Below are 115,343 nucleotides of genomic sequence, written 5' to 3'. Positions count from 1 at the left end.
CTGAATATTTTACAATACACATTACACCCCAAGAAAACAGTTCTTATGTGAGTGTTGAAACTAACATTGATATGAACTCAACTCAGGTTAATATTTTTGCTGAACTGGTAACATTATTGCAGCCTAACAGCTGCGACCTTATTGGCTTTAATAGTAATATTGCCGATAAGCCCTTTTTAAATTACTTGTGTTTAAGCCATTGCGCGATGACAATTAAACAAGGCTACAACATACATTTCAGCCATTATCAGCAAGATAGCTTAGAAGTACTAATACCCACATTATTGTAATTATCGGCATTTACCATGTTTGGGATAGTCTATGACGACCTGCGCAGAAAAAGCTGATTATTCGCTTTATTCAAACGCATTTGGCTGTTTACGCCAATAATTTATTTTTAAACCATAGAATCTGACGCAGATGTTGTGGTCGTTGTTTTACCTTTTGACATGGCAACATCAGGTTGTTCTGGTGGTCGAATGATGGTTCAACCAGTGATAAAGCGATGAAAAATCATTCGTGGATGACCTGGGTTGAATATTGTGGGTATGAATGTGGTTGAAGTTGCCCCAGCTTATAACTCAGCTAATATTACTGCATTCGCAGAGGCCACTCTGGGACTTGAAATGCTGCACGTTTGGGTAGAAGGTAAAGGCTTAATTAAAAAGTGATTTAAACTTTGCCAATAAGTTAATAAGCCAAGCTGTAGACGTTGGCTTTTTTGTGTATCCTCAGCGTAGAATAGGTCATACAAGGTTTAATAAGGAACCAAGATGAGTGATTTAAGTGATATTCGCCGTGAATATAGCCAAGGTGGATTGAGGCGTAGTGATTTACCCGTCAATCCAATGGATTTATTTGAAAAGTGGATGCTACAAGCCAAAGACGCTGAATTAACTGACCCAACTGCAATGTGTGTGGCGACGGTTGATGAATATGGTCAGCCATTTCAGCGTATTGTGTTACTCAAAAAATTTGATGATAACGGTTTTGTGTTTTTTACTAATTTAGAAAGTCGCAAAGCAAAACAGATAGCTATTAACAGCAAAATTAGTTTATTGTTTCCTTGGCATCCACTTGAGCGCCAAGTGGCTGTACTTGGCCAGGCTGAGCCATTGTCTATGTTAGATGTAGCAAAATATTTTATGTCCAGACCCAAAGACAGTCAAATTGCGGCATGGGTATCTAAACAATCCAGTAAAATTTCAGCCAGACAAGCCCTAGAAGGGAAGTTTGCCGAAATGAAAGCCAAGTTCGCCCAAGGTGATGTGCCATTACCGAAATTTTGGGGGGATATTTGGTGCGTCCAACCAGTATTGAGTTTTGGCAAGGCGGTGAACATCGGTTACATGACCGATTTATTTACACTAAAAATGATGCTGATTGGAATATAGATCGGTTGGCACCTTAATGAGTGTTAATGAAGTGGAGCAATTAGCTGTGATAACCAATAAAATCTGGGTTGATGCTGATGCTTGTCCCAATCCAGTTAAAGAAATGCTATTTAGGGCATCTGAGCGTAAGTCGGTACGATTAGTGTTAGTAGCTAATCAAATGATTAAAGTTCCTATATCACCATTAGTTAGTATGATACGAGTGAGTTCGGGTTTTGATGAAGCTGATAACTACATTGTGGAACAAGTAGTGAAAGGGGATTTAGTTATTACAGCTGACATTCCTCTTGCATCAGATGCTGTTGATAAAGGCGCACTAGTATTAAACCCTCGAGGTACTGTGTATACAGTTGAAAATATTAAACAGATTCTGACTATGCGTGATTTTATGGAAGAGATGCGCAGTAGTGGTATACATACAGGCGGTCCGAATAGTTTTTCGCAAACGGATAAACATGCGTTTGCACAAGCGTTAGACAAATGGCTGGCTAGATTGATCCCCAGCAAGTTATAACCAAAGATTAAACTATACTTAATCTTACTTTCAATACAAAGGACTTTATGATGAAAAAATGGTTACCTTTTCTCGCTGCGAGTTTGCTGAGTACATCTGTGATGGCTGGCGACTGGCAAATCAATCAAGATCATTCTCGGGTGAGCTTTATTTCTATAAAGAAAGCTGATATTGCCGAAGTGAATCATTTTAAACAAATTGCTGGGTCATTAACGGATGCGGGGGCTTTTTCGTTATCCATTGATTTAAGCAGTGTTGATACTGGAGTTGAAATTAGAGATCAGCGATTACAGACAGTATTATTTGAAGTTGCTCAGTATCCAAAGTTAACCTTGGACGCAATAGTAAATCCCAAATTGTTAGCCGGATTAAAAGTCGGTGACACCTTAACCACTCAAATTGAAGCTACCATTAATTTACATGGTCAGAAACAACAGAAGAGTTTTGAAGTGTTAGTGGCTAAATTGTCGGATAAAAAAATGGTAGTGACAAGTTTAGCGCCAGTGATTGTTCAGGCAAATGAATTTGGTTTAGTGTCCGGTGTCGAAAAACTCAAAGAAATGGCAGGATTGCCAAGCATCAGCTTGGCAGTGCCAGTGTCATTTGTGCTAACCTTAGCGCAATAGTCATTTGTGATTAAGAATGGCTTTCAATCATAAAGATTGAGAGCCATTTTCAGTTAAGTTGTATTAAAAAAGGTGGGATAAAATGGTTACCGACAAAGAAGGGTATATGCATTTAGTTCAGTATTTAACTGAACATTTAGGGCTTTTTGAGGCGTCTGAGAATAATGCGGCTACAACTGAAACTGTTATGGAACTGTTTGAAGAGCAATTGTCTGCTCAGATCATTATGGTATGTGGTCAAAATCCACAATTATCATTTGCGCAGCGTAATATGGTGATTCGAGAAGTTGATGCAATAGTATACGATCTGGAAGAGATTTTAGCCTCTGTCGCTAATCAGCAAGCCACAGCTGAACAAAGTATCTTTATTACTGAATTTTCTGGCTTGATTAAAAATTTATTTGATCAAGAAGTTGATCATTTGTCGCGATAAACGCACATAAACTGACCGCTATTGAGGCGATTTGTGGATTTTTGGGATTGATCATGTTTAAAAAAATTGTGATTTCTGCTGTGTTGTGTTTGCTGTCTATGTCGGTGTTTGCAAGCAATAAAACGACCATTGTTGGTCAAGTTGAAATGATGACAGTGGCAAAATCTGGATTAATGTTTCAAGCCCGTATGGATACTGGTGCAGTGAATACCTCTTTGCATGCTGTCGATTTAAAAATTATTGGTGGCACATCAAAAAAGATGAAAAACAATATTGGTAAAGTTATTGAATTCACGACTGAAAATGAAAAAGGTGAAAAACAACGAATGCAGGCTGAGATTGTCAGCACCTCTTCGGTTAAAAACTCCCAAGGTACTGAAACTCGTTATATGGTGAAATTAGATGTTGGCTTTGTCGGAAAGCAACACAATGTCCATGTCAATTTGCGTGATCGTAGCCACATGAATTACAAATTACTCATTGGACGAAACTTCTTAAGGCGCGGTTATGTTGTCGATGTATCTCATAAAAAGCTCATAGGTCCGATTGCTGATCTAAGCGTTAAACAAACAGGTTTGATGTTCAATACGCGTATCGACACCGGAGCGGTTGAAAATTCATTGCACGCCGTTAATATTCATGTTGAAAAAGAAAACAAAACAGACATGGGAAACAACATCGGCAAAATGATCACTTTTACCACCGAAAATGAAAAAGGTGAAAAAGTGGAGGTGCGCACAAAAGTTCGAGGTACTTCACTTATCCGTAATGCTCAAGGAACAGAAGCTCGTTACATGGTGCGATTGAGTGTTGGTGAACCGGGTAAGGAATTTCTAGTCGACGTTAATTTAAAGGACCGCTCTAAAATGGGCTATAAATTATTGATCGGCCGTAACTGGTTACAAGGTCATTACTTGGTAGATGTGTCGAAGAAACATTAATTTTTAAGATAACGGATCCCAACAATACCGCTCACACAGAGCGGTATTTTTTTATCTTCTTACCCATTTCTGCGAGTTAATGGTCATCGGCTATAGATTTAGTCAGCCTCGGTTTATCGATAATCACAACGATAAAATGATAACGTTAAATATCAATAAATTATATTAACAATATAAATGAGTTACTTCCCTCAATGAACATATTGAATAGGTGAAACTAACAAATATCAGAATCTTTGAATGGTTTGAACTTTCTCACTTTGGACTTGATATTTTTACTGTTAAATAATGCCAGTTTTTTGTTGCTAGTGGGCAAAAACAGCTTTGTTGTTATTTAAGAATGATGGGTTATGAGCAATCACGGCTAATCTAGAAGAGGAAATTGCAGGTAAATACAACTATTTGCCATTAAAAATACCAATAATGACTAGTAAAATGGTAGTCGCTAACGTAAAATTTCACTCTTTATTTTTAACCTTAGTTTTAGCTCTTTGTGGCTTTTGACAAGAGTTAAACTACCGCGTCGTCACTATCGATTTTAATATAGTAGACCAGACGCCCAATCGCATTGATATGCACAAATGCAGTGGATGATAACATGCAGCAGTTAACCGAGATCGTAGAACAAGCCTTAGAGGTCATTGACAAGGCCAGTGATCTAAAAACATTGGATGATATCCGTGTCGAATACCTTGGTAAGAAAGGTAAAATCACTGACATGATGAAAATGATGGGATCATTAAGCGCAGAAGAAAAACCTGCCTTTGGTCAAGCCGTCAATCAAGCTAAACAAGCCGTACAACAAAAGTTGACTGAGCGTATTGACGGATTAAAAGCATCGGAACTAGAAGCGAAATTAATTGCTGAAAAAATTGATGTAACTTTACCCGGTCGTACCTTAGAAATCGGTGGTTTACATCCGGTTACGCGTACCATTGAGCGTATTGAAACTTTCTTTGGGGAACTTGGTTTTGTGGTTAAGCAAGGTCCTGAAATTGAAGATGATTTCCATAATTTCGATGCGTTAAACATATCTGAACATCATCCTGCTCGTGCCGACCATGACACTTTTTACTTTAATCCTAAAGTGATGCTACGCACCCAAACATCGGGCGTACAAATTCGCACGATGGAACACGAAAAGCCACCGCTGAGAATTATATCTCCAGGCCGTGTTTATCGTAACGATTACGACCAAACTCATACGCCAATGTTCCACCAAGTTGAAGGCTTAATGGTTGCAGAAAACGTCAACTTTGCTGAACTTAAAGGCATTTTGCATGACTTTTTACGGAACTTCTTTGAAGAAGACTTAGAAGTACGTTTCCGCCCATCTTACTTTCCATTTACAGAGCCTTCTGCTGAAGTAGACGTGATGGGGAAAAACGGTAAGTGGTTAGAAGTATTAGGCTGTGGCATGGTGCATCCAAATGTATTGCGTAGTGTGGGGATCGACCCTGAAAAATACTCTGGTTTTGCTTTTGGTATGGGTGTTGAGCGTTTAACCATGTTGCGCTACGGCGTAAATGATTTACGTGCCTTCTTTGAAAACGATTTACGTTTTCTTAAGCAATTCAAATAACGGAGCAAAAATTAGATGAAATTCAGTGAATCTTGGCTTCGTGAGTGGGTTAACCCATCAGTAAGTCGTGACGAATTATCACACCAAATTACCATGGCCGGTCTTGAAGTCGACGGTATCGAATCAGTCGCGGCTGACTTTAGCGGTGTGATCATCGGCGAAGTGGTTGAATGTGGCCAACACCCAGATGCAGACAAATTACGGGTCACCAAAATTAATGTCGGCAGCGATGAGCTTATCGATATCGTTTGTGGTGCACCAAACTGCCGTTTAGGCTTAAAAGTTGCTGTAGCAATGGTTGGCGCTGTGTTACCTGGCGATTTTAAAATTAAAAAAGCTAAGTTGCGTGGTCAACCGTCAATGGGCATGTTGTGCTCATACGGCGAGTTAGGTATGGACATCGAAAGCGATGGCATTATTGAGCTACCTCAAGATGCACCAATCGGTGTCAATGTTCGTGAATTTTTGCAATTAGATGATGCCATTATTGATGTTGATTTAACCGCTAACCGTGCTGATTGTTTAGGCATGGCAGGTCTTGCTCGTGAAGTTGGTGTATTAAATCGCCAAGCAGTGACAGAGCCTTCTTGGGAAGCAGTAACGGCCACCATTGACGCGCCATTTAGCATTAATGTTGTTGCACCAGATTTATGCCCACGTTACTTAGGTCGTGTGGTTAAAAATATCAATGTTAAGGCTGCTACACCATTATGGATGCAAGAAAAATTGCGTCGCAGTGGTATTCGTTCAATTGATCCAATCGTTGATATCACCAATTATGTGTTGATCGAATATGGTCAGCCAATGCATGCGTTTGACTTAAATACCTTAAACGGCGGAATTACCGTGCGTTTAGCTGACGGTGTTGAAAAGCTAACCTTGCTTGACGGCAACGAAATTACCATACCTAGCGATACCTTAGTGATTGCTGATGATAAGCAAGCTGTAGCGCTTGCGGGTGTGTTTGGTGGCGAAAGTACTGGCGTGAATGAAAACACTCAAGACATTCTTTTAGAGTGTGCATTCTTTGCACCATTAGCCATCATGGGTAAATCTCGTCGTTTAGGCTTACACACAGACGCGTCACACCGTTTTGAACGTGGTGTAGACCCTGAGTTGCAACATAAAGTTATGGACCGTGCTACACGCCTTGTATTAGATATCTGTGGTGGTGAAGCAGGGCAAGTGATTGAGACTGTGTCTGCAGAGCACTTACCACAAGTGGCTAACATCACTTTACGTCGTAGCAAGTTAGATAAAACCTTAGGTCATGTTATTCCTGACTCAGACGTGGTTGAAATTCTAGAGCGTTTAGGTTTTAGCGTACAAACCACCGGTGATGTATGGAATGTAACAACAGCAACTTACCGTTTTGATATGGCGATTGAAGAAGATTTAATCGAAGAGGTTGCCCGTATTTACGGCTACAACAATATTCCTAATACCGCTCCCCAAGCGGCGTTAAGCATGCCAGAACACAATGAAGCGGATATTTCGTTAAAGCGTGTGCGCAGCATTTTTGTTGCTCGTGGTTTTCAAGAAGCTGTTACTTACAGCTTTGTAGACCCTAAGATGCAGAATATTGTGCATCCTGGCGAAGAAGCCATGGTGTTGCCAAACCCGATTTCTATCGAAATGTCAGCAATGCGCTTATCAATGTTTACGGGATTATTGACAGCAGTTGGCTATAACCAGAGTCGTCAGCAAAATAGAGTACGTTTATTTGAGACCGGTTTACGCTTTGTTCCTGATGCGCAAGCAGATTCTGGTGTTCGTCAACAAGCTATGCTGGGCGCGGTTATTTCTGGTGTTCAAAACGAAGAACATTGGTCAATGGAATCGAAAACTGTCGACTTCTTTGATTTAAAAGGTGATTTAGAAGCAATAATCGGCTTGACAGTTGCCTCAACAGAATTTAGTTTTAGAGGGGCAACACATCCTGCGCTGCATCCAGGTCAATGTGCTGAAATATTAAGAGATAATCGAGTCATTGGTTACATCGGCGCTGTCCACCCTAGTTTGGAAAAGCCGTTTGGACTCAATGGAAAAACAATTGTTTTTGAGTTAGAACTGGATGCATTATTGCACGCCCGTTTGCCGCTAGCCCAAGCTGTATCTAAGTTTCCTGCTAATCGTCGCGACATTGCGTTAGTAGTAGATGAAGCAGTTTCTGCCACTGATGTTATGAATTTGATAAGAAAAGTTGGCGAAAATCAGTTGGTTGGCTTAAACTTGTTCGATGTATACCAAGGTAAAGGTGTTGAGGCTGGCAAAAAGAGCCTCGCTATCGCACTTACATTACAAGACACTACTCGTACACTTGAAGATAAAGATATTACTGAAACTATGGATTCAGTTGTATCGGCTCTAAAGACCGAGTTCAACGCATCGTTGAGGGATTAAAGTATGGCACTTACCAAAGCCGAAATGGCAGAACATCTTTTTGAAACATTAGGCATTAACAAACGTGTGGCTAAAGAGATGGTCGAGTCTTTTTTTGAAGAAATTCGTGAAGCACTCGAAAGTGGTGAGCAGGTCAAGTTATCTGGCTTTGGCAACTTCGACCTTAGGGACAAGAATCAAAGACCGGGAAGGAACCCGAAAACTGGTGAAGATATACCTATTTCTGCACGCCGTGTTGTTACCTTCCGTCCAGGACAGAAGTTAAAAGCACGAGTTGAAGCAGCAAACTTGGGTAAAAAATAACTCATTAGTTAATATGCCAATCCAATTTGGATCTGTATCACGAAGAGCCACTCTTAATTGAGTGGCTCTTTTGTTTTTAAATTTTATTCGTTAAACCCATCATTTTATAGCAGTTAGCTTGTTCAGATTGTCATTACTCGGTCAGAAAAATTGCGCATAAACTGTTTTAAAAATATGAAAAGCACACTAGGCGATACTGATGTTTGATGTTGTTTAAGATAATTTCTATTTCACACATATTAATCCCTAGTATAATGACATTGTTATAATATTATTTTTTCACCGTGGTTCACGGTCAGTTTATTCGGAGTTTCTTTTGGCACGACAAGCAAAACATTTTGATACTCGTTTTAATAAATCATTATTACATCCTCGTTATTGGGGATCATGGTTAGCCATTGGCGTGCTATTTTTCTTTGGTGCACTTCCTGCAAGTGTACGTGATCCCATTGCGAGATTATTGGCTCGAGGGGTATTGATCGTTGCTAAAAAGCCAATACGAATAGCAAGAATTAATATAACTCATTGTTTTCCAGACATGTCGCCTGAAGATGTCGATTTGTTAATTAAACAAAATGTTGAGTTGTTTGTTATTACATTATTATCGCAGGCCGAGTTGCTTATTCGTTCTAATGCTCATCTAAAACGCCGGATCCAATGCAATGGCTTTGAGCATATTCAGGCCGCACGAGATGCCAAACAGCCGATTATTTTTATCATGCCTCATGTATGGCCTATGGAGTATGCTGGCCTTAGAGTCAACATGGACATTCCAATTGTGACTATGGCCAAGGCGCACAAGAATGGATTATTCAATTGGTTCAGTAACCGAATGCGCAGTAGCCAAAATGGCCGAGTATATATGCGTGAAGCAGGGATCAGAGCCTTGTTGGCCGAGTTAAAAAAAGACAATAGTTTTTTCTATTTACCGGATGAAGATTTAGGCCCAGATCACAGTATATTTACACCTTTTCTCGGTACTGTTAAAGCCACATTGCCAGTTGTTGGGAGGTTAGCTCATGCAGGCAACGCGCAAGTCATGCCCGTTAAGATTGGATACGATCAGCAAGCTAAACAGTTTATTATGACAGTGATGCCTGCGATTAATCCTGATGAAATGGTTGGCAAAGAGAACGAAGCTATCGCGCTAAATAAAGCGGTTGAGCAAGTGATTAACGCTTACCCCGCACAATATATGTGGTTTTTGAAATTACTCAAAACCCGCCCACCAGGTGAAGAAAATCTTTATTAACAATTACCTTATTGATGATATTTTATTAATAATAAAAAAGACGCCGCGGCGTCTTTTTTTATGTTAACTCGCTATTCTAGCAGCTAAAAAAGTTGCTTAAATGATTTAAGACTTGGTGGCTTTATTATGGCGATCCAATAAATTCTTATTGATATCTGCCATCGACAAACCTTGGTCTTCAAGTAGCACGATTAAGTGATACATCAAATCAGAGGCTTCATTAACAAGTTCTTCCTTGTCATGAGTTGCTGCTGCAAGGGCGGTTTCAAGACCTTCTTCACCCACTTTTTGGGCCATACGTTTAGTACCACGCTCAAAGAGCGATGCGGTATAGCTTGAGTCTGCACTTTGACCTTTACGAGAAATAATCAACTTGGTCAGATTATCAATAAAAGGGTGTGCGTTGCCATCTGACCAGCAGCTTTCAGTACCAGTATGGCAAGTTGGGCCGTTAGGGATAACTTGCACTAAAAAGCTGTCGTTGTCGCAGTCTTTGTCAATAGCAATGAGATCAAGTGTGTTACCAGAGGTTTCGCCTTTGGTCCACAAACGTTGTTTAGATCGACTAAAAAAGGTGACTTGTTTAGTGGCTAAGGTTTTTTCTAATGCTGCTTGATCCATGTAACCTAGCATGAGCACTTTGCCAGTTAGGTGATTTTGTACAACAGTAGGGATTAATCCTTGTTGTTTTTCCCAGTCCACGTTTGTGCTATCAAATGTAATGCTTGTCATGTGTAATCTCTTATTTGGTGAGGCTATATTTTTTGGGTTTCGTCGTTAAAGCCTAAGCTTATAAACGAATCGCAATGTGATTGGCGTGCAAATATTGCTTTAGCTCACCAATATCTATAATGCCTTTATGAAATACGCTTGCAGCTAATGCTGCATCAACTTTGGCGAGTTCAAACACGTCTTTAAAGTGTTCCATAGTACCCGCACCGCTTGAGGCTATTAACGGTACATCGCAAATGGCGCGTACTATGCTGAGTTGTTTGATGTCATATCCGCCGCGCACGCCGTCTTGGTTCATGACGTTTAATACTATCTCACCACAACCGCGTTTTTGCACTTCTTCGACCCAATCTTGGGTATACCACTGGGTATCTTTAGTCGCGGTTTCATCACCGGTAAACTGTTTTACTTTATAACTATCACTGGCGGCGTCGTAAAATGAGTCAATGCCAATAACAATACATTGGCGGCCAAACTCATCTTGTAGGCGTGATATTAAACTTGGGTCGCTTAATGCAGGCGAGTTAATTGATATTTTATCAGCGCCAAAGGCCAATTTTTCGCGGGCTTGCTCAATGGTTTTAATACCTCCGGCAACACAAAATGGAATATCAATTTGTTCTGCAACGCGGCTAACCCAAGACTTATCAATGACTCTGTCGTGCGCACTGGCGGTAATGTCATAAAACACTAATTCATCAGCACCTTCTTCGGCATAACGGGCGGCGAGGGGAACGATGTCTCCAACAATTTCGTGATTGCGAAACTGCACGCCTTTAACCACTTTACCTTCGCGTACATCAAGACACGGAACTATGCGTTTGGCCAGCATTGTATTGCCTCCTCAACGGTAAATTGATTAATCAATAAAGCTTTGCCGATGATAATACCTGAGGCTTTACTGTCGCGTACCGCAGCGACGTTGTCGAGGGTTGCAATACCGCCAGAGGCTTGCCACAGAATGTTTGGATAACTTGCCGCTAACTCAGTGTAAAGTTCGGTATTAGCGCCAGTTAAGGTACCGTCACGGCTAATATCGGTCACTAAAGCATGCTTAAGGCCGACCGTTTCAAATTCGGCGACTAATGACTCTAGTGATTTACCGCCACCAGATTGCCAGCCCGATACTGCGACAATTTTTTCGCCTTCATCGTTAATGTTGACGTCCAGCGCTAAACAGATTGCATCACTGCCGTATTTTACAAACCAACTTTTAACCAGTTCAGGCTCCTTAACGGCAAGCGAGCCTATAACTACACGCTTAACACCAATATTGAGGAGCTCGGCAACTTGCTCTTCGCTACGAATACCACCACCAACTTGAATATCAACATCAAGTCCAGCGGCAAGTTCAGCAATTAATTGGGTTTGACGTTTATTAGGATCTTTAGCACCCGTTAAGTCGACGATATGCAGCAGTTTTGCCCCTTGGGCTTGGTAAGATTGCAACTGTGCCAGCGGGCTTAAGTCAAAGGTGGTTTGTTTGTCGTAGTCACCTTGGTACAAACGCACCACTTGGCCGTCAATTAAATCAATGGCAGGAATAATCACTGTGGTGTCCTCATGTTTAACCCCATCTGTAAAAAGTTCTGTAAAATTTGCGCGCCCACTTTGGCACTTTTTTCTGGGTGGAATTGCACCCCAAAAAAATTGCCTTTACCAATGGCGGCACTGAATGATTCTCCATATGTGCTGCTGGCTAAAGTATATTCGCTGATTGGCGCACGGTAGCTGTGAACAAAATACACGTAGCTGCCATTTTCTATGCCGACAAATAATGGGTGATCGCTCACTTCGATTTGATTCCAGCCCATGTGGGGCAAAGGTAAGCCTTTGCTGTCTAAGTCGCCAATGTCAGTGGGCACTAGCCCTAAGCAGGCGATGTTTTGCTCGCTACGGCCGCCATGTTCATTAGACAAAGATGCTAGCATTTGCATGCCTAAACATACGCCCATAACTGGCTGCGTTAAGCTTTTAATTAGCTCTATTAGGTTCTTTTGTTTTAGGGCGTCCATAGCCGCACCAGCGGTGCCAACACCTGGCAGTACCACTCTTGCAGCGCTGCGAATAACATCAAAGTCAGCGCTGACAATCACATTCGCTTTTAGGCGCTCAAAAGCAAACCGTACTGAGCTTAAATTGGCACAACCGGTGTCAATAATCACCGTAAGATCATTGGCAGCGTTTGAAGCATTAGATACTTGTGTCACATGAACTCCTTACAGCACACCTTTGCTTGATGGCAATATGTCACCTTCAACTTTCACCGCTTGGCGAAGTGTACGGCCTAGCACTTTAAATAAGGCTTCAACTTTATGGTGATCGTTATCGCCTTGTGAGCCAATGTGTAATGTGCAGCGTAGGCCATCAGCAAATGAGCGGAAGAAATGTGGCACCATTTCGGTGGCCATCTCTCCGACCATTTGACGGTCGAAATCAGCACTGAACTTAATGAATGGACGACCAGAAATGTCCATGAGGCATTCACCGCTGGCTTCGTCCATTGGTAAGCTAAAACCAAAACGGGCGATACCACGTTTATCACCTAAAGCTTGGCGAATTGCATCACCAATTGCTAATGCCGTGTCTTCTACGCTGTGATGGTCGTCGATTTCTAGATCGCCGTCGACATTCACATCCATTCTAAAGTTACCGTGGGTTTGAATTTGATCAAGCATGTGGTCAAAGAAACCAATTCCGGTTTCAATTTCACCTTTGGTTTGACTATCAAGATCGATGGTGACTATGATGTTGGTTTCTTTAGTGGTGCGAACAACAGTCGCAATACGGCCTTTACTGAGTAAAGCATTGGCAATATCGTCCCAGTTTAAGCTGTCACGTTGGTATTTAAAGCTTTTAATGCCCATGGCATTGGCGAGTTCAACGTCAGTGTCGCGATCGCCAATGACAGCAGAAGTCGTAAAGTCGACTTTGCCTTGGGTTAAATAGTCTTTTACTAGACCTAGCTTCGGTTTACGGCAGCTGCAGTTTTCGTCATTAAAGTGAGGACAAATCAACACATTATCAAACTTAACCCCTTGGCTTTCGAATATTTGCATCATCATGTCGTGCGGTGCATCAAAGTCTTCTTTTGGGAAAGAAGGCGTGCCCAAACCATCTTGATTACTGACCATTACGAGGCGAAAGCCCGCTTTTTGTAATTTAAGTAACGCTGGAATAACTTGTGGTTCAAACACCAATTTAGCCAAACTATCTAGTTGCTTATCGATTGCTGGCTCTTCAACTAAGGTACCATCGCGGTCGATGAATAATATGTTCTGTTTCATGTTCACTGCCTTAAATAGGGTGTAAATTTATTAGTATTAATTTAAGCGTTTATCAATCTGTTGTTCACTCGGTCTGTCGAAGCGATTTTTTGCACGCTATGCTACTGACTCAGAGAGACTTTTTTCAAACAAAGCGATAATCAAATTTGTTTGTTGTTCATTGGTAAAGCTAAAGCGAATTGCGTCAGCAAGACGCGGATCTTTATAGGCGCGAGCGACAACACCTGAATCACTTAAGCGTTTAGCGGCAGCCCCGACATCGTCAAATTTAGCTAGCACGTAGTTGCCGTTTGCTGGTAGCACTTTGGCACCATAAGCCTGTAGTGCATCACTTAAACGTTTACCTTGTGCAACTAACGTCGCTACTTGAGTTTGCATGGTGTCAATACCATCTTGGCTTAAGGCTTTAGTCGCAAGCTCTGATACTGGTAACGGCACTGGGTACGGCGCGATTACTCGCATCACTAAATCTATAATCTCATCATTAGCGAGCATAAAGCCACAACGAGCACCGGCCAACGCAAACGCTTTAGATAAGGTGCGTAACACAACGAGGTTAGGGTACTTACCCAATAAATCAGCCACGCTGTAGTCAGGGCAAAATTCAATATAGGCTTCATCTACCACTACAATTGAATTTGGTGCCGCTTGAATCGCTTGTTCAATTTTATCTTTAGCAATAACGGTTCCGGTTGGATTATTTGGGTTACAAATAAACACAATTTTGGCATTGTCTATTTGTGCTTTTTTAATAAGGGAAGGCCAGGCATCCGGTAATTGATAGTCATCGGTTAAACTTAGCGCCGTAACCGCCACATTAAAAGTTGCTGCGCTAATTGAATACATACCATAGGTCGGGCCAAAACAAACAATACTGTCGACACCAGGGATACAAAATGTACGTATGAGTAATTCAATTGCTTCGTCTGCACCACGGCTGGCAATAATATTACTCGCCTTAACGCCTGAATAACGGCTGTAAGCATTGATGAGTTCAGGAGGCTGGCACTCTGGGTAACGATTTACTTTATCAAGATCGCTATTATTAAATGGCGATTCGTTAGCATTGACCCAAATATCACCTCTACCGCCGATACGTCTGGCACTTTCATAGGGTGTTAACGTCAGTAATTCGGGTCTTGCTAACGTGTTTGGATTAAAAGGCGCTGCTAGGGTCTGACTCATGGCTATGCTCTCTACTTTTTTCTATATAAGGTGTTAACTCATCACTTCAGTTTCAGCTTAAAGCTCAACAATAGTCCCTATTGCAAACTGGCTAAACGAATGGCGATAGCATTTTTATGAGCATCTAACAGTTCGTTTACAGCTAATACCATGACACTTTGACCTAAGGTTTGCAGTCCTTGTTTGCTGAGCTCTTGCACCGTAAAACGACGACTGAAATCGGCCAATGACAAGCTTGATACCGAACGGCTATAACCATAAGTTGGTAAAACGTGGTTGGTCCCACTCGCGTAATCGCCAACAGACTCTGGTGTATAAGCGCCTAAAAACACAGAACCTGCGCCGCGCACTTGCTTTAGTACTTCACGAGGCGCGGCTGTTTGAATAATTAAATGTTCTGGGCCATATAAGTTAGATACTTTAGCGGCTTGCTCCATATTACTGACAATAATGCTACGGCTGCATTCTAGTGCTGATGCGGCAATATCTTTACGGCTCAATTGTGCTAATTGCTCCGTTAAGGCTTGGTTTACTTGTTCTGCTAGTGTTAATGAGTCAGTGACTAACATCACTTGTGAGTCAACGCCGTGTTCAGCTTGTGACAGTAGATCGGATGCCACAAAAGCAGGGTTGGCATCTTTGTCGGCTATAACGAGTACTTCCGACGGACCTGCTGGCATGTCTATAGATACGCTAACACGGCTGTCTTGTGAGACTAAACGCTTTGCTTCTGTCACGTAGCGATTACCTGGGCCAAATATTTTGTCTACGTTGGGTACTGATTCGGTACCAAAAGCCAGTGCCGCGATGGCTTGTGCTCCACCAACTTGGAAAATATCGGTAATACCACAAACATTAGCGGCATAAATAATCGCATCATTAATCGGTGGTGGACTGACTAATACCCGTTTGCCGCAGCCAGCTATTCTTGCCGGTAAGGCCAACATCATTACTGTAGAAATTAATGGTGCGGTGCCACCGGGAATATATAATCCGACACGTTCGATAGGCTCGCTTCTGAGTTCACAACGAATTCCCGCTTGAGTTTCGATATCTACACCTTGAAACACCTGCGCTTTATGAAACGTTTCAATGTTAGCTACTGCTTGCGCTACCGCTTGCTTCACGTCGCTACTGACTCGTGAACATGCGGCACTAATTTGCTCTGCAGTTAATGCCAATTCAGTAAGATCAACGCCATCGAATTGCTGGTTAAATTTCAGTAAGGCTGTATCGCCTTGACTGTTAACTTGCTCAATAATGTCGCGAACACCTTGCAAGGCACTGGCATCCCCAATGAGTGGAGAACGTGCCAAGGTTTGTTGTTGCTGCTCTGTAGATAAAGATGCCCAATTGAGAATTTGCATTTGTGTTACCCCATCATTTTTTCAATAGGCATGACCAGAATTGAGCTTGCACCTAATACGGTCAACTCTTCCATTGTGTCCCAGAATAAATCTTCAGTACTGACAACGTGGATAGCCACACGATTAGTGTCGTCATTGAGTGGTAATACTGTTGGGTTTTCAGCACCAGGGAGTAGGGCAACGATTTGATCTAAGGTTTCAAGTGGGGCGTGCAATAAGATGTATTTACTTTCACGAGCACGGATAACACCATTAATACGAGACAAGATTTTGTTGATAAGAGCTTGTTTTTCAGTAGATTGAGTTTTATTTGATTGAATGATGCACGCCATTGAACGGTAAATTACTTCGGTTTCATATAAGCCATTAGCTTCAAGGGTGGCACCAGTTGATACTAAATCACAAATACCGTCTGATAAACCTGCGCGAGGTGCGACTTCTACGGAACCTTTAAGCATACAGTCGCTGTAGTTTATGCCTTTTTCTTGCATAAAGCGGCGCAGTAAGTTCGGGTAAGAGGTGGCGATACGAAGACCTTCAAGAGATGTTGCATCTTTATACGCAAACTCATTGGGTACCGCTAATGATAAACGACATGAACCAAAATCTAACTCACGCAATTTACTGCATTCAGCGGGTTTGCTTGCTAGTTGACGCTCAATTTGCTCTTCTTCAAGTACGTTTTCACCGATAATGCCTAGGTCAACAACACCGTCCATGACTAAGCCTGGAATATCATCATCACGAACGCGTAATAAGTCGATTGGCATGTTGTCTGAGTGTGCAATCAAGCGTTGCTCATTAACGTTAAATTTAACGCCACAGCTTCTAAGCAACTGTTGAGACTCTTTTGATAAACGGCCTGATTTCTGGATGGCAATACGTAAACGCTTTGATTCACTCATGTGATACTTCCTTAATGTATTAAATATAAAATGTTGTAAATTTAAAGCTTAAATAAAAAAATAAATTTAGAAAAACAAAAAACCCCTGAAATTCCTTCCAGGGGTTTATGTGAAATATTGTTCACCACCAGAAGGATAACGTCCTTCGGCAGTAAGCATCCGAAGGCTACCGCAAATGGTGATGATGGTGGAATGTAGTCACTTGGATGTTCATGGTAATTCTCTTTATATAATCTTAATTAATTCAGTTTTGATGAGGTTTTATGCACTCATTTATGTCGTGTTTAGCGACTTGCAGTTAACTTAACCGCATTTATGCTTGTTTGCAAGAGCAGATAAAGCATTAATGTCATTTTATTACGAATTTTTTTGCATAAGATGTGAATTGTTGTTTGTTGTAGCCAATTAGCTATTAAGGCATCATTAAAAATAAAATGGATTAACAGTCGAATTGTTAATGGTCTTGGGTATTAAGCTCGGGCTATTGTTTGTCAGTAAATGATTTTGAGAGGTCAAAAAATACAAAGGTTACACTTTAACGTAATGACGCCCTCTTATTTAGAACTTTACATCAATTAAGTTAAAGGTATTGATTAATCGGTTGATTTTTATGCAGCTAGAGCTATGTGTTAGCCATTTATTGAATGAATAAACTATGCTTTGGTGTGATGAAGCCTTATCAGCATCGACTTTACACATCGTAATGGTTAGATCGTATCGTTATAAGTCATTGAATTTATTAAACACTGCTTATAAGCTGGCGTTTATTACGCTTTATTAATTAAACTAACTTCTCGAGATATGAACAGTATGAAGACCTTTGATCTTGTGGCGCTTAGAGATGTTATGGATTTAATGCTTGATGCTGTTTGTGTGGTTGATAAAAAAGGTGACTTTGTCTTTGTCAGTGCAGCATTTGAAGATATTTTTGGCTATACCCCTGATGAAGTTATTGGTAAGCCTATGATTGATCATGTTTATCCCGATGATGGTGAAGTAACGCTTAATGTTGTGAAAGGTTTATTGAACGGCAACCTTCAACCTCGTTTTGAAAATCGTTGGGTCCGTAAGGATGGCAGCATAATCCACGTGCTGTGGTCTGCTCGTTGGTCTGAAGATCACCAGTTTAGAATCGCAATTGCCCACGATATAACTGAGCGAAAGCTAATGGAGCAACAACTTCATTATATTGCAGGACACGATCCATTAACTGAATTACCCAATAGGGCATTGTTGTTTGGACGTTTACAAACGTCGCTAGGATTAGCTCGTCGTGAAGGTTGTCATCTTTCATTGTTATTTATTGATATTGATGGGTTTAAACATGTAAATGATAGTTACGGACATCTTGCCGGTGATAAGTTACTTAAGATTATTGCCCAAAGGTTAAATGCTTGTGTTCGTCAAACTGACACGGTAGGACGTTTTGGTGGTGATGAGTTTGTTGTGGTGTTAAATGGAATTGATTTGTTTGATGATGTACTTATTATTGCGGAAACTATCCGTGTAGAACTTGAGAGACCTTATCAAATAGATAGGCTTTATTTGCAACTTTCACCGAGCATTGGTGTTGCTCGATACCCTGATAACGGTAAAGATGAGCAGCAATTACTTAAGCATGCAGATCAAGCAATGTATAGAGCAAAAATTGCAGGTGGAAATCGAGTTGAGGCTGTTAAGCAAACTATAAAACAGCCATTTATGGGTAAATAATATTCGATGATGTTAGCTGCAATTGGATTTGATTGCTTATCTCGACTTTTTGACTGGCAGTTAATTGGGTTGAGTTATCTATGGCCGATAATGCCGCACGTTTATCAAAACTACTCCACACATTAACGGTACTCATAATGGACTCAAAGCGGGTCGTAACATCATTAATACGTTCGGATACATTAAAAGCTTGTTGCGGATCGGTTTGGCTTAGTTGAGCCGCGCGTTGATTAAAGGCAATGTCTTTATTGTCGTCAGATAGTGAATTAATAACTTGAAAAAAATCACTTTCAGATTTTTCCGCGAGGGCGTAGCTAGCATTGATAATAATATCTCGTTGAACATTGGTATCGTAATTATCAATTCGCGCTAGCATCATATTGGGTTCCACACTGGCGATTTCAGCTAAGGCACTGTTAAAATAGTCCTGATTTAAATCATAGGCTTGCTTTTGATTGTTTAAAAACACTAAAGCCGCCTCGGGATCTGTTTCTGCCATTTTACGCGAAATAATAAATACCCCACTGGCACGCTGTTCAACGGCAATACTATCTAACCAATCAATAGCCTCTTGGGTATTCTTTTCAACTAACTGATACACCATTGACGTAATCAAGTAATTAGTCGACTCATTTAATGGCAAGGATGAAATTAAATTTGCAGCTTCATTTGGTGACTGTTCAATATAATAATACATGGTATTTAAGTACATTTTTAATGTTGATTGGGTTTCCGGTTGCTGTTTTAACCATTCAAATGCTGCTATTGCATCATTGCTAGCCCATGAGTCAATAATTGACATCATTATTGATGACTTCATCGGCTCAGCTGCCAGGAGTTCAATATCGCTTAACGCCTGTTGCGGATTAACTGATGCTAAACCCCTTAAATAACTGTCGAGTAATGATTCATATTGTTGTGTCGACTTAAACTGTTCTAGCCATGACATTACGTTGGTAAATTGCATTTTTCCGGCAATTTCTAAAATTAAACCATATAAGTCTTCATGTTCAGTCTCTTGAGCAACGAGTAATGCTTCCAGAGGATCTTGCTCTGCCAACTGCATAATGCGAAAAATCGACATGTAAGGCGTTTCATCTGTGTTTAATGAAGCTTTAAACGCTTCTCGGTCATGAGCTTTTTGGCTAGGGGCTTTGCTTGACGTAATCGAAGAGTTGGTTTGTAATACTGATTCAGCAGTATTGGTTTGTATTGTTTGGGTGATTATTCCAAGGTTGTCAGCTGCAACGGTAGTCTCATTAGGCCAGATAAGGGGATAACTGATAAACCCAATACCCCAACTTATTACCACTACAATTAACCATTTCATTATTGCTTTTCCTTAAGCTTGCTCTTACTGTCTTCGTTCAAATCACTCTTAGTTGTTATACGTTATTATGATGTTGTTAATATTGCAATGAATAGTTCAATACTTGATGTGATAGAATAATTTATAACTTATTAACTTTTAACATAAATTCACATTTTTATCTTAGGTTTATGTGGTCCAAAGCGAGTAATAATGCGTAAAACTGACAAAAAAATAGACAATCAACTAAGACAAGGATTAACCCTTGTGTGCGATCATTCAATCGAGGTTTATCCTGGTTTTGCATGGATTACCCATAAAGTTGATTACACTGCATTTCCTAAAAGTTTACATATTGTTTGTGTTTTCGATACTGAGCTGCAACTCAGGCAGTTTAATCAGGAAAACCATAAAACGACTTTATTAAACTTGATTAAACGTACACTCAGTCAATTTGATATTGACCTTAAAGACATCAGTCAGCATGTGAGCTTTGATACCGAAACGGCTTGTGAACAGCAACATAATGGTAACTGGGCGTTGCGCTTAAGTGGCCTGTAGCATTGAAATAAACTGCCTCTCTACGCCGTACTAATGTCTACTACAGAGACTGTTTGACCGTATTGATGAAGTATTACTTACTAATATGTTGTTTAAGACACATTAGGCTGCATCAACTTGGCTCATTGCTCAGTATCCACTTAGTTCTATTGTGACAGCAAAATTAATCCAAGCTATAGCTGTAATATGCTAATTAAAAAAGATTTCAATCATCGTAAGATACAAACTGTCTAGTCTATTAAGCAAATCATAAAATGTTAATTACTATCGTCTCTGTTTCATCCTACCATCCACAAAATCGAGATCTAACTCTAATCTCGTATCGTTAAAATCCGTTATCTTTGTACTAAGTAAGTTTTGAGGTAATGAGTTATGTTTCAGCTCTTTTCTGATTTTGCATCTTGGCTGGTTTTCAGTGTAATAGGGTTGTCTGCAGAGACTAAACTCGGCGACGCGCTACATTTTTTTGTTGAAGATGTGACTAAAATTTTTGCCTTACTTTTGATAATGATTTATCTCATCGCCTTATTGCGGGCGTCGTTAAATGTGGAGCGTGTCAGGGATTATTTAGCCTGTAAACATAGAGGATTAGGTTACTTAATGGGATCTGGCTTTGGTGTAGTGACGCCATTTTGTTCTTGCTCGAGTATCCCGGTATTTTTAGGTTTTACGTCTGCAGGGATCCCTTTGGGGATCACCATGAGCTTTTTGATTACCTCACCTTTAATTAACGAGGTAGCGATATTATTGTTGATGAGTTTATTAGGGCTTAAGTTTACCTTACTTTATATTGTCGTTGGCATGAGTGTGGGTATGTTAGGCGGTTTCTTTCTCGACAGCATTAAGGCTGAGCGTTGGCTGCAATCGTTTGCGGCTGAAGCGTTAAAGCGTGGTCAGAAAAAGGGCGGTGAAGCAACGATTGCTGATGGTGCCAATGCGCAAAAAATGTCGTTCCCACAAAGACACCAGTTTGCCAAAACTGAAATGCTGGATATTTTTGGCCGAGTGTGGAAATGGGTCATTATTGGTGTCGGTTTAGGCGCAGCATTACACGGTTTTGTACCAGATGGATGGATTGGCGAGCATTTGGGGGACGGACAATGGTGGTCAGTTCCTGCTGCGGTATTGTTGGGTATTCCACTTTATTCCAATGCGACGGGGGTTATTCCGGTTATGGAAAGTCTGATTATTAATGGTCTACCGATAGGAACTACATTGGCATTTTGTATGAGCACGGTTGCAGCCAGTTTTCCTGAGTTTATTTTGTTAAAACAAGTGATGCAATGGCGTTTGCTGGCAATATTATTTTGTGTGTTATTAGTAGCATTCACTCTCGTCGGTTGGATCTTTAATGCGTTAGCACCGGTATTATGATTTTTTATCAACATCAACATCAACAACATCAACAACATCAACAACATCAATAAGGATAAACAATGAAGACGGTTAAAATTTTGGGTTCTGGTTGTAAAAAGTGTCTTGAAACCGCAGAGCTTGCCCAAGCTGTTGCGGATGAAAAGGGTGTTGCAATAAAAATCGAAAAAGTCACTGATATGGCTAAAATTATGGATTATGACGTTATGAGTACGCCAGCAGTGGTGGTTGATGAGAAAGTGGTTCATAAAGGCAGTAAACCCACTAAAGAACAGATGTCAGCGTGGATATAAATGCTGCTAAAGTCATTAATTGAGTGACTGAGCAATTAAAGGACTAAGGGTAATTAACTATAAAAACACAGTTATTGCCCTTGGCATTGTGCTGCACAATGACTAAATTACAGAGCTATGAAGTTAAAACCTTACTGATATGACGATGACCCTCAAGTTAGTTTTAAACTTTCTACTCAAGTCTACGCGGTTCACATTTATGGCTATCTTATTCCATTAGAAATAAAAATAGGTGTGTGAATATTCTGCCTACCCACTTTTAATTGTAATCCATTGTTTTTAATATTAATTTACCGCTAATTCTTGGGAATATCGTCAACTATTGTTTATCATACTGCTGACGTTTAACCATAAAAATTACCCACCGGATTACTCCATTAACATCTTATTTACCATATCCACCACTATTGTGGTTTTTCTGCGCACTTTCTGCACATTGTCTCTATATCATCGATAGGTAATTAAGCATTTTGTTCGTTAAACCACTTTACGATCCACTAAAAGGAATCGATGACATGAAACTATTCGTAAAACATCGTCAGTTTACTCAATCTATATTGTGTACTTTGGTATTAGCAGGTTTATTAACGGCCTGTGACAGCAGTGATGATGACACAGTGTCAACCGATGACAGTACAACTGTGGTAGACACTTCGACAGATAATGGTGTGAGTACCGACAACAGCACCGATGGTGTGATATGTGATTATTCATACAGCGAATTTAACGATTCTGAGTCAGTTGGCTATAACAGCGAATCGCAATGGACATGTGCTGATGATATGCGTGAGTTAGTCGCCAATGGAATTCCAGACCACGAAGTAGGTACCTTTCCTAATGATGGCAATCCCAACATGATCACAGAGCAAGTGATCACAGCGAGTATTACCTTGTTGCCAGTTCAAACCGATGTGGCTACTCAATTAGGTGGGCCTTCAGGACCGCAGGGTTATGTATTAAACGGGGTGAAAATAGATGCCAGTACCGCCGGTACTTGTGATGATTCAGGTTTAATTTGTGATGCAGCTATGAATGTCGGTAATTGGAACATTGAGGCACTGGGTCAATCTAGTTTTGATTTTGGTACTGACGACAACAATGCTCATGTTCAGCCTAGTGGCGAATATCATTACCATGGAATACCAGAAGGTTTTATTACGCTCCACGGCGGCAGTAGTGACACCATGACCTTAATTGCATGGGCTTCTGATGGATTCCCTATTTATGCCCGTTATGGTTATACCACTGCAGATGATGCGACTTCCGAACTTAAAGTTGTCACAGGCAGTTACCAGTTGGTCACAGAGGTAAGTGATAGCAGACCTTCAACCGATTTATATGCCTTAGGTACGTTTAAACAAGACTGGGAATATGTAGAAGGCTCTGGCGATTTGGATGAATGTAATGGCCGAGTTGGTGTCACTCCTGAGTTTCCTAATGGCATTTATCATTATTATGCAACAGATAGTTATCCATTTTTTCAACGTTGCGTAAAAGGTGAAGTTGAATCAACAGGACAATTACCTCCAGCTTAATAATGCGTTATATCAATCTTAAGGAGGACCTCAAATGCGCGTGTTGAGAAACCATTCCATGGTGATTATTTTTATAGTGAGTTTATTGATGGCAACAGAGGCGCAGTCGCACATGATGGTGGCTCAACACGGCACCATTAATATGGTTAACAATGGTGCTTTTATGGTGTTGTCATTGCCTATCAGTGCATTTGATAATATCGATGATGACAATAGTGGCCACTTATCAACGGTTGAGTTTAATTCGCATCGAGCTGAAATAATGGCTCAAATTTTGGCAAAAGTGCAATTGCACGATAATAATGGTTTGCGTCCCTTAGAAGGGTTAATGTTTTCATTGGGCGACGATCATCATAATGCAGATACTGCAACTCAATTGATTGTGATGGGCCGCTTTGCTATTGATGAAAAATCAGCCGGTTGGACTTTTTTATTTGGCTTATTTGGTGAATCTGCAGAGGAGAAAGTCATGAATATGAGTGTTAAGCGCAAAGCAACTAATCAAAAAATGGCATTTGAACTTACTCCGAATAATGCTAGCCAAAAAGCTTTTTCTTTATAATCCAATAAGATAGCGCACCTTTATGTTAGTCCAATAAATGCTGTTTCACTTAGGTGGTCAGCATTTTTTATTATTTGATATGTCGCCTTTTAAGCGCATCATGTTTGTTGTGTAATCGACATGCTTTTGTGCTTTTGACGATAAAGAGTTGGAAGATGAAGCCGTTATCAGCATAATAGCCCAAATTACATCACACCATCATGACCGCAATAATTTGAGGACGCTTTGAGCTCGACACTTACCCAATCCGTTATCCATGAATTTAGCGAACGCGGTGCGTTAGCAAAACATGTTCATCATTATCACCACCGACAAAGTCAAACCGATATGGCTGTTGCGGTGAGTGATGCTATTGCTAAAAAACATAATCTGATTTTAGAAGCCGGTACGGGTGTAGGCAAAACCTTTGCATATTTACTGCCTGCATTGCTTAGCGGCAAGCAAGTGGTGGTGAGCACCGGTAGTAAAAATTTACAAGAGCAACTGTTTTTAAAAGACTTACCAGCATTGTTAACCATGTTAGATGTACACGTGCCTATAGCGTTATTAAAAGGGCGTAACAACTATTTATGCCAATTACGCCTAGAAAAACAAATGCAAAATGCCAGTCAGTTTAGCGAATATTACATTGATGACTTGCTAAAAATTAACCAATGGGCACATTTAAGCAAAGACGGCGATATAGGTAATTTAACCTCGGTGGCAGAACATTCTGAGGTTATCCCTACTGTGGTGAGCACTAAAGAGAGTTGTACGGGTAAAAAATGCGACCATTACGATGACTGCTTTACTCGTAAAGCGCGTATTCGGGCAATGGATGCCAAAGTGGTGGTGGTTAATCATCATTTATTTTTTGCCGATCGATTACTAAAAGACACTGGATTTGCGGAGTTACTGCCAGATCCTGATGTGGTGATATTTGACGAGGCACATTTAGTGCCCGATATTTGTATTAGTTATTTTGGCAGTCATATTTCCAGCCGCGAAATAGATAAATCACTCAACGCGATAATTAAACTGCATAAAGAGGTGATCCGCGACAGTATTCAGCTTGAACAATTGGCTCAACGTGGCTTAATTGCACTCAGTGAATGGCACAATATGATGTTTGAACATCAAGTGTCTGATTGGCGCAAAGTACTGACAATAAAAATACTTGCAAGCACCTCGTGGACCTTGCATCAATCATTAGTCGATTTAGCTAATAATATGCAACATCATCTTGGTCGTGATGATCAGCTCGATAATGCCTTTGAGCAATTACTCACGTTGGCTGATACATTACGCAATTATTTTGAGTGCCAAGACCCCCAGGCGGCTTACAGCGTTGAGCTTGGTCCCCGGTTTATTATGCTGCGCATGAGCCCCATTAATGTCGCCAAACAATGTCAGCAATTATTTGATCACAACACCCGTTGGATTTTTACCTCGGCAACATTGCAAGTTAATCGTAGCCTAGCGCTTTTTGCCAAAGAGATGGGTTTGGGTGATGCTAAACAACTTATTTTAGACAGCCCATTTGATTACCCCAACCAAGCAGTATTTTGTGTACCACGTCATTTAGGTAAAGTAGGGCAGTCGAAACATTCAGCAAAACAACTGGTTGATATCAGTGTTCAAGCCATTAATGCCGCACAAGGGCGTACGTTTATTCTATTTACCAGCCATCAGATGTTGCAACAGGTGGCTATGATGTTACAAGGCAAGGTGAAATATCCGCTTTTAGTGCAAGGCCAAGCCAGTAAGCAAAGTTTATTAAATAAGTTTAGGCAGCTAGGTAATGCCGTGCTGTTAGGTACCAGCAGTTTCTGGGAAGGTGTAGATGTACGCGGTAAATTACTCAGTTGTGTGATTATAGATAAATTACCGTTTGTGTCCCCTGATGATGCATTATATAAAGCTCGTGCGGCCAATGCTGAGCGTCAAGGACTTGATCCTTTTGCTTCTATTTCATTGCCGCAAGCGGTTATTAGTTTAAAGCAAGGCGTTGGACGATTAATTCGTGATGAAAAAGATCGTGGAGTACTTATTTTGTGCGATAACCGCATTGTGAATCGTGTTTACGGACAAGCATTTATTAATTCATTGCCCCCCATGCAGCGTACTCGTGATTTAGACCGAGCGCTGCAATTTTTAAAACACATCCCTTAAGCTTTTTAAAACACGGCTCATCAGTTATCATTACAACATTATCTGTCGTTTTTATTGAGTAACCCAACACAATGCCAAAGCCGTTAACCATTCTTGCTCTTGATACCTGTACCGAAACTTGCTCTGTTGCATTAACCATTAATGGTGATGTTTATGCTCGTATTGAAGATGCGCCGCGTGAACACAGCCAACGTTTGCTGCCTATGGTTGATGATGTCTTAGCCGAGGCTAAAGTGACTCTCGTCGATATCGATATGATTGCTTATGGACGCGGCCCGGGCAGTTTTACGGGTATCCGTATTTGTACCAGTATGACCCAAGGGTTAGCATTGGGACTTGATTTACCCGTCATTGGTATTTCTACGTTAACAGCAATGGCTCAAATGGCCGTCAGTCAACATGGTGCTTCTCAGGTATTGTGTTGTATTGATGCTAGAATGAATGAAGTCTATTGGGCTCAGTACATTGCTAAAGACGGTATTGCTATTTTGGTTGGGGAAGAACATGTTACAACGCCAGAAATGGTAACATTGGTTTTAGACTCACAACAAAACATAGCGGCTTGTGGAACTGGGTTTGACGTTTATCCGCAGTTATTAACTCTGGCGCCAAGTATCAGTCGTTGCTTCGAAGCTACATATCCTGATGCTAAATCTATGCTGGTGTTAGCCCAACTTGGATATCAACAAGGTTTGCACACTACAGTTGATGAACTCGCCCCTGTTTACCTTCGTGACACAGTCACATGGAAAAAACTTCCGGGTCGAGAATAGCCATTCAGGTTAATTTGACATAAAGTGTATAATAGAATTATAGGTAAACGGTGTCGTTAATGACGATAAATGCAGCATTATCAATGGCAAATAATCAATCTGGCCCAGTCAGCTTGAGCCAAGCTGTTGCTGGAAATCGACCGATTACTCCAGCCCAAGACCCCATAGTTGTTAACACTTCAGCTGATGATATTGAGCTGCAAAGTATTGAAAGCAATGATGTGGCCATTGTTGATGATGTAACCTTGTCAGCCAAACAACAAGCCCGCGTTGAATATGATCGTGATACCAATGGCCAACGTGGTGCAATAGCGCAATATTTGTCTACTCAACATTCTGCTAAAAGAGACGAAATTCAACAAATGGTTGGTATTGATTTGTATGCCTAACCCGCCTTTGTCTGCAATCCCCAGTCGTAGCCGTTTTATGATCGAATTACTATTGGCCTTTTTACTGACTCGATTTCCTTATATCTCTATTCCTTTTAAATGGTTTGAAAGCTATTTTCACGAATTATCTCATGGCATCGCGACGTTATTGACGGGTGGCACTGTGAGTCATATCCAGTTATTTCCAAACGGTGCAGGCCTTTGTTTTAGTCAAGGCGGTAATAGTATATTAATTGCTTATGCAGGCTATTTCGGCGCCGCGTTATGGGGTTATGCGATATTTCTACTGGCGACTCAAAAACACACTATCAGATTTACTTTGTCTCTGTTAGGCCTAACGGTGGCGGCTTCACTACTTTTCTGGGCTCGAGATGTGCTAACCATTATTATTCTTAGCGTCTTGATAATACTTTTTTTGTTACCACTTAAATTAAAAAACAGTGGTCTGCTCAATAGTTTATTGCGTATATTAGGCTTAATGATTATGTTAAACGCCATGGCCAGCCCTATGGTGTTATTAGGGTTAAGTGGCCAAGGCGATGCGGTGATGTTAGCGAAAATAACATGGTTGCCGGCATGGTTGTGGGTAATGACATGGCTCGCATTTAGTGGGTTTATGTTGTGGCTCTGTTGGCGTAAAGTTAATCGAAAAAAGGGAGTGTTAAAATGAAACGTAACATGATGTTAGGAGCCTTAATTGGCTTATCAAGTTTAGGTATGTCAGCAGCTGCATTTGCTGCGAGCACAGATAACACGCAAAACCAATCAGTCGCAGTGCCGCAGGTTAATGCTGCGCTTGCACAAGCCGTCGCGAGTCAATTTCGTTCAGAAGATAATAAGCTGCGTGATCAATATCGCCATCCTGCAGAAACGTTGGCTTTTTTTGATGTAAAGCCAGATCAAACTGTTATTGAATTATGGCCAGGTGGTGGTTGGTATGCTGAAATTTTAGCGCCTTACTTAGCTGATAAGGGCCATTATGTGGCTGCTAATTTTGAAACTAAGCCTACAGTAGATAGCCCTAGAGCAGCTTATTATAAATCAGCAGGTTTAAAATTTGAAAAGTGGGTCAATGACAATAAAGCCAGCGTTGGTAATGTTCAGTTTGTTACCCTTGATCCACCGGCTAAGCTTTCACTGGGTAAAGATAATTCTGCCGACCAGGTATTAACATTCCGTAATTTGCATAATTGGGCAATGAAAGGGGAGTTAGAAGGTGTGTTTAAAGCCGCTCATGATGTGTTAAAAGTCGGCGGTTCATTAGGCATTGTTGAACACCGTGCAAATATCGGTATGGCTGCAGAAAGTGGTTATATGGATGAAAATCAAATGGTCGAACTCGCTAACAAATACGGTTTTGAACTGACCGCTAGCTCTGAAGTGAATGCCAATCCCAAAGACAGTAAAAATTATCCGAAAGGCGTGTGGACATTACCACCAAGTTTAGCCATGGGCGATCAAGATAAGCAGAAGTATCTTGATATAGGTGAAAGTGACCGCATGACACTTAAGTTTACTAAAACTGCTGCTAAATAAATCTGTAAAGTGAGCCAACAATGTTGAACGTTAACGTAGAACAAATTCAATTGCCGTTGGCTCATATTACGCTCGCAGCTAAACGCTATGGTCAAGCAGATAAGCCAATCATACTGGCTTTGCATGGTTGGCTTGATAATGCCGACAGCTTCATCCCTTTAGCGGAGGCTTTTTCGCAACAAGGGTTGTTTGAACGGTATCAATTATTATGTATTGATTGGCCCGGACATGGATTGTCAGAACACCGTCCTGGACGTTATCCTTTGCATTGGGTTGATTACATTTATGACTTACAAGCCGTCATTGAACTTGTTTCTGATAATCAACCTATTATTTTGATGGGACATTCTTTAGGGGGCATTATTGCTTCCGCTTATAACGCTTGTTTAGGTGAAAATATTGCTAAGTTAGTATTAATAGAAGCTTTAGCACCATTATCAGAATCTGCAGATAATGCTAAACCCCGTTTGCGTAAAGGTTTACTGCAACAACAACGTTTTAATCGTCAATTAGCTCGGCCCATTCCCACTTATTCTTCTCTTGATGTTGCAATTCATGCGCGTCATCAACTAACCGGATTAGCCTTGCCTTGGTGTAAATTGATTACAGAGCGTAATATGCAATTAGTTGGTGATAAATATGCTTGGAGAAGTGACCCTAGGTTAAAACTTGATTCATTGAATCGTTTCACATTTGAACAAGTTGATGCATTAATGACCACTAGCGATACCGATACTTTATTTATTGCAGCGCAAGATGGTTACAAGCAACTCACTTTGTCAGAACAACATGCAAATGCCTGGTTTACCAACATTAAAATGCTAACATTAATGGGGGATCACCATTTACATATGGGGAATGCCAATCAAGTCGCAGAAACGATTGGAGCTTTTATTCTAAATTAGTCGGTCTGTTAACTGAAATCGCTGTTATTTTTAATTCATTTATGTGATTATGGTCAAAAATTAAAACGCTTGTATGATTTTTATCACTACAAGAAACATAAAAAAGCCTGCGATAACAAAATTAATGATACGCAGTCGCTAAAAAATTTTACCACTGACGGGGAATGCACGTCTTAGCACAGTGGTAATTATTAGGAGACACCTGTGGACCAGCCTTGGATTAATAACTTACCTGAAAATGTGCCGGCCGAAATCGACCCATCTCAATTCAGCTCTTTAGTACATATGTTTGAAAATGCAGTGGCAAAATATGCCGATCAACCTGCGTTTATAAATATGGGTGCAACGATAACGTACCGCAAACTTGAAGAGAGAAGTAGAGCATTTGCAGCTTATTTACAAAACGAACTGCATTTAAACAAAGGTGACCGTGTCGCCATTATGATGCCTAATTTATTGCAATATCCTATTGCACTATTTGGTATTCTTCGCGCAGGTATGGTGGTAGTTAATGTTAACCCGCTGTATACACCAAGAGAATTAAAGCATCAATTAGTCGACTCTGGCGCCAGAGCCATCATTGTGGTGTCAAACTTTGCTAATACTTTGGAAGAAGTCGTTGATCAAACTCCGGTAGAGTCAGTGATTATTACTAGCTTGGGTGATCAACTTAGTGCACCTAAACGCACCTTAGTTAACTTTGTCGTAAAGTACATCAAAAGACTGGTACCTAAATACCATTTACCACATGCATTATCATTTCGTGATGCCTTAACAAAAGGGCGACGTTTACAATATATCAAAGCTGAAATTACCGGCGATGATTTAGCCTTCTTACAATACACAGGCGGTACAACCGGTGTGTCTAAAGGTGCAATGTTAACTCATGAAAATATCGTCAGTAATGTGTTACAAGCTAATGGCGCGTATTCACCAGCATTAAAAGACGGTGTCGAGTTTGTGGTAACTGCACTGCCGCTTTATCACATTTTTGCATTAACGGTTAATTGCTTACTGTTTTTACATAAAGGCAGTAAAAACTTACTGATCACAAATCCACGTGATATTCCTGCATTTGTGGCTGAACTTAAGAAATATCCATTTACCGCGTTAACGGGTGTTAATACGTTATTTAATGCCTTGGTTAATAATGATGGATTTGCTCAACTTGATTTCTCAGGTTTGAAATTTTCAATTGGTGGAGGCATGGCTGTTCAGCGTGCAGTTGCTGATAAATGGCAACAAATCACTAAAACACGTTTGCTAGAAGGTTATGGTTTAACGGAAGCATCACCTTTGGTGACTTGTTGTCCATACAACTTAGCCGGTTATAACGGTTCTATTGGTTTCCCTGCGCCTTCAACATTGATCCAAATTCGTGACGATGAATCTAATGTGTTACCTCAAGGTGAAACTGGCGAATTGTTTGCTAAAGGCCCACAAGTGATGAAAGGGTATTGGCAGCGACCAGAAGAGACGGCGACAGTTATTGATAAAGATGGCTGGTTAGCGACGGGTGATATTGGTTATATGGATGAAAAGGGCTTGTTTTACATTGTTGACCGTAAAAAGGACATGATTTTAGTGTCTGGTTTTAACGTGTTTCCGAATGAAGTAGAAGAAGTCGTCGCCATGCACCCAAAAGTTATTGAAGTTGCCGCTGTAGGGGTTCCAAATGAGGCTAGTGGTGAATTAGTGAAGATTTTTGTGGTCGCAAAAGATAAATCTCTGACCGCTGAAGAGTTGATTAAGCATTGCCGACATCAATTAACGGGATATAAAGTACCTAAGCTGGTAGAATTTAGGGACGAATTACCAAAATCCAATGTGGGTAAAATTTTACGCCGAGAGCTTCGAGACGAAGTTAAGCAAGCGTAAAATGATAGCCGGCACTTTAGCCGGCTTTTTATTGAGGTTAATCTGATAACCTGTCACCGCCCTCATTCATATTATAGCGGAGCCTATTTTGTTAACGTTTGAATATATCAGTGATAACGCCAGCTTATTATCATTAGTTGAACAATACCAACAAAGCACCTTATTGGTGCTCGATACTGAATTTGTCCGCACTCGTACTTACTATGCAAAATTGGGGCTTATTCAAGCTTACGATGGGAAAACATTGGCTTTGATAGATCCTGTTGCCATTACAGATCTTAGCCCATTTTGGAAGTTATTGACTGATCCTAAGATTGTTAAATTAGTACATTCTTGTAGTGAAGATCTTGAAGTGTTTGCTCATTATGGTGACTGTCAACCAAACCCACTTTTTGACAGTCAAATTGCTGCTAGTCTATCTGGGTTGGGGTATGGCTTAGGTTATGCCAAATTAGCTGAAAGCTGTTTACAAGTTGAAATTGATAAAGGCGAATCGCGTACCGACTGGATGAAACGCCCCTTGTCGGATGCACAATTACAGTATGCGGCTAATGATGTGTATTATTTGTACCAATTATACCCACAGTTACAAGAGAAGCTTGCTGCCAATAATCGCCTAGAATGGTTGTTTGAAGAAAGCCAACGTATGACAGAAGGGCGTTTGTCATTACCAGAAGGTGACAGTGTTTACCTTAAAGTAAAAAATGCTTTCCAGTTATCGAGCCCACAGTTAGCTTACTTAAAAGTATTGGCTAAATGGCGCTTAAACAAGGCGGTAAGTCGTAATCTCGCGCTTGGTTTTGTGGTAAAGGACCATGCATTAATTGCATTAGCCAAAAAACAACCGACCACATTAGCAGAATTAAGTAGTTTAAATGATTTAACTGAGCAAGAGAAACGCATTCATGGCAAAGAGTTATTAACGGTAATGGCAACAGCCGATTTAACTAATTTACCCGAAGAAGTCGATGTTGTTGCACTTAAATCTGGTTATAAATCGGCATTTAAAGAAATTAAAACAACATTAACTGAATTGTGTGAACGTGAAGATGTTGCATTAGAGTTTGTGGGATCTAAACGCCATATTCATGAATTTTTACTCTGGTTGTATCACAATAAACAAACGCCGACGCCGCTATTGCTAACGGGGTGGCGAGGTCAACTTATTGGAGACTTACTTGCAGATGTGCGTTTTAGTTAACGATAATGATTTAACTAAATAACGCCCAATAAAAAGGATACTCGCATAATGCCAGTATCCTTTTTATATTTAGCGGTGCTAACTCGCTAGCTTAGCTAATTACTTTGAATCAGGTAAGGTGACGTTTAACTCGAGTACCGATAAATTGTCATCGTTTTGATCAAGTTGCACAGAAACTTGGTCATCTGAAATTTGTACATATTTGCGGATCACTTCGATGATTTCTTGTTTCATCTTTGGGAAGTAATCAGGTGCACCGCGTTCTCCACGCTGATGGGCCACAATAATTTGTAATCGTTCTTTTGCCAATGATGCGGTATTGGGCTTTTTACTGCTTCTAAAATAATCAAGTATCGACATAATTAGCTCCCAAATATCCTTTTAAGGAATCCTTTCTTCTCTTCTGTAATAAATCGAACCGGCACATCGTCACCTAATAAGCGCGCAACCGTATCGCCATATGCTAAACCGGCATCACTTTCTTGATCAATAATGACAGGAATACCAGAGTTTGACGCTTTGAGTACTGATTGAGACTCGGGGATAACACCGAGTAATTCAATTGCCAGAATTTCCTTCACATCTTCAACACTGAGCATTTCACCTGTTTTAACTCTTGCTGGTGAGTAGCGAGTTAACAATAAATATTCTTTGATCGGTTCAAGCGATAGCTCTGCTCTACGTGAACGGCTTTGTAACATTCCTAGAATACGGTCTGAATCGCGAACAGAGCTCACTTCTGGGTTTGTGGTTACAATCGCTATGTCGGCAAAGTAAAGTGCCATCATTGCACCTTGTTCAATCCCTGCTGGCGAATCACAAACAATGTAGTCGAAGTCTTTAGCTAAATTTTCAAGTACTTTGCCCACGCCTTCTTTTGTTAGAGCATCTTTATCGCGTGTTTGCGACGCAGGTAAAATAAACAGTTTGTCGCAGCGTTTATCTTTAATTAACGCTTGGTTCAAATTGGCTTCACCATTAATAACGTTAACAAAGTCATATACGACTCTGCGTTCACAACCCATTATCAAATCGAGATTTCGCAAACCAATATCAAAATCGATAACGACAGTCTTCTTTCCTTTTAAGGCCAACCCGGTAGCAATTGCTGCACTGGATGTTGTTTTACCCACACCGCCTTTACCTGATGTGACAACAATAATTTGCGCCATTTATTTTAATATCCTTGTATTTGCCGATTATTGGGGCAATGTTTCAACAGTGAGGGATGCGCCTTCAAGGCGAACACAACCTCTTTGACTTAGATCGTATTGTTGCAAATGCTCAGTCAACCAATACTGTCCCGCAATCGACACTAATTCTGCTTCTAACGAGTTAGCGATAATCACACTTTGATTATCTCCCGCGGCTCCCGCCATGGCTTTGCCACGAAGAGCGCCATATATATGAATGCTACCATCAGCAATGACTTCAGCGCCATTACCAACCGCACCAAAAATGACTAAATCTGCATTTTTTGCGTATATTTGTTGTCCAGAACGCACATTTTGTTTAACAATTTTAGTCGCTCGTTTGGGTAACTCAGCTTTAGCAGCTTGTTTGCCCGACTTAACGACCGCAATAGCCATACTCTTAGCTTGTTCAGCTTGCGCAGGACTGGCATCGGTAATGCCCACAATAATAAGGTTTCGATCAATTAATAATTGTTTTAACGCATTAAAGTCTACGTGAGCTTGTTTAACAGCTGATAGGTTCAATACCAATGGTGCACCTAAAAAAAACTGCGGTGCTTGAGCCAATTTGTTGTCTAATTCAGTCGCAATGATATCAAGATCATTATGATTAATATGCAGCACTGATAATGTAAAAGACGTGGCCTTTAATTCGAGATTTTGTTTAGCCATCTCGGCGTGATTCTCCAATGCTTGAGCGATAACTGATTTACAATTATTTTTTAGTGCCACCATGTTATAGTGTGCTTAGTTGACTATCAAGTTTGAACCTTTGGAAATTTACACTAAAATGATATGTGCAGTATATAAAAGCGGTCGTAGAGCAGATACTTACCTTTTTGTCAAAAAACGCGATGTTTTTGATGAGGTTCCTGAGCAGTTAATGGAAATGTTTGGTACTCCAGCATTAATAATGGTTGTGCCATTATCTAAACGAGATCATCTAGGTATTGCAGATATTACTAAAGTGAAGTCGGCTTTAATTGAACAAGGCTATTATTTACAAATACCACCTCCACAAATTAATTTACTTGAGCAACATAAACAAGAATTAGGGCTTAATAAATAAGCGCAATCTTAAAGGAGTAATCGAAACGAATATGATTAAAAAAATCATTTTAAGCGTATTTTGTTACTTCTTTTTTGCTAGCTTGGTTATGGCTAATGATAGCACTCGTGATTTTTCTGACTATCTGTTGGAACTTCAACAGAAAGCGATAGCCGCTGGTGTAAATCAACGTATTGCTGAACGTTATATTGCCAATATTAAAACCTTCAAGAAAGCCAATCTCACCACCCATTTAGACAAATCAAAAACACTAGAAAATTTTATTCCCCAAGTTGTCCCTGCTATTACTGTCAGTACTGCTCGAGCCATGTTTCAGCAACATGAATCTCAAATAAAACTTCTGAGTCAAACTTATCAAGTTCAATCACGTTTTTTGATGGCGTTGTGGTCCATGAATACCCATTTTGGAGAACGTTCAGGACGTTTCTCTGGTTTATCGGTATTAGCTTCACTTGCATATCAAGGTGATAACGAAGCGCAGTATATTAATGAGTTTATTGCCGCACTTAAATTAATCGAACAGAAAAAAATAAGTGAAAATTTATTGCGTAGTACCTCATCAGGATCAATGGGGCAGATGCAAATGATGCCAAGCCAATTACTGAAATACGGTGTCGATGCGGATAAAAACGGTGTGATTGATGTTTGGAACAGCATGGATGACGCATTTGCGTCTACCGCCAACATGTTGCATCAACAAGGGTGGCAATATGATTCTACATGGGGGCGACAAGTAAAAATCACCATCAAGTTAGATCCAAATTTACTTGGCTTAGAGTCTCAGTATTCATTTTTACAGTGGCAAGCCTTTGGTGTCAGGCGTTTTGATGGTAATGATTTACCTCAACGCAATGACATGAAAGTGTCTTTAATTGCCCCTGATGGAGTCCAAGGCCGCTTTTATTTGGTGTATGACAACTTTCGTTTATTGAACCAATTTACAGACACATTGCACGATACTTTAGCAATAACCTATCTGTCTGAAAAAATTAAACCATAAATTGCCGTGGTTTAGGTGTAAAATGCGAGCAAATCTTAATAAAACCACTTTAGATAAAAATGATGACTCAGTTTTGGACCTCAACGCCTTTAGACAATATGACACCTGAGCAATGGGAGTCACTTTGTGATGGCTGCGGTAAATGTTGTTTAAATAAAATTATCGATGATGATACTGACAAGTTATATTACACCAATGCTGCGTGTCATTTATTAGATGATGAGAGTTGTAGTTGCCGTCAATACCCTGATCGTTTTACTTATGTTCCTGAATGTACCGCCATTACGCCTGACAATATCGCAGAGCTTACTTGGTTGCCGGACAGTTGTGCGTATCGTCGCTTGCATGTTGGCAAAGGTTTACCTAGCTGGCATCCGTTGATCACAGGGAGTAAAGATGCCATGCATGCAGCTGGTATTTCTGTTCAAGGCAAAACCGTTAACGAAATGAAAGTGAAGTATTTAGAAGACTGTATTGTTTTGTGGCCGATGTTGAATATTGAATGATGTAAGTATATCTATCAATTGGGTGTTAAGTTGAATAAAAAAAGACCTCATTGAGGTCTTTTTTTATTCAATCTTCGCAATAATATTTCCAATTTATTTTTTTAGTTTAAGTGCAGGCAATAACATTAATAGCCAAATCACACCATAAACCGCAAAACCAACCATCATCCATTGCGCCATGCTAACTGACAGCCAAGTCCATGGTATATCACTGCACATACCCGTTGGAGAAAATACCGAAGGCAACCAAGTGTCTAATGGCATAAAATTAGGGAATTCTGGGTAAAAAGAACATGTGGCAAAAGGTGATGGGTTAACTTGCATATTGTTGAGTTCATACGCAAGTTTTAAGCCCCAAATCGCAGCAACTCCCCAACCAGCCATACCGACTAAGCGTAGTAACCACACCTTAGGCTGTAATATACCAATGAGCCCTGCCAGCATAATACTGAGTACCGCAACACGAATATAAATACACATCACGCACGGCGCTAACTCCATACCATATTGAAAGAATAGGGCCGCTAGTTCCAGCCCTATAGCGGATAATAACAATAATCCCCAAGAGAGACGACTATGACAAAACTGCTGTAATTGCGACAATTTCAGTTCCTAATAAACGTATTAATAGATAAAAAAACACCCTCAAGTGAGGGTGTTTGAGTGAGTAGTCAAGACTTTAAGATAATTTATCTATTAAGTCCAATACCCTATCGTTTTTACACTCTATCAAAACAATTGTTTCGTAAAGGTAACAGGTAGTTAATGCCCGTTAGTTAACCCACTAAGGTCTTTGGCCGAGTGATGGATAATTAATTGAGTTTCATAAAGCATATCCGTCATGTCGACTAAAAACCCAGTCTCAATTGCCATTACGCCAACAAGAGATAATACGATGGTATAAGGTAATGCCATCCATACCATCCGACCGTATGATAAACGGATCAGTGGGGCGATGGCTGAGGTTAGCAAGAACAAGAATGCCGCTTGCCCGTTCGGGGTTGCCACAGAAGGCAGGTTAGTACCAGTATTAATTGCCACTGCTAGTAAGTCAAATTGGTCTCGAGTAATTTGGCCACTCATTAATGCAGATTTCACTTCATTAATGTACACCGTACCCACAAACACGTTATCACTCACCATTGATAGTAAACCGTTTGCAATATAGAAAATCACCAACTGCATATTGCCTTCATAACCTAATGCCCAATGAATAACTGGAGCAAACAAGTCTTGGTCAATAATTACGCCAACAATGGCGAAAAATACTGCTAACAACGCTGTGAATGGCAAAGCCTCTTCGAACGCTTTACCCAACGAATGTTCATCTGTAATACCGTTAAAAGCAGTTGCTAAGATAATGACCGATAACCCAATGAGACCAACAGAGGCTAAGTGAAGCGCTAAGCCTGCAATTAACCACACACCAATAAGGGCTTGGATAACCAGTTTCATTTTATCTTGGTTAGTTCTGTTTGCGTCTTCATGAGCGGCGTAATCAGAAAGAATACGATGTACTACATCAGGTAATTGCGCACCATATCCAAAGACTTTGAATTTTTCTACCAGAAAACAAGTGAATATACCCGCAAATAATACCGGCATCGTCACGGGTGACATACGCAAGAAAAACTCACCAAATTGCCAATGGGCCTGTGCTGCAATAATTAAGTTTTGTGGTTCGCCAACCATAGTGCAAACACCGCCTAACGCAGTACCAATACCAGAGTGCATTAACAAATTACGTAAAAATGCACGAAATGATTCTAATTCTTCTTCGTTAAGCTGAGCGCTAGTATCGGAGGTGTGATCATGTGCATCAGTGTCGCTATAGCTCATGCCTGACGCTACTTTATGGTAAATAGAATAAAACCCAACAGCAACAGCGATAATGACGGCGATGACAGTAAGTGCATCTAAAAATGCGGAGAGAAATGCACATGCGATACAAAACATCAAAGACACAATGATTTTTGAGCGTACCTTAGTGATCATTTTAGTAAATACAAACAGCAATAGCTGTTTCATAAAGTAAATACCCGCAACCATAAACACTAAAAGTAAAAGCACTTCTAAGTTGGCTTCTATTTCGTGTAACACTTGCGAAGGTGAGGTCATCCCTATGATGACGGCCTCAATGGCTAATAGTCCACCAGGTTGAAGTGGGTAACATTTCAATGCCATAGCAAGGGTGAAAATAAATTCAACCACCAGCACCCATCCAGCAACAAATGGACTGACATAAAAGAACAGCAGGGGATTAATGACTAAAAATGCCAAAATTGCGTATTTGTACCATCCAGGTGAATTACCTAAAAAATTGACAAATAGCGCCTGGCTTTTGGTTACCTGCATAGCAGTCTCCGATATTATGATTGTGAAAGTTTGTATAGCAACCAGTTTTGATAACTAACAACACATTATTATTTTCAACAGGTTTGGGAGAATAGAGGCAACTTAACATTGAAAACTTGATAAATATCAACTTTTCGTTAAATGAGTTTAAACATTCAATTCAATCGAATTGAGGGCTTTAGCCAACTTTTTCTCTTATTAATAAAATATCTTGTTATAGCGAATAATGTGTTAACAACAAATTTGCCTAAATTGACAACGGTTATATTGTATTTTTTGTCATATAACGTAAAAAAATAATTTGTAACCTTGTTGTCACTGTGGGGAACATTACGTAATGCTAACAAAACAACTACATGAGTATATACTAAACTTATTGACTATTATCACTAAAATTGAATATCTGTTGATGATAGTGATGGTGTAATGTGATAAGTATTCAACTTTTGTGATATTTAAATAACAGAGCTGTTCGAAAATCAGCCGTAATGAACATGGAGATAAACAATGGTTTTTATTTTCTACCGCTCTGGTATGATCAGATGTAATAGTTCGCCATTCTTTTGCAATAGGATATAAAGGTTGATGATCATCAATGCCAAAGGGCCCGCGAGTTTTGCCGAGAAATATATTGTTCGTTCTATATGGGAAAATAAATTTCCACCCGGATCAATTTTACCTGCTGAACGTGAACTCTCTGAACTTATCGGTGTTACTCGTACAACCTTAAGAGAAGTACTGCAGCGCCTAGCACGTGACGGCTGGTTGAAAATTCAACATGGTAAACCTACCCAGGTGAACAACTTTTGGGAAACATCTGGATTAAATATTTTAGAAACCATTGCAGATTTAAATCCTGATGGTTTTCCATTATTAGTCGATCAGTTGATGGCTGCGCGAGGTAATGTAAGTAACATATATTTCCGTGCATCAATCCGTCACAATCCTGAAAAAGTGGTTGATGTATTGGCTGGTATTCACAGCTTAGAAAATGATGCAGAAGCGTATGCCGCATTCGATTACAAGCTTCACCATACATTAGCTTTCGCATCTGGAAACCCTCTATATGTGTTAATTTTAAACGGATTCAAAGGTCTTTATAATCGAGTCGGCCGCTATTATTTTTCAAGCCAAGAAGCCCGTGAATTAACAATGCGTTTTTATCTTAAATTAGAGAAATTGGCTCAGGATAAAAATTATCTAGATGTGCCCGCATTAATGCGCACTAATGGTATTGAAAGCGGTAAAATGTGGCAAAAGCTACGTGATGATTTACCCGCTGAAATGGGTCATGACAACAGTTAACGAGTCGTTAATCGTGATGCATTAATTGTTAATTACGAATATTACTTTTTGATTTACCCGCTTGGGATATCAATTCATATCTAAAAACCAATCACATTGATTGGTTTTTTTATGTGATTAATGTTGAGCTAGTACTTGAGTAGTCGACAAACAGTGGGATTGTGTATGCTAATTAAAGCATTTAACCGGGAAGTACTGTGGTGAATGTTAATATAAGCGGATAAGTCATCGTACTTATGGTCGGAACAGCACAAAAAAAGGAGCCTAAAAGGCTCCTTTAGTTTTTGCTGTTAATCTAAATTAAGCAGCAAAGTTTTTATTAACAAATTCCCAGTTAACAAGCTGCCAGAAGTGAGCTAAATACTCTGGACGCGCGTTACGGTAATCAATGTAGTATGCATGTTCCCACACATCTACAGTTAATAAAGGTGTTACCGTTTCATCAGTTAACGGTGTTGCTGCATTGCTTGTGTTAACAATAGCTAACGAACCGTCAGCTTTTTTCACTAGCCATGTCCAAGCACTACCGAAGTTGTTGACTGCAGAATCAGTAAATTTAGCTTTAAATTCTTCAAAAGAACCAAAAGAAGCATTGATAGCAGCAGCGATATCGCCAGTTGCTTCGCCGCCAGCGTTAGGTGCTAAACAGTTCCAGTAAAAAGTGTGGTTCCAAACTTGAGCTGCATTGTTGAACATACCACCAGTTGAAGTTTTAATAACTTCTTCTAATGTTTTGCCAGCGAATTCAGTTCCCTCAACTAAACCATTTAGTTTAACCACATACGTGTTGTGATGCTTACCATAATGGTATTCAAGGGTTTCTTGTGAAATGTGCGGTTCAAGTGCGTTCTTTGCAAAAGGTAATGCTGGTAGTTCGAAAGCCATTAGTATCTCTCCATGGATTCAGGTTATCGTTTTTGTTTACCCATCAGGTAACATTGCTCTACTGCTATTGTACTGATTATTTTTGTGATGTGAATCATTGTTTAGGGAATTATGTGGATTGCACTAATCGATTTTATGGATTTTAGATTAACCTTACAAACAGTGGCATTTTGTTCTTTGTCTAGGTGTCGTACAATAGCTACTATGTGTTCAGTCGTCGTACTTAGGAAATCAAATGGAAACTGTAGAAAAGATTAAACAGCAAATTAGCGAAAACCCAATTATTGTGTACATGAAAGGTTCACCTAAATTACCAAGCTGTGGATTTTCATCTCAAGTTGCTCAAGTGATGATCAACTGTGGTGAACAATTTGCGTTCGTAGATATTTTACAGCATCCAGATATTCGTGCTGAATTACCAAAATTTGCTAACTGGCCAACATTCCCACAATTATGGGTAGAAGGCGAGTTGATTGGTGGTTGTGACATTATCACTGAAATGTTCCAAAAAGGTGAACTTCAACCAATTATTAAAGCAACTGCTGACAAATTTCGTACAGAAGATGCCGCAGAGTAATTGCCAATAAACGAGTGTATTGCACTCTCAATAAAAAGCCCCAATGCATATAGCGTTGGGGCTTTTTTAATATTTATTTCATGATACAGCGGTGAAAAATTTACGCCTCAGTTTGCGGCTTTTTCACGGCAGGTAAAATCAAGTTCATCATTATAGCGACGATACCGCATAAGCTAATACCTGTTAGGCTAAATGAGCCAATACCAAACGCCATTCCGCCAATACCAAATACTAACGTGACCCCGACGATACTCAGATTACGGGGTTCTGATAAATCGACTTGATTACGAATTAAGGTATTTAATCCTACAGCGGCAATTGAACCAAACAATAAGCACATAATACCACCCATTACCGGAACGGGAATAGTTTGCATCATGGCGCCTAATTTGCCGACAAATGCCAACGTGATAGCAGTGATAGCAGTCCAAGTCATGATCCGAGGATCAAAACTCTTAGTTAATGTGACTGCACCTGTGACTTCACTGTATGTTGTATTTGGTGGACCACCCAATGCCGATGCTGCAACTGTAGCAATACCATCTCCCATAAGAGTACGGTGTAAACCTGGCTTTTTAAAATAGTCTTTACCCGTTACATTGGAAATGGCTAAAATATCACCAATATGTTCTACCGCAGGCGCAATAGCCACAGGGATCATAAATAAAATGGCATGCCAGTTAAACTCTGGGGCAACAAAATTTGGCATAGCTAACCAAGCTGCTTGGCTTACTGGGGTAAAATCGACAATACCAAAAGCAAGGCTGGCACCATAACCTACAAGAATACCGGCAAGAATAGGCATTAAACGAACCAATCCCTTAGCGAAAATGGCCACCACTATCGTTGTTATTAATGCCGAAAGAGAAATCATTAATGCAGTATTTTGTTCAACAATGATAATGCCGCCATCGCCACTTTTACCTAATGCCATATTAACTGCAACAGGGGCTAAACCTAAACCAATGATCATAATCACTGGCCCCACTACAACGGGAGGGAGTAAGGTATGAATGAACCCTGTACCACGAAGTTTTACTGTTAATCCCAGTAGCATATAGACGCCACCGGCAGCCATTAAACCGCCCATGGTGGCGGGAATACCCCATGTTTGTACACCATATAAAATAGGAGCAATAAAGGCAAAGGAGGAGGCTAGAAAAACAGGGACTTGACGTTTAGTGACTAATTGAAACAGTAGGGTACCGAAACCGGCAGTGAATAAGGCAACACTTGTATCCAAACCGGTTAATAACGGCATTAGCACTAGCGCACCAAAAGCGACAAATAGCATTTGTGCGCCTTGTAGCGGAATTAACACGCGTTTCATATTGTTCTCCATCATTATTTAGAAAGTTAGCGTGTGGTTAAACGGCGCGAATTGTCACATAAAAACATTAATATTCATAACAACTTTGAGGACTCTGTAGCGATTATAGTTATTCGATATGGCTACAATGTTTGGTCAAAGTGACCTTACTGCAATCGTATTATGAAAAAGAGTTTACGTTCTTCATTACTCGATAGAATTTTATTATGATATAATTTGTTCACTTATATTTGCTGCGTTTATGTTATCAGATGCTGAAAAAACTAATTAATCTCATTGTGTTATCTTTGGTTGCATTAACTGCTATTGCGACTGTACATGCTGCTGAAGTTGGCAAACTGGATGAAGCCGATATTGCGGTCAGTTCACGTGCAAACGATGTTAAAAATAATGCCTTAAAAGAGGCGTTAGCGGCCATTTTTTTGAAAAATTCAGGTTTGCCGAGTGTTGTATTAAATCCATTAATTAAAGCTCAAATTGATACACCTGAAGTTATTCTGACTCAATATGGTTATTATGAAAAAAATGGTCAATTAATGCTAAAGGCTAATTTTGATCATCAAAGAGTCATTTCAACATTACGCCAAGCAGGCTTACCTGTTTGGGGGAGCCAACGTCCATTAACCCTATTGTGGATGTCAGTTGAAGAAAACAATGAACCCACTATTTTAGCGGATGGGTCCTCGGCTGATATTCGCGCTGAGTTGGCTCAAGAATCCAGTAATAAAGGTATACCATTATTACTGCCTATTATGGACTTAGATGATGTTATGCGAGTCAGTATTACTGATGTGCGCGGTATGTTTACTGATGTATTAGCCAATGCATCGACTCGTTATCAAGCGGATTATTTTGCTATTGCAAATATAGATGCATTTGGCAATGAAGTGCGTTTTTCGATCAAATTATTTGATAAAAATAGAACTAATGGTGTGTTACAACCATTAGTTTCATTGCAAGATAATGCTGTTGATTATAAACAAGCAACTAAGCGAATGATGAATGCATTGGCTGATTATTATATTAGTCAATATGCTATTGCCTCTACAGGCCGTGATGTTGCAACCCGAGTTAGCTTTACTGGGGTAAATAACATGACTCAATTGGTACATGTTGAAACTTATCTTCGTCAATTAAGTGCGGTAAAGTCGATAAAAATCAGCCAGTTTAAGGGGGACTCTGCTACATATACAATAGAATTGTTTAGCAGTGTAGATGATTTACAACGCTTACTTAATATTGATAGTCGACTATCACAATTGGATACTGTGGGTAGCGTAGATTCATTTTATGAGCCTAAAGATGGCGACTCTAAACCAAAGTTGATTTATCAATGGTTAAGCCTATAAGGTTTATCAATAGGCACTCTGTGCAGTATATTTGTACAGAGTGAAATGCTATATCTAGTTAGTGTTATGTGTAGTCTTATTACCTAAACTCGCATAATGAAATGACTTAGGTATAATGATGTTAGTTCGTTTATGATTTTGAGACCTATCTGAGTGACACAAAACTCACCGAGACAATTATCTTTACCCGTTTATTTACCTGACGATGAAACCTTTCAAAGTTATTATCCTGCCTCGGGTAATGATGAGTTGATCCAAAAACTTCAGGCGGTTGCTGAAGGAACATTGGCTTCTTCTTTATATATTTATGGCCCAGAAAAATCTGGCCGAACTCATTTAATGCATGCAGCTTGTGCTCTTGCCAACGATTTAGAACGTCGCACTTTATATATTCCATTGGGTATCCATGCCAGTATATCCCCAGCTTTATTTGAAGGTCTAGAATCTCTTGAATTGATTTGTATTGATGATATTGAAGCTATAGCTGGCCATCCGGTATGGGAAGAAGCTATTTTTCACTTATATAATCGTATTGCAGAACAACAAGATTGTCGCTTGATCGTCAGCGGTAAAGCTTCACCTTCTGAAACGGGTTTTTTATTGCCAGATTTGGTCTCTCGTATGCAGTGGGGATTGATTTATCAACTGCAACCGATGGCAGATGAGGAAAAACTGGTTGCTTTGCAACGCCGTGCAGCTATGCGAGGCTTACAGTTATCTGATGAAGTAGGGCGCTTTTTGCTAACACGTATGGCTCGTGATTTACGCACCCTGTTTGATGTACTCGATAAACTTGATAAAGCTTCTATGGTACATCAACGTAAACTGACTATTCCGTTTATTAAAGAAATGCTTAGGCTTTAAAGTAAATCTAAATTTCTTAGCCTTTGAATCAATTTCTAACATTAGTTTTGAGAGCCTGATTTTGACGCGGTAACACACTAAATCAAACACAAAAAAACGCCAAATGAATTCATTTGGCGTTTTTGTTTACCTAATGCAGTGGTTAATGTGCATGTTGGTCGCCACTAAACTGTAATGGTCGATTATCAATGACAGCGCTATCAGTTTGGCTAGAGACTTTTTGTAACGATTTGGATTGCTCCGTTGTTAAGACTAAATTTTGTGCCCAGGTTTGGCCTTTCACTAACGCAACGGGCTCTGGTAAACCGTCCATCACGAGTTGGGTGTTAATATTGGGTAGCATTTGGCCAAGAACGTAGCTGGCGCGATCGTGCAATTCAGCCTGTCCAACTCGGCCGCGTTGGCCCCATTCAACGGTAATGGTTGAGCTGGTTTGTACTTCGGGTTTATCCGTAATAGCGATATCACGCAAAATACCGTAACGATGGCTCATCATTATTTCTTCAAACAACATGGCAACATCTTCACGTTTTGACGAGTAAGCATAATCATCATTTGCTAAATCATTAGCAAAAAATTCAGCGACATCAGTGGGACTAAACGCTTTTTGAGTACTGTTTGCAGATTCCCCTGCGTATTGAACCTTAGCAAGGCCATACATTTCATCACTGAGTAATGGATAACGCATTTGAAGTTGGCTTGATGTCATGTCATTTGAAGCAAAGCGACGATCAAGCTCTTCTTTTAGGCTCGGCCCTTGCAGCGTGGCATGAATACTTTGCGGGTAATAGTCATTGGCATGGGCCAGTTCGTGGTACATGAGATCTGCTAAATTATAAGACATATTATCCATGGTACGGTTCATGCGGTTGCCTTTATCGATATATTCACCAGCATACGCATTATCTTTAACATAACGGTATGGAGATAAGTAATTCAAGTCTTCACCAAAATTACTGCGAAAGTCTGGGGTTTCATCAATGGTGTCTCGTTGAGCCGATGTTAGCCATAAGTATTCAGGATCGAGATAGATGGCTCCGATATAACCCGAATAATAAGCTGGCCTGATATCGTAACTAATAATGACTGCAGTTACTGATTGTAATAGCTCAACAAAGTCAGTGTTTGTTTGTGCACGAAGGTAAGTTTCAAAATTTGCTCCCATCCAGTCGTGGGACACTACGACTCTGTCCATTATGGTGTCAATCGGGTCTGGCTGGCTGTCTTGGCTAATAAATGGTAGCTCGTTGAGGATATTACACGGGTCAATTTGCTGGTTAGAGTAAGTACAGCTAACAAGGTTATCGGCATAAGCTGAATCTGCTTTGTAGGGGTGTACCCGTGCGAGAGGGTAAGTTATGTAAGCCTTCGATGGGATAGCTTGCTCTTTTGTGACAAGTAAATGCACATCATCACTGACTGTTTGGCCGTCAAAGGTTGCTGTGGCTTTTAGGCTAATAAGTTTGTCGCTGTTTACGTCTGGTGCGTTAAACAGTGGTCGATTAAGGTCAGTTAAATCGACGCTATTAAAACCTACGTTGTCGATGTTTGGGTACATGCACCAGCTGATCTCTGTGGGTACTTGGCCATTTATATTTTGAATTCTTAAACTAGCATCTATATTTGCCACCATTTGATGGTCATTGTTAATCCGTAAAATATTATCAGTAGAGTCAGCAGTTATTGACACCACCTCTTCATAATTGCTCGAACCGCCTGTTACCGTCACTTTAAAACTGTAGTTTTCGTTATTATTGGGTGTAAAGGCTAATACTGGGCTATTCACTGAGGCTAACTCAAGGCTAGGGCCTGAGACTTGTTGCCATAGAAACGTACGACCTGCACTGTCTTGATCGGCTATTGACGCGGTAATACTGCCAGGTTTATTGGCGGCATAATCTTGTTCAATGATAAATTCCAGTTCAGAATCGGTGGATATTAAGCTTGTGCTTGAATCGTCACTGCAGATCTCAAAAGCTGAAGAGAATGGTATGCCTGAGTTATCATCAGAAGAGTCTCCTCCACATGCACTGACTAATATGGCACTGGCTATAAGACTGTAAAAGCCTACATTACGCGATGCATTCATTAAACGACTCCATGTTTATTTTTAGAATTATAAAATACACTTATATAACATCTTGTTAACGTATTAACCTAGCACGCTTTGTTTATTGAATGCAATAAACAAAAAAGCGCCCAAAGGCGCTTTATGCAAAATAAATATAACGGGCGTTATTATAGGGGCTGTTGATCTTTCAAGGTTATTTTTGCAGCGAATTGCAGACCATTTGTACAAGGCAGAGTCTTTGAGGCGTAGTTATTCTACATAAATCGTCGATAACGCAGTAAAAATGGTCAACAAATGCTGCCCAAAGGGATCGGCTAAAAACGTTTTTCTCTTTGTTGAATGCATCTTTGCGAATAAAGAGTGCTTCGATGACTAGGCATCAATCCATTCGCCTCGATTAAAACGTTTTTAACTCGAACAAAACTTAACCAGAAAAGATCAACAGACCCTATTGTTGTTCAGATTTTTTCTTTAACCCTAAGCCCAATTCACGACCGCGTTTGCGGGCATAGAAAGGAAAGGTAACCAATAAAATACAAATCAATATAGATTCAATGAGCGCAAAGATAAACGCATCAGTGGTGATATACGCTAGGGTCAAACCATGTAGCAAATACACACATAAAATAAAACTAGCCCAGGCATAGGTGTATGGGTTGCCGGTAATAATGCCTTTTAGCGGAAAGAGTAACGGGACAATCCAAACTAGGCTAAAACCCAGTGAATAAGTGCCATTCATGCCTTGTTGAATAAACCAACCACTAAGTAACAAGAGTAAAGCAAGATAACCTATACGGCTAATTTGAAACAAGGTTTGAGAAGTCATTATTTTACTCGTTATAGAATAGACAAAACATTTTCAGGCGGACGACCAATTGCAGCTTTGTTGTTTGCTAACACAATCGGACGTTCAATTAATTTAGGTGTTGCCACTATTGCAGCGATGAGTTGCTCTTCTGATAACGAAGTATCCGCCAAATTTTGTGCTTTATACTCGTCTTCTTTGATGCGCATGAGCTGACGAGCCGTTAAGCCAAGTAGTTTTAACATCGTATGGATTTCAGCAATCGTTGGCGGTGTTTTTAAATATTCAACGACAGTAATATCCGCTCCATTTTCTTGCAGTAATGCTAGCGTTTCACGGCTTTTTGAGCAGCGGGGATTATGGTATATCGTTGCTTTTGTAGTTGTCATGGTCATAGTCCGTCATTAAATAATGGCAAACAATAAGTTGATTTATTGTTTGCCATTATTCTATCAAAGAATCACTTATAACGTGAAATTATCACGGTTATTTTAATGCTTCCATTGCGCTATCTGCTTGTCTAAATTGTCTAATACGTGCCTCTATTCGGGCTAATTGTAACGTTTGTCCATCAGAATAACGATAAGCATAATTTAGTTGATCAATTGCACCTTTATAGTTGGCCGATAAAGCCATTAGTTCAGCATTGCTGTAGTATTCGAGTGCTTTATTGTCGAGCTTACGGTATGCATCGGCCATAATTTGATACGGAAGCATATTCTGTTTATCGAAAAAGATCAGCTCCTCTAAAAGTGGGATCGCTTTTTTAGGTTGATCGGCTTCGACATAAATATTAGCTAAGTTAGTGTTGATCACTTGAGATGTTGGTTTTAATTTTTGCTGAGCTTCTAATAATGCTATTGCGTTTATATAGTCTTTTTTCTGAGCGAGTAAGTCTGTTTTGGTGTCGATGTAAAATAAATTGTTGTCATCTTGTTTAAGTAATTGATCGATAATTATTTCAGCTTGATCAAATTTTTCTAAACGGAAAAGGGCTAAGGCTTTGCCATAAAGTGCCGCTTCTTTAAAAGCATATTCGTTCTTTTTTAGCTGTTGTTCAAATAAAGACAACGCAGCATCATCACTTAAGCTTGAAAATCGTACTTGAATACGGGCTTTAGCTAACTGAAAATTAAGGCTATTGGGTATATAGTGCTTCGGATACTGAGCCGCTCTGTTACGCGCCTCTGTAATACGAGATTCTGGTAAAGGGTGGGTCAGTAACATTTGTGGTGGTGTGGTCGTAAAGCGATAACGAATGGCTAGTTGACCAAAAAATGTTGCTGCAGCATTGGGATCGAATCCGGCGTCGACAAGAATTTGCATTCCAATACGGTCAGCTTCTTGTTCATTTGAACGAGTATAGTTAATTTTTGCTTGCGAAGATAAAGCTTGGGTTGTCGCTAATGCAGCCATACCTGCTTGAGGTGCTGCGATGGTTAATAAAATAGCCCCTAACATCCCCACAATAGTCGCTGTCGACGTTTTTTGCTGTGCTTCTAGCGATCGAGCTAGATGGCGTTGAGTGACGTGGGTAATTTCGTGAGCTAGTACTGATGCTAATTCACTTTCATTATCTGCATTTAAAAATAAGCCAGTATGAACGCCAACATGACCACCAAAAAATGCAAATGCGTTAATTTCATCATTGCGGAGTAGAAAAAAGTAAAAAGGTGTTTTAACTCCGGTGGCATTCGCAACCAGCTTATTACCCAATTCTGATAAATATTGATTTAGCACCGGGTCATTGAGTACTGGAGCCGATGAGCGAATAACGCGCATATAGGCGTCACCATAAACGGTTTCTTTTTCTAAACTAAAAGTATTTACCGCAGCAGTGCCAAGATCTGGAAGATCATTGTTGGCAAAGCTGTGACCTATACTGGCGGCAAATAACACGCTAATGGCACTAGCTGTCAGTGATTTTGAAAAGGTTGATAATGATAATTTACTCAAGCGAAACCTTTAATGATAATTGAATCGAAAATTTAAGCTTAACCAACAAGTTTGCTTAAATTACATTGCTTGTGGTTTATTGTCCAAGCTAGGATAATAGCCATAGATTGTGTAAAGCAAGTTGATAATGATTTTAATTGATTTAACACCCTATGTTTGCCCTTATCCTTTGGTAAAAGTTAAACTTTTACTGAAGCAAATGAAAGTGGGTGAACAATTACATATACTCTTATCAGACCCAGGTTCACGTCGAGATGTTCCCCTGTTGATAAAAAAAATGGGTTTTGGTATTGAAATCATTGCAGATCAAACGCATTGCTTGTCATTTATCATCACCAAATAAATTGATATTGTTTAAATAAAAAAGGTTTTTCAATGCTGGAATTTTTATCTGATTGGTACAAAACCCGTTTTAGTGATCCCCAAGCTATCACATTAATGTTTATCATTATCGGGATTGGTCTTGCATTATACTTTGGTGCTGGTTTGCTTGCACCTTTACTTGTCGCATTGGTATTAGCTTTTTTATTAGAGTGGCCAGTAGCCCAGATGTCGCGGTTGGGTATCAGTAGAACGGCGGCTGCCTCAATTGTTTTGGTGGTTTTTTTGGGGCTAATGCTGATATTAATGTTGGGGTTGGTGCCGAGTATTTGGCGCCAAGGAGTGTCATTAGTTACTGATTTACCTTCTATGATCGATAAAGGCATGTTAATCGTTAGAGAGTTTAGTGCCGAACACCCTCAATTTGTGAGTTCATCACAACTGGATTCGATGATGGAAGAAATCAACAAGATGCTTGATACACAACATCTTATTGATTTAGGTAAACAAATTTTAGGTTATTCTGCGTCATTATTAGTGTTAATGGTGTACGTGATTTTAGTACCATTATTAGTGTTTTTCTTTTTAAAAGACAAAGACTATTTGCTTAAAGGCAGTAAACGTTTTTTCCCGACTAACCGTGGTTTAGCCAGTAAAGTATGGTTTGAAATGGACCAACAAATTTTCAATTATATTCGCGGCAAGGTGATAGAGATTGTGATTGTTGGCGTAGCCAGTTATATCTTTTTTGCCATCATGGGACTGCGATATTCAGCATTATTAGGCGTTCTAACCGGATTGTCAGTGTTAATTCCGTATGTTGGTGCAACATTGGTGACATTGCCTATTCTGTTAGTGGCTTTTTTCCAGTGGGGATTTAGTGCTGAGTTTGGTTACTTAATGTTGGGCTATGGTATTATTCAGGCCTTAGACGGAAACTTGATAGTACCATTATTATTTTCTGATGCAGTAGATTTACATCCTGTGGTGATCATAGCTGCCGTGTTGGTATTTGGTGGCTTATGGGGCGTATGGGGAGTGTTTTTTGCCATACCGTTGGCTTCATTGGTGAAAGCCGTGATAAATTCGTGGCCAAATAATCAAGAATATCAACGAGTCAGATTAGACAGTGAGTAATAGTTCTGACGTACTATTAAATTAACCTGATATAGCATTATAACTATCAAAGCTAACGTCATTATGGGGTTAGCTTTTTTATTTTAATGCTGAGTAGGTATGCCATATTTATGGTGTCGCTAATATGGTTATAGCCGTGATAAAAACAATAAATAATAGCTCATTGATTACTGGGTAATTTGCATTTGTAATGTGTTATTTATGCTGCCTTGATATATCTATCGATCACTATAGCGTTTTATCTTTGCTGTCTTTATTGTCTTCTGTAGAAGGTTCTTCAGGAAGTGGCTTGTCAGCAGGTTTTTCCGAACTATCTTTTTGCACTGGTTTAAGTGTTTTGTCTTTGTGTTCGCCAAATTGTGGCATTTTAAATTTTGCCGAATACTTTAATACTGCAATATTACTGGCGATAACACCGATGACTAAAATGATAATTAGCCATACTTCATAGCCTTCTAAATTCATAGCAAACTCCAGTTTAATCTTGGTATTATTTAGCCGTGTTTAACATAAAAGCACGGCTAGATATTACATTTTTCTTAATCAACGGCTAAGCGTAATTCACACTTACGTATATCTTCAGGGGTGTCAACTTCTGGAGAATCAAATGCGCTGATAGCAATTTTAATTGTGTGACCGTATTCTAGTGCACGTAATTGTTCCAATTTCTCTATGTCTTCAAGCTTACCTAAAGGTAACTTAGCAAAGGCATTTACAAAACGCTTAGTGTAGGCATAAATACCTAAATGTTTGTAAACAGGATAATCATTAGTATCTCGACCAAATGGGATACGAGCCCGAGAGAAATATAATGCATTAAAGTTATTATCGAATACCATTTTTACATGCAATGGATCGTCTAACTCTTTTCTATCTACAATTTCAAAACCTAAGGTAGCCATTTCAAACTCACCAGGGTGACGTTTGAAAAGAGTGACAATTTGTTCAATTGATATAGGATCAATAAGCGGTTGATCGCCTTGTAAATTAACAACTAGATCGTCATCGCTAAGACCAAGTTGTTCAATAGCATCATTAATACGGTCGGTACCTGAGGCTGCATCAGGGCTGGTCATTACGACTTTACCGCCGAAAGATTCAACCGCATCTTTAATACGATCATCATCAGTGGCAACATAGATACCGTCTAATCCTTTTGCCAATGAGGCGCGTTCATAAACATGTTGGATCATGGGTTTGCCATTAATCGGGGCTAGCGGCTTGCCCGGGAAACGGCTTGAACCATAACGCGCCGGGATTAATAGAATAACTTTCATTAATATAACCTACTTGTAGTTGTACAATGGTATAGACAATAAATAAAAGGGCTCATAAGAGCCCTTTATGACTGAACTTGTCGTTTATTATATACGACGGAATAACGTCGTTAGCATTTCATCAGTCACTTTTTCTTGCCAAGTTTTACCGTAAACATTTTCCCATAATGGTCCCATGCTCTTGGTCACTGAAACCATTTTAGCAATGGTTTCATCTGGCAAATCTTTGCAGATGTTTTTTGGCAGCGTGATGTTGTGCTTCTTCATCATGTTACGGAATTCCGCTACACCTTCAGGATAGAATTCTTCTAATACGTCAAAGGCGATACAGTTACCAATACCATGGTGATAACCTAGGATATAAGATAAGCCGTAAGATACAGCATGACATGCACCAACTTGGCTGTATGCTATACTCATGCCGCCCATAAATGACGCCATCATTAGTTTGTCATCTTTTTCTGGATGATCTTCAATGTAAACTTGACGGCATAAATCCATGGCTTTTTCAGCATAAGATTTAGAAAACTCGTTTAAGAATGTGCCTTGCAATGATTCAACGCAATGGATATAACAATCCATACCTGTGTAGAACCATTGATCAGTTTCAACACCATCGATTAATTCTGAGTCCATGATGATTTGGTCAAATACAGTGTAATCAGAATTCAATCCTAATTTACGAACCGGTCCGCATAATACCGCTGTACGAGATGCTTCTGCACCAGTACCTGAAATAGTCGGTATACCAATGTGGTGGATGGCAGGATTTTTAATTAAATCCCAACCTTGATACATTGCTGAGCCGCCTGGGTTGGTCAACATTAATGATACGGCTTTAGCCACATCCATTGTTGCACCACCGCCTAAACCGACTACACTCACTGGGTTTTGTCTGTTATAGGCTTGAACTTGTTCTGTTAATGTATCGATTTGTATTGTGCTTGGCTCATCATCAACATTAACCCAAATAATAACGTCTTGGTCTTTAGTGGGAATACGAGCTTCTAAGGCTTTACCTTTATGTACGTCATCGACTAAAAAGACTACAAAACTATCATCACTAGTACGTTGTGCTGCTAATACATCATCAAGCTGAGCAAAAGAGCCACGGCCGAAGATCATTTTTTCAACTACTTTAAAATTCTTAAAACTCATTACAACAGTCTCCATTGAGATAAATACTGTAAAAAGTGCCCCACAGACATTATTGGGTGAAGGGCATTAATGCTAGGCAAAAGCTCGTTTGATGTTTTCAATACGTTCAGCAATCTGTTCTTCAGTCCAAGATAACTTAATTAGCATCGAAATGGTGCGGCTTATGATAGCGTCAGATTTTGGCGTCTTGATTTGAGTATAGTCAGGACGGTTTTCAATTAGCATAATTGGCAGTGCCGCTGGCGATTTAAGTTCTTGGATGTGTTTCCAATTCTTTAGGTAATGCCAGTTGTTAATATACCAATAAAAACAACCATCAACTTTGTTGGCTGCCAGCTTTTTATTAATTTCTTGGGTACGTTCTTCAGTCGGTAAGAAGAAGGTTAAGAAACCTGCTGAATCGCCTTCAGGATCAGGGATTTCGCGGAAAGTGACCTCTGGAATTGTTGCCATTGCATCTTTGATGGTTTTCTTATTCTTGCGTTGAATCGCAATGATCTTATCTAATTTTCGTAACTGAGCTAAACCCATCGCGGCATTCATTTCAGATATACGGAAGTTTAATCCCATAATAGGGTGGCTTTCAGCACCGCGATCGCTTCCTACATGGTCGTGACCGTGATCAGAAAACATGTGCGAGTAATTATAAATGTCGCTGTTATTGGTAATGATTGCTCCACCTTCACCACAGGTGATGGTTTTGACTGAGTCAAATGAGTAACAACCCACATCACCAATAGTACCTAATGCTTGGCCTTTATAACTACCACCAATAGCTTGACAGGCATCTTCTAAAATGAGCAAGTTATGCTTTTTACAGACGGCTTTGATTTCGTCCATTTTTGCCATAGAACCACACATGTGAACTAGGTTTATTGCCTTAGTACGTGGCGTGATAACGGCTTCGATGCCTTCTGGAGATAAACACAATGTTTCATCAATTTCTGCAAAAATAGGGACTGCGCCGGCCATAAATACAGCTTCAACAGAAGCCACAAAGGTAAATGGAGGAACAATCACTTCATCGCCTGCGCCAATGCCTGCTGCTGCCATCGCGGTTTGCAATGCTGCTGTACCGCTTGATACAAGGTGAGCGTGTTTAACGTTCATCTTTTCGCAAAGCAGTTGCTCCATGTCGCGGGTTTTCCAGCGATCATTGCGCATATGGTCGAAGTTGTAACGGAAGGTAAAACCGTTCTCCATTACGTCAGCAACTTCCTGCTTTTCTTCAGGACCAAATAATTCAAAACCAGGCATGGAAATAATCTCCTAAAAATTTTTGCGCATTATAGCGCCAAATAAACGCGCTAATTATAACGCCCTCTAAGGTGGTTCGCGACTTTTATTGCATATTTTTAATAACAAAAAACAAAGGCCTGCTAAAAAGCAGGCCTAAATATCTTTTATTTCAATCAAGGTGTGAGGCTAATAGCAAATAGACATTTATAGGGTAAGCTTTATGGTGCAATATTACGCCCGTTAGCACGATCTATTGTCACATCTAAATCGGTCAATAAACCATTATCAATACCATAAATCCATCCGTGAATGGCGACTTCTTGACCTCGGTCCCAAGCTTCTTGCACGATATTGGTCACCACCACATTAGAGACTTGCTCCATGACGTTAAGTTCACACAAACGGTCAAAGCGTTGTTGTTCTGTCATGGGTTCAAGCTCAGCTTCATAAATACGATGAATATCACGAAGATGGCCAAGCCAATTATCAATTAGACCCAAACGTTCATTATTCATGGCTGCACGAACGCCACCACAACCATAATGACCTACAACCATAATATGTTTTACTTTCAACACATCGACAGCATATTGTAGTACAGATAAGCAGTTTAAATCGGTGTGAATGACCATATTAGCGATATTACGATGAACAAAGACTTCGCCGGGTAATAGGTCAATAATTTGGTTTGATGGCACTCGGCTATCTGAACAGCCAATCCATAAGTACTCAGGATTTTGTTGTTTGGCAAGTTGTTCAAAAAACGTTGGATCTTCTTTATTGATCCGTTCAGCCCAACGGCGATTATTATCAAATAATGGTTTAAGAAGTTTCATTGGTGCTCAGATTATTCAGTATTTTACCAGTAAGGGCTTACTGGCAATATGTCATTTTCACGAGTATATCAGCAATGTTTGTCTATCTGGTCTATCCATTGCTTTGATTAATTAAAATTCACTTTGCTCAGAAAATCAACAAGATGCTGGTTAAAAAAATCAGCTTTTTCGATATTAGCTAAGTGGCCAGCGTGTTCAATGTGCAATAACTGGCTGCCATCAATGCAATCGTGCATTAGATAACTTTCCAGTGCCGTTCGCAAATGACCCTGTAAACCGACCGCTATCAATGTCGGTAAGGTTAATGCTTCGACCGACTCTAGGGTGTCGCGTTTAAAAATAGCCATATTGGCAAACTTGAGTAACGGCGCAATTTGTGCTGGATTTACCTGAGTAAGTTGCTCGGTAAACAGCGACATCTCAATGGCTAAAGTCGAATCTTGGTGACTTAATTTACCAGTGTTTTTACTGAAAAACATTTCACTAAGTGTCGTTGCTAATTCAGTTGAAATGGCTTGTTGGTTGGCTATTTGTGCCATATAGCCTTGATATTTAATACAGTTAACTTGTGGTTCAAAGCCAACAAAGCTATTGAGCATGACTAAACCATGGATCCGAGCAGGCGCCAGTAATACCATTTCTGTCGCTATCGCGCCGCCACTTCCGTGGCCGATTAACACGGCATTGTTAATTTCTAGCATGTCCATCAAGCTTAATATTTGCTGAGCAACATCTTGTAAGTTTTCACAGGCTTTAGGGATCGTTTGGCTTTGACCATGGCCCCAAAAATCAATTGCAATACAGCGATAATGCGCCGATAACGCGGCAATTTGAACCTGCCACATTTGACTATTAGCTAATAAGCCATGGCAAAAAATCAGTGCAGGGCCGTCACCTTTATCGACATAATGCAGTGGTTGGTTATCGATGATCTTGCAGGGTAATAACGTTGACATAAAGGATGGCTCATTTTCAAGTTAATTCACGCAGGCATTGAGCCGGAGAGGGCGCGACAAAAAATACATAGTGATTAACCAATTCGGTCAATCGTTCAAGTAACGACGATTGTAATGTTATTTCTGCAACAGACAATACTTTTGCTAGCTCGTCAGTGCGAAATTGACTTAAATATTGGTCGGCTACGGGGTAATAACTTAAATGCCAGGGTTCAGGGCTCACACCACTTTGTTGTGCTTGATAGGGGAAATAAAACCCATAAGTGTTTGCATGTTGAATAAGCCATTGGTGCAAAGCAAAACAAGGGCCTGTTGGTTGATATTCAGCACTAATAAGCTGCAGAGACTGCTTATTAATTTGTTTGGCATCAAACACGTCAATATCTGTGCCCCAATGATGCCTTGATGCACCAGGAAGTGCCGACCAAATTAAAATAGCGTCGATTAACTGTTGATTGGTTAGTAAGGCAAAATCGATAGGCTGCGACGCATTATTTAATAATGTACGTTCACCTTTAGCTTTGGCATTCCAAATATGTACCTGGCGGTCAAAAGGGCGGTAAGCCGAACATAACTGTAAATCTAAGCCCGCTTTTGCCGCTGCAAGTTGCATAGTGCAAAATGCAGCGGCCGTTTGTTGTTCAAGCAAAAAGTCCCCAACAGACAACATAAATTGACCATCTAGGCCATACAATTTACGTTGCAGTTGTGGAATATCAACATTGAATTGTTGGTTTAATTGCACAATAGTTTTTCCAAAATGCTTTGGTAACAATTAGCTAATACTTCTAAATCAGATACTTTTACGCATTCATTCACTTTATGAATGGTGGCATTAACGGGGCCTAACTCAATAACTTGCGCGCCCGTAGGTGCAATAAAGCGTCCATCTGATGTGCCACCAGATGTTTGAGGGTCGGTGTCATAACCCGTGACTTCACGTATGGCTTCTCGAGTGGCATCAAGCAATGGGCCATCGCCAGTTAAAAAGGGTAAGCCGTTAAAAATCCAGTTAATATCGTAGTCTAAACCGTGGGCATCAAGAATGTTAACAACACGGGTAATTAATTCTTCGGCGGTGACTTCAGTTGAGTAGCGGAAATTGAACATCACCTTAAGATCACCCGGGATCACATTTGATGCACCTGTACCGCCATTAATATTGGCTATTTGAAAACTAGTTGGTGGGAAAAACTCATTACCATTATCCCAATGCATTTGTGCCAGTTCTGTTAGTGCAGGCGTTGCATTATGAATTGGGTTATCGGCTAGATGCGGGTAAGCGACATGGCCCTGAATACCATTAACAGTTAAGTTGCCTGTTAAACTGCCACGACGACCATTTTTGACCACATCACCGAGCTTATGGGTTGAGGAAGGTTCGCCAACTAATGCCCACGTCATTTTTTCGTTACGTGCTTCAAGGGTATCAATAACGCGAGTGGTGCCATTAATAAATGGACCTTCTTCGTCACTGGTAATGAGAAATGCTATCGAACCATGATGATTGGGTTTTTTAGCCACAAAACGTTCGGTAGCGATTATCATAGCGGCCAATGAACCTTTCATGTCCGCCGCACCGCGACCATGTAAATAGTTATCTATAATAGTCGGTTCGAACGGTGGGGTGTGCCAACGGCTAAGGTCGCCTGTCGGGACTACATCAGTATGACCAGCAAAGCAAAACACAGGCTCACTATTACCACGCCTTGCCCACATATTAGTGGTATCTTCAAAAACCATAGGTTCAATATTAAAACCAATAGCGGCGAGTCGATTGGCCATCAAGGTTTGGCAACCTTCATCTAATGGTGTTACCGATGGTCGTGAAATCAGATCTTTTGCTAATTCAACTACGTCATTATTCATTATGCGAACCACGCTTGATATTCTGCTATTTTAAAGCCAACCAGTATCTTATCGTTGTTGACTAATACTGGGCGCTTGATCAGGGTAGGGTATTGCACCATTAAGGCAATCGCTTTGTCTTGGGTAATATCCGTTTTTTCAGCATCGGTTAAGTTACGAAAACTGGTACTGCGTTTATTAAATAAGGTTTCCCAACCGACGACATTAGCCCACTGTGCAACCGTTGTTTCACTTAAGCCGTCTTCACGAAAATCATGAAAGATATAATCTATTTTTTCAGCTTCAAGCCATTTACGAGCTTTACGAACCGTATCGCAATTTTTTATGCCATATAAGGTCAAAAGAATACTCCATTAATGTCAATTGGGTTGTCATCACAAGGACTGGCTATTTAGATAAGCCTGATAAGTACCTTAGGTAACATGGATTTCATTGAATGCATTTAGCAACATTGTGGCATTGTGAAGCGGCTTGAACAAGCCGAAGACGATGTTTTGAAAATATTTCACAATCTGTAGCCTAGGGTAAATTAGCCGTAAGATTGCAAATTATTGTGTGGATAAATATTGGCAATAACCCTTGATTAGGCCAATTACATTGCCAATATTAATAGATTGCTACATTTGCACGGTAAAAATAATGTCTTTGCCTGCAATTACGCTACCTTGAGCTTTATCCAATTGTTTAACGTCTTCCATGTTGGCTAATACTACAGGCGTTAATAAACTGTCGACTTTACCGCGCAAATACGCCAAATCGAAAGACAAAATGGGCTCGCCAGCTTTAACTTGTTGTCCTTCTTCGGCTAAGCGTTTGAAGCCATTTCCTCTAAGTTCAACAGTGCCAACACCAAAGTGGACAAATAACTCTAAGCCTTGAGGAGACTCGATACTAAATGCATGATTTGTTTCAAATATCTTGCCGATAGTGCCATCGATTGGAGCGACAATAAATTCGCCCTTAGGATTGATAGCGATGCCATCGCCGACAATTTTTTCAGCAAATACTACGTCTGGTACTTTTTCAATGGCAACAATATCACCAGATACAGGAGCATAAATTGCAATGCCGCCCGTTAATGGCGGTTGACCAGATATAAGTCGTCGAATACGGCTTAAAAATCCCATAAGAACAAGCCTCTTTTATTAATATTTTTATGCGGTTAATTGTAAACGCCTAGGTTAATTTTACCAACTTTATTTGCATACACGATCGTAATCGTGTGCAAAAGCATTAATCGCTTTAGCAATATCATCAATTCGGGTTAACGAAGCTACGTGTTGTGCATGCTCGACATATTGTTGATAATTACCTTTGATTAATGCCACTTTCACATCTAAAAAACTCGTTGGATTAATACTTAACTCGTCAAGTCCAAGTCCTACTAACAAAGGCAATACTTGCGGGTCACTGCCAAGTTCACCACACAATGACACACTCACATCAGTCTGTTTACAGTGGCTGATGGTTAAGGTAATGAGTTGTATTACCGCCGGGGACAATGGCGGATACTCTTTGGCTAAATTTGGATTGGTGCGATCGGCGGCTAACGTATATTGGGTTAAGTCATTGGTGCCAATACTGACAAAATCGAGGTGTGGCAACATGCTTGGCAGGTTGAGTACCGCTGCAGGTGTTTCAACAACAATCCCATAACTTATAGTTCCAAAACTTTTTTGTTGTTCAATCAATTCAGCTTTAGCCTGTTCAATTAACACAAAGGCTGCTTCTAGCTCCTCTACTTGGCTTACCATAGGAAACATTAATCTAATGTTGCCATGGCTTGCTGCTCGGAGTATGGCTTTAACTTGGGTAATAAAGGTATCAGGGTGTGCCAAACTATAGCGAATACCTCGAATACCAAGTGCTGGGTTATCTTCATTATCTTGGGTTAAGCAAGGGATCTCTTTATCTGCACCAATATCAAACGTTCTGATTGTGAGTATATTGGCTTGTAAGCTATGCAAAGCATCGCAATAGAGTTTGTATTGTTGGTGTTCATCAGGCAATGCCTTGGCATTCATCAAAAAAAATTCAGTGCGGAATAGGCCAATACCTTGGGCTCCCACATCAGTGATATGAGATATTTCATTTAGGTTGCCCACATTAGCCAGCAAAGTAACCCGATGACCATCAAGGGTTTGACTGGGTTTGTCTTTATAGATCATCAATGCTTGGCGACGCTGTAATTCTTGTTGTTGTTTTTGTTTTAATTGATCAAAAAGTTCAGGTGAAGGAGCTATGTGTAGCTCACCCGATAAACCATCAAGAATAAGCTGAGTGCCATCTATAATGGTGTTTTTAGATTGTGAAAATTGATAACTGAGTAATGCCGGAATACCTGCCGCCCGAGCAAGAATAGCAGTATGACTGGTGAGGCCGCCAGATTCGAGGATAACTCCAGTTATGTGGGTTAGTGGCAATATGGCAAATTCTGCAGGAGTTAAATCATCTGCCAGTAAGATAGTGTCTTCGGTGAGAGTAGATAAATCCCATTGTAAATGACCATGTAATGCACTGGTAAGGCGTTTTGCCAAACAGATAATATCGTCACTTCGATTGGCTAAATAGGGATCGTCTAATGCTGACATTTCTGCAGCATGTTGATTAAAAATACGATCAACCGCAACCGCTGCCCCCACTCTAAATTGACTAATATGGAGATATAGTTGTTGCTGAAGCTCTTCATCTTCAAGCAACATAATGTCGCTATCAATTAATTGGAAATGATCACAATCTGGACACAGGTGGTGTTGACAGTGGCGTAAATGAGCAATTAGATTGTTTATAGCCTGTGTAAGTTGCTGCTGCTCGAGATTAATTTTTTCAGAAGATAGCAGTTTAAAATCTAGTGGTGGTAGTTGAGTAGTAATCGTTAATGCTTTACCAAATGCGATACCCGCAGAAACAACTATTCCGTTGACTGACATACAGTTATCCTATTAGCAAAGGGTAATCAATAATGAAGCAATTTTATCAACGGCCGCTTCGGCGTGTTCCCCAGAGGCCAATATCGTAACAGATACACCTTGATATAAACCTAAGGTTTGTAATTTAAATAAACTTTTGGCACTGGCTTTCTTACCATTACATTCAATTATAACGTCACAATCAAACTCTTTGGCTTCTTTAACCAATAATGCCGCTGGACGAGTGTGAATACCGTGGGGAGCAACAATAGTGACCGTTTTTTGATACATAGACAACATACTCTGTAATGAATGACAACTAACTACGTAACTCATCCATCATGATTTAATAATGGATCAAGTCGGTATCAATATTCATCTAATTAAAATATTAATTTCAATTATTTAGTGCAACAACGTGCTGCCACTTACGCTTGAATAATACGTTAAAGGGGTCTGGTTAATGCTCAGATATTTAATCTGACGAGCTTAATATACCCTAAAGTGATAATGGCTAAAAGTGATGTTCTGTTGTAACTCGTTCCAAGAGCATTTCATAGTCAATGAGCTAATACAAATGTCATAAAATATATCGAAGTGTTATAGGAAGATAATCACACTTTCTACGTGTAGAGTTATAGCTAAACGTAGAAAGTGTTGGTTAGCATTATATTTTAAATTGTCCTAGTGTCTGGCTCATATCTACGCTAACGGTTTGTAGCGATTGGGCCGCATGACTATGTGTTTCGTTAGCGGTTAGCGACAACTCGGTCAGTTCTGAAATAGTATTGATGTTTTTGTTAATATCTTCGGTTACTAATGCCTGTTCTTCAGTGGCACTAGCAAGTTGCGCTGTCATGCCACTAATATTATCAATAAGCGTTAAGATTTCGATAATTGCATCGCTAGATTGTACTGCCTTTGATTGCAACTGACCTGACTGGTTTTGTGTATGGGCAATACTGTCCATTACCGATTTAATGCCCGTCTGGATCTGGCTAATAATTTTATTGATTGCATTGGTTGAAGTCTGAGTTCTGTTGGCCAACGCGCGTACTTCATCAGCCACAACAGCAAATCCTCTACCATGTTCACCAGCTCGCGCGGCTTCAATAGCGGCATTAAGTGCGAGAAGGTTAGTTTGATCTGCAATGCTGCCAATCACATCAAGAATATTACCAATTTCAGCAGATGAATGGCTCAATGTAAGTGATACAGTTTCTGCTTGATGTAATTCGTCGACTAAACTTTCTGTTTGTTCGACGGTTTGCTGCATCAATTTTTGATTTTGTTCCGCTTGATGCTTCACATTAGCCGCGCCGTCTGCAGCGTCTTGAGTATTTCGTGCCATTTCTTGGCTGGTCGATAGCATTTGGTTAATCGCGGCAGCAACACTTTGGGTTTCACTGTGTATTTGGTTTGCATTCATGTTCGACGATTTAACCGTTTCTAATAAATGCACTGCTTCATCGCTTAGCGTATGTCCAAGTGGCTGTAATGTGGACACCATGTTAGCAATTTTAATCACGAAGTCATTGAATGCATTTGCCAATGCGGCCACTTCATCATTGCCTTCAGTAGACAAACGCTGAGTGAGATCTCCTTCTCCTTTGGCGATTTGTTCCATCGCATTAATGGTGATCTTGAGAGGTTGAGTGATGGAATGATTCAGTAATAAAAAGAATACAAAAATAGGGACAGCAATCACCATCATGATAATAAAGATATCAATAATGATCTCTACCATACTCTGGTTGACATCGTGAACATTCGATTGTGTCATTAAGGTCCAGTTTTGTGCTGAATAATGCTCTGCTGCAACTAATATTGTTTGGGGTTGGTTTTGTTGATCAACAATCGAAAACTCAGCTTGCGCACTTTGGCTATTTTTGGCGGTAGTAATCAATTTTTGATACGAATTTGAATCATTTAATTTTGCTAAATTGTTTATTGGTTTACCAATAGAGCTTTGATTTAATGGATTAACAATGATGTTATGTTGACTATCGACAATGATAAATCCTTGATGTTCATTGACTTGAATGTGACTAGCAAACTGGCTCAATTCTTCAGCTGTAGCATTTGGATTGGCCAATCTGAAAGCATCAAGCGTGCTGCTTAGTTGCTTCACTTGTCCTGAAATTTGTTTGAATTTTTCTTCAATTAAATGATTATATTGCTCTTTAATCGAAAAAGATCCGAAAACAACAGTGCCTATAGCAGCTAAAGCTAACATAATGAATAAACGCTTTAAAATCGTTAAGCGCCTTAATAATTTAATCATTATTAGTCCTAATTTAATGTATCCATACAAAAAGTAATGAAATTATATCCGATATATAAAAAGACATATGTTAAAAAAGTTATTTTTGTGAGCAGACAACACATATTTACACTTGTGAGTCAAATGTATTCATAAAGTAAAAGTTGTTGTATATCAATTGATTAGCGTGCGAGTTGGGTTGATGGACTAATTAATATGCTAATTGATTGTTTTAGTTTTGATTTTTTTTTGATTTACCCGCAAGATTAGGCCAAATATTGAAAAAGGTATCAATGCTATGGATGCATCTTTAACAGTCAACAATGATGATATTTTGCTTAAACTTTGTCATTCCGTTTCTCATGTGCTGTCAAGCACTAGTGCTAGCCAAGTTAGTCATGCTGGCATGGTGCAAAGTATTTCTCGAACTCGTTTAAAACCAGATTTATCTTGTTTCTCTATTTTTGATGGTGGCTTTTCTGGATTAGTTGTCATCAACTTCTCTGCGCCTGCAGCGATTGAGATTTACCGTCGTTATATGATCAACATGGGAATGCCAGAAACAGAATTAGCCTTTTCGCATACTTCAGATGATGTGAGTAATGTGATGGGCGAATTAATGAACCAAATTTTAGGTGATTTTATTGGCAAAATATCCAAAGAATTACAAACATCAATTAGCCAAAGTCAGCCTAAAATGCTGGTTATTAATAAAGAGCTAACTATTTCAGTCGATGCTAATCTCGATAATGCCGTTGCAAGACGAGTCTCGTTTAAGACTGAAAATAATCACATTTTTTATCTTGAATTTGCCATGGATAAAACTGAATTTATTCGCTCTGCAGACTTTGAAGTTGATGAAGAATTTGACCTTGATTCGATAATTGAAACTCACGGTCAATCATCTCAAACCAAAACAGATAAAACAAAAGATGTGTTAAATGATCCTAATGTAAAAGGCCTTGTTGTAGATGATTCAGATGACTTGCTCAGCCAATTAGGTCTATAACCACAGTGATACCACCATTTTCAACTTATTGATTTGGTGGTTTATTCTTAGTGGGAATAACAATAAAACTAAAAGGCTAACCATAACAATGACATCTAAAGCGACTTCTATTGATATAGCTTACCGTGCAGGCGTGTCGCAATCGACAGTGTCTCGCGCGTTAAGAAATAGCCCGTTGGTCAATTTAGAAACCCGCCAGCGTATTCAAGTTATTGCCAAAGAGCTTAATTATAAAGTCGACAAAAATGCCAGTAATTTGCGGATGCAGAATAGTCAAACAATCGCTCTGCTAATTTGTGAAGATCCGACAAACGATGATTCAATGATTAACCCTTTTTTCCTATCAATGTTAGGTTCAATTACCCGTGCTACTGCTCAACAAGGATATGATTTACTCGTATCATTTCAGCAGCTTTCCAGTGACTGGCATGCTGACTATGAAGACAGTAACAAGGCCGATGGGATTATTCTATTAGGCTATGGTGACTACGTAGATTATGCCCATAAGCTTGATAAATTGATTGAACAAAGTACTCATTTTGTTATTTGGGGCGCAGAGCATAATAATAAAGCGGTATTGTCGATTGGTTGCGATAATCATCAAGGTGGCTTCATTGCCACTGAACATTTACTAAAGTTAGGGCGTAAACAGATTGCCTTCTTAGGTGACTCATCAAGTAGAAGCCCAGAGTTCAGAGACCGTTATTTAGGCCATATTGATGCGTTAAGAAAAGTCGCTATTAATGCTGATAGTCAATTGCAGTACGATGCAATTAACACTGAAGCATCGGGATATGAGGCGGCTAATGAGCTACTAGATAAAGGCGTTGCATTTGATGCCATTTTTACTGCCAGTGACTTGATTGCTATTGGCGCAATTCGAGCGCTTAAACAACGTGGTGTCTTGGTTCCTGAGCAGGTTGCTGTTGTTGGTTATGATGATATTCCAGTCGCCAGTTTTGCAAATCCGGCGCTCACGACCGTTAAACAAGATACTCGTTTTGCTGGTGAAATATTAGTTGAAAGTGTGCTCAAATTGATCCGTGGTCAAGAGGTTAGCCCACGATTAATTCAAACTAATCTTGTTATCCGTCATTCTTGTGGCACACCCACTGATAATAATTAGTACCGATATTACTGATTGAGGTGTTACAGAATAATATTGAACCAAGGCTAAGTGGGCAACAAAAAATCAACTTTTTATAGTGAGTTAAAGCTTGAGATAGATAATGTATCTCAATCATATTGATAAGATTGTTTTTAAGGATAAAACTATTTATGGCAGGCGCTAGTTTATTAACCCTATTAGATGATATTGCGACTATTTTGGATGATGTCGCGGCAATGAGCAAAGTGGCGGCCCGTAAAACGGCTGGGGTGCTAGGAGACGATTTAGCGTTAAATGCGCAACAAGTGTCTGGTGTCGCCTCTGAACGTGAGCTCCCAGTGGTATTTGCGGTAGCAATGGGATCATTTAAAAATAAAGTGATTTTAGTGCCAATGGCTATGCTGATCAGTGCGTTTATTCCATGGGCTATTACGCCTTTGCTGATGTTTGGTGGATTGTTTTTATGTTATGAAGGCTTTGAAAAGGTCTATCATTCACTAACACATAAGCGTACACCAGAGATTGATGATGATGCTGTGGTAGCTAAAGCAAAAGCGGATATTGAAGATTTAGCTGCATTTGAAAAGGAAAAAATCAAAGGCGCTATTCGCACCGACTTTGTGTTATCGGCTGAAATTATCGCTATCAGTTTAGGTGTGGCAGCCCACATGGATCTATTAGCTCAGTTTTTAACTTTATCGGTGATTGCTGTTGTTATAACCGTTGGTGTATACGGCTTAGTGGCAGGTATTGTTAAAATTGACGATCTTGGTTTATATCTTGCGAAACGTAAGCCAAGCGGAATAGGGCATAAAATAGGATTAGGTTTGATATCTGCTGCACCTTATTTAATGAAAATTCTCACCTTTGTCGGCACTATTGCGATGTTTATGGTGGGAGGCGGCATTTTAACCCACGGCATTCATCTGGTATTTGAATGGATTGAGCATGCACAAACCGTTGCTAATCAAATCAATGTCGTCGGTGGTTTTTTAGGCATGTTAACCCCTAGCGTGCTCAATGCACTATTTGGTGTCGTTGCTGGTGGTCTGGCCGTGCTAGTGATGAATGGTGTGATGAAATTAATACCATCTAAATCGTAGAAATATTTTCAGAATAGCGCTTTAAATACAAAAAGAGCATAGTCACCGACTATGCTCTTTTTGGTAATAATACTGCTTAATGTCTAAACAGCTAAATTATCATTATTTTCTGGGTTAGGCATCGCTTTTGGATTTGGCCCATATTCATTATCATCTTTACTGTTAAAGCACATTACAGCCAAAATGATTAAGATACCAAGGATAGGTATTAGTACTAATAGTAACCACCAACCAGAATGGTCGCTGTCGTGTAAACGGCGCACACTCACGGCTAAACTTGGGATTAATATAGCCAATGAATAAACTGAGCTAAGTAAGCCCGCACCATAAATATCACTGTATAAACCAACGCCCATATCAACTAAGGTTAATATAATACTAATGACCGCACTGATTAATCCAAACATCCAGTATTCTTTACGACGCGCTCGACCGCTAAAATCAAAATACTGCTTTAAAACTTTTAGATACCAATCCATTTGTTGTTCCTTAACGTTAACTTTTTTAATACGGTATATATGTAACAAGATCGTGTTGAATTAACAAGGTTTTGTTTAAAATGCTGACTAAGAATAAAGCTTTTGTGTACCACAACGGTTTATTGAGCTAGATACTAATAATGCTCTTAATAACAGGGCTCTTGATGTGTGCTTATCTCGCTAGCGTTTGCTTTACAACCGGGTAAAAGTCCCACACTTGTTCGTCGGTCATCGAACGTACCAATTTAACGTATTCTGCATGGGTCCAAGCCAGTGGGGTGGCAGAGTTAGTTCCTTGGCCCATTTTGTAGTCATAGCGAGTGGCATTACCGACACCATCCCAAGCTTGCTCTGGTAACATTAACCCTTGGTTGGCAAAGGTTTCCATGCCTTGAACATAGGTATTGATAAGTTTGTGTTTGCTGTCGGCGGATAATGTACCGTTGGCGTTGGCTAGGGCTAATTCATAATGGCCACGCTCACCAGTAAAGAATGGCCAAACACGTCCTCGTTGATCTTCAGTATTGCCTTTTTCGGCATAACTGAGCCCTGTTACTGTGTCTTCGCCGTATCCATCGTTACCATAACGGCGGTAGCCTGGGACTTTACTGCCATCTTTGGCGGTAAATTGGTATTTAACTCGTAAGTTATCTTCAAGATCTTGGTTGTCTATTAGTATGACGCTGTTTTTAATAACAGGGTCTTGGGCGTTAACCGCACCATAACGGACTAATTCTAAAAAACCACCGTCCAAAATCATCCGCTGATCAAGTCCCGGTTTACCGTTATTATCTAAGAGTTTATCTGCGGTGTTCGGATTGCCATTTGGGCTAATGCGCACATAGTAAGGCGCAATATTACCTTTGGCATCTGTTTCACCTAATAAGCCAGTGGTGGTGACCATAGTGGTTTCAAGCTGACTTTGAAGCTTACGAGCTAAATCGGCATACACAGCGGCTTGCTGATCTTTTGCTAGTTCAGCGATATCGCTTGCTGCAACTAAACCGGCAATTACGGCTGCAGTTGTGGATGGAGATAATCCTGCTTGTTCTTCCCAGCGTTCTTGTTGAGTACTTGGTGGAGTAATTTCAGTGTCATTCCAATCCAGTTTTACGTTACCGCCTTTAACTAAAAAGTCAGCGGCTGGTTTAAGCATGTCGTTGTACCACTGGGTTATTTCTGCATCGCTAAGTACACCTGCTTGCCACAGTTTCCAGCCGAGCATGATTGGCATGGCAGTTTGATCGAGCTGCACGCCAACCCATTCAATTTCACCATCGACGTGAGTTTTTTGTAAAAACCATCCAGGCGTACCTGAAAACCCCGGAGTTTGTTGCTTAACTTGTACTTGTTTTAAATACTCAAAGGCCACTTTAGGCGTTTGGGTATCGCCCATGGCTAAAAATGCCATTGCGCATTGGTAAAAGTCACGTGGCCATACAGCTTTATAGCCAGTGCTGCCTACTTTAGCTGAAACGGTGTCGCCCCAAGGGTTTGAAAGTGATGCGATTAACGCACCAGCATGAGTTTTATCTTCTTGAGCTTTTAACACTAAGGCGCTGGCATAGAGTAATTTACCGTTATCTGTAGTGTTGGTACTCATGCTATTTAGTGGCTTAAGCGAGGTTAAATAGTCTTTCCAGCCAAGATGTTTGTCGTCGCCTAAATAGGCTTGTTTAACGGCATCATAACCCGCATCCAATGTTGCTTGAGTGGTGGCTAGGCTGCTTGTTTTGTCTTTACCAAATCCAATAACCAAGTTAAAACGTAAACTATCATTAGCCTTTTTAAGGGTAGGGTATTGAGCCGTTAGCGCAACATTTCCACCTTGGTTGGTGTTGCTAGTGGCTTGGTAAAGTGAATCGAGTTTGCCATTATCTTGTATATCTAACAGGCCATCTGATGTGCCGACGAACCCAGCGCTAGCGGCGACAAAATCAACATCTGTTTTAACGGTCATTACCGTTGAATTAGTGTCACTTGTGTAAGCCACTAGCGATTGGCCTTCTACACTAGCAATGTCATTGGCGCCGCTGTTATCAATGTGCGGATTGACATAAAGATGTGGTGTAATGCCAGCCTCAAAAGCTGTAAAGGTGATTTTCATCATCAAGCTACTTCTATCGGGATCGGTAAAGATATGTTTTTCTATTTGGTATTTACCTTCAACATCTTTATTAATAACTTTATAAGCTAGCGATAATGGTCGTCCCATATCATCGGTATCTAAATATTCAATAGTACTTATCGTGTTGTCTTTTTCAGTATCAACAAAGCCATTGCCAGAGATAATAAATTGCAGTTCTTTAAGCTGGGCATTGTGAATAAGGCCAAACATGGTTTCGGTTAATACACCTTGAGCTATTGAAAACCACACTTTACTCACTGGATTGACGGCAGTGTCTTGGTATTGGCCGTTAACATAGGGCTCGTAAGATGTGCCAATTCCTGTTTTACCAGCAAATGCCCAAGTAGGTTCTGCGCCTGGCGCACCGGGGGCGACGTTAACAACTTGAGCTGAAGTGTTAACTTGAGTATCTACTGGTGAGCAAGCACTTAAGGCTAGTGCCATCATGCTGGTTGTAATTGCTTTCGCTATGATGCTGCGATGTGTGAATAAATGTGGTTTTAACATGGAGTTCCCCAAAAAAATAATCTTAATCTAGTTACTAGTTACTAGTTACTAGTTACCAGTGACAAAGACTGGTAATCCTTATTGTGTTTGCTTGTCTTGATCTACAAATAGCACCGCAATGCCCGACAACATCATAAATATCCCGCCTAGTACTAAAGCGTAAATAGGTTGGCCATCAAAAAATACCTTAAGCAATAAGCCAAGAATACTGGCTGCTAATAACTGAGGGATCACAATGAAGAAGTTAAAAATCCCCATGTAAACGCCCATTTTTTTCGGAGGTAATACACCAGATAACATGGCGTAAGGAACCGATAGAATAGATGCCCAAGCAAAACCAACGCCAATCATCGGTATCCACAACAGGTTAGGGTTTTCAATAAACATAAAGCTGATGAGACCCGCTCCGCCAATAAACATGTTGATGGTATGGGTGAGTTTAATGCCGACAGCTTTGGCTAGAAACGGAATAATAATCGCAGCAATTGCAGCAAAGCCGTTATATGACGCGAATAACATACCTACCCAATCTGCACCGTCATTATAGGCTTGTGATACCACATCAGTGGTGCCGTAATGGTGCGACGTAACGGCTGCTGTGGTGTAAATCCACATTGCGAATAGGGCAAACCAAGCAAAAAACTGTACCAGTGCTAGCTGACGCATGGCTTTGGGCATATGAAACAAATCATCGACAACATTAAACGTCATGCCTAATCCGTCGCGTGTTGCTGACGATTCAGTGTTGCTGTTTGACAGTTTGGCTAACTTAAGCGAGCAGTAAAGTTGCAGTGGTCCGAAGGTGAAAATACCCAAGCTTAAAATATAAAGTTGCTTATCAAGGTCCCGAGTAACAATTGCGAGGGTGAAAATGGCGCCAATAGCCATCCATATAATCGCACCATTTTGATATTGTTTGGCTGTACGCGTATTGACGTTAGTGTCTTGTGCGTTAGTGGGGTCTTGTTGATGAAATTCAGCTAATTGCTCTGGAGAGTATTCTTTGGTTGAAATAATGGTCCAACTCACGGTTAGCATTAGTACCGCGCCACCAAAGTAAAATGCATAGCGCACAGAGTCGGCAATTTCGCCCGCTGGTGCGGTGTTTTCGACATCAAATACATTGGTTAAAATATATGGCAAGGCAGATGCCACCACCGCGCCGATACCAATGAAAAAGCTTTGCATTGCATAGCCTTGGGTTCGTTGGTTTTTTGGCAAATTATCGCCGACAAAAGCCCGAAACGGTTCCATGGCGATATTGATCGACGCATCCATAATCCACAACATACCCGCAGCAATCCATAAAGTAGGCGAGTGCGGCATGATAAAGAGTGACAATGTTGTTAATACTGCACCAATTAAAAAATACGGGCGACGACGGCCAAGGCTATTCCAAGTATTGTCACTTAAGTAACCTATGATAGGTTGTACAATTAGGCCGGTAAGCGGGGCGGCAATCCATAAAATGGGAATGTCATCAATAGATGCTCCGAGGGTTTGAAAGATACGGCTGACATTGGCATTTTGCAGTGCGAAACCAAATTGGATCCCCAAAAAGCCAAAACACATATTGAAGATTTGCCAAAAATTAAGCTGCGGTTGTTGGGTGATTTGTTTATGATTATTGCCAGACATGTGACATCCTTTTTGGTAAGTCATTGTGCTTACTTCTTTTAATTCTATTGCTAATGTTAGTCTTACTGGTTTTTGTTTGTATCTTCAGTTTAAAGATTTACAGCTAATCTGTTGCCAATTAGTCATTAGATCTATGTAACGATAGCCAAAAAAATAGCGAATACGCATCTCCCTAAGACGGGTATTCGCCAAGACCTGCGCTTTATTCATTGTCGACTTTCGTCAAATTATCAACGGATAAAGTTAAACAAGGTACTCTAAAACTGATGATCTCCATGGTTGAAGACTCACCAGAAACGACCTAATCCATTTCGTCATGCAATCACGGATGAAATAGCTGGGTATATCCTATCCTCGAGTTCGTTGTTGGTACAACTTAATACATACGTATTCATGCCTTTTGGATAACTTAACACATACGCTTTATTAACATCTTCAAGGCTTAATTTGCTTAAAGCGCTTTAAAACGAATTGCCGTACCACCACTAGCAGCTAATGATAAATTTAGGGTGTCTTTTGCTGTAACGTTTTTAGACTCAATCACATAATCATAAGGGTTTGTTAGCCAATCCGCTTTATCACCGTCACGATAAATTGTGGCTTGATAATGTTTACCTGGTGTTAAAAAGTTAAGCTTTAGCGTCAATTTTCGTGAGTTTTCATCTGTTAATGCGCCTAGATACCAGTCTTCTGTACCGCGTTGTTTTCTTGCAAAGGCAACATAATCGCCAATTTCACCCGCAAGGGCGATACTGTCGCTCCAATCCGTTGGTACATCTTGAATAAATTGAAATGCATCTAAGCGTTGTACATAATTACGTGGTAAATCTGCAGCCATTTGAATTGGGCTGTACAACACAACATATAAGGCTAATTGTTTTGTGAGCGTGGTTTTGACTCGGTTAACCGCATCTAAACCTTCAGGCGCTAAATTAAAGATCCCAGGAGTGAAGTCCATCGGCCCAGCTAGCATACGAGTATAAGGTAGAATTGCCGTATGTTCTGGAGTATTGGGTGGGCTTCCCCATGCATTAAACTCTTGGCCTCGAGCGCCTTCGCGTGCTATCCAATTTGGGTAAGTGCGGCGCAGGCCGGTATCTTTAATCGGTTCGTGAGTATTAATGCTAATGCCACGTTTTGCGGCTTCGGTAACGCTATGTAGATATTCGTTAACCATAAATTGGCTATCGTGCCATTCATGTCTAATGATGCCATTTTCATCTATTCGTTTAATATCACCACCGTCTGCAACATAACCTGTCTTAACTTGAGTTACGCCATGCTCTTGATACATATCATAGGCATCACTCATTTGATTACGATAATTGGTTACCGAGCCTGAGGTTTCATGGTGACCGATTAAACGGACATTTTTACTGTGCCCGTATTGAGTAATTTCATCGATATCAAAATCAGGATAAGCTTTAGTAAAACTAAACACATCGCCGTTATCGAACCAACTACCATCCCAGCCTTCATTCCAACCTTCAACCAACACACCATCAAACCTATATTGGGCGGCAAAGTCCATATAACGCTTGGTTTCGCTGGTGGTCGCGCCATGCTTAGGTCCGCTTCCCCAGGTGTTTTCATCGAGGTGCATACCCCACCAAATGCCAACGTATTTACCTGGTTTCACCCAAGACACATCACCTAATTTATTGGGTTCGTTAAGGTTAAGGATCAGGTCTGAGTTAAGCAGACCTGGGGCATCTTTAGCTATTTGAATCGTACGCCATGGTGTTGAAAATCCAGGTTGAGTCTTCACGCGAATACCGTCCGACCATGGCGTTAAATCAGCACGTAAAATACCGTCGCGACCTTGATTAAGCACCATAGCAGCATAGTCGGTGAGGGCGGCTTCATGGATACTCAGATGCACGCCATCGGCCGTTCTAAAGGTCATTGGTGTGTGGGCTCGGTCGATTTTATCAAGCGAAGTTGTACGGTATAAATATTCGTAACGGTTCCAACCGCGCCCTGGGATCCACCATGCGGTAGTATGTTGTGGATCTGGAATCGTAAATTCAGTTAATTCGTCGGTAATATTCAGTTTGGGAGTGTTATTGAGTCCAGCTTGTTTTGGCACCAAGTAGCGAAAACCAATACCGTCGTTAAAGGCTTTAAATTCAATATCAAAATCGACTTTGCCGTTACTCAGGGTCGTCACTATGCGATTGTAATTATCACGAACATTCTCACGCTCACCCCAAGGTTGCTGCCAAGTTTGGTCAACACTGTTGGTGGTGACATTTTTTATACTGAAATCTACCCCAAATTCACCTAATTGCTGAAATACCAAGCCAAGTTTACTCGGGTTAACCACGGTTTTACCGTTGAAGCTCACTTGATATTCAGGACGACCATTGTCATCAGTCAAACTGATGTTGATGTGTTTGTCTGGGGATTCGACGTTAACCGTTTTAGCTTGCACTATGCTAGGGACGGTAAGAGTTGCAAATGCTATTGCACTAGACAACACCATAATATTGGGAATAAAGCTTAAATGAGCTGTTGAGGTCGTAGAATGAGTCGAGTTAACGCGCGCCATACAAAATCCTTGTTGTTTATTATTTTATCTTTTCAACAAGCAATATATGACGCTTTTAGATTTTACAGCAAAGATCTGCATACGTATTCAGGGAGTGAATGCAACGTTATTGCAAATAAAATGCTTCTCGATCTTCTATAAATTCATGATTAATATAGTGTTACTGGAGAGAATAGAAGGATGCTAGATACAATTACTCACCGCAGGAGATCACCATTACAATCTCATATCTAACTCATTATGGATCAACACCACGCATTGCGACGCAAACAGCATTCTAGGCCCTAAATTTATGTGTTGAGTACCCAGTCGCTTTAAGCTATTAAAGCTCTTTTTAGGCATGGGAATATGATCTGTCAGTAGAAAACAAGGATTGTCAGCAAACTCAATCTCTCGTACTGGAGTGCCTTTTTTCTCTAACATATACAGTTGATAGTCTTCCGCTAACTCTTGCACTAATTTTTCAAAACTCACTGTCCGCACGGTAATACCTGGCTCAACCTCGCGCAATTGTTCTTTCGTCATCCCCTTAGATGCTGTTAAGGCTTTGGCGATTTTATTAGTGAGATTCTGCTCATGAAAGCCACCAATATGACCTAATTCACTTGAACGAAAGCAAATGGTGCGCGAAAAATCGAGGGTGCTTTCTAACACTAAATACACCACCACATCATCTCGATGAGATTGGGCGACAAAAATAGTATTCATTAACGTATGGGCTAAAATTTCAGTGTGGGCCGATTGACCTATACCAGCCAAAAACTGCTGACTATCGACAGGAGCCGCTCTGGCTCGAACTACAAAAGCGCGCATTGTAAATCCTAATGAGGAAAATTGGAGCAATAAGTTTGATAACTGATTGGATAATCAATCAGCTATTGCGCATGATATTAACCGTATTATCACAGCTTTACACCTGACTGTAACGCGTTTAAGGCATTAGGGTTAATTTGATTGTTAACTGGGTAGTACCTTTGCCTAATAAGTTTGTCTCAATAACCACTAAACGTTATGTTATTAATACTGTTGAATCGATATTACCTAAAAAGTTAATCGCAACAATACAGGTCATAATATTACTTTTTTACACATGTAAATTTTGCTACAAACTTCATATTCTCAAATCACAAACTCAAGGATGTTTATGATAATTATTAGGAAAGCACTTGAGTCTGATGTTCAAGCTATTTACACCTTGAGAAATCGAGCCATTATTGAAAAATGCTCAGGTTTTTACAATTCACAGCAATTGGCATTATGGACTCAAGGCGATATTTCAGCTGTCTTGATTAACGATATTGTGGATTCTTTCTACGTTTCATTACTTAATGGTAAGGTTATTGGTTGTGGCAAAGTTAACCTCGAAACCGGAATGATCGATGCAATTTTTGTTGACCCCGACTATTTTGGTCAAGGGGCTGCTAAGTTGATGTTGGCATTTCTCGAAAGACTTGCGTTAGAAAATGATCTGGAATTATTAACACTCGAATCTACGCTAAATGCAGCAGGATTTTATCACGCTTGTGGTTTTGTGGGGGATGAAGTGTCGACTTATCATTCACCGCGAGGGATTAGCTTGGATTGTATTGCTATGCAGAAATTTTTATAAAGAGTGGTTAGTTAGAAACGACATAACGTGTGTTTATAGTTATGCGGCGTTGCTATCAGGTTTTGCTATAAGATGTTGATAATTATGGTTTATATTACTTGCTTTAGCGCTAATTTATTTCAGAATAACAGTGGTAAAAGGAAAAGATTTTGTCATCATCAATAAAATTTTTAGTTTTCTCCTTAGCCTTCAGCTTAGCTTATTCCGCTCACACAATAATCAGCTAGTTCATGATATCAATAGGTTATGAAGATGAGGACGTTTCGGCCTCTTTTTGTACTTTAAGCAAGGTCATTAGTTGCGTATTGAGCATCATAATCTTGTTATCTATCATTTTAAGCTGATCTTGAGCTTGTGGTGAATTATCTCCAGCAAGATCTCGACGTTGTTCTTGTAACTCTTTTATTTGTTCTTTTAGCTTATCAATCAATTTTTCATTTTCAGTGCGCGTATCGGCTTGTTCACTTTGTTGAATTTCAGCGCTGGAGGCATTTTTATGCATAGTGGCACCCAGTTCAGTGGATAATTTCTTTTGGCCTTCATCTGAAATAGAGACTGTATCAGATTGCGTATCCTGTGAGCTTGATGAGTCTAGTGGAACAAAATCAGATGTTAATCTGACTTGGGCTTTTTGCAGATTATCAGTAATCGAAGTCGTTGAGCCTAAACCTGAAATGTTCATTGTTAAGCCTTTTCCAGAAGATGATATGTATTATCGACCTTGATGCAAAAGGCTTTAGTTATGGTTGATCACTTTAACCGTCATTATTTGTATAAGCCCCATTGCATTGGGGCTTTTTACCTTTTACAAAATAATCCGGCTGTAGTGCAATTGATTAAGTCACAATATGTCCATTATTGATGCTCTAAAGACCAAATGGGAAAGTATCGGGCATACCTTGTATTGTTTCCTTTGCCAAAGGTTCTACTGCGCGGGTTTCATCGAACCAGATGTATTCATCAAATTGATTCGGTAACGAGGCGTAAAAATAATGGCTTTGTAATTCGGTTTCAGGTCGATAAATGACACCTATGGCACGTTCGAGTCGTTCGGCAAGCAACTTTTTGCGTGTAATCTCTTTGAGTGGTTTACGCAAAGGTAATAAAAAGTTATCGGTAGAGACTTCATGGCATAAGCGTTCATAGCTGTCGATGTGTGCTGGTTGTACTTGTTTTATTTCCATCGGTCCTCCCCATTCAGAGGCGGCAGCTACCGTACCATGGTCCGTACCAAAACCGATATTATAGGCCTTGTCACCATATTCTTGCCTTGCAAGTTGTCCAATATTTAATTCACCACGGGCACTCATCTGTGTCGCTCTTGCATCTCCAACATGTGAATTATGTTCCCATATGACGGCTTTAGATTGTGGTCCTCTAAATTTAATAACCGATTGTAAAGTGTCAAACATATGTTGGTCGCGCTGATTCCATGAGCTATTTTCGGCATAATACATGGTGCGATAATAGCGTTCAGCATCAGTGACTAGGCGGGCATTCTGCTCTGCATTGAAGAACTGTTCTCCATCTGCTTGAGAATATTCCATGCGTTTATGCAATAAATCCTTCAGCGTGGCAATGACATCCGTTTCACATTCCCTATATTGTTTGGTCATTGTAACTTGTCCATACATACCTGGATCGCTTGCCCACGGCATTAGGCAGCCATAGCGTACTCGAGCCACCTCTGCTGTTTTAGGGTCTACTTTGTCTAGGTAGTTCAGTACGGCTTCGATTGAACTAAATAAGCTGTACAGATCGAGTCCATAAAAACCCACTTGATGACTAGGATCTTTGGTTTTCTTATTGTGTGCTTTTAACCAGTGACTAAATTCCAGTACCGAATGGTTTGCCCACATCCATGTAGGAAAACGAGAAAAAGGTTTGCTCTCCAGCAAAGGATCAGGCTCTGTCCCATGTATATAATGATCTAAATGTGCCGCATCTGGCCAGTCGGCCTCTACTGCCACAATGGTAAAGCCTTTCTTTTCGATGAGTTCTTGTGTGATACGTGCACGCATTTCATAAAATTCGGCAGTACCATGAGAGGCTTCACCGAGTAATACCACCTGGCTATCACCGATGCGCGTCATTAAATTATCCAGATTAACATCATCAATACGGGCAAAATGTTCACTGGATTGATAGATCAATTCAGGCAAACTTGCTTCTGCTATGTTTTGTGCAGGTTTTGTTGCTGCTTCATCTTCCCAACCCGCAGCGCCAATCAAAGGTACAAACCGAACACTTCCTAAATCTTCTTGTTGATATTCATTTTCACCGATACGTCGAATACGCAGCAATGTTAGCGAGTGTAAATTTGATCCAACCGGAATGACCAAACGCCCACCGATGGCTAATTGTTGTTTAAGTGTTTCGGGAACGTCTGGCCCTCCTGCTGCAACAATAATGGCATCAAAAGGAGCGTGTTCAGGCCAGCCCAATGTGCCATCGCCATATAATACTTGGACATTTTTGTAGTCGAGGTCTTTAAGTCGGATGCGTGCAGAATCGGCAAGAATTTTATGTCGCTCAATGGTATACACATAATCAGCTATTTCAGCTAAAACGGCTGCTGCATATCCGGAACCGGTTCCCACTTCAAGTACGCGTTCATCGCCTTGTAATTCTAGTGCCGCAGTCATGAGGGCAACGATATAAGGCTGCGAGATTGTTTGTCCAGCCTCAATAGGGAGTGGGGAGTCACTATAAGCAAACTCAACCAGTTCTGTAGGTACAAAATTCTCTCGTGGTACAGCATTGACGGCATCTAGTACCACTTGATCTTGTAAACCACGAGCCTGCAACTGATAATCTATCATTTGTTTTCTTAGGCTTTCGAATCTATTCATTGTTGATTCTCCTAATGTTAACTAATCAATTTTGACCATTGATAATTAACTATATCAGTTGCTTTAACCCGATAAAGATTAGTGTATAAAATAGGCAAATTTAGTGAAATCAAAGCATAATCATTAACACTGCCAACCCAATTGGTTGACTAATATTTAACCGTTTTAGTCGTTTTGAGTTACTTTTAGTTATTTTCATGCATGAACGAGGAACCAAGATAAACTCCATCTTAATGTAGATGGATCATTTAACTAAAAATAATGTATTTGCGTTGTCTGCCAAGGATTTCCAGATCATATGAGTAACCGTGAGGGTTATATATTGAAAGAAGTAATAGGATTATTTTCATGTTTATAAGTTGGTTTATTCCAAATCCAAAAAGCCAGTACCAACAAAAGTATGGTCATGCCAGAAAGCGAAAATAGGATAACCGTTTCAAATCCAAATTGTGTCCACAATTGGCCAACCATAATGGCTCCGAGCGAACTGGTTAATGCAACACCACCATAGAAGATGCCATATACAAAAGCTTTGCTAATAGCATATTGTGATATATAGGCTCTGATTGTATTGAGTGACATAACCGTAAACATTCCCAATAAAATAAAACACAGCCATAAACATTCTTGCCATAAGGCTAGGATGGATAGGGTGCCAAATACAAAGGCAATTAACAGCATTTTATGGTTGCCAATTTTGTCCGTTATGACACCGCTATAATAACTGAATAAGGTTTGCGTTAACGTCAGGGTGATGATAAATAAGGGAATAGTGGAGATGGAATAACCCGCTTCTTTAACTTTAATGATCAGAAACTGATCACTCAATATAAAAAATAGGGAAGCAAAATAAATGATAATCAAAGGCAATAAGCGCATGTCTTGTTGATTGATTACCGCTTTGCGTTTTTCATCTTTAGCTTTAATTGAAACAGGAATATCTTTGACCAAAAATAACGCAATAGCGCTGGCCATGAGACCTGGGATCAAAGTGGCGGCGAATATTAGTCGAATGCTGTCTTTATCCAGTGTAAACCACGTGAGGATGAGGAAAATACAGATAGCGCCGCCAAGTTCTCCTGCGATATCCATTGTTTTGTGAAAGCCAAAGGTTTTGCCGGAGCTATTTGTTTCACTGAAGGCGCTGATTAATGCATCTTTGGGGGCGCTGCGGACGGCTTTACCCATACGCTCTACGCCACGGATGATTGCTACTCCTAGATAACCCTGCGTCAATGCCAACATTGGCTTGGTAAGTGCGGAGATAAAATAACCGCTTACGACCAAAGGTTTCACTAGCGTAAAACGGTCACTTAGATAACCAAATAATATTCTAAAGAAATAAGAGATAAAGCTTGCCGCAGCGATAATAATGCCTAACTTATCGACGCCTTCGTTGAGGATATAAACAACATATAAAGGCAGTAGCGTTGTGACCATAGACGATGCGAAATCAGTAAAAAAACTGACCCACCCGAGATAGATGATGTTGTTGTTAATATGCCGCATAGTCGTTGAATTATCATCCTCGCGAATTGTACGATAAATCTTTATATACCTACTTTGACCGACAAGTCATCAAAGAAACAATAAGATTAGTATTCCTTGAATAGCGAACCTAATCGTTAATGGTTTTAGATTGTTATCATTGATTCAAATATAGCACTATGTATGGGATTGAAATACAGATAACAACAAGTAATAAATTGTAATTGATGAGTATAAAAAATAGACGGAATTGAATTATAAAATGATGTCATTGATCAATAAGCAGCATAAAAAAAGGTTTTAAGATGAAGCTAACGAGCAGTATGTTTTAACATGATTCTGGATGTGAACTATCCACAAATAGAAGGAAAATTCCATGTTGCAATTTATACCTGTATTTGATGGCAATACCATCGCTGTGCGAGCTTCTGGTAAATTAACTCTTGAAGATTACCAGAAATTTTTACCCCAACTAGAAACTCAAATTAAACGATTAGGTAAAATCTCATTACTTTTTGAGTTTGATAATTTTTCAGGTTGGGATTTAGATGCCGCCGTAGATGATTTTAAGTTTGGTATGAAGCATCTTAGTGATTTTGAACGCATAGCGATGGTTGGCGATAAGTCATGGGAATATTGGATGGCTTTTATCGCCAAGCCCTTCTTACTATCCAGTGAAGTGCGTTATTTTGACCGAGAAAACCTGCAAGATGCTTGGGATTGGTTGCGTGAAAGACAAGAGTTTGAAAAGTCTGCAGAACAATTGCAACCTTATCAAAATATTGTGGTTGCGGTTGACTTTTCCTTGTATTCAAAACATGCATGCAAACGTGCAATTGAACTCGCTAAATACTATCAAGCGTCATTAACATTATTAAATGTTGTTCAAGAAGTTATCCCTTACACACTCTATGGTGATCCAGTGGGTAACAACTTTGTTGATCTAAACATCATCGAAGAACAAAATAAACAAGGTATTGATGCAGCTCAGTTTCAGATGAAAGCTTTTGTAAATGATTTAGATACAGATTTTCCCATTGAGGCCAAAGTGATTTGTGGTGAGGTAAATTATGGCATTGTGTCATTTTTGGAAGCACGACATGTTGATTTAGCCATTTTTGGGGCAAAAAAGAAAAAAGGCATAAATAAGTTATTGGGCTCAGTGCCACATTATGTTCAAAATCATAGTCGTTGTGAAATATTAATCGTTCCGGTTCAAGAGTCTGTGTTCTAACTTATTACAGCTAAGGAGTATTCATATGTCTGATGTACAAAATATAGAAATTGAACGTTATCAAGATAATATCACTGAAGATATACGTAAAGTTATCGAAAAATATCGCGAAATTATGGCGTGGGATGTGCCTGAAAATGACACCGTGGAAGCTGATAGGCTTATATTTAAAGCAATTCATTCTGCAATAGCAGGCATTGAAAAAAGCCAATAAAAGCCGAAACTGTGAAAAAGATCATTTAATAGAAATAGCTGCAGCTGCATTTTTATATCTGCATGGCGGTTGATTCTATTGTCTATTTGTTAAATCAACTTTGTTAAGTTGATTATTGATTTTGTACTACTTTATTCCTTATAGACTAGTTGTGAGGGTGGGTCATATTAATGTTAATACTGGTACCGAAAAAGGTATTTTCAGATTTTGTGGATAAGATCTGTATTTATAAAAAAATAATAAGTTATAAAGTATAAAATATTTACACCTTAATTGGAGATATAATGTCTGAATCAGTACACGGCCATAAAGTAATGGAAATGATGCTAACCCATGGCTCTGCGTTAACAAAGCAAGATCTTAAGACTATGATGCATTCTGAGTTTGGTGCTGATACTCGTTATCATACTTGTTCTGCAACCGAGATGGATGCTGAAATGCTTATTGAGTTTTTAGAAGGTAAAGGTAAGTTCATCCCGAGTGAAGGCGGCATTACCACTGCTGAAGATAAAATCTGTAATCACTAAATCATTCACAGTGACACAATGTAGCGCAGACCTAGTTTAATTTAATTAGGTCTAATGCAACATTATTTACAAGCTTAAAAAATCATTTGGGACTCAAAATCTAGGTCACATTTACCATGTCTATAGAAGCGTTAATAATCTGCAACATTATGCTCACATCTACACATTATTTGGATTTAGTCATCAGTCCAGTGTAACTAGCCCTATTTGAACTTTATGAGGTTATTTAACTTTAGTCCTAGTTATGACTTTCATTCAATACACTTGATTTTTTCGTGAGGGTAAATGACTGTCATTAATGATGAATAAATAATATCCATCATCATTTACAATTCACTATGTGATCAATGTCAAACTTTAGTAAGAAGAAGACTCGTATTGTGTAGAGAAGGGTGTAGGTGTGATTTTACATTTAGATATTGATTTATTACATCGCCCAAAATATTTCTGTTTAACTGCATGCTTTTGTAGACATTTATCGATTAAGTAGCCATTTACTCTTCGTCTTTTATTAATCGTTATTTACATCGTTGTGCAAAAGCCAGATATGGTTTGTTACTTAAAAACGCATGCCATTGGCTATATTGTTAACATTAAGGCTAACTCATGAATAAATTCCTTTCATCCTCAAGATTGAATATTGCGACCAATAGCCTAGATTGGGTTATGGGTCAAACCATAAGGCATTCCTTAAATTTGAATGATGCTGTCGCAATTGATGAATTACAGCAGCTTAGTGTGCCAGACAAACCCATTGAAACGCTGTATATCCATATTCCTTTCTGTCATACATTGTGCCGCTATTGCTCATTTCATAAAATCAAATTTAAGGAATCTCTAGCCAGAGAATACTTCAAGGCACTGAGACAAGAAATTAGACAAGTTATAACCCAAGGCTTTCGTTTTAATCGGGTGTATATCGGTGGTGGAACCACGACTATTTTAGAAGATGAATTAATCGAAACCATTGAGCTCATTAAGTCATTAACAACAGTGCGTGAGGTCACTTGTGAAAGCGATCCCATTTATTTTAAAGAAGGTAATCCGCATTTACTCAAAGGTTTGGTCGACCGTATGTCTATTGGAATACAAAGCTTTGACGATAATATTTTAAAAATGGTTGGCCGCTTTGAAAAATTTGGCAGTGGGTTACAACAAGCTGAGTATGTCAGTCGTGCTATCGAGATAATACCTACGGTCAACATTGACATGATGTATGGCTTTAAAGTTCAAACACCTGAGGCAGTAGCGATTGATTTAGCACAAGCCATTCGGTTACATCCGGATCAAATCACCACGTATCCATTAACGCTCGGTATTGGAAAAAATCGTAAAAAAGCTGGTTGTCTTGCTGGCGAACCCGAAGCGTTATGGCCTCAATTTCTGGCGGTAAAAGCAGCATTGGCTGAGCATTATGTGATGGAGTTTCCGTGGACCTTTAGTCGTAATTTTGGTCAGCCTGTTGAAAATAAATACGTACTTGATGGCGAAGACTGCTTCGGCGTGGGATCTGGCGCTTTTGGTCGATTTGGTGAACAATTTAGGATCTCTAGTTTTGATATTCCAGATTATATTGATCGCATTAACACCGGACTATCTGGTACCTGTTATACCAAGCCATTACAATATAAAGCACTATCACAACATTATTTTATGATGATGATGGGCTATGGCTTACTGGATAATCAACAGTGTAAAGCCCATACTGGTAAGTCTTTATGGCAGGCATTTCCATTAGAAATGAGCTTTTTAATTTCAGCAGGGGCGCTCAGAAAACAAGGTGATAATTACATTACCACCGATGAAGGGCAGTTTATTGCGCTTAAAATGTTCTCAGGATTTTTATCTGGAATGGACTATTTACGCGAACAAGCCAGAGAGTTACCAATCAATACAATAGACACCTTGGTGAGAGCATAGAATGCGCGCGATCAATTAAATATTATCAAAAAGCCACAGATGATTTCTGTGGCTTTTTATTAACTGTTTCGTTTGTGTTAATTGCAACATCGGCTAATGATGCAAATAGCACTATAAGTCATTCTCTAAATTGTAGCTTGAAATAATCTTTATCGACGTAAGGTTTTTGAGTGTCGACGTTATCCCTTATTCATCACTTCAAGAATGACAGATTGCAATGGGGCCAATTTAATATCAACACTGACACTGCCATCTTGATTAAGTATAAGTTGTTGACCGAGTTGAACGTTTTTTAACAAATCTGTCAGTTTTGCATTTCCGGTAAGATGCCAAGTTTGTTTTAATGTTTTTGGTAACTTAAGGGTAAATTGTTTGCTTTGGCTTTGACTGAAATTACTGACGATGAGCAATTGTTGCTCAGTGTTAAAACGACTGAAAGCGAATACATTGTCGTCATACCCAACAACCTGTTTTTGGCGTTGAAAGCTATCTAATTCCATATAGTTACCGCTGAGAGCTGATGCTGTGTGGCTTAGATTTAATAACGTTTGATAATATGAACGCAGGGCTTTCTCATCAGCGGTTGATTGACCGCCATCGAACTTACCGTTATTCATCCAACGTTGATGTGCGGGTACGCCAACATAATCAAAAATACTGGTTCGAGTCGGTTGTCCAAAGCCTGCATTTTCAGCGCCTGGCTCGCCAACATCTTGGCCGAAATATAACAAGGTAGGCGAACGGCTTAAGGTGGTTGATATCACCATAGCTGGCAAGGCATTGCGTGAATTACCTGCAAAGTCTGCAGTGTTAATACGTTGTTCGTCGTGGTTTTCTAAAAAGTGCAGCATATGCTGGTCTATATCACTGACTTTGGCTTGTTCCGTCGCAATGGTTGCCGTGCTGGCTTTACCCTGCATAATGGCTTTTAAGGTGTCGTACAAATCAACTTTGTCATACAAGTAATCCATTTTACCTAAGTGAATATAATTGCGATATAAATCGGGGTTATACACTTCAGCTAAAATAAACGCATCTGGGTTAGTGTGTTTAATGTGGCTGTTAAGATAGCTCCAAAATTCTACCGGTACCATTTCAGCCATGTCGTAGCGAAATCCATCGACGCCTTTGGTTAGCCAATACTGGGCAATGTGCTCAAACTTACGCCATGAATCTGGGATATCATCGGCCGCTTGTGCTTGCCAAAAGGCTAAATGCTCGGCTGCGGTTTTATTAGCATAAACATTAGGCAGTGCAGGGAAGTCATGGTTACCATCAGGTTTCACTCCATAATTAATTTTGACTGTTTCGTACCAATCATTGATGTCAGGTTTGGCTAAGCGCGAACCATTGCCGGTCCACTTGGCAGGTGACTCATGAAATTGACCGTCTTTGAGGGGATGTGTTTCACCACCTAGAGGTTGATAACCCTTTGACGCATCTGGGACTTGAAAGTCTTCACCCACCACATAATAGAAATTGTTGTGCCTGCTATAGACCTGAGTCTTATCATCGTTGGCGCCAAAGTCTGACTCGCCTTTAGGTGCTGAAATAGAATGATAATTCCGTGCAACATGGTTAGGTACGATATCGATAATCACTTGCATGCCATTGGCATGAGTGCGGGCGATTAAGGCTTCAAATTCGGCCAAACGATTAGTCGGATTGTCAGCCAGATCAGGATTGACGTTGTAGTAGTCTTTTACCGCATATGGTGAGCCCGCGCGGCCTTTTACCACATCAGGATCATCATTACTAATACCATAAGCCGTGTAATCATTGATTAATGCATGGTGTGGTACGCCGGTATACCAAACATGGGTGGTGCCAAGTGACTTAATATCTTGTAATGCTACATCAGTAAAATCGCTGAATTTGCCTACACCGTTATCTGCAATAGTGCCCCATGGTTTGTTGCTGGTATTGGTGTTGCCATACAGGCGAGTGAACACCTGATAAACCACAGGTTTGGTTATTGTGTTGATGGCTTTGTTGTTTTCATCTGTGTTGATATCTGGCTGTTGATGAGTGGACTCTACTGATGCCGACTTCATCGACTGTGTTGATGTGTTCGCAGGATGGCACCCACTGATTGTTATGCTGATGCTTAAACCAATAGCACAGGTTAGAGGGTTGGGGTTAAGCAATGAAAAAACAGGTAAAAGTAATCGCATGGGTTCTCGTTATTATTCTAATTATTGAGCCTTAAGGCAACGGGGTTAGCTTAAACATTCAGTGCGAGTCAATTCAATATGATTGACTCACACTGCGCTGGCCTTAATGACTAAGTGCCAATATTGTTACGCCTTTTTGTGCCAGTTTTAGCGGTTGATTCAGTGCTTGTGCTTGTTTGTTAATGATGTCGATGCCTTGAGTATTGCCGTTAAAGACTTCGGTAAAACGGCTTAGGTCAAGTTCAACAGCTTGTTCATTTTTGTTGTAAACAATTAATAAGGTTTCATCACCAAAATGACGACTTTGTACGTAAATACCGTCTTTAGGTACAAAATGATGTAAGTCTCCTTGCTGTATCGCTTGCGAGGTTTTACGGTAATTCAACAGCGTTCGCATAAAATTCAACGCTTGTTTTTGATCTGCATTTAAACCTTGATGACTAAAGACATTGACGCTGTCTTGCGGCCATCCACCAGGAAAGTCGGCACGCACAGCACCGTCGTTACGTTCTCCTGTTGGGCTTTGCATTAGTATTTCTGACCCGTAAAATATTTGTGGAATACGGTTACTGGTAAGCACATAGGCCATGGCCATTTTATACAGTTCAATATCGTTGTTCATTAAGCTGTAGATACGATTGGTATCGTGATTGCCTTCAAATAACACTAAATTGCTTGGGTTGGAATAAACTAAATCATTTGCCAGCATTTGATAAAGTTTAATGAAACCTGACTCCCACTGTTCTTTGTCGGTTAAGCTCGATATTAGGGCTTCATATACTGGAAAATCCATCATACTGGGTACAAGTGACTGATAGCCATCGGTATTTTGTTTACCTGTTTGCCAATAACTAACCGTAACAGGATTAGCCGTCCACTCTTCACCCACAATATTAAAATGAGGATATTCATTCATAATGGCTTTTGACCAATCGCTAAGGAAATGTTTATCCGCGTGTGAATAGGTATCTTCCCTAATGCCACTTAATCCTGCATATTCAACCCACCAAATGCTATTTTGGATTAGGTAGGTAGCCATGTGGGGATCGCGTTGATTTAAATCTGGCATAGTGACGTCAAACCAGCCATCACTGAAGTCGCTAATATCTCCGCTAACAGCATAAGGGTCTTGTACAGTGGTGCGTCTGTGGCTTGAGTAACTAACATCGGTTGGATCTTTTAGCCAACGAGATTGGTCATTTATCCAAGTGCTGCTTGGCATACTGGTTATCCATTGATGACCAGACCCCATGTGATTAACTACGACATCTTGGATTATGCCAATGCCAAAGGTTTGCGCTTCTTCCACTAAGGCTTGATATTCTTGATTACTGCCAAAGCGTGGATCAATTTTATAAAAATTGGTGGTGGAATAGCCATGATATGAATATTTTTGTTGGTTGTTTTCAAGCAAAGGATTAATCCATAACTGAGTAACGCCTAAGTCATGTAAGTAGGGCAGCGCTTTGCGGATACCCATAATATCACCACCATGACGGCCACCATCAAAACCACGATTAGCTTGTTCAAGCATATCGGGATGGTTGTCATTATCTGGATTGCCATTAGCAAAACGGTCTGGAGTGATTAAATAAATCACATCTTTATTGCTAAATCCTTGACGATCACGAGAGCCTTTTTTGCGGGCTTGTAGTGCATAATCAAATTGCTCGAGCAATTGATCGTCTTTAAATAAACCCAAGGTAAGCTGTTGTGGTGTGGCTTGGCTTAAATCTAAATTAACAAATAAATGGTCATTGCTGTCTGTTTTATCGATGCTGCTAAGGGTGACACCTTGAGCCTTGATTAATTTCACTTGGGTGTCGCGAATATTATCCCCAGTAATCAACAGTTGTAACTGGGTTTGTTGCATCCCTGTCCACCATGACATGGGCTCTACGCTGAGGGCAGCACTCACCGACATGGCGCAAGTGCTAAGGGCAAAACCGAATAATAAGCTTGATACTAGCTTGCTTACGCGGTGCTGGCAGGTTTGGGGTGAGCAAGGTAATGACATAGTTGATCATCCTATAGTATTTATTGTTATTAGTTTTATTATTGGCTTACTAAATTAACAGCTTGAGCCAATAGCTTACATTAAGTCGTTAAATATATTTAAAATCAGTCTATTACAGCAATTTATTAAAGAGCAGCAATATAGTCTTCATGACTAGACATCTGGTCAACGGTACTGGCAATGACTTTACGGATATTGGCTAAGTAGTCGTTGAGATCAATTTGTCTAACCGCTTGGGTAAGGGGATGGAAATCTGTTGGCGTAATGCCTTGTCCTAACATCACCTGTATCCATGCCGCTTCGGTAAATAATTCATCTTGATGCCTGAAAACCGTTGCAGTCGATTTGAATAAATCGATTCTACGTTGCAAGCTTTCGGGAATGTCCATGTCGCGACATTGCTGCCATAAACCGTGTTCACCGTCGGCAGATTGTTTTGCATTAAGGTGATAGTGCAAAATAATAAAGTCGCGAATTTGTTCAAACTCAGTTTGCGATTGGCGGTTAAACTCATCAATGTGCTGAGGGGTAATGCCCTTTTGTGGAAATAATTTGGTCAAACGAATGATAGCCGATTGGACTAAATGTAAGCCGGTGGACTCTAATGGTTCTAAAAAACCACTCGATAAGCCAATCGCAACACAGTTTTTATGCCATTGCTTGGTGCGTCTGCCAGTTTGAAAGTTAATTTTACGTGGTTCGGCTAACAGTTTTCCGTCTAGGTTGGCTAATAAATGTTGTTTAGCTTGTTCGTCGCTCATATGTTGGCTGCTATACACAATGCCATTACCAGTGCGATGTTGCAGTGGAATACGCCATTGCCAACCAGCATCGTGAGCGGTTGCTTTAGTGTAAGGCGTAAGAGGAGAGGTGCTTTCGCAAGGCACGGCATATGCGCTGTCACAGGGTAGCCAATGCTGCCAGTTTTCGTATTCTACCCCTAATGCTTTTTCAATCAATAAAGCAGAAAAACCCGAACAATCAATAAATAAGTCACCATTAATGCAGTCACCATTTTGTAACGTGACACTGTCTATCGCGCCATCATTGGTGAGTTGAGTGCTGGTAATAGTGCCTTCAACCCGAACAACCCCACGTTGTATGCTGTATTGGCGTAGTAAGTTGGCATATAAACTAGCATCAAAGTGATATGCATGGGTGATACCACTCATCTGTGCTTGAGCAATACTTTGAATAGGTTGGAATTTATTGTGTTTAGCTGCTTGATAATTAAGTGAGTATTGCCAAAAGTCATTTGGATTGTATTGGCTGCCTTCGACTTGTGAACGATTTATTTCTGGATATTTGGCATGAGGACTATTGGTTTCTGAACCATTGGTTTTTACATTATTGGCTCGCGAGCTTAACCAATAATGGTGGAATGCAGTAAACCCTAAGTCACGACCGATATTACCAAAAGCGTGCATGTAAGCATCGCCTTGTCGGTGCCAGTTTTCAAACTCGATGCCCAATTTATAGGTTGCTTGGGTTGCTTTGATAAAGTCGCATTCACTGATCCCCAATACACTATTAAAAATCTGTAATGGCGGAATAGTGGCTTCGCCCACACCAATGGTGCCTATAGCGTCTGATTCGATAAGGGTGATATTGAGTTGGGATTTAAACAACTTGGCTAACATGGCAGCAGTCATCCAGCCCGACGTTCCGCCGCCTACAATGACAATGTTTTTAATGTTATTTTGATTCATTGCTATCGCCTTTGTCACACTGATAAACGTTATTGTCGATATTATAAAAAAGCCCCTGTAAAAGGTTACAGAGGCTTTTAGTCGATTTACTTCATTCTACCAGCCCATTAGAACTTGTAGTTTGCGCCTAACATAAAGTTACGACCGTAGTTTTGGTAATCACGTACGTGACGAGCATCTTCACCTGTGTACGATGTAAATGGCTCGTTGGTTAAGTTGTTCACTTGGAACTGTACCGATAAACCGTATAACGCATCGATACCACTTTCAGTAAAGTCATAACCGATTTGAGCGTCAACAACGGTTTCAGCTTTTACGTTTACGTTGACACGGGTCAAGCTGATTGCAGTTACTTCACCTAAGAAGTCGCTGCGATAGCGTGAGCTGATACGTGCTTCAAAACCTGAGTTTTCATAGTAAACCGTCGCGTTGAAGGTTTTTTTAGAAAGACCTTCAAGTTGTTGAGGTTCACTATCAGCGGTTTCTTTCACTTCACTTTCGTTATAAGAGCCACTTAAAATAGTACCAAAACCATCAAGCGAATCCGAAAATGTACCGAAATCTAGAGAAACTGAGGCTTCAACACCTCGAACATAACCGCCATTACCGTTTTGAGGTTGGCTGATACTACCAATCGGGTTGTCACCTGGGTTTTGCGGTAAAAACGTGCTGAAATCTAAAGTAGAGTCGTCGTTAAAAACATAGGTTTCTAGGTCTTTATAGAATACTGCTAAGGAAAAATAACCTTGATCACTAAAGTAGTTTTCATAGCTAATGTCATATTGACGCGCTAACCAAGGTCGAAGTTGGGGGTTACCCGAGTTACCAGACCAGTTAACACCATCATTAGGATTTTGGCTGTAACTATAATTGACGTTAGCATTCATTTTATCCATACGCGCACGGGTTAATGTACGCGCAGCGGCTAAACGTAGCATTTGGCCATCGGCAACTTCAAAACCTAAGTTAATACTTGGTAACCATTCAAGATATGTATCGCCTGCGGTACGAGGAAGTAACTCAACAATATTATTTTCAACTTTAGCTGCAGTGCCGTCTGAACTTTGATCTGTATAGACGGCTTGCAAGCCAATATTACCTATCAAAGGTAAACCAAATAGTTCTGACTCTAAGTTGGCTTTAACATAGGCCGTTGACACTTCTTCTGATACAGACCAAGAGTTGGTTGCACGTGATAAATCTACATCTGCAACGTCAGTTTCGGTATAACCGCCCGCATTGTAAAAGGCTAACGAATCGTAACTGAGTACGTCGCCCATGCCGAAAAAGTCGAGTGAGGTTGGTGATAATAAATATTGTTCTGGCACCGATTCTAAGTAGTTATCTGTACCGTCATAACCCGCTAACGTTAGGTAATAACCTTTGTCTAACTTGCTTTTATCGCGATTAGTGCGGTTAACACCAAACTCGACGCTGCGCACCGCACCTTGGTCAAACACGTATTCTGCACTTAAACGGAATGATGTTAATTCATCATCAATTTCTGGTTTGTTAATAAAACCATCTTGAGTATTGGCACCAAGCGGGCTACCCCAGCCGAGTGGATCGCCTAACTTAATCAGATTAGGATCGGCATAATTAAGATCATGAGTGAAGTCATAGCCGCCATCACCATTATAGGCAAAACCTAAGTCATCAACCGCTCCAACGCCTGTGCCACGGCCAGTTCCACTATAACTTTCCATGCCAATATCAGTACGTTCAGCTTTTGATAAAGCGATATCGGCTTCAATGCTCCAACTGTCATTGATGGTGTACTTGTTGTTCCAACCAATTGAAAGTGATTCGGCATCACGCTTGTTGACATCGTTTCGTATAACAACTTCAGCACCAATAATGGTTCCTTGAGTCACTAAACCATCTTCAGTAGCAGCGGATGTTACGCCACCATTAGCACCCCAAGCAGCAGGGATTTCGATACCGCGTAAACGTTGGTCATCAGTAAATTTGGTGTAGTAGACATCGACCACAGAAGTAAATTTATCGTTAGGTGCATATTCGAAAACGGCTAATACGCCATCACGTTCTAATTCGCTTGAACGCACAAACGGTTTTGCTCCACCTAATACACTGTCACCAGCATCATTTTCTGGGTAACCCCAGGCTTGCCAGCGTTCTTCTTGGTTTGGTGACATCATGCGGGCATAACCTAACGCAATACCGATAGTGTCGTCTGCAAACTGGTCGATGTATGAAATGCTGCCACGATAACCTGTGTCGCTAGAACCACTGTTTAATGAACCTAAATCGTTCATTTCGCCGCGCAATGACATGGCAATTGTTTGCTCACCATGGGTTAGCGGACTAATGGTTTGCATATCTACCGTGCCGCCGATGGCTTGAGCCATTACAGAAGCATCAGGGGTTTTATATACCATTACACGATTTAATAATTCAGAAGGGTATTGGTCAAACTCGACACCACGGTTGTCATTGACTGAAGCTTGTTCACGGCCGTTTAATGTCGCAGTAGTGAAATCTGGGCCCAAACCTCGAATTGATATGACGTTAGCCCGACCGTCAAGGCGTTGCGCTGCAATACCGGGTAGGCGAGCAAGTGATTCTGCAATACTGACATCAGGTAATTTACCAATGTCTTCGGCAGAAATAGCTTCAACAATAGATGACGAAGACATCTTTAGTGATTGTGATTCTTGTAAGCTGCGACGAATACCAGTGACTTTTACCACTTCAATATTTTCGTCGGCAGCTTCTGTAGTGTTAATGTCATCAGCGGCATAGGCACTCATGCTTGCACCTGCGGCAACTAACGCCAGCGTAAGTAGGCTCGGTTTAAATAGCAACATTCATCTTTCCCCTTTTGTGGATACTTAACACCTGGATGTTCAGGTCGAGTGTTAGTGTCCTTTTGAATTTTTGGTTACAGTCTTTATTGTGTTTTTCCTCAGCATGCTTAATTAACTTTATAAGTGACTGCATAAGTGCTGAAGTTATGACCAAATTGTTGCGCAACAGTGACGATACTACTCCCAGTACTGTTTTGCCGACAATATTATGCATACGTATTCAACGTTATTAAGCGCTAATTATTAGCTGAATTTTACAAATTTGAAACAACTTAAAGATGCTCGATATCGCAGTTAGTTTATTGTATTTATGAGATATTATTTGTATTTTTCATGTGCGTTCAGCTAATGATTTCTTTGCATACGTATGCAGGTGTATTGAACCGGATTTCCTTATTCACGTATCCTCGGGGTAATACAAAATAACTGATGGCTGTTACTCAGTCGCAACATCAAGGTAACTCACCGATTAATTTTTGGGTTGGCTTAATTCTAAGGGGAAGTAATGGATCAGGTAACTTGGTGGCGCGGCGGAGTGATATATCAAGTCTACCCCCGTAGCTTATTAGATTCTAATGGTGACGGTGTTGGTGATTTACAGGGCATTATCAATAAACTTGATTATATTGCCAGCCTAAATGTAGATGCGATTTGGATTTCACCTTTTTTTAAATCGCCAATGAAAGATTTCGGTTATGACATTAGTGATTATCATGAAATTGATCCAATGTTTGGCACCATGGCCGACTTTGACCAACTTATCGACAAAGCTCATCAATTAAATATTAAAGTGGTGATTGACCAAGTGTTAAGCCACACCTCAGATCAACATGCTTGGTTTGAGCAAAGTCGCCAAAGTCGTGATAATGATAAAGCAGATTGGTATGTATGGGCCGACCCGAAAGATGATGGCAGTGCGCCTAATAATTGGTTGGCCATTTTTGGTGGTTGTGCATGGGAATGGGAACCTCGCCGTCAGCAATATTATTTACATAACTTTCTTAAAAGCCAACCTGATATTAATTTCTATTGCCCAGAAGTACGCCAAGCGGTATTAGACAATGTTGAGTTTTGGCTTAAAAAAGGTGTGGATGGTTTCCGTCTTGATGCGATTACTTTCTGTTATCACGACGAACAATTGCGTGATAACCCAGCAAAACCCAAAGATAAACGTCAAGGTCGCGGCTTTAGTGAAGATAACCCTTATGCCTACCAATATCATTATTACAATAATACTCGACCGCAAACGGTTGTCTTTATAGAACAACTGCGAGCATTAGTTAATCATTACCCAGGTGCTGTCACTTTAGGTGAAGTGTCATCAGAAGACTCATTAGCCACCATGGCGGAATATACTCAGGGCGATGACCGTTTGCATATGGCGTACAGTTTTGAACTATTAACTGATGATTTTAATGCGGCTTATATTCGCCAAACGGTTGAAGAACTTGAAGCCAGTATTGGTGATGGTTGGCCATGTTGGGCCATAGGTAATCATGATGTGAAACGGGTTGCTTCCCGTTGGGGGAAAGACAGTACTAACACAACGATGATAAAAATGCTCAACGCGATGTTATTTTCACTACGTGGCAGTGTGTGCAGTTATCAAGGCGAAGAATTAGGCTTAACCGAAGCATCGATTGAGTTTAATCAGTTACAAGACCCATTTGGTATTGCTTTTTGGCCGATGTTTAAAGGCCGTGATGGTTGTAGAACACCCATGCCTTGGGAAAAAGATGCACCTAATGCGGGTTTTAGTGAAGCAACACCTTGGTTACCGATAGATCCTGCACACAATAATAGTGCTGTTGATGTACAAGAAGCCGATCAAGATTCAATACTGAACAGTTACCGGCATTTTTTACAGTGGCGCAAACAGCAAAATTTGTTGATTGACGGTGATATTAACTTTGTTGATAGTCATCCTGATGTACTTGCGTTTATCCGCAGCAAAGGTCAGCAACAAATGTTAGTCCTGTTTAACTTGTCTAATAATCAACAAACCTTTGAATTAGATGAGCTAACATTATCTTCGATTTTACAAGGTCATGGGTTAACCTGTGGCTTACAAGATAAGCAACATCCGGAAACTATAGTGCTACCAAGTTTTGCCAGCTTTTATGGATTGCTTACAAATTAATATGACTAAGCCGAAATACTAAGGTATTTCGGTTTTTTTAAATCATTATAAAAATCCGAAATACCGTAAATAAAAACAGCTAACAATAACTAACAAGAAGAGAGCACATTATGGCTTCAGCAATGCAAAGTACACATCAAACAACGGCTACTGGAGGCAATGGTAATTACCGATTTGCACTAGTGTCGTTGACGTCACTGTTTTTCATGTGGGGATTTATTACCTGTTTAAACGACATTTTGATCCCGCATTTAAAAGCGGTGTTCTCATTAAATTATACCGAAGCTATGTTGATTCAATTTTGCTTCTTTGGGGCGTACTTTTTAGTTTCATTACCTGCGGGTAAGTTGGTTAAAAAATTAGGTTATCAAAAAGGTATCGTGACAGGATTGGTTATTGCCTGCATTGGTTGTCTACTGTTTTATCCTGCAGCAGCCTTTGCTACTTATGGATTGTTTCTCGGGGCCTTATTTGTATTAGCATCTGGGATCACTATTCTTCAAGTGGCAGCTAATCCCTTTGTGAATGCCTTGGGCTCAGTTGAAACAGCATCTAGTCGTTTAAACCTAACTCAAGCATTTAACGCATTAGGCACTACGGTTGCACCTTACTTTGGCGCAGTGTTGATCTTGTCGGTCGCCTCTGGTGCCGTTGATGGACTGAGTCATGCACAAGCCGAAGCTGAAGTGGTTAAGCTTCCATACCTTATTCTGGCCGGGATGCTAGGTTTACTTGCATTGATATTTTCTAAATTGAATTTACCTACAATTGCTGAACACAATGATAATTCTGATAGTGGTGTGGTCACTCATAATGGCAAAACCAGCGCCTTACAAAGCATTCATTTGGTATTGGGCGCGATTGGTATTTTTGTTTATGTTGGCGCTGAAGTGTCTATTGGCAGTTTTTTAGTGAGCTTTTTAGGCGAACCAAATGTGGCAGGCTTACAAGAAGCTGATGCGGCTAAATACATTACCTATTATTGGGGCGGGGCGATGATTGGTCGCTTTGTTGGTTCTGTGATTATGCAAAAAATCCCAGCAGGAACCATGTTAGCGTTTAACGCTTTGGTTGCAGCTGCACTGGTGCTTGTGGCAATGAACAGTACAGGTGCCGTGGCCATGTGGTCAATCTTGGCTGTAGGATTGTTTAATTCTATTATGTTCCCAACCATCTTTAGCTTAGCACTGCGAGATTTAGGACCACACACATCACAAGGTAGCGGCATATTATGTTTAGCCATTGTTGGCGGCGCAATTGTACCGTTATTACAGGGGGTGATGGCTGATAGTATGGGCCTGCAAATAGCGTTTATTTTACCCGTTGTGTGTTACGCGTTTATTTTATTTTATGGTGCTAAAGGCTCAAGAATGTAGTCCCGTATTGACAATATATTTTAATTCTAATGATCAGCGGCTTTCGGGCCTCTTTTTTGTGTCATCTTAATACTGTTACGCTAACAACGACGATTTAATAATCAGTACATCACTGACTTTTTGATGTCTCAATACCTTGGTCACATAAAACTGTATATAGACCAATTTTTATCTATTTTAAGCAGTAGCTGTGGGGACTAAAGGCCGATATTGCCTTGCTATCAGCAGCGTTAATCCCTATGATCAGCACGTTTTTAAATTGACCGTAATATTATGAGAGAGCCCATGTTGACTTATCCGCTGTCAGGCAGTTCATCAGAGTTAGTATTAAATGTACTCACTATGGTGTTAACCCGAGGAAAACCATTAGATAGAGCCTATTCAGAGCATTTTTCTGGTTTAACCCTTAATCCATCAGAACAAGCTCGGATCACCCAAGTCACTGGCGATATTTTACGTCGTTTAAATTTATACTGTTTTCTGGTTGATATTAAACCAGAAGAGTTTGATCGTTTAGGATCAAAACTACTCAATGGCTGGCATATTTTTCACGGCTTAGATTTACCCAAAATGCAGTATTCGTTGCAAGTTGAACAAGCCGTATTTGATGCTAACCTTGAAATCGCAAAGGCAGATCCAGTGTTGTGGGATGGCTGTCCACAATGGTTGGATGAACTTGGGCAAGCTCAACTTGGTGATAAGTGGCCTGCTGAACGCGCAGCACTTGCTGAGCAACCTAAGCGTTATCTACGCGTGAATGAGCTTAAATGTGATCGAGAAAAGCTGATTGCTCGTCTGCAAAAAGAAGGCGTAACCTCTGTACCGTTAAGTGATGTAGCCTCTGCGGTTGAGGTGACATCAGACTCAGCATTGTTCCGTACAGATGCATTTAAAGATGGCTGGTTTGAACAACAAGATGCTGGTTCGCAGTTAGTTGCTAATGCAGTGGATGCTAAACCGGGTATGCGTGTTGTTGATGCTTGTGCTGGCGCGGGTGGTAAAACATTACATATTGCAGCACAAATGCAAGGTAAGGGCCGTTTATTAGCCATGGATATAGAGCAATGGAAACTCGATAACCTTAAAACCCGTGCTAAACGTGCTGGTGCACATAACGTTGAAACACGTATTATTGCCAGTTCAAAAACCATTAAACGCCTTAAGTTTTCTGCTGATCGAGTGTTGTTAGACGTGCCTTGTTCAGGGCTTGGGGTATTAAAACGAAACCCAGATTCAAAATGGCGTGATACCCCAGAGCGTTTGCCAATATTGGTTGAACTGCAAAAGCATATTTTGCAAAGCTACAGTCGCATGGTCAAAGTAGGAGGCATATTAATTTATGCAACTTGCTCCATTATGCCAGAAGAGAATCGTAATCAAATCGATGCATTTCTAGCAGAAAATCCGCAGTTTACCCTTATCGAAGATGAAAATATCTTGGTGTCAGAGCGTGGATTTGATGGTTTCTATTTGGCCAAAATGGAACGTCTATCTGAATAAACGTTATATAGACTTTGGTTTTTATGCTTTGTAATAAGATGATTTTCTAATTATTGTTAATATTATCTCTTAGCATGTAATGTTTACTCAAATAAAAATGCCGCATTAAATATGCGGCATTTTTGTCAATCTAGATAAGCATTTATTATCTCGACCTGAAATTAGTTAAGCATGCTTTTAGGTTCAGTGAACTCAAGATTTAATGCTTCAGCTACTTCTTTACAAACTATCTTACCGTGGATAACGTTTAAGCCATTTAATAAATGTTTGTCATTTAATAATGCCTGTTTGTAACCTAAGTTAGCTAACTTAATAATATAAGGTAGAGTGGCATTGTTTAATGCGAATGTAGACGTTCGCGCAACAGCACCTGGCATGTTAGCTACGCAGTAATGTACTACGTCATCAACAATAAACGTTGGGTCTTGGTGAGTAGTAGCGTGTGATGTTTCAACACAACCACCTTGGTCAATAGCAACGTCAACAATCGCACTACCTGGTTTCATACGCTTAATCATGTCTTTAGTCACCAATTTTGGCGCAGCAGCACCTGGGACTAATACACCACCAATAACAAGATCGGCTTCTAGCACATGGCGTTCAATCGCATCAGCTGTTGAGTAAATCGCTTTAACTGCAGAACCAAATTGAACATTTAAACGGCGTAAAGCATCAATGCTTCGGTCTAATACCACTACGTCGGCACCCATACCAACAGCCATTTGTGCTGCGTTAGTACCAACCATACCGCCGCCGATAATCACAACTTTTGCTGGCTCAACACCAGGAACACCACCAAGTAACATACCACGGCCACCCAATGATTTTTCAAGTGCGCGGGCACCCGCTTGAATCGACATGCGGCCTGCTACTTCTGACATTGGAGCGAGTAGTGGTAATCCACCACGGTCATCAGTGACTGTTTCATAAGCAATACACACAGCACCGCTACTGATTAAATCTTTTGTTTGTGGTAAATCTGGTGCAAGATGCAAATAAGTAAACAGAATTTGGTCTTGACGTAACATTGAACGTTCAATTGCAAGTGGCTCTTTAACTTTAACTATCATCTCCGACTTTACAAACACTTCAGCAGCTGTTGCTAAAATCGAGGCGCCTGCGTCAATATAGTCTTGATCTGTAAATCCAATACCTAAACCCGCTTCTGATTGAATAAATACATCGTGACCTTTATTGGTCAATTCGCGAACGCTTGAAGGAACCATACCTACACGGTATTCATGGTTTTTGATTTCTGTTGGAACACCAATAATCATTTTTTGAGCCTCGATTGAAATAAAACCCACTCAGGTGGGTTTAGTTGTTATAAATTGTGACCTGATCGTGTTACCTTCAGGTAACTCTAGTATAGTGTTGCTTTAGTAGATTATGCTGCTATAGTTTCTCAAATAATAGAGTTAAATATTGTTTTATGGATAAAACAAGGTTAAATATATGGCAAATAATAAAAGCTTTTCAGTGAAAGATTTAGACCGCATTGATCGTAACATTTTGAATGAGCTGCAAACGGATGGTCGTATTTCAAATGTTGAACTATCAAAACGAGTAGGATTAAGCCCTACACCCTGTTTAGAAAGAGTGAAAAGACTAGAAAAACAGAAGTTTATTACAGGCTATACCGCAACGGTTAACCCACATTTTCTAGGTGCATCGTTATTAGTGTTTGTAGAGATTACCCTTAATCGTGATACTCCTGATATATTTGACCGATTCAACCGCGCGGTTCAATTGCTTGATGATATTCAAGAATGTCATTTAGTCTCTGGTGATTTTGATTATTTATTAAAAACAAGAGTGTCAGATATGTCGGCATATCGGCGTTTATTAGGTGAAACCCTACTTAAACTTCCTTCAATATCAGATACTCGTACTTATGTTGTAATGGAAGAGGTTAAACAAACCAATAAAGTTGCGTTGTACAATTTAGGTTAATGACTTCGGCTGCAATACCAGCCAAACCAGCAAACCCTGAATGGTGAATTATCTTCCGTTGTTGGAAGTCATATTCACCATTTTTGTTTTGTATTGCTTGTGCTGAAAAACTAACCAAGTATAGATTCATTTGTAATGCTTTTGAGTTTTAGGATTAATTCGACATAACAATCGATTGAGCTTCATATAATCAAGGTGCATAATCACTGCAAATACAGTGATATTCTGTTATATTACTCCTTATTTTTCACTCTTTTATGGATGTTTTCGTTTGACTCAGGAAAATAGTCTAAGAACACTCAGTGGCCTACAACGGTTACTTGAAGGTGGTTTAATTCTTTGTTGCATGGTTGCAACCTACATTCTATTGGCGCTGTCCAGTTTTAACCCGAATGATCCGGGCTGGAGTCAGTCGCATTTTCAAGGTGAAATCCACAATTGGACCGGTGCCGTTGGCGCATGGACAGCCGATGTGCTGTTTTATTTTTTTGGTTTTATGGCCTTTTTAATTCCCATTATTATTGCCACTACAGGCTGGTTTATTTTTAATCGTGCACATCGCTTATTCGAAATAGACTTTTTTTCTGTTGGGTTAAGAATCATTGGCTTTATTCTCATGTTGTTGGCTTTGGCTGCGCTGTTCAGTATGAATGCCGATAATATGTTTGTTTTTTCTGCTGGTGGTGTTGCTGGTGATGTGATCAGTCAGGCCATGTTGCCGTACTTTAACAAGCTCGGTACCACATTATTATTAATGTGTTTTATTGGTGCCGGCTTTACCTTAGCTACCGGTATTAGTTGGTTAACCATTATAGAGTTAACGGGGTTAGGGGCTATTTGGTGTGCCAAAAAATTATGGTCGCTACCGCAATTGTTTAAACATGAACGTGAAACTGAAGACACTAAAGGTTTTATGTCATTAGTGGATAAGTTTACCCAGCGTCGTGATGAAATCGATCAACATGATCAACCGTCAATAGACGTTGAACCCGCTGTGGACATTCCTGCAATTGCTGAAAAGAAACGCCGCTTTTTTAGTCGTAAAGCAAAACCGACAGAAGATATCATAGTGTCAGACATTGATGACCAAGAGCTTGATGTCGATGATATTGATGAGCGCCAAGAGCCGTCGATGCAACTTGATAACGATGAAGCACCATTTGCACCTTGGATAGCCAGTAAAGATGATGTCAATATTGATGACCAGGACATCAATGACGGCGCTATCAATAACCCAGATTTAACTGACGATTCATTTGATGAAGCCTTTGCTAAACCTCATTCAACTGGCGCTTTAGTCGCACAAAAACAGCCTAAAAAAGAAGTCAAGATTGTTGATGGCGTTGTGGTGATTGATGGGCAAAGCCCACAAGTACGTCAAAAGATGGATCCACTCCCCAGCATTACCTTACTCGATGTTCCTGATCGTAAGAAAAACCCTATTAGTGAAGCAGAGTTAGATCAGGTTGCTCGGTTAGTTGAACTTAAATTGGCGGATTTTAACATTATCGCCAATGTAGTAGGGGTTTACCCTGGGCCTGTTATTACTCGTTTTGAACTTGAATTAGCCCCAGGGGTTAAAGCGTCTAAAATCACTAATTTATCCAAAGATTTGGCTCGTTCATTATTGTCCGAAAACGTGCGCGTTGTTGAAGTCATTCCAGGTAAAGCCTACGTAGGCCTAGAGTTACCTAATAAATTTCGTGAAACAGTCTTTATGCGTGATGTACTGGATTCAGCAGCCTTTAAAGAAAGTAAATCAAGCTTGTCAATGGTGTTAGGCCAAGACATTGCTGGCGATCCAGTCGTGGTTGATTTAGGCAAAATGCCGCATCTATTGGTTGCAGGAACCACAGGTTCTGGTAAGTCGGTGGGTGTGAACGCGATGATCACCAGTTTACTGTATAAATCGGGCCCTGATGATGTTCGTTTTATTATGATTGACCCTAAAATGCTTGAATTGTCTGTGTATGAAGGTATTCCACATTTATTGTGTGAAGTTGTTACCGACATGAAAGAAGCGGCCAATGCACTGCGCTGGTGTGTAGGCGAAATGGAACGCAGATATAAACTAATGTCGGCATTAGGGGTGCGTAACCTTAAAGGTTACAACATAAAAATTAAAGAAGCGGCAGCAAAAGGCGAGTACATTCCCGATCCATTATGGAAGTCGTCAGAAAGCATGTTAGACGATGCGCCGCCGTTAGAAAAACTGCCTTCTATTGTGGTTGTTGTCGACGAATTTGCAGACATGATCATGATCGTAGGTAAAAAAGTAGAAGAACTGATAGCCCGTATCGCGCAAAAAGCTCGAGCGGCAGGTATTCACTTAATATTAGCAACACAACGTCCGTCAGTTGATGTGATCACTGGTTTGATTAAAGCCAATATTCCGACTCGTATAGCTTTCCAAGTATCGTCACGTATTGATTCTCGTACTATCCTTGATCAACAGGGCGCAGAAACGCTGTTAGGAATGGGTGATATGTTGTATTTGCCACCGGGTACGGGTTTGCCAAATCGTGTTCACGGGGCATTTATTGATGATCACGAAGTTCATAAAGTGGTTGCAGACTGGTGCGCTCGTGGTAAGCCGCAATATGTTGAAGAAATTCTTAATGGCGCTACCGATGGTGAACAGGTGTTGTTACCTGGTGAAACCTCAGACAGCGAAGAAGAGTTGGACGCTTTATATGATGATGCCGTGGCATTTGTGACCGAAACTCGCCGTGGTTCAATTTCTAGCGTGCAACGTAAATTTAAAATTGGTTACAATCGCGCCGCCCGTATTATTGAAATGATGGAAAGCCAAGGTATTGTGACAGCCCAAGGCCACAATGGTAATCGTGAAGTGTTGGCTCCGCCACCACCGAGGAATTAATGGTAATGATGAACAAACGTTTTGCGGTATTAAGTCTATTTTTGACCACAAGTTTAAGTTGTTTTGCCGCTACGGCTGATGACGCAACCGAATTACGCGCCAAGTTATCAAAGATTGATAGCTTACATGCGACATTTGCCCAGCAAGTGACAGACATAAACAATAAGCCCATTCAAACCGGAAGCGGTGTATTTGCGCTTGCGTATCCTAATCAATTTTACTGGCATTTAACTCAGCCAGATGAGTCATTGATTGTGGCTGACGGTGCTAATTTGTGGATTTTTAATCCCTTTGCCGAAGAAGTCACTGTGATGGATGTGGCCCAAGCGGTCGATGCATCACCAATGGCTTTATTGGTTCATCGAGATGAAGCGACATGGGCTAAATACTCAGTTATCAAGCAAGACGTTAAAGGCACATTACATTGTTTTGATATCCAACCTAAAAAGCTCAATAGCAATGTGGTTGCGGTAAGTGTGTGTTTCGACGCGGATCAATTAGTTAAATTTAACTTAACTGATGAACAAGGAAACTTGAGCCAATTTACATTAACTCAGCAGCGCTTAGTAAAAGATAACGAAGCCGATATCTTTAAGTTTGCCGTGCCTGATAACGTTGATATAGACGATCAACGTTTAAAGCAAACGAACTAGGTTGTTTGATGGCTAATTTAGGTTTTGATTTTGCCCCAGACTTTCGCCCCTTGGCTGCTCGCATGCGCCCAAGAGACATTAGTGAATATATCGGTCAGGCACATTTGTTGGGTGACGGTCAGCCACTGCGTAAAACTCTGGAAGCTAACCGCGCACATTCAATGTTGCTATGGGGGCCGCCAGGGACAGGAAAAACAACTTTAGCAGAATTAATTGCTCATTATGCCAACGCCCATGTTGAACGTATATCCGCGGTCACATCGGGTGTAAAAGACATTCGTGCAGCAATAGAACAAGCAAAAGCTATCGCCCAAAGTCGTGGTCAACGTACCTTATTATTTGTTGACGAAGTTCACCGCTTTAATAAAAGCCAGCAAGATGCTTTTCTACCCTTTATTGAAGATGGTACAGTTATTTTTATTGGTGCAACCACCGAAAACCCCTCATTTGAAATCAATAACGCTTTATTATCTCGGGCGCGTGTTTACCTTATTAATCGCTTAACCTCAGACGAAATTAGTTTAATTGTCACTCAAGCATTAACCGATGTTGAACGCGGTTTAGGCAAACGCCAGTTAACACTGCCTGATGATGTGACTAAGCAGCTTGCTGATATTAGCGATGGTGATGCACGTAAAGCGCTTAACTTGCTAGAACTCATGAGTGATTTAGTCAGCGATGGCGGCGAATTTACCACCGAAATGCTCACTCAAGTCGCTGGACATCAAGCTGCGGGTTACGATAAAAATGGTGATCAATTTTACGATTTAATTTCAGCCGTGCATAAGTCAGTACGGGGCTCAGCACCCGATGCCGCTTTGTATTGGTATTGCCGAATTTTAGAAGGTGGTGGCGATGCTTTGTATGTTGCACGTCGATTACTGGCTATTGCCTCAGAAGACATTGGTAATGCCGATCCCGTTGCCATGACGGTTGCATTAAACGCTTGGGATTGTTATCACCGCATAGGCCCTGCCGAAGGTGAACGTGCTATTGCACAAGCTGTTTTATACATGGCCAGTGCGCCCAAGAGTAATGCCGTTTATAGCGCATTTAACCAAGCTCGAGAGCTGGCCAAACAAACGGGACACGAACCGGTTCCTAATCATCTGCGTAATGCGCCAACCAAATTGATGAAAGAAATCGGTTTTGGTAAAGAATATCGATATGCACATAATGAGCCGGCTGCTTATGCCGCAGGTGAAAATTACTTCCCTGAGTCATTACAACATAGCCAATTTTATCAGCCCACTAATAGAGGTTTTGAGAAACGCATTCAAGACAAAATGGCACAATTGAGCCTGCTTGATCAGCAAAGTGAGGACAAACGCTATGATTAATGTGTTGCTCGTTGCATTAGGAGGCTCAATTGGTGCAGTTTTACGCTATCTTTTGTCAATTTTTATGATCCAGCTATTTGGAAGCAGTTTTCCTTTTGGTACACTGTTAGTCAATCTATTGGGATCGTTTTTAATGGGCGCCGTTTATACATTAGGGCAGCTGAGTCATGTTAGCCCTGAAATAAAATCGCTTGTCGGCATAGGCCTATTAGGCGCGTTAACCACGTTTTCGACTTTCTCAAATGAAACCTTATTGCTATTGCAAGAAGGCTTATGGTTTAAAGCTATTTTAAATGTGTTGTTGAATGTCACCTTATGTCTCTTTATGGTGTATTTAGGTCAACAACTTATACTTTCTCGCGTTTAACTTAAAAGAATTAACAACATGCTAGATCCAAAATTTTTGCGTAATGAACTTGAAATCACCGCTGAGCGTTTAGCCACTCGTGGCTTTATTCTTGATGTAGATAATTTGACCAAGCTTGAAGAAAAGCGTAAATCGCTTCAGGTTGCTACAGAAGACTTGCAAGCGTCGCGTAATGCGATATCGAAGTCGATTGGTCAAGCTAAAGCACGCGGCGAAGATACTAGTTCGATTATGGCGCAAGTGGGTGATTTAGGTGCACAGCTAGATGCTAAAAAAGCTGAGCTGGCAGAGTTGTTACAACAAATTCAAAGCTTAGCGATGAGCATGCCAAATTTGCCAGATGAATCAGTACCCATTGGTGCAGATGAAAATGACAATGTTGAAGTACGTCGTTGGGGCACACCTAAGGAATTCGATTTTGAAGTCAAAGATCATCTCGATCTTGGTGAAGCGTTAGGCGGATTAGATTTTAAAAGCGCGGTAAAAATTACCGGTTCACGCTTTATTATTATGCGAGGTCAAATTGCCCGTTTAAATCGTGCCATTGGTCAGTTTATGTTAGACCTTCACACCACTGAACATGGCTATACTGAATGCTATGTGCCGTTATTGGTCAATGAAGAAAGCTTGTTAGGCACAGGGCAATTACCTAAGTTTGGTGAAGACTTATTTCACACTAAACCTGCTACAGAAGAAGGCCAAGGTCTTTCACTTATTCCAACCGCTGAAGTGCCGTTAACTAACTATGTGCGCGACATGATAGTGGATGAAAGCGAACTGCCAATGAAAATGACAGCCTTAACGTCATGTTTCAGAAGTGAAGCGGGCTCTTATGGTCGTGATACCCGTGGTTTGATCCGTCAGCATCAATTTGACAAAGTAGAGCTAGTACAAATTGCTCATCCAGATAATTCAATGCAAGCCCTAGACGACATTACTGCCAATGCAGAAAGAGTATTGCAGTTGTTAGATTTACCATACCGCACTATGGTGTTATGTACTGGTGATATGGGCTTTGGCTCAAGCAAAACCTTTGATATTGAAGTGTGGTTACCGGCGCAAAATACTTACCGTGAAATTTCATCTTGTTCAAACATGAAAGATTTCCAAGCGCGTAGAATGCAAGCTAGATATCGCAGTAAAGTCGATAACAAGCCTGCTTTATTGCACACCTTAAATGGTTCAGGTTTAGCGGTCGGCCGTACATTAGTGGCTGTACTTGAAAATTATCAAAATCAGGATGGCACCATTACAGTACCAAACGTTTTACGTCCATACATGGGCGGGTTAAGTGTGATTGGCTAATAGTATTATTTGCAAATTGCATTTTTGCTAGTCGTATTCCATATTGGTTGCGGCTAGCTTTTTAACACTTTGTGGTAAAAGTCAGATGTGTTGATGGTATTTTGTTAATGTTGTAAGGCGTAAATAGCTGTTGCAACTAAACATGCTAGAGCGCATCATGCATATTAATTCTACATTGTATTGAAAATGGTGTGACACTCTAAGTCGATCACTTATTTATAAGGATTGGTACAACCAGTCATGGCTTCAAGTCGGCGTGATAATCGTAGGCTTCTCTATTCATTAGTTATCTTTTTCTTTCTCTCATTGGTAATTATTGAATTAGCTCAAGCAGCATTTATAGTACTAGAAAATATTTTTCCCAAATAACCCCAAATGGGTTATTAAATTTGATAAGTCATAAAAAATCCCGCTTAAGGTACCTTAAGCGGGATTTTTTGTAAGTTTTCTGCGTTATAAGCATTTTGCTGGTTTAGGTAAACCGGCAATTTTGGTCGCTTGCTTAGCAGGTCCAATTGGAAACAAGGTATACAAATATTTAGAATTACCTTTATCTGCCCCTAAACGTTGACCAATAGCTTTAACCAATACTCGAATGGCTGGGCTAGTTTTGTACTCAAGATAAAAATCACGCACAAAACGGATAACTTCCCAGTGTTGTTCGGTTAACTCAATATTCTCCGTTGCTGCAATAACAACGGCCATTGACTCTTGCCAGTCTGATACATTCTTTAAATAACCTTGATGATCAGTTTCAATTTTCTGGCCATTAAATTCAAAAAAGTTTACCAAGTGATCACCTTATCGTGTAACAAAGATTGCTCAACAAATTGTGAATAATCAATCATATCAAAACTGCTGCTTGTTTTATTTGCAAAGATAATCATCAAGCGATCAACTAAGCCTCTTGCTACAACATCATCTTGTAACACAAACAGCTTTACGTCTGTTAAAGCTTGTTGCCACTGGGTTTGTAATAAACAATTCACCGCATCGCTAGACAATAAAACACTGTCTGTAGGGTGAATATACCGCAGGCATGTAGTTAAGGCATCGTCGGTCATTGCAGACGTTTGGATATGATGTAATATCAAAATACTAACACCTCATCAGCCGCTTGCAGGGTTTGGGTTACCACCTCTGGTGTGACCACTGTAGCGGGAATACTAAGATCATCGGGTTGTAGCCCTAATGTGGTCATAGATACTGCACACACTAAAACGGTATCAATATCATAAAGAGATAACGCTTTAAACGCCGACACATAATCTTTAGACCCAGCCTGTTCGGGCGTTTGCCCTACCAGTAAATGTAATACAGCTTCATTGGTAAATACCAGACTCACTTGTTGCTCGAAGCTTGCGCTAAGCATGGCAAAATCTAACCCTTCACGTGTACTTGTGGCGCCAAAAGGGGCATGCCTAAAAATAATCACCAGTGATTTCATCGTCTATTCCACTCATACTTTAAAAGCTAATCAATCTATCTGCTTGTTCAATACCAACCACTAATTCACCTAAACCGCCCATGGTAAACGTTTCGCTGCTATTCCACTGTGGTTTACCATTCTCAGCCGCATCTTGTGCAGACAATACACCACGCCGCAGAGCAGCTGACACACAATTAGTCAGCGGTATTGAATGTTTTGATGACAATGATTGCCAATTGGAATGCATATCAATTTCGTCAGATGCAGGACAGGTGAGGGCATTACTGTTGGTTACGCCATCTTGATAGAAAAAGACGTTGATAATTTGATGGCCATTAGCTAATGCGCTTTGGCAAAATGATAACGCGTGAAAACTGGCTGTAGAGCCATAAACACTGCCGTTTACTTGAATGATGAATTTGCTCATTATAAAAAAAATGACCCTAATGTAGGGTCATTTTAACGTAATTTACTGATGAACTCTATCGGCGATTAATCGTCGTTGCCAATACCCATTAAATGTAACAGGCTTATGAACAAGTTTAAAAAGTCTAAGTACAATGAAATCGTCGCACGAACGTAGTTTGTTTCGCCGCCATTCACGATACGACTGGTGTCATATAGAATAAAACCGGTCATTAACAATGCAATACCTGCATTCATTGCCATAAATATTATTGAGCTACCAACGAAGATATTAATGACCATCGCACCGATCATCACTAATAAACCCGCAAATAAGAAGCCGCCCATAAATGAGAAGTCTTTCTTAGTGGTTAACGCATACGCTGAAAGCGACACGAAAATGATAGAGGTTAAGCCTAACGCCTGCATAATTAAGCCAGGACCATTTGCCATACCAGCATAATGGTTAAGAATATAACCGAGCGACGCGCCTTGCATGCCTGTAAAAGCAAATACCCAAAATATAGCTGCAGCACTGTCGGCTTTTTTTAGGGTGACAAATAATAACACTAAGCTACCTAGCGATAAGCCTAAAGACATCATCGGCCCAAGGTTGATTGCCATGGCTAAACCCGCGGTTACCGCAGAAAAGGCCAATGTCATCGCAAGAAGCATATAAGTGTTTTTTAACAGTTTATTGACTTCGGTCGTCGATAGACTGGGTGATATTACAGATTGTTGATTCATTATCGTCTCCAGGTGTTAACTCAATGATTTGCTCAACGAGAAAAAATATTTTTCACTCTGAAGCTAAATCCTTTTGTATAGGGTAAGCAATGTACATTAAACAAAAATTAATTCATAACAAACATCATCTTAATAGTCGCTAATTTAACATAAACGCTTGTATAAGTAATGTTATTAACAAAAACATATTTAAGTTGTTCAATTAACTAAGCCATTCTTTTTTTAATTTTTCGGTATCGCCTAGGTGATCAATCACCCACTGCATAGCCGGAGTCATATTGGCATTATTCCATGCCAAACAGCAGGCGGTGTCTTGCTTTGGCGTGGCGAGCTGTTTTTCTATTAGCGCACCGGCTTTTATAAAAATATCAGCCAAATGATAGGGCATATAGCCGACACCTAAGCCTTCTCTAAAACAATTTATTGCTCTGATCCAATCGGGTACTACAATTCTGCGCTGATTATTCAACAACCAATTTGGTCTATGGGCAATATTATGTGCAGTATCTTGCAAGCATATTGACGGATATTGTAATAACTCTTCATCTGTTAACGCATGTTCCGCTTTGGCTAACGGGTGATTTTTACCAACTAAGAATGACCATTGAATCATCCCCATTTCACGCGACTTAAAGGTGCCACCCACTGGAATGCTTGAGGTTGCCCCTATGGCGATATCGCTCTTGCCCGTGGACAGTGCTTCCCATACGCCGTTATACACTTCTAAGCGTATTATCAATTCAATATCGGTAAAATGGCGATAAAAATCAGCTATTAAGCCACTAATTTTGTCTGCGCGCACCATGTTATCAATCGCAATCGACAACGAAGGACGCCAGCCATTGGCGACTTTTTGAGTATCTCGCTTAATGTTATTTAGTTTGGTCATGATCTCGCGTGACTGCGCGACAAAATGTTCACCCGCAGGAGTTAAACTGACACTGCGATGGTGGCGCTCAAACAATATGACCCCTAAGTCATCTTCTATTTGTTTAATGGCATAACTCACCGCAGAGGGCACTTTATTCAACTTATTGGCTGCGGCGGTAAAACTGCCCACTCGGGCAACAATATCTATCATCTCGAATGCTTGTTCTGAAAGCATCTCGCTATCCTTGGCATTGGCAAAATTACTTGCTGTAAAGGTAAACATTAAGCCTAATCAAATCAAGCAAAGTCACCATTATCGGCGGTTTAATCGCATTTTTAATGGTAAAAATGCTCACCTTAAGTTGATTAGCTATATTCGACTATCATCAAACTCGTTTTAGCGCTTCGCAAGTTGTGGAAGCTTAACCATAACGAATATAGTACCTCGATACCGCAATTGCCGTTAACTTGCGTGTTTAATCACCACTTAACAAAATATTTGCATTTTACCCTTTACACAAAACAGTCATTGGCATATTATTCGCCCGCTCGGAGGGATGGCAGAGTGGTCGAATGCACCGGTCTTGAAAACCGGCAACGGTTTATCCCGTTCTAGGGTTCAAATCCCTATCCCTCCGCCACATTCAAATAAAAAGGCCTTATCGAAAGATAAGGCCTTTTTGTTTGGGCGAAAGATCAATTATGGGTGTCACGATAATTGCCCTCGGAATTGATAATTCAACAGGTGAGAACTTTGAGCATCGGCGTGAGTGGGTTGATTCACGCATTCTTGAATTAGCGACCATCTTTGCTATTGATATCTGTGCTTATGCCGTGATGAGTAATCATTTGCATGTCGTGCTAAAAGTCGATGCTGACAAAGCAAAAGGTTGGTCAGATAAAGATGTTCTGATTCAGTGGCACAAAGGCTTTAAAGGTACCTTACTGACACATAAGTTCGTAAAAGATGAAGGCCTGAATGAATTTGAATTAAAGACGGTAAATGACAGTATCATCCAATATCGCCAACGTTTGATTGATATCAGCTGGTTTATGCGCTCGCTTAGTGAGCCAATAGCCAGAATGGCCAATAAAGAAGATAAATGCACAGGTCGCTTCTGGGAAGGCAGGTTTAAATCACAAGCATTATTAGATGAAGCCGCCGTTCTGAGCTGTATGGCATATGTCGACTTAAACCCAATTCGCGCCAAAATGGCTGCAACTCCCGAAACCTCAGATTATACCAGTATACAACGGCGAATAGACTCAGCGATAAAAGGTGAGCAACCAGTAGAGTTATTACCTTTTGTCGGTAATGAACACCTAAAAATGCCTAACGGCCTAATGTTCAGTGTAAAAGATTATATTGTGCTGGTGGAAGATACCGGGCGAATTATAAGGGAGGATAAGCGCGGTGCCATTAGCTCAAGTAGCCAAGATATTCTCAATAGACTAAATATTCCAGCCGACAACTGGCTAAAAATCACTACCGAGTTTGGGTCATTATTCAAAGGTGCAGTAGGGGCTTTACCTGCATTAACGGAATATTGCGAACATCTAGAGCGAAAGCGATGACAAGGTGCATCAAACTGCCAGCGCTGGTTGTGTGCCTAAGTCATCATCCCCAATTAAATGACAATTATTCTTATACTGGAATATTAAAAAGGTTCTCTGCTGTGCCGAATTCTGCAAATGAGAGATAAACCAGTTATTTAGCGTTACGCTATAGTCGTATCGATAAAAGCCGATGAGTTAATCACATCAATCTTAACCCTCGCCAAAGCCATGAAAGCGAGTTATGTTATTTTTCAAAAATTTGGGGGATATTTTCGGTTCTAAGCAATGGGGGATGTTGGCGATAATTATTGGCTATATTTACAACTTTAGTTATTGGTATTAGCTTTTCGCAATTGCTATTGGCCATAAAATAGCCAGAACAAATGAACTGGCTATTGGATGTAAATTGATTTGCTAAAGTGGTGGTTATAGTGGTTTTAGTTTACCCTTAGCATCGGAAATTTTGAAGTAGCTTTTAGATTGCATAAACTCAGCAAGCTCAGTTTCAATTCGCTCAAAACAGCTTTCGCCTTCTTTTTCAAAACAGGTGGCTATTTGCACAGCATCTGCACCCGCTAATAAATATTCAAATGCATCGATGCCGGTTTTAATGCCGCCAACACCAATGATTTGCACGTCATCATCGAGTAATTCACGAAAGGCACGGACATTGGCCAAACCGATAGGTTTAATGTAATCGCCGCATAAGCCACCAAAACCACCTTTAGGTTTGATAATCGGTTGCTCTGTATACGGGTCAATCACTAAAGTATTGCCAATAGAGTTTATGCAGGTAATGAATTTAACTGGATATTTTTTAATGATATTGGCCACGGCAATGAAATGTGACATATCAAAATAAGGGGCTAATTTAATCCCAATCGGTTTATTGCCTAGTGCTGTAATGGCAGCAAGGGCTTTATCAGTTTGCTCAAAATCATAGGCGACCTGTGCTTTACCCGGGATGTTAGGGCAAGAGAAGTTAACTTCAATTAAATCAACATCACTGTTTTGAAAAGCACTGACCATTTCAATATTGTCTTCAACACTGAAACCTGAAACGCTGACGATGACAGGTTTACCTAGCGCTTTTAATTGTGGAATCATTTCTAAATAGGCTTTGTAACCTAAGTTAGGTAACCCCATTGATTGGATAGAACCTAAAGGTAAATCTTGATATCTAGGTTCAGGGTTTCCTTCGCGAGGTTTAATAGTGCAAGATTTTGTTACCACTGCTGCTGAAGCTGATTGAGCAATGGTTTGCAGTTCATCCCAAGTGGTACATTTAGGGCCAGAGGCATTCATCAAATAACTTTCTAGCGGTATTCCTGCAATTTGAGTGGATAAATCGATGTTCATGAAGCGTCCTCTTGACTGAATTAGTATGGATAAAACAATACGACCGCTTTGTGGTGATAAGAGCTTATAGGAAGATTCACCGTCAAATTGCGTCATAGTTTATTCAGCAAGACAATAGAGACTTTGATTAGAAACAAGAAAGAAGCAAAAGAGACAATAAATTTGTAATAGTGTTAACTTGACCAGATCAGGAAGTTACGGGCTTTGTCATTACCTAGCAGGTAAAATACAACTGCTTCAGAACAGATTAGTATGGCTACCCACAATAGTTGGTCAAATAACAGGCAATAATCTACGCTTTATTTATGCTTCCTAAATGCTACTTAAAGATGGCCAGACCAAAATAGACAATCGTTAGCTTAGTAAAATTATGAGGGGCAATTTTAAGTTACACCTGATTTGGGCGGTGAGGCTATAGAATATCTCTCTAAAAGAGGCTTCTAACGTCTATTTGCAAATAAAGTTAATTGATCAATGTGACTGATAATATGCCATATATGGCATTGTTAAGACACAATCTGATTATTCAATAGAAGCTCCTCATGTTTCACTAAGCCCGTAAGGTTACGCTTTTTTATTAACAAAATTGTACTAACCACAATCAATCATTATTGATTTTTTGCAGTCGGTTTATTATTCAATATAAATATACCGATGAATATAGACCAATAAGTTATAAAGAAGGGTTGGACTTATAACCACTGCAAGAGAATAATCCACGGTTCATTTCATACCCACACAAATATGCGCAGTGTATGAATGGCTACTTTTCATTTCTTCTGGATTATCAGCATGGATAAAAAACAAGCTTCATTTGGCATTATTATCGCCATATCTTCTCTCCTTTTAGGGGCAGTGCTCCTTGACAGTTCATCGCTCTTTTTGCGTTTATTGTTCGGTTTAAGCCTTGGTTTTGCCTTAACAAAGGGGTCTATAGGTTTTGCCGGCAGTGTTAACCGTGCGTATCGCCGCGGTTCAACGCAATTGTTGCAGACATTAATGTTTATGTTTGTTATTACCGCCATTATTAATGCGGGTTTACTCCTGAATGCCAATCCCGGCAGCTATAATTTATGGGTTAACCCTATAAACCTGGGCTTAGTGCTGGGTGGCGTCATGTTTGGTGCCGGAATGAGTCTCTCAAGCTGCTGTGCGACAGGCGTGATGGTTGAATTGGTGAGCGATATTCCGCGTGCATTGACAACATTATTCTTTTTTGGTGCAGGGGTGTTTTTGGGTTTTCCATTGCAGGCGACACAAACATGGATAACAACCACGTCATTCTCTTCCAGTAGTTTTGCTGGGAAAGGGGTATACCTGCCGGATCTATTTACTTGGGGGCCTTTGAACGGTTATTTTATTTCAATTCTAGTGAGCATCGCTTTTGCTTTGACCGTGGTTTTTTTCGCTAAAAAATATCAAAATTACCGTTATGCGAAAGGGACATTCTTGGGTGTTGCCGGTGAAACTGCACGTCAAGAAATGCCCCAAAAACATACTCAGCAGCATTTTACTTTATTCAGTGTTGAAACCTATCATAAATGGATTGGTAATCTATGGGAAATGAAAACAGCGGCGCTGGTGATATCTTTGATCTTCGGTATTATGATGGTCTCAACGGGTGCAGGGTGGGGGGCATCAACACCCTTCGGCATCTGGTTTGGTAAAGTGTTAATGGTTTTTGGCATGGGTGCAAATGATATTGCTGACTTTACTTATCGACCTGCCGGTATGTTTACTACTCCGTTTTTCGAGCATAGTATTTCAGTGCAGAATTTTGCTATTATGGTGGGGACATTAATTGCTGTTCTGCTGATGGGTAAATTTTCATTCTCATTTAAAATTAATCATTCTGCAAAACAATTTGCCCTTTTTGCTTTAGGAGGGTTACTGATGGGCTTCGGTACTCGTTTTGCCAACGGCTGTAATGTCGGCGCCTTATTCACACCGATTGCCAATCTTTCATTATCCGGTTGGATTTACTTGGTATTTTTACTTTCTGGGGGAGTTTTAGGTAATAAACTTCATCATT

The 115,343-nt window shown here is 40.2% G+C and carries 105 protein-coding genes, 1 tRNA gene and 2 pseudogenes (2 of these 108 cut by a window edge); 54 read left to right on the top strand and 54 right to left on the bottom strand.

Annotated elements, in window-relative coordinates:
• The 11 genes and pseudogenes from FCN25_RS00760 to lpxM form a co-directional block, all read left to right on the top strand.
• Positions 1–290, top strand: partial view of an adenosylmethionine decarboxylase gene (locus FCN25_RS00760; RefSeq protein WP_137221076.1) — the 3' end only. 640 nt of this gene lie to the left of the window's left edge; the window shows 290 of its 930 coding nt (coding positions 641–930); the start codon falls outside the window, past its left edge; the stop codon is at positions 288–290.
• A 252-nt stretch (positions 291–542) separates the two neighbouring features.
• Positions 543–671: a hypothetical protein gene (locus FCN25_RS21035; RefSeq protein WP_254693798.1), complete on the top strand. Its 129-nt coding sequence runs from the start codon at positions 543–545 to the stop codon at positions 669–671.
• 102 nt (positions 672–773) lie between these two features.
• Positions 774–1,411, top strand: a pseudogene (pdxH, locus tag FCN25_RS00750) (pyridoxamine 5'-phosphate oxidase).
• Between the two features lie 29 nt (positions 1,412–1,440).
• Complete coding sequence (locus FCN25_RS00745; protein WP_167496085.1) at positions 1,441–1,908, top strand: YaiI/YqxD family protein; 468 nt, start codon at positions 1,441–1,443, stop codon at positions 1,906–1,908.
• Positions 1,909–1,958: 50 nt separating this feature from the next.
• Positions 1,959–2,534 (top strand): YceI family protein, encoded by a 576-nt coding sequence (locus FCN25_RS00740; RefSeq protein WP_137227284.1) that lies wholly within the window; start codon positions 1,959–1,961, stop codon positions 2,532–2,534.
• An 82-nt stretch (positions 2,535–2,616) separates the two neighbouring features.
• Positions 2,617–2,967: a DUF3802 family protein gene (locus tag FCN25_RS00735; protein ID WP_137221074.1), complete on the top strand. Its 351-nt coding sequence runs from the start codon at positions 2,617–2,619 to the stop codon at positions 2,965–2,967.
• A 53-nt stretch (positions 2,968–3,020) separates the two neighbouring features.
• Positions 3,021–3,908 carry a RimK/LysX family protein gene (locus FCN25_RS00730; RefSeq protein WP_137221072.1) on the top strand — a complete coding sequence of 296 codons (888 nt, stop codon included), beginning with the start codon at positions 3,021–3,023 and terminating at the stop codon, positions 3,906–3,908.
• 598 nt (positions 3,909–4,506) lie between these two features.
• Positions 4,507–5,490: a phenylalanine--tRNA ligase subunit alpha gene (gene pheS, locus FCN25_RS00725; RefSeq protein ID WP_137221070.1), complete on the top strand. Its 984-nt coding sequence runs from the start codon at positions 4,507–4,509 to the stop codon at positions 5,488–5,490.
• 15 nt (positions 5,491–5,505) lie between these two features.
• Positions 5,506–7,893, top strand: coding sequence for a phenylalanine--tRNA ligase subunit beta (gene pheT / locus FCN25_RS00720; protein ID WP_137221068.1), 2,388 nt, complete (start codon positions 5,506–5,508; stop codon positions 7,891–7,893).
• A 3-nt stretch (positions 7,894–7,896) separates the two neighbouring features.
• Positions 7,897–8,196 carry an integration host factor subunit alpha gene (ihfA, locus tag FCN25_RS00715; protein WP_137221066.1) on the top strand — a complete coding sequence of 100 codons (300 nt, stop codon included), beginning with the start codon at positions 7,897–7,899 and terminating at the stop codon, positions 8,194–8,196.
• A gap of 316 nt (positions 8,197–8,512) precedes the next feature.
• Positions 8,513–9,448: a lauroyl-Kdo(2)-lipid IV(A) myristoyltransferase gene (gene lpxM / locus FCN25_RS00710; protein WP_137221064.1), complete on the top strand. Its 936-nt coding sequence runs from the start codon at positions 8,513–8,515 to the stop codon at positions 9,446–9,448.
• A gap of 105 nt (positions 9,449–9,553) precedes the next feature.
• Here the strand turns inward: lpxM and hisIE are convergent, their stop codons facing one another.
• The 8 genes from hisIE to hisG form a co-directional block, all read right to left on the bottom strand.
• On the bottom strand, positions 9,554–10,180 hold the full coding sequence (gene hisIE, locus FCN25_RS00705) for a bifunctional phosphoribosyl-AMP cyclohydrolase/phosphoribosyl-ATP diphosphatase HisIE (protein ID WP_137221062.1): 627 nt from the start codon (positions 10,178–10,180) through the stop codon (positions 9,554–9,556).
• A gap of 58 nt (positions 10,181–10,238) precedes the next feature.
• A complete protein-coding gene (hisF, locus tag FCN25_RS00700; protein ID WP_137221060.1) occupies positions 10,239–11,012 on the bottom strand; it encodes an imidazole glycerol phosphate synthase subunit HisF in 774 nt (257 codons plus the stop codon).
• Positions 10,994–11,731, bottom strand: a complete 738-nt coding sequence (gene hisA, locus FCN25_RS00695; protein WP_137221058.1) for a 1-(5-phosphoribosyl)-5-[(5-phosphoribosylamino)methylideneamino]imidazole-4-carboxamide isomerase — start codon at positions 11,729–11,731, stop codon at positions 10,994–10,996. The genes hisF and hisA overlap by 19 nt, the downstream gene beginning before the upstream one ends.
• Complete coding sequence (gene hisH / locus FCN25_RS00690; RefSeq protein ID WP_137221056.1) at positions 11,728–12,390, bottom strand: imidazole glycerol phosphate synthase subunit HisH; 663 nt, start codon at positions 12,388–12,390, stop codon at positions 11,728–11,730. The genes hisA and hisH overlap by 4 nt, the downstream gene beginning before the upstream one ends.
• Before the next feature lie 9 nt (positions 12,391–12,399).
• Entirely contained in the window at positions 12,400–13,467 is a 1,068-nt protein-coding gene (hisB, locus tag FCN25_RS00685; protein WP_137221054.1) for a bifunctional histidinol-phosphatase/imidazoleglycerol-phosphate dehydratase HisB, read from the bottom strand.
• A gap of 96 nt (positions 13,468–13,563) precedes the next feature.
• Complete coding sequence (hisC, locus tag FCN25_RS00680; RefSeq protein WP_137221052.1) at positions 13,564–14,652, bottom strand: histidinol-phosphate transaminase; 1,089 nt, start codon at positions 14,650–14,652, stop codon at positions 13,564–13,566.
• 77 nt (positions 14,653–14,729) lie between these two features.
• A complete protein-coding gene (gene hisD / locus FCN25_RS00675) occupies positions 14,730–16,019 on the bottom strand; it encodes a histidinol dehydrogenase (protein ID WP_137221050.1) in 1,290 nt (429 codons plus the stop codon).
• Between the two features lie 5 nt (positions 16,020–16,024).
• Positions 16,025–16,924, bottom strand: a complete 900-nt coding sequence (gene hisG, locus FCN25_RS00670; RefSeq protein ID WP_137221048.1) for an ATP phosphoribosyltransferase — start codon at positions 16,922–16,924, stop codon at positions 16,025–16,027.
• A gap of 810 nt (positions 16,925–17,734) precedes the next feature.
• Here hisG and FCN25_RS00665 point away from each other — a divergent pair.
• Positions 17,735–18,637: a diguanylate cyclase gene (locus tag FCN25_RS00665; RefSeq protein WP_137221046.1), complete on the top strand. Its 903-nt coding sequence runs from the start codon at positions 17,735–17,737 to the stop codon at positions 18,635–18,637.
• Here the strand turns inward: FCN25_RS00665 and FCN25_RS00660 are convergent.
• Positions 18,624–19,967 (bottom strand): hypothetical protein, encoded by a 1,344-nt coding sequence (locus FCN25_RS00660; protein WP_137221044.1) that lies wholly within the window; start codon positions 19,965–19,967, stop codon positions 18,624–18,626. The two genes, FCN25_RS00665 and FCN25_RS00660, sit on opposite strands and share 14 nt — an antisense overlap.
• Positions 19,968–20,159: 192 nt before the next feature.
• Here FCN25_RS00660 and FCN25_RS00655 point away from each other — a divergent pair, with 192 nt between their 5' ends.
• The 13 genes from FCN25_RS00655 (at position 20,160) to rnd (ending at position 33,104) form a co-directional block, all read left to right on the top strand.
• Entirely contained in the window at positions 20,160–20,507 is a 348-nt protein-coding gene (locus FCN25_RS00655; RefSeq protein WP_137221042.1) for a Fis family transcriptional regulator, read from the top strand.
• A gap of 372 nt (positions 20,508–20,879) precedes the next feature.
• On the top strand, positions 20,880–21,881 hold the full coding sequence (locus FCN25_RS00650; RefSeq protein WP_137221040.1) for a permease: 1,002 nt from the start codon (positions 20,880–20,882) through the stop codon (positions 21,879–21,881).
• A gap of 62 nt (positions 21,882–21,943) precedes the next feature.
• On the top strand, positions 21,944–22,174 hold the full coding sequence (locus tag FCN25_RS00645) for a thioredoxin family protein (RefSeq protein ID WP_137221038.1): 231 nt from the start codon (positions 21,944–21,946) through the stop codon (positions 22,172–22,174).
• 515 nt (positions 22,175–22,689) lie between these two features.
• Entirely contained in the window at positions 22,690–23,709 is a 1,020-nt protein-coding gene (locus FCN25_RS00640; protein ID WP_137221036.1) for a YHYH protein, read from the top strand.
• A 34-nt stretch (positions 23,710–23,743) separates the two neighbouring features.
• Positions 23,744–24,271, top strand: a complete 528-nt coding sequence (locus FCN25_RS00635) for a hypothetical protein (protein ID WP_137221034.1) — start codon at positions 23,744–23,746, stop codon at positions 24,269–24,271.
• A gap of 225 nt (positions 24,272–24,496) precedes the next feature.
• Complete coding sequence (locus FCN25_RS00630) at positions 24,497–26,422, top strand: ATP-dependent DNA helicase (protein WP_137221032.1); 1,926 nt, start codon at positions 24,497–24,499, stop codon at positions 26,420–26,422.
• Between the two features lie 71 nt (positions 26,423–26,493).
• The gene (gene tsaB, locus FCN25_RS00625) at positions 26,494–27,195 is read left to right on the top strand and encodes a tRNA (adenosine(37)-N6)-threonylcarbamoyltransferase complex dimerization subunit type 1 TsaB (RefSeq protein ID WP_137221030.1); all 702 of its coding nucleotides are present in this window, start codon (positions 26,494–26,496) and stop codon (positions 27,193–27,195) included.
• Between the two features lie 59 nt (positions 27,196–27,254).
• Positions 27,255–27,584 (top strand): hypothetical protein, encoded by a 330-nt coding sequence (locus FCN25_RS00620; RefSeq protein ID WP_137221028.1) that lies wholly within the window; start codon positions 27,255–27,257, stop codon positions 27,582–27,584.
• Complete coding sequence (locus tag FCN25_RS00615; RefSeq protein ID WP_137221026.1) at positions 27,577–28,254, top strand: M50 family metallopeptidase; 678 nt, start codon at positions 27,577–27,579, stop codon at positions 28,252–28,254. Before FCN25_RS00620 ends, FCN25_RS00615 begins: the two co-directional genes overlap by 8 nt.
• The gene (locus tag FCN25_RS00610) at positions 28,251–29,120 is read left to right on the top strand and encodes a class I SAM-dependent methyltransferase (protein ID WP_137221024.1); all 870 of its coding nucleotides are present in this window, start codon (positions 28,251–28,253) and stop codon (positions 29,118–29,120) included. Before FCN25_RS00615 ends, FCN25_RS00610 begins: the two co-directional genes overlap by 4 nt.
• Before the next feature lie 20 nt (positions 29,121–29,140).
• A complete protein-coding gene (locus tag FCN25_RS00605) occupies positions 29,141–30,025 on the top strand; it encodes an alpha/beta hydrolase (RefSeq protein WP_137221022.1) in 885 nt (294 codons plus the stop codon).
• Between the two features lie 204 nt (positions 30,026–30,229).
• The gene (fadD, locus tag FCN25_RS00600) at positions 30,230–31,903 is read left to right on the top strand and encodes a long-chain-fatty-acid--CoA ligase FadD (RefSeq protein ID WP_137221020.1); all 1,674 of its coding nucleotides are present in this window, start codon (positions 30,230–30,232) and stop codon (positions 31,901–31,903) included.
• Between the two features lie 88 nt (positions 31,904–31,991).
• Positions 31,992–33,104 carry a ribonuclease D gene (gene rnd / locus FCN25_RS00595; protein ID WP_137221019.1) on the top strand — a complete coding sequence of 371 codons (1,113 nt, stop codon included), beginning with the start codon at positions 31,992–31,994 and terminating at the stop codon, positions 33,102–33,104.
• A gap of 99 nt (positions 33,105–33,203) precedes the next feature.
• Here the strand turns inward: rnd and minE are convergent, their stop codons facing one another.
• The 3 genes from minE to minC are packed head-to-tail and all read right to left on the bottom strand — an operon-like array spanning position 33,204 to position 34,969.
• Complete coding sequence (minE, locus tag FCN25_RS00590) at positions 33,204–33,464, bottom strand: cell division topological specificity factor MinE (RefSeq protein WP_011637201.1); 261 nt, start codon at positions 33,462–33,464, stop codon at positions 33,204–33,206.
• 2 nt (positions 33,465–33,466) lie between these two features.
• The gene (minD, locus tag FCN25_RS00585) at positions 33,467–34,276 is read right to left on the bottom strand and encodes a septum site-determining protein MinD (protein WP_137221017.1); all 810 of its coding nucleotides are present in this window, start codon (positions 34,274–34,276) and stop codon (positions 33,467–33,469) included.
• A gap of 27 nt (positions 34,277–34,303) precedes the next feature.
• The gene (gene minC / locus FCN25_RS00580; RefSeq protein ID WP_137221015.1) at positions 34,304–34,969 is read right to left on the bottom strand and encodes a septum site-determining protein MinC; all 666 of its coding nucleotides are present in this window, start codon (positions 34,967–34,969) and stop codon (positions 34,304–34,306) included.
• A 118-nt stretch (positions 34,970–35,087) separates the two neighbouring features.
• Between minC and FCN25_RS00575 the strand changes: the two genes are divergently transcribed.
• The 3 genes from FCN25_RS00575 to FCN25_RS00565 are packed head-to-tail and all read left to right on the top strand — an operon-like array spanning position 35,088 to position 36,872.
• Positions 35,088–35,366: a YcgL domain-containing protein gene (locus tag FCN25_RS00575; RefSeq protein ID WP_137221013.1), complete on the top strand. Its 279-nt coding sequence runs from the start codon at positions 35,088–35,090 to the stop codon at positions 35,364–35,366.
• 31 nt (positions 35,367–35,397) lie between these two features.
• Positions 35,398–36,366 carry a lytic transglycosylase domain-containing protein gene (locus FCN25_RS00570; protein WP_137221011.1) on the top strand — a complete coding sequence of 323 codons (969 nt, stop codon included), beginning with the start codon at positions 35,398–35,400 and terminating at the stop codon, positions 36,364–36,366.
• A 59-nt stretch (positions 36,367–36,425) separates the two neighbouring features.
• Positions 36,426–36,872 (top strand): YcgN family cysteine cluster protein, encoded by a 447-nt coding sequence (locus FCN25_RS00565; RefSeq protein ID WP_137221008.1) that lies wholly within the window; start codon positions 36,426–36,428, stop codon positions 36,870–36,872.
• A gap of 93 nt (positions 36,873–36,965) precedes the next feature.
• Here FCN25_RS00565 and dsbB read toward each other — a convergent pair whose 3' ends face one another.
• Together dsbB and nhaB are read right to left on the bottom strand one after the other, a co-directional pair.
• Positions 36,966–37,475 carry a disulfide bond formation protein DsbB gene (gene dsbB, locus FCN25_RS00560; protein WP_137221006.1) on the bottom strand — a complete coding sequence of 170 codons (510 nt, stop codon included), beginning with the start codon at positions 37,473–37,475 and terminating at the stop codon, positions 36,966–36,968.
• A gap of 159 nt (positions 37,476–37,634) precedes the next feature.
• Positions 37,635–39,227: a sodium/proton antiporter NhaB gene (gene nhaB, locus FCN25_RS00555; protein ID WP_137221004.1), complete on the bottom strand. Its 1,593-nt coding sequence runs from the start codon at positions 39,225–39,227 to the stop codon at positions 37,635–37,637.
• A gap of 585 nt (positions 39,228–39,812) precedes the next feature.
• Between nhaB and fadR the strand changes: the two genes are divergently transcribed.
• On the top strand, positions 39,813–40,532 hold the full coding sequence (gene fadR / locus FCN25_RS00550; protein WP_137227283.1) for a fatty acid metabolism transcriptional regulator FadR: 720 nt from the start codon (positions 39,813–39,815) through the stop codon (positions 40,530–40,532).
• Between the two features lie 300 nt (positions 40,533–40,832).
• On the opposite strand, the gene sodB is transcribed toward fadR, so the two are convergent.
• The gene (gene sodB / locus FCN25_RS00545) at positions 40,833–41,417 is read right to left on the bottom strand and encodes a superoxide dismutase [Fe] (RefSeq protein WP_137221002.1); all 585 of its coding nucleotides are present in this window, start codon (positions 41,415–41,417) and stop codon (positions 40,833–40,835) included.
• Positions 41,418–41,652: 235 nt separating this feature from the next.
• On the opposite strand from sodB, the gene grxD reads away from it, so the two are divergent.
• Positions 41,653–41,994: a Grx4 family monothiol glutaredoxin gene (gene grxD / locus FCN25_RS00540; RefSeq protein WP_011637214.1), complete on the top strand. Its 342-nt coding sequence runs from the start codon at positions 41,653–41,655 to the stop codon at positions 41,992–41,994.
• Positions 41,995–42,094: 100 nt separating this feature from the next.
• Here the strand turns inward: grxD and FCN25_RS00535 are convergent, their stop codons facing one another.
• Positions 42,095–43,324 carry a uracil-xanthine permease family protein gene (locus FCN25_RS00535; RefSeq protein WP_137221000.1) on the bottom strand — a complete coding sequence of 410 codons (1,230 nt, stop codon included), beginning with the start codon at positions 43,322–43,324 and terminating at the stop codon, positions 42,095–42,097.
• Positions 43,325–43,575: 251 nt separating this feature from the next.
• Between FCN25_RS00535 and FCN25_RS00530 the strand changes: the two genes are divergently transcribed.
• Positions 43,576–44,673 carry a DUF2066 domain-containing protein gene (locus tag FCN25_RS00530; RefSeq protein WP_137220998.1) on the top strand — a complete coding sequence of 366 codons (1,098 nt, stop codon included), beginning with the start codon at positions 43,576–43,578 and terminating at the stop codon, positions 44,671–44,673.
• 153 nt (positions 44,674–44,826) lie between these two features.
• Entirely contained in the window at positions 44,827–45,537 is a 711-nt protein-coding gene (gene hda / locus FCN25_RS00525; protein WP_137220996.1) for a DnaA inactivator Hda, read from the top strand.
• Between the two features lie 142 nt (positions 45,538–45,679).
• Here hda and FCN25_RS00520 read toward each other — a convergent pair whose 3' ends face one another.
• The 4 genes from FCN25_RS00520 to FCN25_RS00505 form a co-directional block, all read right to left on the bottom strand.
• Positions 45,680–47,626, bottom strand: a complete 1,947-nt coding sequence (locus tag FCN25_RS00520; protein ID WP_137220994.1) for a hypothetical protein — start codon at positions 47,624–47,626, stop codon at positions 45,680–45,682.
• A gap of 430 nt (positions 47,627–48,056) precedes the next feature.
• A complete protein-coding gene (locus FCN25_RS00515; protein ID WP_137220992.1) occupies positions 48,057–48,434 on the bottom strand; it encodes a DUF2069 domain-containing protein in 378 nt (125 codons plus the stop codon).
• Between the two features lie 11 nt (positions 48,435–48,445).
• On the bottom strand, positions 48,446–48,802 hold the full coding sequence (gene arsC, locus FCN25_RS00510) for an arsenate reductase (glutaredoxin) (protein ID WP_137220990.1): 357 nt from the start codon (positions 48,800–48,802) through the stop codon (positions 48,446–48,448).
• A 97-nt stretch (positions 48,803–48,899) separates the two neighbouring features.
• Positions 48,900–50,333 carry a M48 family metalloprotease gene (locus FCN25_RS00505; RefSeq protein ID WP_240778494.1) on the bottom strand — a complete coding sequence of 478 codons (1,434 nt, stop codon included), beginning with the start codon at positions 50,331–50,333 and terminating at the stop codon, positions 48,900–48,902.
• 163 nt (positions 50,334–50,496) lie between these two features.
• On the opposite strand from FCN25_RS00505, the gene FCN25_RS00500 reads away from it, so the two are divergent.
• On the top strand, positions 50,497–50,712 hold the full coding sequence (locus FCN25_RS00500; protein ID WP_137220986.1) for a sulfurtransferase TusA family protein: 216 nt from the start codon (positions 50,497–50,499) through the stop codon (positions 50,710–50,712).
• Between the two features lie 32 nt (positions 50,713–50,744).
• Positions 50,745–51,827 carry an AI-2E family transporter gene (locus FCN25_RS00495; protein ID WP_137220984.1) on the top strand — a complete coding sequence of 361 codons (1,083 nt, stop codon included), beginning with the start codon at positions 50,745–50,747 and terminating at the stop codon, positions 51,825–51,827.
• A gap of 228 nt (positions 51,828–52,055) precedes the next feature.
• Here the strand turns inward: FCN25_RS00495 and FCN25_RS00490 are convergent, their stop codons facing one another.
• The 13 genes from FCN25_RS00490 to FCN25_RS00430 all read right to left on the bottom strand — a co-directional run bounded on the left by FCN25_RS00490 (position 52,056) and on the right by FCN25_RS00430 (position 64,355).
• Entirely contained in the window at positions 52,056–52,292 is a 237-nt protein-coding gene (locus tag FCN25_RS00490; RefSeq protein WP_137220982.1) for a DUF2897 family protein, read from the bottom strand.
• A gap of 74 nt (positions 52,293–52,366) precedes the next feature.
• The gene (kdsB, locus tag FCN25_RS00485; RefSeq protein WP_137220980.1) at positions 52,367–53,104 is read right to left on the bottom strand and encodes an 8-amino-3,8-dideoxy-manno-octulosonate cytidylyltransferase KdsB; all 738 of its coding nucleotides are present in this window, start codon (positions 53,102–53,104) and stop codon (positions 52,367–52,369) included.
• Positions 53,105–53,191: 87 nt separating this feature from the next.
• Positions 53,192–54,262, bottom strand: coding sequence for a 3-deoxy-alpha-D-manno-octulosonate 8-oxidase KdnB (gene kdnB, locus FCN25_RS00480; RefSeq protein ID WP_137220978.1), 1,071 nt, complete (start codon positions 54,260–54,262; stop codon positions 53,192–53,194).
• A 72-nt stretch (positions 54,263–54,334) separates the two neighbouring features.
• Positions 54,335–55,519 (bottom strand): 8-amino-3,8-dideoxy-alpha-D-manno-octulosonate transaminase KdnA, encoded by a 1,185-nt coding sequence (gene kdnA, locus FCN25_RS00475; RefSeq protein WP_137220976.1) that lies wholly within the window; start codon positions 55,517–55,519, stop codon positions 54,335–54,337.
• A gap of 200 nt (positions 55,520–55,719) precedes the next feature.
• Complete coding sequence (gene can / locus FCN25_RS00470; RefSeq protein WP_137220974.1) at positions 55,720–56,337, bottom strand: carbonate dehydratase; 618 nt, start codon at positions 56,335–56,337, stop codon at positions 55,720–55,722.
• A gap of 107 nt (positions 56,338–56,444) precedes the next feature.
• A complete protein-coding gene (locus FCN25_RS00465; protein ID WP_137220972.1) occupies positions 56,445–57,293 on the bottom strand; it encodes an alpha/beta fold hydrolase in 849 nt (282 codons plus the stop codon).
• Between the two features lie 16 nt (positions 57,294–57,309).
• Positions 57,310–58,038, bottom strand: coding sequence for a M15 family metallopeptidase (locus FCN25_RS00460; RefSeq protein WP_137220969.1), 729 nt, complete (start codon positions 58,036–58,038; stop codon positions 57,310–57,312).
• Entirely contained in the window at positions 58,029–59,174 is a 1,146-nt protein-coding gene (gene dapE / locus FCN25_RS00455) for a succinyl-diaminopimelate desuccinylase (RefSeq protein ID WP_175405808.1), read from the bottom strand. Before dapE ends, FCN25_RS00460 begins: the two co-directional genes overlap by 10 nt.
• Positions 59,162–59,503, bottom strand: coding sequence for an ArsC family reductase (locus FCN25_RS00450; RefSeq protein ID WP_137220965.1), 342 nt, complete (start codon positions 59,501–59,503; stop codon positions 59,162–59,164). The genes dapE and FCN25_RS00450 overlap by 13 nt, the downstream gene beginning before the upstream one ends.
• 276 nt (positions 59,504–59,779) lie before the next feature.
• Positions 59,780–60,289, bottom strand: a complete 510-nt coding sequence (gene crr / locus FCN25_RS00445) for a PTS glucose transporter subunit IIA (protein ID WP_137220963.1) — start codon at positions 60,287–60,289, stop codon at positions 59,780–59,782.
• A gap of 69 nt (positions 60,290–60,358) precedes the next feature.
• Positions 60,359–62,092, bottom strand: a complete 1,734-nt coding sequence (ptsP, locus tag FCN25_RS00440; RefSeq protein ID WP_137220961.1) for a phosphoenolpyruvate--protein phosphotransferase — start codon at positions 62,090–62,092, stop codon at positions 60,359–60,361.
• Positions 62,093–62,104: 12 nt separating this feature from the next.
• A complete protein-coding gene (locus tag FCN25_RS00435; protein ID WP_137220959.1) occupies positions 62,105–62,362 on the bottom strand; it encodes an HPr family phosphocarrier protein in 258 nt (85 codons plus the stop codon).
• A 376-nt stretch (positions 62,363–62,738) separates the two neighbouring features.
• On the bottom strand, positions 62,739–64,355 hold the full coding sequence (locus tag FCN25_RS00430) for a methyl-accepting chemotaxis protein (RefSeq protein WP_137220957.1): 1,617 nt from the start codon (positions 64,353–64,355) through the stop codon (positions 62,739–62,741).
• A gap of 277 nt (positions 64,356–64,632) precedes the next feature.
• Here FCN25_RS00430 and FCN25_RS00425 point away from each other — a divergent pair, with 277 nt between their 5' ends.
• The 3 genes from FCN25_RS00425 to FCN25_RS00415 all read left to right on the top strand — a co-directional run bounded on the left by FCN25_RS00425 (position 64,633) and on the right by FCN25_RS00415 (position 67,554).
• Positions 64,633–65,343 carry a DUF3334 family protein gene (locus tag FCN25_RS00425; protein WP_137220955.1) on the top strand — a complete coding sequence of 237 codons (711 nt, stop codon included), beginning with the start codon at positions 64,633–64,635 and terminating at the stop codon, positions 65,341–65,343.
• 88 nt (positions 65,344–65,431) lie between these two features.
• Positions 65,432–66,469, top strand: a complete 1,038-nt coding sequence (locus tag FCN25_RS00420) for a LacI family DNA-binding transcriptional regulator (RefSeq protein WP_137220954.1) — start codon at positions 65,432–65,434, stop codon at positions 66,467–66,469.
• Positions 66,470–66,621: 152 nt separating this feature from the next.
• Complete coding sequence (locus FCN25_RS00415) at positions 66,622–67,554, top strand: DUF808 domain-containing protein (RefSeq protein WP_137220952.1); 933 nt, start codon at positions 66,622–66,624, stop codon at positions 67,552–67,554.
• An 83-nt stretch (positions 67,555–67,637) separates the two neighbouring features.
• Here FCN25_RS00415 and FCN25_RS00410 read toward each other — a convergent pair whose 3' ends face one another.
• The 5 genes from FCN25_RS00410 to trmY form a co-directional block, all read right to left on the bottom strand.
• Positions 67,638–68,033, bottom strand: coding sequence for a DUF805 domain-containing protein (locus FCN25_RS00410; protein WP_137220950.1), 396 nt, complete (start codon positions 68,031–68,033; stop codon positions 67,638–67,640).
• Between the two features lie 172 nt (positions 68,034–68,205).
• Positions 68,206–70,668 (bottom strand): glycoside hydrolase family 15 protein, encoded by a 2,463-nt coding sequence (locus tag FCN25_RS00405; protein ID WP_137220948.1) that lies wholly within the window; start codon positions 70,666–70,668, stop codon positions 68,206–68,208.
• A 78-nt stretch (positions 70,669–70,746) separates the two neighbouring features.
• The gene (locus FCN25_RS00400) at positions 70,747–72,306 is read right to left on the bottom strand and encodes an MFS transporter (RefSeq protein WP_137220946.1); all 1,560 of its coding nucleotides are present in this window, start codon (positions 72,304–72,306) and stop codon (positions 70,747–70,749) included.
• Positions 72,307–72,757: 451 nt separating this feature from the next.
• The gene (locus FCN25_RS00395; RefSeq protein ID WP_175405916.1) at positions 72,758–74,791 is read right to left on the bottom strand and encodes a glycoside hydrolase family 97 protein; all 2,034 of its coding nucleotides are present in this window, start codon (positions 74,789–74,791) and stop codon (positions 72,758–72,760) included.
• A gap of 282 nt (positions 74,792–75,073) precedes the next feature.
• On the bottom strand, positions 75,074–75,670 hold the full coding sequence (trmY, locus tag FCN25_RS00390) for a tRNA (pseudouridine(54)-N(1))-methyltransferase TrmY (protein ID WP_137220942.1): 597 nt from the start codon (positions 75,668–75,670) through the stop codon (positions 75,074–75,076).
• Between the two features lie 331 nt (positions 75,671–76,001).
• Here trmY and FCN25_RS00385 point away from each other — a divergent pair, with 331 nt between their 5' ends.
• Positions 76,002–76,466: a GNAT family N-acetyltransferase gene (locus FCN25_RS00385; protein ID WP_137220940.1), complete on the top strand. Its 465-nt coding sequence runs from the start codon at positions 76,002–76,004 to the stop codon at positions 76,464–76,466.
• Between the two features lie 244 nt (positions 76,467–76,710).
• Here the strand turns inward: FCN25_RS00385 and FCN25_RS00380 are convergent, their stop codons facing one another.
• From FCN25_RS00380 to FCN25_RS00370, 4 genes and pseudogenes are all read right to left on the bottom strand, one after another.
• Positions 76,711–77,148: a hypothetical protein gene (locus tag FCN25_RS00380; RefSeq protein WP_137220938.1), complete on the bottom strand. Its 438-nt coding sequence runs from the start codon at positions 77,146–77,148 to the stop codon at positions 76,711–76,713.
• Between the two features lie 184 nt (positions 77,149–77,332).
• Entirely contained in the window at positions 77,333–78,697 is a 1,365-nt protein-coding gene (locus FCN25_RS00375) for an erythromycin esterase family protein (protein ID WP_368074091.1), read from the bottom strand.
• Positions 78,689–79,318: pseudogene (locus tag FCN25_RS21285) on the bottom strand (protein-L-isoaspartate(D-aspartate) O-methyltransferase); the annotation flags it as partial. The gene FCN25_RS00375 and the pseudogene FCN25_RS21285, both read right to left, overlap by 9 nt.
• Positions 79,319–79,633: 315 nt before the next feature.
• On the bottom strand, positions 79,634–80,827 hold the full coding sequence (locus FCN25_RS00370) for an MFS transporter (protein ID WP_137220934.1): 1,194 nt from the start codon (positions 80,825–80,827) through the stop codon (positions 79,634–79,636).
• Between the two features lie 355 nt (positions 80,828–81,182).
• On the opposite strand from FCN25_RS00370, the gene FCN25_RS00365 reads away from it, so the two are divergent.
• The 4 genes from FCN25_RS00365 (at position 81,183) to FCN25_RS00350 (ending at position 84,701) form a co-directional block, all read left to right on the top strand.
• Positions 81,183–82,040 (top strand): STAS/SEC14 domain-containing protein, encoded by an 858-nt coding sequence (locus FCN25_RS00365; RefSeq protein WP_137220932.1) that lies wholly within the window; start codon positions 81,183–81,185, stop codon positions 82,038–82,040.
• A gap of 25 nt (positions 82,041–82,065) precedes the next feature.
• Positions 82,066–82,254, top strand: a complete 189-nt coding sequence (locus FCN25_RS00360; RefSeq protein WP_137220930.1) for a hypothetical protein — start codon at positions 82,066–82,068, stop codon at positions 82,252–82,254.
• Between the two features lie 284 nt (positions 82,255–82,538).
• On the top strand, positions 82,539–82,781 hold the full coding sequence (locus FCN25_RS00355) for a YecH family metal-binding protein (protein WP_137220928.1): 243 nt from the start codon (positions 82,539–82,541) through the stop codon (positions 82,779–82,781).
• Positions 82,782–83,387: 606 nt separating this feature from the next.
• On the top strand, positions 83,388–84,701 hold the full coding sequence (locus tag FCN25_RS00350; RefSeq protein WP_137220926.1) for a coproporphyrinogen III oxidase family protein: 1,314 nt from the start codon (positions 83,388–83,390) through the stop codon (positions 84,699–84,701).
• Positions 84,702–84,880: 179 nt separating this feature from the next.
• Here FCN25_RS00350 and FCN25_RS00345 read toward each other — a convergent pair whose 3' ends face one another.
• The 4 genes from FCN25_RS00345 to FCN25_RS00330 form a co-directional block, all read right to left on the bottom strand.
• A complete protein-coding gene (locus tag FCN25_RS00345) occupies positions 84,881–86,875 on the bottom strand; it encodes an alpha-amylase family glycosyl hydrolase (RefSeq protein WP_137220924.1) in 1,995 nt (664 codons plus the stop codon).
• 103 nt (positions 86,876–86,978) lie between these two features.
• Complete coding sequence (locus tag FCN25_RS00340; RefSeq protein WP_137220922.1) at positions 86,979–88,892, bottom strand: glycoside hydrolase family 13 protein; 1,914 nt, start codon at positions 88,890–88,892, stop codon at positions 86,979–86,981.
• Between the two features lie 125 nt (positions 88,893–89,017).
• A complete protein-coding gene (locus FCN25_RS00335) occupies positions 89,018–90,601 on the bottom strand; it encodes a tryptophan halogenase family protein (RefSeq protein WP_137220920.1) in 1,584 nt (527 codons plus the stop codon).
• Positions 90,602–90,708: 107 nt separating this feature from the next.
• On the bottom strand, positions 90,709–93,429 hold the full coding sequence (locus FCN25_RS00330; RefSeq protein ID WP_137220918.1) for a TonB-dependent receptor: 2,721 nt from the start codon (positions 93,427–93,429) through the stop codon (positions 90,709–90,711).
• A gap of 505 nt (positions 93,430–93,934) precedes the next feature.
• Here FCN25_RS00330 and FCN25_RS00325 point away from each other — a divergent pair.
• The 3 genes from FCN25_RS00325 (at position 93,935) to FCN25_RS00315 (ending at position 98,445) form a co-directional block, all read left to right on the top strand.
• Positions 93,935–95,569 carry an alpha-glucosidase family protein gene (locus tag FCN25_RS00325; protein ID WP_137220916.1) on the top strand — a complete coding sequence of 545 codons (1,635 nt, stop codon included), beginning with the start codon at positions 93,935–93,937 and terminating at the stop codon, positions 95,567–95,569.
• 110 nt (positions 95,570–95,679) lie between these two features.
• Entirely contained in the window at positions 95,680–96,945 is a 1,266-nt protein-coding gene (locus tag FCN25_RS00320) for a sugar MFS transporter (RefSeq protein ID WP_137220914.1), read from the top strand.
• A gap of 285 nt (positions 96,946–97,230) precedes the next feature.
• Positions 97,231–98,445 carry an RsmB/NOP family class I SAM-dependent RNA methyltransferase gene (locus tag FCN25_RS00315; protein ID WP_137220912.1) on the top strand — a complete coding sequence of 405 codons (1,215 nt, stop codon included), beginning with the start codon at positions 97,231–97,233 and terminating at the stop codon, positions 98,443–98,445.
• A gap of 161 nt (positions 98,446–98,606) precedes the next feature.
• On the opposite strand, the gene ald is transcribed toward FCN25_RS00315, so the two are convergent.
• The gene (ald, locus tag FCN25_RS00310; RefSeq protein ID WP_137220910.1) at positions 98,607–99,722 is read right to left on the bottom strand and encodes an alanine dehydrogenase; all 1,116 of its coding nucleotides are present in this window, start codon (positions 99,720–99,722) and stop codon (positions 98,607–98,609) included.
• A 178-nt stretch (positions 99,723–99,900) separates the two neighbouring features.
• Here ald and lrp point away from each other — a divergent pair, with 178 nt between their 5' ends.
• The 6 genes from lrp (at position 99,901) to serS (ending at position 106,944) form a co-directional block, all read left to right on the top strand.
• On the top strand, positions 99,901–100,398 hold the full coding sequence (gene lrp / locus FCN25_RS00305) for a leucine-responsive transcriptional regulator Lrp (protein ID WP_137220908.1): 498 nt from the start codon (positions 99,901–99,903) through the stop codon (positions 100,396–100,398).
• A gap of 271 nt (positions 100,399–100,669) precedes the next feature.
• Positions 100,670–103,279, top strand: a complete 2,610-nt coding sequence (locus FCN25_RS00300; RefSeq protein ID WP_137220906.1) for a DNA translocase FtsK — start codon at positions 100,670–100,672, stop codon at positions 103,277–103,279.
• 8 nt (positions 103,280–103,287) lie between these two features.
• Complete coding sequence (gene lolA / locus FCN25_RS00295; RefSeq protein WP_137227282.1) at positions 103,288–103,932, top strand: outer membrane lipoprotein chaperone LolA; 645 nt, start codon at positions 103,288–103,290, stop codon at positions 103,930–103,932.
• Positions 103,933–103,940: 8 nt separating this feature from the next.
• Complete coding sequence (locus tag FCN25_RS00290; protein WP_137220904.1) at positions 103,941–105,272, top strand: replication-associated recombination protein A; 1,332 nt, start codon at positions 103,941–103,943, stop codon at positions 105,270–105,272.
• Entirely contained in the window at positions 105,265–105,639 is a 375-nt protein-coding gene (gene crcB / locus FCN25_RS00285) for a fluoride efflux transporter CrcB (protein ID WP_137220902.1), read from the top strand. Before FCN25_RS00290 ends, crcB begins: the two co-directional genes overlap by 8 nt.
• A gap of 18 nt (positions 105,640–105,657) precedes the next feature.
• Positions 105,658–106,944, top strand: coding sequence for a serine--tRNA ligase (gene serS / locus FCN25_RS00280; protein WP_137220900.1), 1,287 nt, complete (start codon positions 105,658–105,660; stop codon positions 106,942–106,944).
• Between the two features lie 453 nt (positions 106,945–107,397).
• Here serS and FCN25_RS00275 read toward each other — a convergent pair whose 3' ends face one another.
• The 6 genes from FCN25_RS00275 to punR form a co-directional block, all read right to left on the bottom strand.
• Positions 107,398–107,736 carry a TusE/DsrC/DsvC family sulfur relay protein gene (locus FCN25_RS00275; protein WP_137220898.1) on the bottom strand — a complete coding sequence of 113 codons (339 nt, stop codon included), beginning with the start codon at positions 107,734–107,736 and terminating at the stop codon, positions 107,398–107,400.
• Entirely contained in the window at positions 107,730–108,038 is a 309-nt protein-coding gene (gene tusB, locus FCN25_RS00270; protein ID WP_137220896.1) for a sulfurtransferase complex subunit TusB, read from the bottom strand. The genes FCN25_RS00275 and tusB overlap by 7 nt, the downstream gene beginning before the upstream one ends.
• A complete protein-coding gene (gene tusC, locus FCN25_RS00265; RefSeq protein WP_137220894.1) occupies positions 108,035–108,391 on the bottom strand; it encodes a sulfurtransferase complex subunit TusC in 357 nt (118 codons plus the stop codon). Before tusC ends, tusB begins: the two co-directional genes overlap by 4 nt.
• A 19-nt stretch (positions 108,392–108,410) precedes the next feature.
• The gene (tusD, locus tag FCN25_RS00260) at positions 108,411–108,800 is read right to left on the bottom strand and encodes a sulfurtransferase complex subunit TusD (RefSeq protein WP_137220893.1); all 390 of its coding nucleotides are present in this window, start codon (positions 108,798–108,800) and stop codon (positions 108,411–108,413) included.
• 65 nt (positions 108,801–108,865) lie between these two features.
• Positions 108,866–109,525: a Bax inhibitor-1/YccA family protein gene (locus tag FCN25_RS00255; RefSeq protein WP_137220891.1), complete on the bottom strand. Its 660-nt coding sequence runs from the start codon at positions 109,523–109,525 to the stop codon at positions 108,866–108,868.
• Between the two features lie 202 nt (positions 109,526–109,727).
• The gene (punR, locus tag FCN25_RS00250) at positions 109,728–110,630 is read right to left on the bottom strand and encodes a DNA-binding transcriptional activator PunR (protein ID WP_137220889.1); all 903 of its coding nucleotides are present in this window, start codon (positions 110,628–110,630) and stop codon (positions 109,728–109,730) included.
• Between the two features lie 316 nt (positions 110,631–110,946).
• On the opposite strand from punR, the gene FCN25_RS00245 reads away from it, so the two are divergent.
• Together FCN25_RS00245 and FCN25_RS00240 are read left to right on the top strand one after the other, a co-directional pair.
• Positions 110,947–111,036: transfer RNA gene (locus FCN25_RS00245), tRNA-Ser, on the top strand.
• A gap of 61 nt (positions 111,037–111,097) precedes the next feature.
• Complete coding sequence (locus tag FCN25_RS00240; protein WP_254693699.1) at positions 111,098–111,970, top strand: transposase; 873 nt, start codon at positions 111,098–111,100, stop codon at positions 111,968–111,970.
• A gap of 408 nt (positions 111,971–112,378) precedes the next feature.
• Here FCN25_RS00240 and FCN25_RS00235 read toward each other — a convergent pair whose 3' ends face one another.
• A complete protein-coding gene (locus FCN25_RS00235; RefSeq protein WP_137220887.1) occupies positions 112,379–113,311 on the bottom strand; it encodes a dihydroorotate oxidase in 933 nt (310 codons plus the stop codon).
• Between the two features lie 792 nt (positions 113,312–114,103).
• On the opposite strand from FCN25_RS00235, the gene FCN25_RS00230 reads away from it, so the two are divergent.
• Positions 114,104–115,343 carry the 5' portion of a YeeE/YedE family protein gene (locus tag FCN25_RS00230; protein WP_137220885.1) on the top strand. It continues 14 nt past the right edge of the window, so only the first 1,240 of its 1,254 coding nucleotides appear in the window; its start codon is at positions 114,104–114,106; the stop codon falls past the right edge of the window.

It is taken from the genome of Shewanella sp. MEBiC00475 (genome assembly GCF_005234075.1).
Lineage (GTDB): Bacteria > Pseudomonadota > Gammaproteobacteria > Enterobacterales > Shewanellaceae > Shewanella > Shewanella polaris.
This window is presented reverse-complemented; position numbering and strand designations above follow the sequence as displayed.

Bases quoted from the DNA above. Each gene is read 5' to 3' on its own strand.
- FCN25_RS00380 (WP_137220938.1), bottom strand. From the start codon at position 77,148: ATGAACATTTCAGGTTTAGGCTCAACGACTTCGATTACTGATAATCTG.
- trmY (WP_137220942.1), bottom strand. From the start codon at position 75,670: ATGCGCGCTTTTGTAGTTCGAGCCAGAGCGGCTCCTGTCGATAGTCAG.
- hisG (WP_137221048.1), bottom strand. From the start codon at position 16,924: ATGAGTGAATCAAAGCGTTTACGTATTGCCATCCAGAAATCAGGCCGT.
- ihfA (WP_137221066.1), top strand. From the start codon at position 7,897: ATGGCACTTACCAAAGCCGAAATGGCAGAACATCTTTTTGAAACATTA.
- FCN25_RS00290 (WP_137220904.1), top strand. From the start codon at position 103,941: ATGGCTAATTTAGGTTTTGATTTTGCCCCAGACTTTCGCCCCTTGGCT.
- kdnA (WP_137220976.1), bottom strand. From the start codon at position 55,519: ATGCCTGGTTTTGAATTATTTGGTCCTGAAGAAAAGCAGGAAGTTGCT.
- FCN25_RS00350 (WP_137220926.1), top strand. From the start codon at position 83,388: ATGAATAAATTCCTTTCATCCTCAAGATTGAATATTGCGACCAATAGC.
- FCN25_RS00500 (WP_137220986.1), top strand. From the start codon at position 50,497: ATGATTTTAATTGATTTAACACCCTATGTTTGCCCTTATCCTTTGGTA.
- minC (WP_137221015.1), bottom strand. From the start codon at position 34,969: ATGGCTAAACAAAATCTCGAATTAAAGGCCACGTCTTTTACATTATCA.
- FCN25_RS00730 (WP_137221072.1), top strand. From the start codon at position 3,021: ATGTTTAAAAAAATTGTGATTTCTGCTGTGTTGTGTTTGCTGTCTATG.
- pheT (WP_137221068.1), top strand. From the start codon at position 5,506: ATGAAATTCAGTGAATCTTGGCTTCGTGAGTGGGTTAACCCATCAGTA.
- FCN25_RS00420 (WP_137220954.1), top strand. From the start codon at position 65,432: ATGACATCTAAAGCGACTTCTATTGATATAGCTTACCGTGCAGGCGTG.
- FCN25_RS00405 (WP_137220948.1), bottom strand. From the start codon at position 70,668: ATGTTAAAACCACATTTATTCACACATCGCAGCATCATAGCGAAAGCA.
- FCN25_RS00565 (WP_137221008.1), top strand. From the start codon at position 36,426: ATGATGACTCAGTTTTGGACCTCAACGCCTTTAGACAATATGACACCT.
- hisD (WP_137221050.1), bottom strand. From the start codon at position 16,019: ATGCAAATTCTCAATTGGGCATCTTTATCTACAGAGCAGCAACAACAA.
- FCN25_RS00425 (WP_137220955.1), top strand. From the start codon at position 64,633: ATGGATGCATCTTTAACAGTCAACAATGATGATATTTTGCTTAAACTT.
- FCN25_RS00410 (WP_137220950.1), bottom strand. From the start codon at position 68,033: ATGGATTGGTATCTAAAAGTTTTAAAGCAGTATTTTGATTTTAGCGGT.
- tsaB (WP_137221030.1), top strand. From the start codon at position 26,494: ATGCCAAAGCCGTTAACCATTCTTGCTCTTGATACCTGTACCGAAACT.
- FCN25_RS00740 (WP_137227284.1), top strand. From the start codon at position 1,959: ATGAAAAAATGGTTACCTTTTCTCGCTGCGAGTTTGCTGAGTACATCT.
- hisF (WP_137221060.1), bottom strand. From the start codon at position 11,012: ATGCTGGCCAAACGCATAGTTCCGTGTCTTGATGTACGCGAAGGTAAA.
- pheS (WP_137221070.1), top strand. From the start codon at position 4,507: ATGCAGCAGTTAACCGAGATCGTAGAACAAGCCTTAGAGGTCATTGAC.
- FCN25_RS00465 (WP_137220972.1), bottom strand. From the start codon at position 57,293: ATGTCAACGTTATTACCCTGCAAGATCATCGATAACCAACCACTGCAT.
- FCN25_RS00330 (WP_137220918.1), bottom strand. From the start codon at position 93,429: ATGTTGCTATTTAAACCGAGCCTACTTACGCTGGCGTTAGTTGCCGCA.
- lrp (WP_137220908.1), top strand. From the start codon at position 99,901: ATGGCAAATAATAAAAGCTTTTCAGTGAAAGATTTAGACCGCATTGAT.
- FCN25_RS00435 (WP_137220959.1), bottom strand. From the start codon at position 62,362: ATGTATCAAAAAACGGTCACTATTGTTGCTCCCCACGGTATTCACACT.
- kdnB (WP_137220978.1), bottom strand. From the start codon at position 54,262: ATGAGTTTTAAGAATTTTAAAGTAGTTGAAAAAATGATCTTCGGCCGT.
- FCN25_RS00620 (WP_137221028.1), top strand. From the start codon at position 27,255: ATGACGATAAATGCAGCATTATCAATGGCAAATAATCAATCTGGCCCA.
- FCN25_RS00255 (WP_137220891.1), bottom strand. From the start codon at position 109,525: ATGAATCAACAATCTGTAATATCACCCAGTCTATCGACGACCGAAGTC.
- FCN25_RS00400 (WP_137220946.1), bottom strand. From the start codon at position 72,306: ATGTCTGGCAATAATCATAAACAAATCACCCAACAACCGCAGCTTAAT.
- FCN25_RS00360 (WP_137220930.1), top strand. From the start codon at position 82,066: ATGTCTGATGTACAAAATATAGAAATTGAACGTTATCAAGATAATATC.
- FCN25_RS00385 (WP_137220940.1), top strand. From the start codon at position 76,002: ATGATAATTATTAGGAAAGCACTTGAGTCTGATGTTCAAGCTATTTAC.
- FCN25_RS00735 (WP_137221074.1), top strand. From the start codon at position 2,617: ATGGTTACCGACAAAGAAGGGTATATGCATTTAGTTCAGTATTTAACT.
- FCN25_RS00340 (WP_137220922.1), bottom strand. From the start codon at position 88,892: ATGTCATTACCTTGCTCACCCCAAACCTGCCAGCACCGCGTAAGCAAG.
- FCN25_RS00530 (WP_137220998.1), top strand. From the start codon at position 43,576: ATGCTGAAAAAACTAATTAATCTCATTGTGTTATCTTTGGTTGCATTA.
- arsC (WP_137220990.1), bottom strand. From the start codon at position 48,802: ATGACAACTACAAAAGCAACGATATACCATAATCCCCGCTGCTCAAAA.
- FCN25_RS00490 (WP_137220982.1), bottom strand. From the start codon at position 52,292: ATGAATTTAGAAGGCTATGAAGTATGGCTAATTATCATTTTAGTCATC.
- FCN25_RS00635 (WP_137221034.1), top strand. From the start codon at position 23,744: ATGCGCGTGTTGAGAAACCATTCCATGGTGATTATTTTTATAGTGAGT.
- hisB (WP_137221054.1), bottom strand. From the start codon at position 13,467: ATGAAACAGAACATATTATTCATCGACCGCGATGGTACCTTAGTTGAA.
- FCN25_RS00345 (WP_137220924.1), bottom strand. From the start codon at position 86,875: ATGCGATTACTTTTACCTGTTTTTTCATTGCTTAACCCCAACCCTCTA.
- FCN25_RS00395 (WP_175405916.1), bottom strand. From the start codon at position 74,791: ATGGTGTTGTCTAGTGCAATAGCATTTGCAACTCTTACCGTCCCTAGC.
- FCN25_RS00535 (WP_137221000.1), bottom strand. From the start codon at position 43,324: ATGAAACGCGTGTTAATTCCGCTACAAGGCGCACAAATGCTATTTGTC.
- FCN25_RS00370 (WP_137220934.1), bottom strand. From the start codon at position 80,827: ATGCGGCATATTAACAACAACATCATCTATCTCGGGTGGGTCAGTTTT.
- FCN25_RS00320 (WP_137220914.1), top strand. From the start codon at position 95,680: ATGGCTTCAGCAATGCAAAGTACACATCAAACAACGGCTACTGGAGGC.
- FCN25_RS00660 (WP_137221044.1), bottom strand. From the start codon at position 19,967: ATGAAATGGTTAATTGTAGTGGTAATAAGTTGGGGTATTGGGTTTATC.
- FCN25_RS00355 (WP_137220928.1), top strand. From the start codon at position 82,539: ATGTCTGAATCAGTACACGGCCATAAAGTAATGGAAATGATGCTAACC.
- FCN25_RS00335 (WP_137220920.1), bottom strand. From the start codon at position 90,601: ATGAATCAAAATAACATTAAAAACATTGTCATTGTAGGCGGCGGAACG.
- FCN25_RS00415 (WP_137220952.1), top strand. From the start codon at position 66,622: ATGGCAGGCGCTAGTTTATTAACCCTATTAGATGATATTGCGACTATT.
- FCN25_RS00655 (WP_137221042.1), top strand. From the start codon at position 20,160: ATGCGTAAAACTGACAAAAAAATAGACAATCAACTAAGACAAGGATTA.
- FCN25_RS00665 (WP_137221046.1), top strand. From the start codon at position 17,735: ATGAAGACCTTTGATCTTGTGGCGCTTAGAGATGTTATGGATTTAATG.
- FCN25_RS00315 (WP_137220912.1), top strand. From the start codon at position 97,231: ATGTTGACTTATCCGCTGTCAGGCAGTTCATCAGAGTTAGTATTAAAT.
- hisC (WP_137221052.1), bottom strand. From the start codon at position 14,652: ATGAGTCAGACCCTAGCAGCGCCTTTTAATCCAAACACGTTAGCAAGA.
- FCN25_RS00365 (WP_137220932.1), top strand. From the start codon at position 81,183: ATGTTGCAATTTATACCTGTATTTGATGGCAATACCATCGCTGTGCGA.
- FCN25_RS00240 (WP_254693699.1), top strand. From the start codon at position 111,098: ATGGGTGTCACGATAATTGCCCTCGGAATTGATAATTCAACAGGTGAG.
- can (WP_137220974.1), bottom strand. From the start codon at position 56,337: ATGAAACTTCTTAAACCATTATTTGATAATAATCGCCGTTGGGCTGAA.
- grxD (WP_011637214.1), top strand. From the start codon at position 41,653: ATGGAAACTGTAGAAAAGATTAAACAGCAAATTAGCGAAAACCCAATT.
- nhaB (WP_137221004.1), bottom strand. From the start codon at position 39,227: ATGCAGGTAACCAAAAGCCAGGCGCTATTTGTCAATTTTTTAGGTAAT.
- fadR (WP_137227283.1), top strand. From the start codon at position 39,813: ATGATCATCAATGCCAAAGGGCCCGCGAGTTTTGCCGAGAAATATATT.
- FCN25_RS00325 (WP_137220916.1), top strand. From the start codon at position 93,935: ATGGATCAGGTAACTTGGTGGCGCGGCGGAGTGATATATCAAGTCTAC.
- FCN25_RS00515 (WP_137220992.1), bottom strand. From the start codon at position 48,434: ATGACTTCTCAAACCTTGTTTCAAATTAGCCGTATAGGTTATCTTGCT.
- FCN25_RS00650 (WP_137221040.1), top strand. From the start codon at position 20,880: ATGTTTCAGCTCTTTTCTGATTTTGCATCTTGGCTGGTTTTCAGTGTA.
- serS (WP_137220900.1), top strand. From the start codon at position 105,658: ATGCTAGATCCAAAATTTTTGCGTAATGAACTTGAAATCACCGCTGAG.
- ptsP (WP_137220961.1), bottom strand. From the start codon at position 62,092: ATGTCAGTCAACGGAATAGTTGTTTCTGCGGGTATCGCATTTGGTAAA.
- FCN25_RS00570 (WP_137221011.1), top strand. From the start codon at position 35,398: ATGATTAAAAAAATCATTTTAAGCGTATTTTGTTACTTCTTTTTTGCT.
- FCN25_RS00640 (WP_137221036.1), top strand. From the start codon at position 22,690: ATGAAACTATTCGTAAAACATCGTCAGTTTACTCAATCTATATTGTGT.
- FCN25_RS00235 (WP_137220887.1), bottom strand. From the start codon at position 113,311: ATGAACATCGATTTATCCACTCAAATTGCAGGAATACCGCTAGAAAGT.
- minD (WP_137221017.1), bottom strand. From the start codon at position 34,276: ATGGCGCAAATTATTGTTGTCACATCAGGTAAAGGCGGTGTGGGTAAA.
- FCN25_RS00605 (WP_137221022.1), top strand. From the start codon at position 29,141: ATGTTGAACGTTAACGTAGAACAAATTCAATTGCCGTTGGCTCATATT.
- tusC (WP_137220894.1), bottom strand. From the start codon at position 108,391: ATGAAATCACTGGTGATTATTTTTAGGCATGCCCCTTTTGGCGCCACA.
- FCN25_RS00575 (WP_137221013.1), top strand. From the start codon at position 35,088: ATGATATGTGCAGTATATAAAAGCGGTCGTAGAGCAGATACTTACCTT.
- FCN25_RS00610 (WP_137221024.1), top strand. From the start codon at position 28,251: ATGAAACGTAACATGATGTTAGGAGCCTTAATTGGCTTATCAAGTTTA.
- FCN25_RS00520 (WP_137220994.1), bottom strand. From the start codon at position 47,626: ATGAATGCATCGCGTAATGTAGGCTTTTACAGTCTTATAGCCAGTGCC.
- ald (WP_137220910.1), bottom strand. From the start codon at position 99,722: ATGATTATTGGTGTTCCAACAGAAATCAAAAACCATGAATACCGTGTA.
- sodB (WP_137221002.1), bottom strand. From the start codon at position 41,417: ATGGCTTTCGAACTACCAGCATTACCTTTTGCAAAGAACGCACTTGAA.
- FCN25_RS00430 (WP_137220957.1), bottom strand. From the start codon at position 64,355: ATGATTAAATTATTAAGGCGCTTAACGATTTTAAAGCGTTTATTCATT.
- FCN25_RS00645 (WP_137221038.1), top strand. From the start codon at position 21,944: ATGAAGACGGTTAAAATTTTGGGTTCTGGTTGTAAAAAGTGTCTTGAA.
- minE (WP_011637201.1), bottom strand. From the start codon at position 33,464: ATGTCGATACTTGATTATTTTAGAAGCAGTAAAAAGCCCAATACCGCA.
- crr (WP_137220963.1), bottom strand. From the start codon at position 60,289: ATGGGATTTTTAAGCCGTATTCGACGACTTATATCTGGTCAACCGCCA.
- crcB (WP_137220902.1), top strand. From the start codon at position 105,265: ATGATTAATGTGTTGCTCGTTGCATTAGGAGGCTCAATTGGTGCAGTT.
- hisIE (WP_137221062.1), bottom strand. From the start codon at position 10,180: ATGACAAGCATTACATTTGATAGCACAAACGTGGACTGGGAAAAACAA.
- punR (WP_137220889.1), bottom strand. From the start codon at position 110,630: ATGCTTTCAGAACAAGCATTCGAGATGATAGATATTGTTGCCCGAGTG.
- FCN25_RS00615 (WP_137221026.1), top strand. From the start codon at position 27,577: ATGCCTAACCCGCCTTTGTCTGCAATCCCCAGTCGTAGCCGTTTTATG.
- lolA (WP_137227282.1), top strand. From the start codon at position 103,288: ATGAACAAACGTTTTGCGGTATTAAGTCTATTTTTGACCACAAGTTTA.
- tusD (WP_137220893.1), bottom strand. From the start codon at position 108,800: ATGAGCAAATTCATCATTCAAGTAAACGGCAGTGTTTATGGCTCTACA.
- kdsB (WP_137220980.1), bottom strand. From the start codon at position 53,104: ATGAAAGTTATTCTATTAATCCCGGCGCGTTATGGTTCAAGCCGTTTC.
- FCN25_RS00495 (WP_137220984.1), top strand. From the start codon at position 50,745: ATGCTGGAATTTTTATCTGATTGGTACAAAACCCGTTTTAGTGATCCC.